This window comes from Ramlibacter lithotrophicus, from assembly GCF_012184415.1.
Taxonomy (GTDB): Bacteria; Pseudomonadota; Gammaproteobacteria; order Burkholderiales; family Burkholderiaceae_C; genus Ramlibacter; species Ramlibacter lithotrophicus.
The window spans coordinates 57,672-159,306 of sequence record NZ_VTOX01000012.1 but is presented as its reverse complement, the minus strand read 5'-3'; the positions used below and the strand labels follow the sequence as shown (position 1 = coordinate 159,306).

Here is a 101,635-nt window from a genome sequence, read left to right as displayed (position 1 = left end):
AACATGCTCACGTTGATCACTCCTGCTTCCCCTGCTCATTTCCTGAGCAGGCCAGTGTCTACACGTGGGTCAGTTTTGGCCGATCGCGCCCCTCAAAGGTGGGTCAGTTTTCAGTGATCATCAACAGGCGAACACGCTTAACTCGCCGTACTGCTCGCGAGACGCCGTTGCAAGGCACTTGGAAGAGATTAAGTCTCGGCTACCGGATGAGCTTTCAACGATCAATTTCTTTGTCGTGGAGCCAGCAAAGGTTCGCTACTTAGACGGCTCCCAGCCGCTGTTTGGTCAGCAGTTTCAGTCCAAGTTTCCCTCCGTGGATTACGAGCTTTCTGAGGCGGGTAGTTGTCTCGCGCTAGGTCGTGCAACAGCCTCAGTGTTCCATCTGATGCGAGTTATGGAGACTGGGTTGCGCGCAGCTAGTGCCTGCCTTGGGCACTCGGTGTTGGCTTCGACCGATAGGAATTGGGGCGCCATCCTTAGGAACATGCGGGACGCGCGTCAGGCGAAAGGCGGAAAGTGGGCCGAGGCCGATTTGTTCTCAGAGATGTACGCGATGTTGGACGCTGTTAAGAATGCGTGGCGCAATCAAACGATGCACATTGATCAAAAGTACACCGAGGAAGAGGCGGAAATGATCTTCATTGCGGTAAAGCACTTTATGCAGAAGATCGCTTCCCGGATGGACGAGAACGGCCTTCCTCTGGCTTAGACGGCACGACCGCCTTCATCGCCTCTTCAAACCCCGCGCCAGTTTCGTCTGTCTCCAGCTCGCGCGCCGTTTCCTCGAAACGCTTGGATTGCTCCGGGTCGTCCGGTGGCGGTTTAGGTTTTCGGTTTTCTGCCACGTTTATTCCTCCATGGCTCTTCATCAATGAGTCGTTTGATAGGTGAGCCGCTTGCCCTTGACGCCTTGCAGGATCGCCTCGGCGCGATCCCAGTCGTTGAGGCCAAGCTTCATGCGGTGGTTGTACCTGAAATTGAACTCGGAGAGGTAGCGATTCAGGTGATGGTGTGAGCAGTGCTGGTACACGCCGACCATGCCGCGCTTGAAGGTCGAGAAGTAGCCTTCGATGGTGTTGGTGTGGACGGTGGGGTCTTCCTTGGACACGTATTCGCCTGCACCGTGGCGGGTGAAACCGTGACCGCCAGCGAAGTGCTGTGACACGCTCCTGTACTGGCCCGCTTCATCGGTGAGGACGCGGGCGTCGGGCGAAATGTTCGCCTTCAGCAGCGGCAGCAGAGTAGAAGCCTTCAGGTCGTCAATAACCATCGCGCGGGCTTGGCCGGTAGTGCGATCCACCAGCGCAAGCACTTTGTTCTTGTGCTCGTAGCCGCGCCCCTTCTCAGTCCTTTTCGAGGATCACCGCTTCGATCCCTAGCGCCAGCGCGGCGTTCGCGACGGCGAGCCTGCGGTCGTCGTCGGTCAATTGCGTAAAGGCCTGGTTCATTGCCGTGCCACTTCGCGCAGATGGGCGTGCATCCAGACCGGCGTGGCATGGATGTCCTTCAAGACCTCGGCGCGCTGCGCCGCGGGCAGGCGCTGGCGCAGTTGCGCGATGTGCCCGGCCGTGACGTTGCCGGCGCCCAGGCTGCGCAGCGCCTGGATCAACAGACCGCTCAGTCGGCCGGCCGCGGCCATGTTGCGCGGAGTGGTGCGCTTGAGCGTAATCTGGGTGCGGCCCGCCTGCACCGTGCGCGTAGCGCCGTCGGTGAGGATGACCACTTTTGCCGGCACCTGCTCCGACAGGCCCAGCAGGTTGGCCGCGTACACGCCAGTGGGTTGCAGGCGCAAGCCGTCCTTGCGAGCCAGGGCCTGTGAGATGGTTTCGATGTCGGGCCACAGCGTGCCAAGCACGCGGTGCACCCGCGGCACGTCGTAGAGGCCCCGGCCCAGTTGGCGGATGGTGCCTGCCGCCTTGTGGCGCTTGAGCGCCGTGGCCACGGCCGTGCGGCTGCCCAGATCGGTGAAGTCGTGCGGCGTGAACACCCAGCCCGGCCCCTGCGACTCGATGCGCCTGAGAACCTGGGTGTCGACGGATTCGCTATGCTTGCCCATTTATTTTTGCCACAAAAAATAGCATGTATTTGTGGCAAAAACAAGGGGCCGGTATGCGCGCCACCAGTGGCCCGGCGTCGGTCGCGTGAAGAATCAGTGGGTGAATTCTTAACGGACCGGCCTATCTGTCCGAAAAGGGCGCCGGATTTCGGACAGAGGGCGATTACAGCTCGCCGCGAGAAACGCGCTCCTGGAGGTGGGAAAGAGGAAGCACCGCGAGGCCCGCGTCGAATGGGGCGACACCCTCAACAGCCCGGCGCCGGTGGAAGCCGACCGCCTGGTGGGCTTCAACGTGCTCGTAGCCAACCCTCCCACCCTCCCTTCAGCCTCGACAAATGGGGCGGGAAGGAGGTCGAGGCCGACCGCTACAGCCGCTTCTGGCGCGGCATGCCGCCGAAGTCCAAGGGCGACTACGCCTTCATCACCCGACATGATCGAAACCGAGCGTGCGATCTGGTCGATCGGCATGCGGCCACCGCGTAATCAGACGTCCTCGTCGCTCGAGCTGCCGCTGGCGATGAAAGTGGCAAGTCGCGTGGACCATTCGAGGGCGCCTGGATCCACCGCTTCCAGTGCCTCGCACGCGACGCCGCTGGCACCGAACATCTTGACCGCGGCTGCATTGGCGCGCGCGTGATGCATCTTCTCGCGCAGATAGATCACCCTGCGGATCCCGGCCTGGATGATGGCCTGGGCGCAGCGGGGACAGGGAAACTGGGTCGTGTAGATGGTCGCGTCCGTCAAGGGCAGGACGACGCAGTTGAGGGTCGCGTTGATTTCCGCATGGACGACGTAGCTGTGCCGCGAATGGAACGGGTCGTCGTCGTCATCGGCCCAGTAGACCGGGTCCTGGTCGTCGCAACCCCGCGGAAGCCCGTTGTACCCCACGCCGATGATCCGGTTGTCCGGCGTGACGATGCAGGCGCCATTGCGCGTCCTGTGGTCCTTGGAGCGAGCGGACGCCAGCAGGGCAACGCCCATGAACATGGAATGCCAATCGATCAGCGCTACTGGCGGCGCAGCATTCGTGGGGCACATTCTTCTTGCGCAAGGCTCGGTCGTGGGGACGGGCAATCCTAGCACCAGCCCCACCGGCCGGCCGCCGGCATGCGCGCCGGTGCCGGCGGGGCCGGGCCTGGGGGAATTGACGCAAGTCAACCGAAACGGCGCAGGCGCTGACCAGAATGATCCGTACGTGCCGCTGCGGTGAGAGCGGCCAGGCCCTTCCGGTCGCTCCGCCGTGCCGCCAACCCAGACGCTCGCTTCCTCCGGCCTTCCGCCGTCCGACCAGGCCCACGGCCTGCGCGGCATCACGGCCGGCTTCGTGGCCGCCTTGCTGATACTCGCGGCGCTGGGCATCGACGTGCTGGCCAACTCGCTGGAAGTCCGTGCCCTTTCGGCGGAGCGCACCCAGACCCGCAAGCTGCTGGTCGAACTGAACGGGCTGTATTCGGAACTGCAGGAAGCCGAGATTGCGTTGCTGGCGTACCGGTCGACCGGAGACGGTGCGCACCTCGCGGGCGTCGCGGACGCTCGGCAGGTCGCGCACGCCCACCTCGCGGCGCTGCGGCGGCTCGGGCAGGGGCATGCCGCGGCGAATGCCGCGCAGGCCCGCATCGAGCAGCTCGCGCAGCAGCGGCTGGACCAGCTGGCCCGGGCTGCGGCGCCGCCAACGCGTGCCATGGAGGGGGCGCTGCGGGAGCCTCTTCCCGAGGCCGCGACGCTGGGGGCCTTGCGGGTGGCGGTGGGCCGGCACGAGGCGACACTGACCGGCCTGCTGGACGCGCGGACCGCAAATGCCGACGCCAGGCTCCAGCGGGGGCTCGTGATGCTTCCGGCCGCCGGCGCCCTCAGCGTGGGCTTGCTGGTGGCGGGGTTCGCCTGGCTGCGCCGCGAGATCACGCAGCGGCGCCAGGCGGCCGCTGCGCTGCGCGAAGCCAACGCGCAACTGGCCGACGACCTGGTCGAACGGCAGCGCAGCGCGCAGGAGCTGCGCCTCAAGAATGACGAACTGGAAGTGGCGACCGCGCGCGCCCAGGCCGCCGACCGGGTCAAGTCGGCCTTCCTCGCGACGATGTCGCACGAGTTGCGCACGCCGCTGAATTCGATCATCGGGTTCACCGCCATCCTGCTTCAGGACCTTGCCGGTCCGCTCAACGCCGAACAGCGCAAGCAGCTCGAAATGGTGCGCAACAGCTCCAGGCACCTGCTGGGCCTGATCAACGACGTGCTGGACATCTCCAGGATCGAGGCCGGCGAGCTCAAGGTCCAGCGCGAACCGGTGGACCTGAGCGAAGCCATCGACGCGGCGGTCGCCGTGGTGCGGCCGCTGGCCGAACGCAAGCAGCTGGGGCTGGTCGTCAGCGTGGCGCCGCAAGTGCACGCGGTGCTCGGCGACCGCCGGCGCGTCCAGCAGATCCTGCTGAACCTGCTTGGCAACGCGGTGAAGTTCACCGCCGCCGGCGAGATCCGCATCAGCGCGGACCTGCAGCACGGTCGCGCCTGCGTTCGCGTGGCCGACACCGGCGTCGGGATCGCCGCCGACGACCTGGCGCAACTGTTCACGCCGTTCCGGCAGGTGGACACCGGCCTGGCCCGCGAGCAGGAAGGCAGCGGCCTCGGGCTGGCGATCTGCCGCCGGCTGGCCGAGCTCATGGACGGCAGCATGGCCGCGAGCTCGGAGCCGGGCCGGGGCAGTGTCTTTACCCTCACCCTCCCTCTTGCCCCGGGAGCGTCGGCATGACGACCCGCGTGCTGCTGGTCGAGGACAACGAGCAGAATCGTTACCTCGTCACGTTCCTGATGGAGCGCAACGGGTGCCTGGTCACCCACGCCGCCGACGGACCGGCGGCCCTCGCACTCGCGCGCGAGCAGCGGTTCGACGTGATCCTGCTGGACATCCAGCTGCCCGGCATGGACGGCTATGCCGTCGCGCGCGCGCTGCGCGACACCGGTTGCCAGCCTGGCGTGCCGATCGTGGCCGTGACCTCCTACGCGATGAGCGGCGATCGCGAGAAGGCGCTGGCCGCCGGCTGCGACGGCTACATCGAGAAGCCGATCGACATCGACACGTTCATGTCGGAGGTGCGGCGCCACCTGGCTGGCCCGGCCGGGGGGGCGCCATGACGCGGGCGCTCGTCGTCGACGATCGCGCCGAGAACCGGTACCTGCTGCGCGCGGTCCTGCAGGCACGCGGCTGGGCGGTCGACGAGGCGGCCGACGGCGCGCAGGCCCTGGCGAGCGCCCGCGCGACGGTGCCGGACATCGTGGTCTCGGACCTGCTGATGCCGGTGATGGACGGCTACACGCTGCTGCGCCATTGGGAGGCCGACGAGCGGCTGCGCGGCGTGCCGTTCGTGGTGTACACCGCGACCTATACCGATCCCGACGACGAGCGGCTGGCGCGCGACCTCGGGGCCGCGGCGTTCGTCCTCAAGCCCCAGGAACCGCAAGACCTGCTCAGGCTGCTGGACACCGTCCTCGAGCGCCGCTGGCCGGCGCCGCCACTGGCCACCCCCGTGCCCGCCGGCGAGGACCACATGCGCCAGTACAGCGAAGTGCTGGTGCGCAAGCTGGAGGAGAAGACCGCGCAGCTGGAACGGGCCAACCGGCAGCTGGAGACCGACATGGCTGCGCGGCGGCAGGCCGAGGCGCTGGCGGAGTCGGCACGGGCGCAACTGAGCCAGGCCTTCGAGCGGGTGACCGATGCCTTCGTCGCGCTCGACCGCAACTGGTGCTACACGTACGTGAATGCCAAGGCCGGCGAACTGTTCGGGCGCGAGCCGGCGCAGTTGCTCGGCAAGCACATCTGGACCGAGTTCCCCGAAGGCGTAGGCCAGCCTTTCCACCTGGCCTACGAGCGGGCGATGGACGAGCAGAAGCCGCTGCACTTCGAGAGCTACTACGGCCCCTACGACCGCTGGTTCGAGAACGTCGTCTATCCGTCGCCCAACGGATTGTCGATCTACTTCCACGACATCACGGTGCGCAAGGAGGCGGAGGCGGCGCTGCGCGAGAGCGAGGAGCGCCTGCGGCTGGCGCTGGACGCCGCGCACATGGGCACCTACGACTGGGACATCCCGACCGGCCGCATCATCTGGTCGCGGCGGCACGAGGCCTTGTGGGGATATGCGGCGGGCGAGTTCGACGGCACCTACGCGTCCTTCGGCGCGCGGGTCCACCCGCAGGACCTGGCGGCAATGAACGCCGAGGTGAGCCGCTGCATGGTGGCGCGGGAACCTTTCACCCATGAGTTTCGCGTCGTCTGGCCCGACGGCAGCGTGCACTGGATCGAAGGTTGCGGCGAATTCGAGTTCGACGCGGCCGGCACGGCGGTGCGGATGCGCGGGGTGGCCACCGAGATCACGGCGCGCAAGCAGGCGCAGGAGCGCGACCGCCAACAGCTGGCGGAGCTGCGGCGTTGGCACGAGCTGACGGTGGGCCGGGAGGAGCGGGTGGCCGAGCTCAAGGCGACCGTCGACCGGCTGCTGGCGGCCCGCGGGCTGCCGCCGCGGTTCGGCGGCGCCGCGGCGGCCGCGGCCGACACGGACGGTGCCTGCGAACCGCCGGCCGCGGACAACGGGCGGTCACGCCTGGCCTTGCTGAACCTGCTGGACGACCAGCGGCGAGCCGTCGAAGCCCTGCGCAGGAGCGAGGCCGGGCTGCGGCTGGCGCAGGCGCGAGCCAGCATCGGCAGCTGGGAGTTGGATCTGGCGCATGCGAGCGTTGCCTGCTCCGACGAAATGCGCCGGTTGTTCCGCTGCGGCCCGCCCGCCGGACCGGTGCCGCTGGCGGAGCTGGCCCATGCCCTGCTCCCGGCCGACCGCTGCGCGCTGGCGCCCGGCGGCGTGTGGTCGCTGCAGGAGCCGCGCGCGGCGCGCCAGCAGCTGCGCGTGCGCGACCCCGACGGCACGATCACCTGGATCGAGTGCAAGGGCGAAACCGAGCTTGGCCAGGACGGACGCCCGGTGCGTGTCAGCGGCACGGCGCAGGACGTCACGGAGCGCCAGCACCTGCTGGAGCGGCTGGCCGAGTCGAACGAGCAGCTGCGGGCGCTCGCCGCCCGCATGGACCGACTGCGGGAGGAAGAGTCCAGCCGGCTCTCGCGCGAGTTGCACGACGAGCTCGGCCAGGCCCTGGCCGGCCTGAAGCTGGACCTGGCCACGCTGCACGCGCGGCTGGCGGCCGACGAACCCGCGGCCGCCGAGCGCATCCGCGGCATGCAGGCCCAGATCGATGGCCTGGTCCGTACCACGCGCGACATCGCGCGCCGGCTGCGTCCGCGGGTGCTGGACGACCTGGGCCTGCTGCCGGCGCTCGAGGCGCAGGCCGGCGAGATCTGCCGGCGCATGGGCGCACGCTACGAGCTCGTGAGCGACGTGCCCAACGAAGCCCTGGCCGACCCGGCGCTGGCGACGGCCGTCTACCGCGTGGTGCAGGAGGCGCTGACCAACATCGCGCGCCATGCCGCCGCCACCCGGGTCGACATCGCCGTCCTGGGCCAGCCGGGCTGGCTCACGGTCGAGGTCAGGGACAATGGCAAGGGGCTGGCGCAGCCAACCCATCCCGGCCGCGCCACCCTCGGCCTGCTGGGCATGCAGGAGCGCGCGGCGGCGGTCGGAGGGCAGGTGACGGTCGAGGGCTTTCCCGGCCAGGGCACGGTCGTCACGCTGCGGGTGCCGCTGGGAACACGAACGGAGGCCGCGTGATCCGCATCATCATCTGTGACGACCACGCCATCGTGCGGCGAGGATTGCGGGAACTGTTCGAGGCCGAACCCGACATGCAGGTGGTCGCCGAGGCCGGCGACACCCGCGAGTTGCTGGATGGACTGGCGCGCCAGCCGTGCGACGTGCTGGTGCTGGACATCACCATGCCGGGCCGGGCGGGACTGGACGTCCTGCCGCAGCTGCGTGCGCGCCACGAGGGCCTGCGGGTCCTGATGGTGACCATGCATCCGGAAGACCAGTTCGCCCTGCGGGCGCTGCGGTCGGGCGCGTCCGGCTATCTCACCAAGGACAGCGCGCCCGAGGACCTGGTGCGGGCCGTGCGCCGCATCGCCCAGGGGGGCCGCTACATCAGCGAAACGCTGGCCGACCGGCTGGCCGAGGAGGTGCAGGGCGGCGGCGCCGTGCGGCCGGCGCACGAACGCCTGTCGGAGCGCGAATTCGAGGTGTTGCGCGGTATCGCCTCGGGGCGCACCGTCGGCGAGATCGCGACCACCCTGTTCCTGAGTTCCAACACCGTCAGCTCGTACCGGGCGCGGCTGCTGCAGAAGCTCGGGCTGCACAGCAACGCGGAACTGATGCACTACGCCATCACCAACCGGCTGGTGGACTGAAGGCGCCGCCCGCCGCGCCGCCGCGCCGCCGCGCCGTTCCCGGCAGCCCGTGTAGGGCAAACAGCGGCAAGGCGAACACGGCCGCCACTACACCACAAACACCGCCCGCGCGGCATCCCCGGCGCCCCGCCTGCCGCACGATCACGCCATCCGATCGCGATCCGTGCGCGATCGACTGGAGGGGTGATGAAGGCGTTGTTGGTCGCCGCCGATGCGGCACTGCGAAAGAACCTGCCGCTCGTGATGGCCGGGGCGGCGGTGGACCTGGTGCTTGCGCGCGACGCCGACGAGGCGCGGCAGCTGGCCGGCGAGCAGCGGTTCGACGCAGCCATCGTCGACCTCGGCGCACCGGGGCACGCGGGACTGAGCCTGCTGCGGCAGGCGCGCGCGGCGCTGCCGGGCGTTCCGCTCGCCGCCATCGCCATGCGCATCTACGCCGAGTACCGCGCGGCCTGCCTGGCCGCCGGCGCGGACGTCTTCATGGACAAGTCCGGCGACCTCCAGGACCTGGGGCGGATCGTGCGTTTGATGGCGCTGCAGTGCGTCGGAAAGAAGCAGGGATGAGATGGAGCGGATCGTGGATCATGTGAGCAGCCAGCGCCAGCGCCCGCGCCCGCGGCCGGTGGTGCTGGTGGTGGCACGCTCGCCGCAGGCCGTGGACGCCGCGCGCGAGGCACTGGGAGCGCAGCACATCGTGCTGGGGGCGCGATCGGGCGGGCGGGCCATCGCCCTGGCCGCGCAGGAGCCGCGCCCGCACCTGGTGGTGCTGGACGAGGACCTGCCGGACATGGCGGCGCTGGCGGTGCTCGAAGCGCTGCACGGCGACTCCCGGACGCGGGACGTCCCCGTCGTCTTCACCGGAACGCAGGCGACGTTCGACCGGCTGTGCCGGTTCGTGGGCTGCCTGGCGGACTTCATTGTCCAGCCGGTGGGCGCCGAGGTGCTGAAAGCGCGCGTCCGGCTGCACCTGGACCTGCAGCGGCTGCGCGAGGACCTGCGCGAGCGGGAATGCGCCCTGCAGCGGGAGGCCGCGCGCGGGGCCGGGCTGGAAGCGTCGCTGGACGCGGCCAACAGCGACCTCGCCGCGATCGGCTACAGCGTCTCGCACGACCTGCGCGCGCCGCTCGCGACGCTTTCGGCGTTCGCTTCGTCGCTGCTGCCGGAGCAGGCGAGCCTGTCGGAAAAGGGCCGCGACCGGCTGGACCGCATCGTCACGGCCTCCCGGCGCCTGCGCGACACCGTCGACGACGTCCTGCGGTATTGCGGTGCGGCCCATGCGCCGATGTGCATCCAGCCGGTGGACCTCGCGGACATCGCCGATGACGTCATCGCCGAACTCGGCGCCGGCACGGACACCCGGTTCAGCGTGGAGCCGCTGCCGCGGGTTCGTGCAGACCGGACCATGATGCGCGAGATCATGGAGAACCTGGTCGGCAACGCCATCAAGTTCTCGGCTTGCCGCGCCGACGCGCGCGTGGAGATCCAGGCGCACACCGCCGGCGAGCTGGCGCAGATCGTGGTGCGTGACAACGGGATCGGGTTCGACATGGGCTATCGCGACAAGCTGTTCCGGCTGTTCCAGCGGCTGCATCCCCAGGCCGAATTCCCCGGCTCCGGTGTCGGGCTGGCGGTCGTCCAGCGCCTGGTCACCCGGCAGGGCGGGGACGTGGCGGCGGACTCGGTGGCGGGCGGCTGGACCAGCTTCAGCTTCAGCGTGCCGCTCTGCCAGCCGGCGTGGAGCACGGCCTGCGCCGCCGACCGGGCCGCCGGGGGGACGCTACGATGAAGCGCGATCTTTCCACCCCGCTGGTGCGGCTCGTGCTGGCCGACGACCACCACCTCGTGCGCCGGGGCTTGAACGCGCTGCTGTCGTCGATCGCGGGTGTCGAGGTGATCGCGGAAGCGGGCGAGGGCGCTGAACTGGTGAGCCTGGTCGACAGCCTCCGTCCCGACCTGGTGATCACCGACCTGTCGATGCCCGGCATGGACGGCATGGCGGCCCTGGGCGAGATCCACCGCCGCCATCCCGCGATCCCGGTGCTGGTGCTCTCGATGACCGACGCCTGCGAAACCATCCGGCGCGCCATCGAGGGTGGCGCGTGCGGCTATCTCCTGAAGGGCGGGCCGCAATTCGAACTGGAACAGGCGATCCGCAGCGTGATGACCAGGGGCAGCTACTTCAGTCCCGGGATCGCGCAGCGGCTGCTGCAGCCGTCGGACCCGACGCCCGCCGACGAATTGACCGAGCGCCAGCTCGAGGTGCTGAAGCTGCTTGCCAGTGGCCGGGCCGCCAAGGAAATCGCCTTCGAGCTCGGCTTGAGCGTCAAGACCGTGGACGTCCACCGGGCGAGGATCATGGAGCGCCTGAACATCAAGGGCGTCGCCGGTCTGACCCTCTACGCGGTGCGCAAGGGCCTCATCGTGCCCTGAGGCGGACCGGCGTCAGCGCCGCACCGCCGTCCGCGCCGCCGCCAGGTCCCAGCCGGCCCAGCCGCAGCTCTTGAACAGCACGGGCCCCCCGCGCGCTGCCTGCTCGCCCAGCACGATCTGCCGCAGCGTCGGAAAGCCGGCCGGCTCCAGGCCGGCCTGCAGCAGGTCGCCGGCCTCGTGCTGCGCTTCGGGCGTGTCGACGACGACCTGGCCGTGCGCCGCGCAATGCCGGCACAGGTCGGGGCCGAGCTCGATCATCCGCGGCGTGAAGGAGCCGACGGCGGCGATGAAGACGTCGTCGCGCGGCCGTGACTTGAGCACCACGCCGTCGGCCGGCGTGCAGGTCACCACCAGCGGACATTCGGGCAGCACCGCGTTGGGGTCGTGGACCACGGTGGCGTCGAGCCCGAGATCCTTGGCGTGCGCGACCAGCGACAGCGCGCTGCCCACCCGCCGCGACGCGACGAACACCCGCTGCAGGGGCAGGCCCTCGGCAAACGCCTCCAGGTGCGCGCGTCCCTGGGCGCCGGCCCCGACGATCAGCAGCGGCCCTTGCGGCACCGCCGCAAGCTGCTGCGCGGCCAGCAGCGAGACGGCGGCCGTGCGCCGCGCCGTCACCGTCGGGCCGTCCAGCACCAGCAGGCGTTCGCCGGTGGCGACGTCGAAGACGACCACGTCGCCCTGGATCGCCGGCCGCGCCGTGCCGGCGTTGGCCGGCGTGAACGTGATCAGCTTGGTGATGGCGATGCGCGCGTCGAACGCCGGCATCACGAAGAGGCTGCCGCCGCCGGGCAGGGGCTGCACCAGCCGCTCGGGCACCTGCACCGCCTCATCCGCGAACAGGGCGCGCACCTGCCGCGCGAGCTCTCCGTACGGAAGGCGCGCCGCGGTCTGGCTGGCGTCGAGCAGGTTGTTCATGTGGCGCGCTCCTTTGGTTCGTGCTGGGATTTTGTCCTACAGCAGCTCAGGCCAAAGACGGTAACGCCACCGTGGCGCCGATTTCTAGGATCGCTGCAACCTCCAAGGAGCTTCGATGCCGTCCCGTCCGACCCCCCAACCCGCCGTCCTGCCCCGCGACCAGGCATTCTGGCTCGGTGCCACCGTGCTGGTGCTGGGTCAGCTCGTGGCGTTCTGGATGCTGTGCAGCCAGCAGGTGCGCAAGGCCGAGGTCCGCAACGCGGCGATGCAGGTCGAGCGCCTCGCACTGGCCGATTGCCTGCGCTACGTGCCGCATGCCACCCTGACCAGCTGCGCGCAGCGCGTCGCGCCGCTCGACGGGCGGGCGCTGGCCGGCGCACGGGCGAACGCGGCGCCGGGCGTCGTTCCGGTCAATTACGTGTACCAGTAAGGACACCGGACGTCCCGTGTGCGCGTCCTTTGCGTGTTCCGCGCGGAGGTCCGGATTTCGACCCTCGCCACGCGGCGCCCGCCGATGGCTCAGCGGGACGGCGTCCGACAGCAGGCGGGCATGCGGGCCGACTGCCGGGGCGCGAGCCGCTGCCTAGCATGAATGCACGTCCGATGAAAAGGGGAGCGCCATGCATCACATCGTCGACACCCGCCTGCCGCGTGAAGCCAGCCAGCCGTCGCTGGATGCGTCGGACGACTTCGACGTGTACGGCGGCACGCGCTACTGCCCGACGGAACTGCTGGCCGCGTTCGCGCTGCTGATGGCCGGGCACGGGCGCTGCATCAACACCTCCATGATGCTGGGCGACCGCGAATACGCGATGTGGCAACTGGCCCGCGCGCACACGCTGGGCGACCGCGAACTGCGCGCGGCCGCCGCCCGCCTCTTTGCCTATTTCGACGACGAGCGGGCCCCCGTCCCGGCCGGCCTGCGCGCCTGATCAGAACTCCGCGCCTTCCACCAGGAAGCGCACCCGGCGCACGCCCTGCCATTCGTCGGCGTCGAGCCGGAAGGCGAGCCTGACCCGCGCCGGCAGCGGCTCGGTGCGGCCGAACCAGATGCCGTCCACGGGCTGGCCCTGGTGCTTGAGCTTGAGCTGCAGGTGCTTGTCGGCGACCAGCCGCTGCGAAACGATCTCCACCACCTCACTGAACACCGGCGGCGCGAAGCCCTGGCCCCAGACCGCGTGGTGCAGCGTGTCCACCAGGTCGGGCCGGCGGTACTCGGGCGCCAGCGGGCCGTCGGTGTCGAGGCGGCGCGACAGCGTGGCTGCGTCCAGCCACTCCTGCGCGACGCGGGCCAGCGCTTCCTCGAAGACGTCCAGGTGTTCCTCGGCAATGGTGCAGCCGGCCGCCATCGCGTGGCCGCCAAAGCGCACCAGCACGCCCGGATGGCGCTTGGCCACCAGGTCCAGCGCGTCGCGCAGGTGAAAGCCGGGGATCGAACGGCCTGAGCCTTTCAGCTCGTGCTCGCGCCCCGGCGCCTGGCTGGCCGCGAACACGAACACCGGCCGGTGCAGCCGCTCCCTGACGCGCGAGGCGACGATGCCCACCACGCCTTCGTGGAAGTCGGGATCGAACACGCACACCGCCGGCGGCGGCTCCTCCCCCGGTTCGAACAGGCCGTCGACGATCTCCATCGCCTGCTCGCGCATGCCGCTTTCGATGTCGCGCCGCTCGCGGTTGATCGCGTCCAGCGCCCGCGCGAGTTCGTCGGCCCGCGTCGCGTCGTCGGTCAGCAGGCATTCGATGCCCAGCGTCATGTCCGACAACCGTCCCGCCGCGTTGATGCGCGGCCCCAGGGCGAAGCCGAAATCGAAGGTCGTGGCCGCGCGCGGCTCGCGCCCGGCGACGGCGAAGAGACTGGACAGGCCGCAGGGCAGCGCGCCGGCCCGGATGCGCCTGAGCCCCTGCGCGACCAGGCGCCGGTTGTTGGGACAGAGCCGCACCACGTCGGCCACGGTGCCGAGCGCCACCAGCGGCAGCAGCGCGTCCAGCTTCGGCTGGTCCTGCGGCGTGAAGACGCCGCGCCGGCGCAGCTCCGAACGCAGGGCGAGCAGGACGTAGAACATCACGCCGACGCCGGCGATCGACTTGCTGTCGAAGGTGCAGCCCGGCTGGTTGGGATTGACGATCACGGCGGCGTCGGGCAACTGCGGACCGGGCAGGTGATGGTCGGTCACCAGCACCTTCAGGCCCAGGGCGTTGGCGGCCGCCACCCCTTCGACGCTCGCGATGCCGTTGTCTACGGTGACCAGGACGTCAGCGCCGCGCTCCTTCACCCGCTGGGCGATCGCCGGCGTCAGGCCGTAGCCGTCGGCGACACGGTCCGGCACCAGGTAGTCGACGTGCGCTGCGCCGAGCAGGCGCAGGCCGCGCACGCCCACCGCGCAGGCCGTGGCGCCGTCGCAGTCGTAGTCGGCGACGATGCACAGCCGCTGCCCGGCGGCGATGCAGTCCGCCAGCAGCACGGCGGCTTGGCCCAGGCCTTTCATGCCGTCCGGCGGCAACAGGCGCGCCAGGCCGTCGTCGAGTTCGTCCATCCCCACCACGCCGCGCGCGGCGAACAGGCGCGCCAGCAACGGATGCACGCCGCCTTGCTCCAGGGCCCAGGCCGCCCGCGGCGGGATGTCGCGCACGACGATCTTCACAGGGCCTCCAGTTCGACGGCGGCGCGCGCGCCGCCGAACATTCCGCCGAGGCGGCGCAGCCAGCCGCCGCCGGCACTGGTCCACGACCGCGCGCTGCGTTCGCCGGCCAGCGTGAGCGTCACGGGTCGGCCGGAGGAGAGCGACTGCAGCAGGGCCGCGCCCTCGCGCGCGTCGATCTCGCGCCACGCCGCCGCCCACGCGGCCCAGTCGCCCGCCAGTGCCGGGCCGCGCAATGCGTCGGCCACCGTCAGTGACTGCGGAAGCGCGGTCGCGCCCGCAGGCAAGGCGCCGGTGCCGCTCACCCAGAAGGAGTTGACCGGTGGCAGCCCGCGCTGCTGGCGCTGGTCGTTGGCTTCGCTGGTATAGAGCAGCATCTGCACTTCCTGCTGCAGCCGCCGCACCGGACCGGCCCCGGCCACGCGCGGCAGCCAGTCGTCCACCTTGCGGCCGATCACGCGATCCAGGGAGGCCGCCGGGAAGTCGCGGAAGATCTCGCCGCGCGCGAGCCACAGGGTCGGCGCGGAGTAGTCCAGCGCGATGCCGTCCTCCTCGAAGAACGGCCGCACGGCCGCCAGCAGCGCGCGGGACTCTGGTTCGTCCAGCGCCAGTCCCGCCGGATCGTCCATGGCGACATGGTCGCTGCCGACGCGCCAGTGGCAAGGCGTGATCCGTGCCCAGGCCGCGCCGCCCGGATCGCCGCCCCCCTGCTTCACTTGCCACGCGGCCCACGCAATGCGGCCGTCGGCCGGCGCGAGCCCGCAGGCGCGCGCCAGCACGCGCTCGTGCGGCAGCGAGAGGGAGGTTTCGGTCTCGGAGTCGGATTCGCCGGGGACAAGCCGCGCGAGCAGTTGTTCGAGGCGGGGCAGGGACAAACCGCTTAGCGCCTCACGGCATCCGGGTTCCCGCGATGAGGCGAAAGGTATCAACAAGTGGGCGCTGTCCGACATTGCCCGTATTGTCGGGGATGCCACAATCGCGGCCACCGAATATGCAGATCCCTTACGAGCTCGTTCTGGGCTGGCGCTACACGCGCGCCGGCCGCGCCACCCGGCGCAACGGCTTCATCTCCTTCATTTCCGGGGTGTCCATGCTGGGGATCGCCCTGGGCGTGGCCGCCCTGATCATCGTGCTGTCGGTGATGAACGGCTTCCAGAAAGAGGTGCGCGACCGCATGCTGGGCGTGGTGTCGCACATCGAGATCTTCGGCCCGGGCGGCGGGGTGCTGGAGGACCTGCAGCGGACGATGACCGAAGCGCGGCGCCACCCGCAGGTGGTCGGCGCGGCGCCGTTCGTTTCGGCGCAGGCGCTGGTGGCGCGCGGCGAGGACATGCGCGGCGCGATCGTGCGCGGCATCGATCCGGCGCACGAGCACGAGGTGACCGACCTGGCGGCCGGCATGCGGCCGGTGCTCGAGCGGCTGGTCCCGGGTGAGTTCGGCGTGGTGCTGGGTGCCGAACTGGCGCGGCAACTGGGCGTGCGCGAGGGCGACCCGCTGACGCTGATCGCACCGAGCGGGCAGGTGACGCCGGCCGGCGTGGTGCCGCGCCTGAAGCAGATGAAGGTCGTGGGCACGTTCGACTCGGGCCATTTCGAATACGACAGCGGGCTGGTGCTGCTGCACCAGGAGGACGCGCAGCGCATCTTCCGGCTGGAAGGGCCGACCGGCATCCGGCTGAAGCTCAGGGACCTGAACCAGGCGCGCGAGGTGGCGGCGGAACTGGGACGCACGCTGACCGGCGAATTCCTGATCCGCGACTGGACGCGCCAGAACCGCACCTGGTTCGCCGCGGTGCAGGTGGAGAAGCGCATGATGTTCATCATCCTGACGCTGATCGTGGCCGTCGCCGCCTTCAACCTGGTGAGCACGCTGGTGATGACCGTCACCGACAAGCGGGCCGACATCGCGATCCTGCGCACGCTGGGCGCGAGCCCGTCTAGCATCATGGGCATCTTCGTCGTGCAGGGCGCCACCGTGGGCGTGATCGGCACGCTGGGCGGGCTGCTGCTCGGCCTGGGGATCGCCATGAACATCGACGTGATCGTCCCGGCGCTGGAGCAGGCGCTCAATGCCAGCTTCCTGCCCAAGGACATCTACCTGATCAGCAAGATGCCGTCCGACCCGCGCAGCGACGACATCGTGCCGATCGCGCTGATCTCGCTGGGCCTGGCCTTCGTCGCGACGATCTACCCGAGCTGGCGCGCGAGCCGCGTCAATCCGGCGGAGGCGCTGCGCTATGAGTGACGTGGTCCTCGCCGCCCGCGGCATCACCAAGCGCTTTGCCGAGGGCGGACTCGACGTCGAGGTGCTCAAGGGCGTCGACCTGCAGGTGCATGCCGGCGAGACGGTCGCCATCGTGGGTGCTTCGGGCTCCGGCAAGAGTACGCTGCTGCATCTGCTGGGCGGGCTGGACTCGCCCAGCGGCGGCACCGTGGAGTTGATGGGGCAGGAGTTCACGCAGCTCGATGCGGCCGCGCAAGGCCGCGTGCGCAACCGGCACCTCGGCTTCGTCTACCAGTTCCACCACCTGCTGCCGGAGTTCAGCGCCCTGGACAACGTGGGCATGCCGCTGCGCATCCGGCGCGAGACGCCGGAGCAGTGCGCGAGCCAGGCACGCGAAGCGCTGGCGGCGGTGGGACTGACGGAGCGCGTGCGGCACCGGCCGGCGCAGCTGTCCGGCGGCGAGCGCCAGCGCGTCGCCATCGCCCGTGCGCTGGTCACGCGCCCGGCCTGCGTGATGGCCGACGAGCCCACCGGCAACCTCGATCGCAGCACGGCCGACGTGGTGTTCGACCTGATGCTGCAGCTCGCGCGCGACCGAGGCACCGCCTTCATCCTGGTCACGCACGACGAGACGCTGGCCGCGCGCTGCGGCCGCGTGCTGCGCCTGAGCGGCGGCCTGCTGGGCTGAGTGTCGCCGACCCGATAGCGGGCGCGGCGCCTGCCGCCCGCTCATTGCACAATCGGCTGCGCATCCGTTGTCCGACCAGCCCATGTCCGATTCGCACCTGCCGTTCTGGCCCTCGTACGCCCCCAGGCACCTGTGGGTGCCGCAGACTTCCCTGTACTACAACCTCGAGGTTTCGGCGGCGCGCTTTCCGGACAAGCCGTTCATCGTCTTCTACGACACACAGGTGAGCTACCGGCGGTTCAAGGAGGAGACCGAGAAGGTCGCCGGCTGGCTGCAGCAGGCCTGCGGCGTTGGCAAGGGCGACCGCGTGCTGGTCTACATGCAGAACAGCCCGCAGTTCATGATCGCCTTCTACGGCATCCTGCGCGCCGGTGCCGTGGTGGTTCCCGTCAATCCGATGAACCTCACCGGCGAGTTGCGGCATTACGTGCACGACAGCGGCGCCAAGGTCGCCTTCGCGGCGCAGGAACTCTATCCGCGCATGCAGCCGCTGCTGGCCGAGGGGCTGGAGCGGATCGTGGTGGCCAGCTACAGCGACTACCTGGAAGCGCCGACCGACCTGAACGTGCCCGACTTCGTGGCGGCCCCGCGCCAGCCGCCGGCGGATGCCGGCGCCGTGGCCTGGGCCGACGTGATGGCGTCCGGATGCTCGCCGGGGCCCATGGAAGCGGGGCCCGATGACCTCGCCGTCATGCCGTACACCTCCGGCACCACCGGCCAGCCCAAGGGCTGCATGCACACGCATCGCACCGTGATGTACAACGCCGTCGCGGGCGGCATCTGGGTGCAGGGCAGCGGCCAGCCCGGCCACGTGTCGCTGGCCGTGCTGCCGATGTTCCACGTCACCGGCATGCAGTACAACCTGAACGGCGCGATCCACAGCGGCGCGACGGTCGTGCTGCTGCCGCGCTGGGACCGCGACGCGGCGGCCTTGCTGGTGCAGCGGCATGGCGTCACCGGCATGGCGCTGATCACCGCGATGGTGATCGACTTCATGGGCAATCCTCGCCTCGACGAGTACGACCTCTCGAGCCTGCGCTCGGTGGGCGGCGGTGGCGCCGCCATGCCCAAGGCCGTGGCGCTGGCGCTGGAGCGCAAGCTCGGCATCAGGTACCGCGAAGGCTACGGCATGTCGGAGACGATGGCGGCGACGCATTCGAATCCGCCCGACCGTCCCAAGGAGCAGTGCCTGGGCGTGCCGCTGTTCGACGTGGACGCGCGGGTCGTGGAGCCGGGTGGCACGAAGGAACTGGCGCCGGGCGAAACCGGCGAGATCGTCGTGAACGGGCCGCAGGTGATGCTGGGCTACTGGAACCAGCCCGAGGCCAGTGGCGAGGTGTTCGTCGAGATCGACGGCAAGCGCTTCCTGCGCACCGGCGACCTGGCGTACGTCGACGAGGAGGGCTACTTCTTCTTCGTCGATCGCCTCAAGCGGATGATCAATGCGGCGGGCTTCAAGGTGTGGCCGGCCGAGGTGGAGGCCATGCTGTACCACCACCCGGCGGTCCAGGAGGCCTGCATCATCGCCGCGCAGGACCCGCGGCGCGGCGAAACGGTCAAGGCGGTGATCGTCCTCAAGCCGGGCTGGGCCGGCAAGGTCACGGCCCAGGAGATCACCGACTGGTCGCACGCGAACATGGCGGCCTACAAGGTGCCGCGCATCGTCGAGTTCGTCGCCGCGCTGCCCAAGTCGGGCGCCGGCAAGGTGATGTGGCGCACGCTGCAGGACGCGCAGAAGGCGGCCACGCCAAGGCCCTGAGGGGCCCTCCGTCCGCGCTGCAGTTTCGGAGCGCATGCTCACTTCCTCGTTGCGCCATAGCAGACGCCGGACCGGTGGCGCACGCTCTGCAATGTGAAATAAATCACGGATTTTCGTAAAGACGTGTAAGCTCCGCATCTTCCAAAAACAAGAACGGCGACCGGCAGGCTTCGACACCGCCGGCGCCAAGGGAGACCGGGACATGAGACACGAGCAGCGGGTCCACCTGCTGTGCGCCACATGCATGCGCCGCGGCGGCCGCCGCCATCGTCAAGGTGCGCACGCTCCGCTCGCTGTCCTTCCCTTCTCGCTGGCATCCCTTCCGCCTTCCTCAACCCGTCCTGAATCCAACAGGGGAGCTACGCCATGGCCAACAACAACGCAACCACCACGCGCCCGGTCAAGGGAGGCAACGACGACGACGTGCTGGCTGGTGACAACGCCGCCAACGTCATCTCCGGGGGCTCGGGCGACGACACGCTCACGGGTGCAGGCGGCGACGACGTCCTGAGGGGCGATGCCGGGAGCGACCTGCTCGATGGCGGCGCCGGCAGCGACCGCGTCGACGGCCACAGCGAGGACGACGTCCTGGTGTACGTGGCCGCGGAGAACACCGGGGCACACGACGAGTACGACGGGGGTGCGGGGGTGGACACCCTTCGCCTGGTGCTGACGCGCGAGGAGTGGATGCGGCCGGCAGTGCAGGACGACATCGCGGCCTTCCTGGCGTACATCGCCGGGCAGGCCAACCCGAGCGGGCAGGCGACGGCCGGCAGCTTCGCGTTCACCGCGTTCGACCTGCGAGCCGGCAAGTTCGAGCGGCTCGAAGTGACCGTGGACGGGGTGGCGCTCGACCCGCGCGACGAGGCCGTGACGCTCGCGGGTGATGCCAGCCAGACCGACGAGGACGGCACGGCCGCCGGGGCCGTGCTGGCGAACGACGACGTGCCCGACCTGGTGCGCAGCGTCGAGATCGTGGTGGCGCCGGCGCACGGCACGCTCGTCTTCAACCCCGACGGCACATACGTCTACACGCCCGGCGACCACTTCAACTCCATGGCGGCGGGCGAGACGGCGACCGAGACCTTCCAGTACCGGGTGACCGATGCCGATTTCGACAGCGCCGTCGCCATGGTGACGGTCACGATCACCGGCACCAACGACGGACCGGTCGTGACCAACACCGCGCAGGAGCTGGTCGGGGCGGTGCAGGAAGACGGACCGCTGACGGCGACGGGCCAACTGGGCGCCACCGACGTCGACCACAACGCCACGCAGACCTGGACGGTCGAAGGTGCGGCGGCCGGCACCTACGGCAGCATCAACGTCGACGCCGCCGGCCGGTGGGTCTACACGCTGGACAACGCCGCGCACCAGGACCTGGCGCAAGGTGAATCGCACGACGAGGCCTTCACCATCCGGGTCACCGACGACCAGGGCGCTTTCGTCGACCAGGTCGTGACCGTCAGCGTCGCGGGCACGAACGACGGGCCGGTCATCACCGGTGGCGCCACGAGCGGATCGGTCACCGAAGATGCCGCGGCCACGCAGGCCACCGGCCAGCTCGTCGCGGACGATCCTGACCACGGCGCCCAGCAGATCTGGACCGTCGTCGGCAGCGCGGACGGCGCCTACGGCAGCTTGACGGTGGCGCAGGACGGCGCCTGGGCGTACGACATCGACAACGGCCGGGCCGCCACGCAGGCGCTCGCCCAGGGCCAGTTCGCCACCGACAGCTTCACGGTGCAGGTCGCCGACGAATTCGGCGCGTTCGACACGCGCACCATCGCCATCCAGGTGGCCGGCACCAACGACGGTCCCGTCGTCCAGACGGCCGACGCGGCGAGCGCGCTGGGCGAGGACGCGAACGTGGTGGCGGGCCAGCTCACCGCGACCGGCCAGGGCCAGTTCTCGGATGTCGACCTCACCGACACCCACTCCATGAGCGCCGTGCTCGCCGCGGCGCAGCTCTCCAATGGCGCCCCGCTGCCAGCCGGGCTGGCGGCCGCGCTCGGCAGCGCCGTGACCACGACGCTGCTGGACGCGGCCACCGGCGACGGCCACGCGCAGTACCGTTGGGACTTCGCCGTCGCCAACGCCGCCACTCAGTTCCTCGCGGCCGGGCAGACGCTGCAGGCGACCTATGACGTCGTGGCGACCGATTCGCACGGCGCCTCGGCCGCCCAGCAGGTGACGATCACTATCGTGGGCACCAACGACGTGCCGGTCGTGGCGGCGGCCGACGTCACGGCGGCGGTGGTCGAAGCGATCGTGCCCGCCGGCGTCCTGGGCGACAGCGGCACCCTGGCGTTCTCCGACGTCGACCTCGCCGACGTGCACGCCACCGGCACCGTGATGCCGTCCGCGGGTGCGCTCGGAACGTTGACCGCGGGCGTCGCGGCCGACACCACCGGCAGCGGCACGGGCGGCAGCATCGCCTGGCAGTACGCCGTCGATGCCGCCGCCGTCGACTACCTCGCGGCGGGGCAGACGCGGCAGGAAAGCTTCACGTTCGCGCTGGCCGACGGCCAGGGCGGCAGCGTGGCACGCACGGTCACCGCGACGATCACGGGAACGAACGATGCGCCGGTCATCGCCGCAGCCGACACCGAGGGGTCGGTGACGGCACTGCCCGATGCCCCCGACGCGCCGCCGCCGCCGCTGGTGTTTACCGTGCAGCAGTTCCTGAACTACCAGAGCAACAGCCTCGCGAACCTGCGCAACTACGTCGCCACCCATGCGGCCGACTACACCGTGCAGACCAGCGTCATCGACTACACCGACGATCCGGGCGGGTTTGCCGGGGAACTGCCGGGCAGCAGCCCGTGGCCGGCCGCGCAGGCGCAGAACGTGTCCGGTACCGGCGGCATCAACAACGTGTTCTTCGCGCGCATCACGGCCGACTTTTCGGTGGCGACGGCGGACACCTACACCTTCCGCACGTACAACGACGACGGCGTGTTCCTGCTGATCGACAACCAGCTGATCATTCAGGACACCGGCTACCACCCGGAGGCACCGTTCACGGGCAGCATCGCGCTGCAGCCCGGCAACCACACCATCGAGCTGTTCTTCTACGAGAACGGCGGCGAGGCCTCGCTCGAGTTTTCGGCCAGGGGCTCCACGGGCCAGTTCGGGTTGGTCGGCGCGAGCGGCGGCGGGTTCGGCGGCGCCAACATGCAGCTGCAGGACAGCGGCACGCTCGCCTTCACCGACGTCGACCTCACGGACGCGCACGCAGTGTCGGCGGCGCCGGTCGGCGCCACCCTGGGAACGTTCGCCGTCGCGAAGGACAGCGACACGACCGGTACCGGCACGGGCGGCCAGGTCACCTGGACCTACAGCGTGGGGAACGCAGCGCTCGGCTTCCTGGCCGCCGGCGAAACCAGGACCGAAAGCTTCCTGGTCACGCTGGACGACCAGCACGGCGGGGTGGTCACCCGGCAGGTCGACGTCACTGTCACCGGCAGCAACGACGACCCGGTGGTCGCCGCGGCCGACGTCACCGGCGCGGTCACCGAAATGATCGCGGCGGCCGGCAACCTGACCGACAGCGGAACGATCGCCTTCGAGGACATGGATCTCACCGACGTCCACAGCGTCGGGCCGGTCACTGCCTCGCCCGCCGCGCTCGGCGCGCTCACGGCGACCGTGAGCGCCGATACGACGGGCACCGGCACGGGCGGCGTGATCACCTGGAATTACACGGTCCCGGCGTCGGCGCTGGAATACCTCGGCGCCGGCCAGACCCGGGTCGAGACGTTCACGTTCGACGTGCTGGACGGCAACGGCGGCAGCGTCGCCCGCACGGTCAGCGTGACGTTGACGGGGACCAACGACGTCCCGGTGGTCGCCACGGCGGACGTCACCGGCGCAGTCACCGAGATGATCGCGCCGGCCGGCCTCCTTACGAACAGCGGCACGATCGCGTTCAGCGATGCGGACCTCGCCGACGTGCACAGCGTCGGCGCCGTCACGACCTCGGCACCCACGCTCGGGACGCTGACGGCGAGCGTCACCGCGGACACGACCGGCACTGGCTCCGGCGGCGTGGTGACCTGGAACTACAGCGTCCCGGCCTCGGCCGTGGAGTACCTCGGGGCCAACCAGACCCGCGTGGAAAGCTTCACCTTCGACGTGCTGGACGGCCAGGGTGGCAGCGTGCCACGCACGGTCGCCGTCACGATCACCGGTACCAACGACAAGCCCGTGGCTGTCGGCGACGTGCTGTCGGCCACGGAGGACGCGCCCGTCACGTTCACCGCGGCGCAGCTCCTGGGCAACGACTCGGACGCCGACGCGAACGCGCAGCTGTCGATCGCTTCGGTGACGAGCGGCGCGGGCGGGACAGCCGTGCGCAACCCCGACGGTTCCGTCACGTTCAAGCCGATCGCCAATTTCACCGGCGTGGCGAGCTTTTCCTACGTCGCTTCCGACGGCTCGGCGCTGAGCAACGCGGCCAGCGTGACGGTGAACGTGGCCCCCGTGAACGACGCGCCGGCGCTCACGGTGCCCCTGAGCGGCGCGACCAGCATGTGGAACGGCGAGGGCAATGCGGTCGACCTGATCGGCGGCAACAACGGGACCTTGTTCAACGGCAGCTCCTTCGGCGCCGGCCACATCGGACAGGCCTTCAGCTTCGACGGCGTGAACGATTTCGCACGGGTCCTCAACCAGATCCCGAACGACTTCACCATCAGCGCCTGGATCAACACCAGCAACACCTCGCGCACCGGCACGCAGTTCCATCACGGCGACGGGCTGATCTATGCCGACGTGGGCGGCGTCACGACCGACTTCGGCATCTCCATCCTCAACAACCGGATCGCTTTCGGCACGGGCGGCTTCCAGGACATCACGATCCAGTCGCAATCCACCGTGACGACCGGCGACTGGGTGCAGTTCTCCGCCGTGCGCAGCGGCTCGGTCATCAGCCTGTACGTGAACGGCGTGCTGGAGGCGTCGGCCAACACCGGGTACGCGGGCCCGCTCGGCGCGCCCACTCACATCAACTTCGGCGGCAACACCATCGACAGCCGGTACTACCGCGGACTGCTCGACGACGTCACGATCTACGACCGCGCGTTGTCGCTCGCGGAGATCCAGTCGCTGGTCGCCGGCCAGCCCGCCATCACGACGGCCGAGGACACGGCGCGCACCATGACCACGATCCGGGTGTCGGACGTGGACGCCGGCGCGGATGCCGTGCTGGTTTCCATGGCGGCCGGCCACGGAGCGCTCGCGCTGGGCAGCACCGCCGGCCTGGCCATGGTCGATGGCGACGGCAGCGACGGCTCGCTCTCCTTCACCGGCTCGCTGGCCGCCGTCAACGCAGCCCTGGCGAGCGGCCTCACCTATGCGCCGGACGCGAACTTCAACGGGGCCGACCAGCTCGCCCTGTCCGTGAACGACCAGGGCCACAACGGCGCGGGCGGTCCGCTGGCGTCGACGCAGAACCTCGCGATCACGGTCACGCCGGTGAACGACGCGCCGGTGGCGGTCGACGACGCCAACGCGCTCACCGTCAAGGTGCTGCCGAGCGGGGCGCAGTCGAACTTCGTCAACTGGGTGAACTGGACCAGCGCGAGTCCCGGCAGCGTCGTCGGCACGATCGATCTCGGTGGCGGCCAGACGATCGACGTGACGTATTCGGGCGAGTTCACCTTCGCCCAGACCAGCAGCGGCACGAATTTCTACACGGATTACGACAACAACGGATCGCCGACCACCACCACCTACACGAGCCCCGCGGTCCAGAACGGTCCCACCGGCTGGGACATCATCGCCCTCAGCCAAGCCACGCAGAAGACGCTGACGTTCTCGCAGCCGGTCAACGACCTGTTCTTCGCGATCGTCAGCCTCAACGGCAACGGGTACCTGTTCGACCAGGACTTCGACATCATGAGTTACGGCCAGGGCTACTTCGGCAACGGGTCGGCCACGCGCGTCGCCCTGCCGGACGGCCGCTTCTCGGTGGTCGGCAGCGGCGAGCTGCACGGCGTGCTGCGCATCGACGGCGCGGTGCAGTCGCTGACCTGGACCAGCCAGACGCCGGAGTACTGGAACGGGTTCACCGTCGGCACCTACGGCAAGGCGCAGACCGCGACCGCCGCCGGCAACCTGCTGTCCAACGACAGCGATGTCGACGGCAATGCGCTCGCCGTGAGCGCCGTCAACGGCCAGGCGATCGTCGGCAACTCGGTCACGCTGGACCTCGCGTCGGGAGCGCGGGTGCAGGTCAACAAGGACGGCACCTACCTGTACGACGAGGACGGCGCCTTCGGCTCGCTCGTCGCCGGGCAGACCACCTTCGACAGCTTCCAGTACACCGTGTCCGATGGGGTCGGCGGTACGGCGACGGCGACGGCGCGCATCGCCGTGACCGGCGTGAACGATGCGGCCACGATCGGCGATCCGACAGCGGCGGCGGTGACCGAGGATGTGGGCGTGAACGGCGCCGGCAACCTTGTGGCCAGCGGCACGATCCCGATCGCGGACCCGGATGCCGGACAGGCGGCGTTCCAGGCCGGCGTGCTCACGGGCCCCGGCAACCTGGGCTCGCTGACGCTGGCTTCCAACGGGTCGTATACCTACACCGTCGCCAACGCGCTGGTCCAGTCGCTGGCAGCCGGCCAGACCCGCATCGACAGCTTCACGGTGCAGGCGGCCGAAGGCACGGCGAAGACGGTGAGCTTCACGATCAACGGCGCCAACGATGCACCGAAGATCGTGGCGCCGCAGATGAACGTCGCTTCGACCAACTTCGACGAGGTGGCATCCGGCGAACCCGCGGCCGTGAGCCTGAACGGCGGCGTGTGGCGCACGAACGACGCGGCCGGCGTGGTGGAAGTCAACCCGGGTGGCGTCTACGGCCTGGGCAACAACTCGAACGTCATCGAGCTGGAACGCACGACGTTCAGTGCTTCGGATATCTATACCGACGTCGCGGCGGCCGCCGGCCAGTTCTTCAGGCTCGACTTCGATTACGCGGCGCGCGCTGGCCACGACGGCGCGAGCTCCGCGTTCGCCGTGTACTGGAACAACGCGGTCGTCGCGCAGTTCAGCCCCAGCGGGCAGGCGATGCAGCACTACGCGACCGCGGTCTCCGCGCCCGCGGCAGGTACCTACCGCCTCGAGTTCCAGGGCAATACCAGCGACGGGGATGGCGGAGGCGCGCTCCTGGACAACATCGGCCTCGCGAAGATCAATGCCGTGGTGGAAATGGGTACGCCCGTCGGGAACCTCGGCGTCAACGGCACGCTGGCGATCAGCGACGTCGACCTCCTGAACACGCACAGCGTCAGCGCCACCCCGCTGGCGCCGGCCCTGGGCACGCTCACACCGGTGCTGATGCCCGATACGACCGGCTCGGGCGCCGGCACGATCCAGTGGAGCTACTCCGTTGCCGCGTCGGCCGTGGAATATCTCGCGGCCGGGCAGCTGCGCGTGGAGGCGTTCAGCATCGCGCTCGCCGACGGCCACGGCGGCCTGGCGACGCAACAGCTGGAGATCACCATCGTCGGCACTGCGGGCTAACGCGACAGGCCCGTGGAAAATTCCGCAGGCCACGTCTGGCGGCGCGCGGTCTTGTTGCTTTCGTTGCCTCCGCTTGCAGAAACAGATGGTGTTGTAGGGGGCCGCCTACGCCGGGCATCTGGCGTCGCTCACAGACGCCGCCCAGCCCAGCCGTGAGACTCTGGCTCAGCTTCGAACACCGGGGCAGGGGCACCACGACATGAGCAGTACGGCGGGACAGGCGGGGACGGTCAACACCACGGTCGGTGGCGACCAGACGGCGCGAGCGGTTGGCGCATTGGCGGATGGCGGCTATGCGGTCGCCTGGGCCGGCGCCGGCGACGGCAGCCAGCTGGCGCTGCAGCGCTTCGACGCCGCCGGGGCGAAGGCTGGCGCGGAAACGGCGATCGCCCTGGACCTGCGCGAGCACCCCGACGCGGCGCTGGCGGTGCTGGGCGATGGCAGCGTGGTCGCTGCGTACACGGTTACCCGCAGCGTCCCCCGCGACGGCTTTTCGATGGAGGTGTCCAGCGTTTTCGTCCAGCGTTTCGACGCGAGCGGCGTGCCGCTCGGCGGCGCCTACGAAGCGGGATCGCTCACGCATTCGTCGCTGGCCCAGGACTACCGGATCGCCCGGGAGCCGGGTTTGCTCACCTGGCCCGACGGCTCGTGGGCCGTCACCTGGGACGTGGTCCAGGTGCAAGGCGGCCAGGAAACCAGTGTCACCGGCGCGCTGGCGAGCTTCGACAGTCGCGGCGAGCCGGTGGGCCGCGGCGCGCGCCTGTTCGGCGCCGGCGAGCCGGGCGCGCAGGCCTCGTTCGCGACCCTGCCCGACGGCGGGCTGCTGTTCGTCGAGCAGTACGTCGCCGGCGGCCAGTCGCTCGTTCGCTTCACGCCCTCGGACAGCCTGGAGCGCACGCACACCATTGCGACCGCGGCCGATGGCAGCCCGCTGGCCGGCGATTCGATCCTGCTGGCCCTGAAGGAAGGCTACGTGCTGTGGTCGACCGACGAGGCGCAGCCGTATCTGCAGCTGCTGGACGGCACCGGCGCGCCCGTGGCGGCGCGCACGTTGGCGGCCCATGTGCCTCATGAAGCGCAGGCGCTCGCCGACGGCGGCTTCGTGCTCTTCTGGCCGACCCCAGGCCAGGATGCGAGCGGCGCCGACCTGGTGGCGCAGCGTTTCGACGCCGCGGGCGCGGCGGTGGGTGGCGAACAGCGCGTGGAGACCAACGGGGGCGAGGCGCTGGTCACGGCATTGCCCGGCGGCGGCTGGGCGCTGGCCTGGACCGCGGCCGGCGCGGACGGCAGCCTGGACGTGTTCACGCAGCGTTTCGCGGACACGGAGATCGCATCGGACCCTCCGGCCCCGGACAGCGACGCGGCGGGCAATACCGCCGCTCCTGCGCGCGGCGAAGCGATCCTGGGCCTCGCCGGTGACGACCTGCTGCATGGCACCGCCGGCAACGACAGCGTGGACGGCGGCGCCGGCACCGACACCTTCATGACCGATGCGTCGCTGGCAGCGGTGCAGGGGTACGCGGTCGCCGGTGGCGTGCTGACGGTCACGACGGCCTCGGACACCGACACGCTCGCGAACGTGGAGCGCGTGCGGCTTTCGGATGCGCTCTTCGCCTTCGACACGCAGGCGCCCGCGGGCGATGCGGACGGCGGCCATGCTTGGCAGGCGGCAGCCCTGTACCGGGCGGCGTTCGGAACGCTGCCGGGGCAGGGTGAGCTGAGCCGATGGACCGCGCAGGCGGACGAAGCCGCCGACATGGGGGTGCTCGCGCAGCGGATGGTGGACGCGTACGCGCCCGGCGCGTCGTCCGCGGACCTGGTGCTGCACCTGTACCGGACGCTGGTCGGCACGTCGCCCGACGATGCCGCGGTGCAGGCGCTGGCGGGCCAGTTCGCCAGCGGCGGCGACGCGCTCGCCTACGCCGCCACGCTGTCGCTCAACACCGACCAGATGGCCGGTTTCACCGGCAGCGTGCAGCAGCTGGACCCGGCGTGGTTCTGAATCGCTGTTGAAAGGCTTCCGCGGCCTCTGCGTCCGGCTGTCGAATCAATACCCCGACAAAACGGCGACGCGGTCCATCTGCACCGCCGCATCGCCGAACAGTTCCTGCAGGACGCGGGCGCGCTTCATGAACAGGCCCATGTCCAGTTCGTCGGTCATGCCGATGCCGCCGTGCATCTGCACGCCTTCCTGCACCGCGCGATTGGCGGTGAGGCACGCGCGGGCCTTCGCCTGCGCCACCAGCAGCGGCGCGTTCTTGGCCCGTTCGTCGATGGCGGCCAGCGCCTGCCGCACGATGGCGCGGGTCAGCTCGAGGTCGCAGAACAGTTCCGCCGCGCGGTGCTGGAGCGCCTGGAACTCGCCGATCGCGCGGTCGAACTGCTTGCGCTCCTTCAGGTATTGCACCGTCCGGTCGAACACTTCGTCGGCCAGTCCGAGCAGTTCCGCCGCCGCAACGGCGCGGCCCACGTCCAGCACCTGTTCCAGCAGCGCCGCGCCGGTGTCCGGCGAGCCGATCACCGCGTCGGCCCGCACCCGCGCGCCGTCGAGCGTCACGCGTGCGGCGTTGTGCGCATCGACCATCACCGTGCGTTCCACCTGCAGGCCCGGCGTTCCTGACGGCACCAGCAGCAGGGCCACGGCGCCCGACTCGGTGCGGGCCGAGACGATGAAGGCCTGCGCCACGTGGCCGTCGACGACCAGCAGCTTGCGGCCGTCGACCACCCACTCGTCGCCGTCGCGCCGGGCGGTGGTCGCGATGGCCGAGGCGCGGTGCCGCGGCCGCTCGTCCGCCGCCAGCGCCAGGATGGCGTCCGCCTCCGCGATGCGCGCCAGCCAGGCCGCCTGCTGCGCCGGCGTGCCAGCCGTCCTGAGCAGCCAGGCGGCGAGCACCGCCGTGGAAAGGAAAGGCGTCGGCGCCAGCGTGTGCCCGATCTGCTCGGCGATCAGGCCGGCTTCGACCACGCCCAGTCCCAGGCCGCCATGGTCTTCGGGCACCAGCGTGGCGCTGTAGCCCTGCCCGGCAAAGTCCGACCACAGCTGCGGCGAATACCCCTTGGGATCGGCCGCGTCGCGCAGCTGGCGCAGGTGGGCGACCGGCGCGCGGTCGGCCAGGAACGCCTGCGCGCTGTCGCGCAGCAGCCGGCGTTCTTCGTTCGGAATCCAGGTCATGTCGCTCTCCTCACGCGCCCGGCAGGCCCAGCACGCGCTTGGCCACCACGTTCAACTGCACCTCGCTGGTGCCGCCCTCGATCGAATTGCCCTTGGTGCGCAGCCAGGTACGGGCGGCCGTGCCTTCCTGCGAGCGGGCGCCTTCCCACTCCAGCGCGTCCGCGCCGCCGGCCGCGATCATCAGTTCCCAGCGCCGCTTGTTCAGCTCCGCGCCGTAGTACTTCAACGCCGAAGAGACGGCGGGATGGGCCTCGCCGGCGCGGGCCTGCTCGCCCGCCAGCTTGAGCCAGGCGCGGAACGCCGCCTCGTCGACCTCGAAGCGCGCGATCCCGGCGCGCAGCACCGGATCGTCCAGGCGCCCCTGTTCGTCGCGGCCGATCCTTTCGAGGGCGTAGCGGCCCACCGGCGGCGGCAGCGCGCGCTCGCCGATCGCGCCGATCATTTCGCGCTCGTGCGTCAGCAGGTACTTGGCGATGGTCCAGCCGGCATTGAGCTCGCCGACCAGGTTGGCGAGCGGCACCTTCACGTTGTCGAAGAAGGTCTCGCAGAACGGTGACTTGCCCGAGATCAGCCGGATCGGCCGCGTGCTCACGCCGGGCGTCGTCATGTCGATGAGGATGAAGCTGATGCCGGTGTGCTTCCTGCTGGTGTCGGTTCGCACCAGGCAGAACATCCAGTCGCTCTCGTCGGCATACGAGGTCCAGATCTTCTGGCCGTCGACCAGGAAGTGATCGTCCTTGACCTGTGCCTTGGTCGCGAGCGACGCCAGGTCGGAGCCGGCGTTGGGCTCCGAGTAGCCCTGGCACCAGCGGATCTCGCCGCGCGCGATCTGCCGCAGGTAGTGGCGTTTCTGTTCCTCGGACCCGTACTTCAGGAGCGCCGGGCCCAGCATCCAGATGCCGAAACTTTGCAACGGCGGCCGGCAGCGCAGCCGCGCCATCTCCTCGCGCAGGACCGCGGCCTCGGCATGCGAGAGCCCGCCGCCGCCGTATTCGCGCGGCCACGCCGGCACCGTCCAGCCACGCTCGCCCATGCGCTGCAGCCACAGCCGCTGCGCCTCGCTCTGGAACGTGAAGCGCTTGCCGCCCCAGCAGACGTCGGCCTCGGTCTTCGGCGGCTGGCGCATCTCCGGCGGGCAGTTCGCTTCCAGCCAGGCACGGGTCTCGAGCCGGAAGGCATCGAGGTCGGTGGTGGTCTCGCTCATGGCTTGTCCTTTCTCATACCAGCACGCCGCCGTCGCAGATGATGGTGTGGCCGGTGGTGAAGCTCGAGGCCTTCGACGCGAGGAAGACGGCCGCGCCGGCGATCTCGTCCGGCTCGCCGATGCGGCGCAGCGGCGAGGTGCGGGTGGCCCGCTCCAGCGTTTCCGGGTTCTGCCACAACGCCCGTGCGAAGTCGGTGCGCACCAGGCCCGGCGCGATGCAGTTCACGCGCACGTTGTGCGGTCCCAGTTCGACCGCGTAATTGCGCGCCAGCTGGAAGTCCGCCGCCTTCGACACGTTGTACGCGCCGATGATCGGGCTGCCGCGCAGGCCCCCGATCGACGAGACGATGATGACGGAGCCCTCGCGCCGCTCGATCATCTGCGGCACGCACATGTTGATCAGCCAGTGGTTGCTGATGATGTTGTTGTCCAGGATCTTGCGGAACTCGTCGTCGCTGATGCCGCCGAGCGGTCCGTAATAGGGATTGCTCGCGGCGTTGCAGACCAGCACGTCGATGCGTCCGAACGCCTGGTTCGCGTGGTCCGCCAGCGCCTGCAGCGCTTCCCTGGAGGAGATGTTCGCCGAGCACGCGCTGGCCCGGCCAGCGCCGTGGCGCGCGTTGATTGCGGCCGCCACTTCCTGGCACGGCTCAAGCTTGCGCGAGGAGATGACGACGCGCGCGCCGTGTTCGGCGAGCCGCTCCGCGATGGCGCGGCCGATGCCGCGCGAGGATCCGGTGACGATGGCGGCCTTGCCGGTCAGGTCGAACAGTGAGGGCATGAAGCTTTCGGGCAAAGGGTTGGGGTGATCCGTCCGGCCCGGCGCCGGCCATGCGGCTGCACTGCAGAACAAGGGCCACGCCGGGGGAGCGGCCGATTGTTCCGTCCGGCCCGCGGCCCTGTCAACGCGGCACTGGCGCGGTGGCGACTCGGCGCCAGCGCTCGTGATTTACACCGCCGGCACCGGGTGCTAGCATCGCCCCGGATGTAGCTTCAAGCAGTTCTGCTTTGCAGAACATCAATGCCGAGGCCCGGCCGCGGCGCTTCACCCACACCCCTGCAGAGGCCCCCAGCGGGCCGTTCGTCACAAGGAGACGCCTGCCATGAGCAGCACCCGTTACGACGTGCGTGGTCGCACCGCCGTCATCACCCTCGACTCACCGCCGGTCAACGGCCTCGGCGCCGCGCTGCGCACCGGCATCGTGGCGGCACTCGATCGCGCGCTGGCCGACGCCGACGCGAAGGCGATCGTCATCACGGGCGACGACAAGGCGTTCTCCGGCGGCGCCGACGTGAAGGAGTTCGGCACGCCCAACGCGGCGCGCGAGCCGCGCCTGCCGGTCGTGATCGCGGCCATCGAGAGTTCGCCCAAGCCCGTGGTGGCGGCGATCTCCGGCGTCTGCATGGGCGGCGGACTGGAACTGGCGATGGGCGCGCATTACCGCGTCGCCCGCGCCGACGCCCAGATCGCGCTGCCCGAAGTGAAGCTGGGCCTCCTGCCGGGCGCGGGCGGCACGCAGCGGCTGCCGCGCGCGCTGGGCGTCGAGACGGCGCTGAACATGATCACGTCGGGCGCCACCGTGCCGGCGGGCAAGCTCAAGGGCACGGCGCTGCTCGACGAGGTGGTCGATGGCGATCCGGTGCCGGCCGCGATCGCGCTCGCCGAGCGGATCGTCGCGGACCAGCTGCCGCTCAAGCGGCTGCGCGACATCAAGCTGAAGGATCCGCAGGGCGAGCCCCTGCTCCAGTTCGCGCGCAACACCGTGGGCGCCGTCGCCGGCCCGTACCCCGCGCCGCTCAAGTGCGTGGAAGCGGTCGGCTGGTCGCTGACGAAGCCCTTCGACGAGGGCATCAAGCTGGAGCGCGAAGCGTTCGTTTCGCTGATGGCCACGCCCGAGGCGCGCGCGCTGCGACATGTGTTCACCGCCGAGCGCGCCGCGCGCAAGATCCCCGGGCTGCCGGAGGACACGCCGCTGCGTGCCATCCGCAAGGTGGGCGTCATCGGCGCCGGCACGATGGGCGGCGGCATCACGATGAACTTCCTGAATGCCGGCATTCCCGTCGTGCTGCTGGAGATGAAGCAGGAGGCGCTGGACAAGGGCCTGGCCACCATCCGCAAGAACTACGAGAACTCGGCGAAGAAGGGCAAGCTGACGCAGGAGCAGGTGGAGCAGCGCATGGCGTTGATCACGCCCAGCCTCGATTACGCGCCGTTCGCCGAGGTCGACCTCGTCATCGAAGCCGTGTTCGAGAACATGGACGTCAAGGAGCAGGTGTTCCGCCACCTCGACGAGGTGTGCAAGGCCGGGGCTATTCTGGCGTCCAACACCTCCTACCTGGACATCGACCGGATCGCGACGTTCACGAAGCGGCCCGACGACGTGCTGGGCCTGCACTTCTTCAGCCCGGCCAACGTCATGCGGCTGCTGGAGATCGTGCGCGGCGCCAGGACCGCGCCCGACGTGCTGGCCACCTGCGTCGACCTGGCCAGGAAGATCAGGAAGGTGGCCGTGGTGGCCGGCGTGTGCGACGGCTTCATCGGCAATCGCATGATCGCGCGCTACGGCGCCGCGGCCCAGGGGCTGATCCACGCCGGCGCGCTGCCGCAACAGATCGACGGCGCCTTGCAGAAGTTCGGCCTGGCGATGGGTCCGTTCCGCATGGGCGACCTGGCGGGCCTGGACATCGGCTGGGCGACGCGCAAGCGCAAGGCCGCCGAAGCGGGCGTGGCCATGAAGCCGATCGTCGCCGACAAGTTGTGCGAAGCCGGCCGTTTCGGCCAGAAGACCGGTGCCGGCTGGTACCGCTACGAGGCCGGCAAGCGCGACCCGATCCCCGATGCGGCCACCGAGCAGATGATCGCCGACTACCGCGCCGCAAACGGCATCACGCCGCGCAAGATCAGCGACGAGGAGATCGTCGAGCGCTGCATCTACGCGCTGGTGAACGAGGGCGCGCGCATCCTGGAAGACGGGATCGCCGTCCGCGCGAGCGACATCGACCTGGTCTATCTCAACGGCTACGGCTTCCCGGCCCACCGCGGCGGCCCGATGCTGCATGCCGACATCGTCGGCCTGCCGAACGTGGTGCGGTCGCTGCAGCGCTTCGCCGCGGAGCCCGGTGCCGATCCGTCGTGGCAGCCGGCCCCGCTGCTGCTCAAGCTCGCCGAAGAAGGCAAGACGTTCAACTGACTCCGGGAACCATTCGATCATGACCGACGTCGCCATCGTCTCCACCGCGCGCACCGGCCTGGCCAAGAGCTGGAAGGGCGCTTTCAACATGACCTACGGCGCGACCCTGGCCGCGCACTCCATCGAGCACGCCGTCAGGCGCGCCGGCATCGCCCCCGACGAGGTCGAGGACGTGATCCTCGGCGCCGCGGCGCTCGAAGGCACCACCGGCGGCAACGTCGCGCGCGTCGCGGCGCTGCGCGCGGGCCTGCCCGTGACGACCACGGGCGTGTCCATCAACCGCTTCTGCTCGTCGGGCCTGCAGGCGATCGCGATGGCGGCGCAGCGCATCATCGTCGACCAGGTGCCGGTGATGGTCGCCGGCGGCGTCGAGAGCATCTCCTGCGTGCAGAACGAGGCCAACCGCCACATGCGCGCGGACCCGGCGATGCTGGAGCGCAAGCCCGAGATCTACTGGACGATGTTGCAGACGGCGGAGACCGTCGCCAAGCGCTACAACATCTCCAAGCAGGCGCAGGACGAATATGGCGTGCGCAGCCAGCAGCGCGCCGCGGCCGCGCAGGCGGCGGGCAAGTTCAACGACGAGATCGCGCCGATGACGACGGTGATGGCCGTGGCCGACAAGGCCACGGGGCGCATCAGCCGCAAGGAAGTGACCATCGCCGCCGACGAAGGCATCCGCGCCGACACCACGCTGGAAGGCGTCAGCAAGATCCGCTCCGCGCTCCCGGGTGGCGTGATCACCGCCGGCAATGCCAGCCAGTTCAGCGACGGCTCGTCGGCCTGCGTGCTGATGAACGCGAAGCTCGCCGAGCAGCGCGGCATCCAGCCGCTGGGCCTCTTCCGCGGCTTCGCCGTCGCCGGGTGCGAGCCGGACGAGATGGGGATCGGGCCGGTCTTCGCGATCCCTCGACTGCTGCAGCGCACCGGCCTGAAGATGAAGGACATCGGGCTGTGGGAGCTCAACGAAGCGTTCGCGGTGCAGGTGCTGTACTGCCGCGACAAGCTGGGCATCCCCGACGAACTGCTCAACGTCAACGGCGGCGCCATCGCGGTGGGGCACCCGTACGGCGTCACCGGGTCGCGCCTCACCGGCCATGCGCTCATCGAAGGCAAGCGCCGCGGCGCGAAGTACGTCGTCGTGACGATGTGCATAGGCGGCGGCCAGGGCGCGGCCGGCCTGTTCGAAGTGGTCTGAGCGAAGTCCTCCGATGGCGTTCGAGCAGTTCATGGGCACGCGGCCGGTGGCGCCGCAACACGCCTTCGACGAGTCGGCGCTCGCGCGCTGGATGGCGCAGCATGTCGACGGGTTCTCCGGCGAGCTGAAGGTCGAGCAGTTCAAGGGCGGGCAGTCGAATCCGACGTTCCTGGTGGAAGCCGGCGGGCAGCGCTACGTGCTGCGGCGCAAGCCGCCGGGCGAGCTGCTGCCTTCGGCCCACGCCGTCGACCGCGAGTTCCGCGTGATCAGCGCCCTGGCCAAGACGGACGTTCCGGTCGCCAGGGCCCATGCGCTGTGCGAGGACACCGGCGTGGTCGGCGCGATGTTCTACATCATGGACTACGTCGACGGGCGGGTGCTGTGGGACCCGGCCCTGCCCGGCATCGAGATGTCGCAGCGGCGCGCCTGTTTCGACGAGCTGAATCGCGTGATCGCGGCGATGCACCGCGTCGATCCGGCCGCCGTCGGCCTGGGCGACTACGGCAAGCCCGGCGGCTACATCGAACGGCAGGTCGGCCGCTGGACCAGGCAGTACCGCGCGGCCGAGACCGAGCCGGTCGAAGCCGTGGAGCGCCTGATCGAATGGCTGCCGGCGCGCATCCCGCCCGGCGACGAGGCGCGCATCGTGCACGGCGACTACCGTTTCGACAACGTGATCTTCCATCCCACCGAGCCGCGCATCGTGGCGGTGCTGGACTGGGAACTGTCGACGCTGGGCCATCCGATGGTCGACTTCGCCTACCACTGCATGGCCTGGCACATGCAGGCCGGGGAGGGCTCGCGCGGGCTGGCCGGCCTGGACCTGCATGCGCTGGGCATTCCGTCCGAGTCCGAGTACCTGCAGTGGTACCTGCGTCGTACCGGGCGTGCCCAGCCGAGTCGAGAGGACTGGGTCTACTTCCTGGTGTTCGGCATGTTCCGGCTGGTCGGCATCGTGCAAGGCATCAAGAAGCGGGCCCTGCAAGGCAACGCCGCGAGCGCACAGGCCGCGCAGGCCGGCAACCGCGTCAGGCCGCTCGCCGAGCAGGCGTGGAGGCTGGCGCAAACCATCGCCTGAAGGGGACATCATGGAGATCAAGGGCAAGGTCGTCGTCGTGACCGGCGGCGCATCGGGCATCGGCGCCGCGCTGGCACGCCGCTTCGCGCAGGAGGGTGCCGCCGGGGTCGTCGTCGCGGACCTCGACGAAGCACAGGCCCGGGCCGTCGCGGCCCAGGCAGGCGGCCTGGCCGTGCGCACCGACGTCTCGATCGAATCGGAGGTACAGGCGCTGATCGCGCGGGCCACGGACCACTTCGGCCGGGTCGACGTGCTGTGCTCCAACGCGGGCGTGGCGACCGGCGGCGGCCTCCAGGCGAGCAACGGCGACTGGCAGCGGCTGTGGGATGTCAACCTGATGGCACACGTGTACGGCGCGCGGGCCGTGGTGCCGCAGATGCTGGAACGCGGGGAGGGCTACCTGTTGCAGACCGCCTCGGCGGCCGGGCTGCTCTCGCACCCGGAGTCGGCGGTCTACGCGGTCACCAAGCACGCCGCGGTCGCGCTGGCCGAATGGCTGTCCATCCAGTACGGCGACAAGGGCATCCGGGTGAGCTGCCTCTGCCCGCAAGGCGTGCGCACGCCGATGCTCATGGGCAAGGAGGGCGACCGCAAGAGCTTCCTGCAGGAGAACATGGTCACGCCCGAGCAGGTCGCCGACGACGTCATCGAGGCGATGCGCGACGAGCGTTTCCTCGTGCTGCCGCATCCCGAAGTGCTGGACTATCTGCGAGGGAAGACAGCCGACGTGGGGCGGTGGCTGGGTGGGATGCGCAAGCTGCGGGCCAGGTCCGAGCGAGTGCGGCAGGGCAGCTGACGTCTGGTCAGGAGCGCTGCGTCAGGAGCGCCGGCCAGAGCGCCAGACCGGCGGCGCGTCGGTCTCCCAGGATTCGAGGGCGGCCATCTTCGAGTCGCGGTACGAGCATTTCAACTGCACGGCGTCGGCCAGCATGAGGTCGGCCCGGGTTCGCAGGGCGCGCACCTGCCCCAGCAGCGCCGCCAGTTCGTCGGGCGAGGCAGTAGGCAGTGCCGCCTCCAGGGCCCGCTCCGCCATGCGCTGGGCCAGCAGGGCCTCGTCCCATTCGGCAAACTCGTCCTCGGCAAACTCGCTGGGTGTCATGTAAGTTAATGTAACCCGAGCGGGCGATGGCGCTCAACACGGGTTTTCATCAGATCGAAGGACTGCGACGTCACGAAGCAACAGCGGTGCTTCTTATGCACGCCGCAGGTGCGTCAGAGGATCCGGTTGAACCACAACAACGATAACCCGGCCGAAAGGAGGGCCAATACCGCCGCCGCCATGGCGAACAGGGCGGACACCTCGGTTTCGCGCTTTTCCACGGTCAGCCGGGAACTCAGCGTTTCGTACACCTTCTTCAGGTCGTTCGCGGTGCCGGCATAGAAGTAATCGGCGCTGGTCTTGGTCGCGATCGCCTTGAGCGTTTCCTCGTCCAGCCGGACCCGCATGGACCAGCCTTCGAAGCCGATCGTCTCGCCGTCGACGGTGCCGATGCCGACGGTGTACACCCGGATGCCGCGCTCGGCGGCCATCTTGGCGGCCTCCAGCGGGTCGACGCCGGTCGTGCGCTGGCCGTCGGTCAGCATGATGATCGCCGCCGAGCTGTACGAGCCGGGCGGAACCGGAGTGAACTCCTTCTTCTCCTTGCGCTCGCCGTCGATCGCGAAGCCGCGCTGGCGCTCCCGTCCGCCCTGAAGCGACTGCAGGTCGATCCCGGCGTCGGGGAACAGGGTCGCCAGCGAGATCACGATCGCGTTGCCGGTGGCCGTGGCGCGCTGCAGCTGGAAGCGGTCGATGGCCGTGACCAGGTCCTCGCGGTTCGTGGTGGGCAGCTGGGCCACTTGCGCCGAACCGGCGAAGGCGACGATGCCCACCTTGACGTGCCTGGGCAGCTCGGCCAGGAAGGCCTTGGCGGCGTTCTGCGCCGCCACCAGGCGGCTCGGCTGCACGTCGGTGGCCCGCATGCTGCCCGAAACGTCCATCGCCAGGATGATCGTCTGCTGGTTCGACGGCAGCGTGACCACCGCCTGCGGCCGCGCCGCCGCGACCAGCATCGCCACCAGCGCCAGCAGGAAGAGGGCCGGCGGGACGTGGCGCCGGATCGTCTGCCCCGGGCCCAGCGCCTCCTTGACGATGGACAGCGAGGCGTAGCGCAGCGCGGTCTTCTTCTTGCGCCGCAACAGCCAGACATAGAGCGCCACCAGCAGCGGCACCGCCAGCAGCAGCCAGAGGAATTCGGGCCAGAGGAAATTCATGGGTGGTCCTCCGCGAAGTCAGGCCGCCCGCAGGTGCGCCGGGAGGCCGCCGCCCGCCGCGAGCCGCGCGCGGCGTTTGCGCATGTCGGTGAAGCGGACGACGGCCTGCACCAGATCGTCGTCGGTGGAGAGTTCGAGCACGTCGACGCCGGCGCGCACGAAGCCTTCGCGCAGTTCGGCCTCGCGCTGAGCCGCGATCCGCGCGAAGCGCTTGCGAAAGCCGGCGTCGTGGGTGTCCACCAGCACCTGCTCGCCGGTCTCGGCGTCGCGCATGGTGAGCAGCCCGAGGTCGGGCAGGTCCAGCTCGAGCGGATCGACCACCCGCACCGCGACGACCTCGTGCCGCCGCGCCAGCAGGGCCAGCGGGCGCTCCCAGCCGGGCTCGCTGATGAAGTCGGAGACCACGAACACCGTGGAGCGCCGCTTGACCAGGTTCGAGCCCGATTCCAGCAGGTCGCGCAGCCGGGTGACCCGGCCTTCGGGCGTCACCGGGCGGTGCTGCATGCTGTGCAACAGGTGCAGGACGTGGCGCCTGCCGCCGCGCGCGGGGATCACGGTGTCGACGCCGCTGCCGTACAGCATGGCGCCGACGCGGTTGCCGTGCCGCGTCAACATCCTGGCCAGCACCGTCACGAATTCGGCCGACACGTTGCGCTTGCGCTGCTCCCCCGAGCCGAAGTCGACCGAGGGGCTCAGGTCCAGCAGGAACCAGGCGGCCATCTCCCGGTCCTCGGTGAACACGCGGACGTGGGGAACCTGCAGGCGCGCCGTCACGTTCCAGTCGATGTGGCGCACGTCGTCGTGGTGCTGGTACTCCCGCAGGTCGGCCAGGTCCAGGCCCGAGCCGCGCAGCAGCGTGCGGTAGTCGCCTTGCAGCAGGCCGTCCAGGCGCCGGATGGCGGTCCACTCGAGGCGCCGCAGGACGTGCTCGGCCTCCCCAGGCGGCGTCGCGGCGCCTGTCGCCGCGCCCAAGTTCGCGGCGCCCCGCGCCGCGTTTCGTGTCGGCGAAGCGTTATGCAGCCAGCTTTTCATGTTCCAGCGGCTTCGGTGGGGCGGGAATCCTGGCCATGATCCGCGCCACCAGCGCGTCGGCGGACAGGCCCTCGGACAGCGCCTCGTACGACAGCACCAGCCGGTGCCGCAGCACGTCCGGCACGAGGTCGGCCATGTCCTCCGGCAGCGCGTAGGTGCGGCCGCGCAGCATGGCCAGCGCCCGCGCGCCTTCGGTCAGGTTGATCGTGGCCCGGGGGCTGGCGCCGAACGTGAGATAGCGGCCGAGGTCCTTGAGCCCGTGCTTGTCCGGCGTGCGCGTGGCCGACACCAGGCGCACGGCGTACTGCACCAGCGCCGGGTCCACGTAGACGCGGCGGCATTCGCGCTGCAGGGCCGCCAGCTGCTCGGTCGTGGCGACTGGGGAGACGTCGACCCTGGGGCCGGTCACCCGCTCCACGATCACGAACTCTTCCTCGTCGGTCGGATAGTCGACCAGCACCTTCATCATGAACCGGTCGACCTGCGCCTCGGGCAGCGGGTAGGTGCCCTCGGTTTCGATCGGGTTCTGGGTCGCCATCACGAGGAAGGGCTCGGGCACCTTGTGCGTCTCGCCGGCGATCGTCACCTGGCGCTCCTGCATCACCTCGAGCAGGGCGCTCTGCACCTTGGCCGGCGCGCGGTTGATCTCGTCGGCCAGCAGCAGGTTGGTGAACACCGGACCCAGCGCGGTGCTGAAGTCGCCGGTCTTCTGGTTGTAGATGCGGGTGCCGACCAGGTCGGAAGGCACCAGGTCGGGCGTGAACTGGATCCGCTTGAAACTGCCGCGCACGGTGTTGGCCAGCGTCTTGACGGTGAGCGTCTTGGCGAGTCCGGGCACGCCTTCGACCAGGAGGTGGCCCTGGGCCAGGATGGCCACCATGACGCGCTCCAGGAAGCGGTCCTGGCCGACGACGACCCGCTTGACCTCGTAGAGGATCTGCTCCATCAACTGGGCGGTGTCGGTGTCCTGGCGGGTGTTGGCTTCCATGGGTCTCCTTCCCTGGGGGCTGGGGCTGTGTCGGATTCGGGGCCGGCGGCCGCGCTCAGAACGGCGGCAGGCCGGCGGCCGCCGCGGCGTTCTCGATCGGCACGGCGAAGCCGATGCCGAGGAACGTGCGCGCGGGGGTCGGGTTGAGGATGGCGGTGACGATGCCCACCACCTCGCCGTCCATCGTCACGAGCGGCCCCCCGGAATTGCCCGGGTTGGCAGCCGCGTCGAACTGGATCAGGTTGGTCATCTCGTGCTTGCCCTCGGGCGAGCGGAAGGCCCGCTTCAGGCCGGACACGATCCCCGCGGACGCCGACGGGCCGATGCCGAACGGAAAGCCCACGGCCAGCACCCGGTCGCCGGGCCCGAGGTCGGCGGTGGAGCGCATCGTGGCCGCGATCATGTCGTCGGGGATCTTGCTGGCCTGCAGCACCGCGAGGTCGTTCTCCGGCTGCACGCCGCTGATCGACGCGTCGGCCTGCAGTCCGTCCGAGAACGTCACCGAGATCCGGTCGGCGCCCGAGACCACGTGCAGGTTGGTGAGGATCACGCCCTTGTCGATGATCACGACGCCGGTCCCCACACCGTGCTCGACCTCGTCCTCGCTCTTGGCGGGCGGCTCGACGGTGGCGGAGCCGAGCGGCTTGGGCTTGGCGGCGCCCGCGCCGCTTGCGCCGCCTTCCTTGTGGTCCTTCAGCCGGCTCTTGTTCACGTAACTCACCACGCGCACCACCGACGGGCGGATGTTGTCGTACGCACGCGCGTATTCGGACGGCATCACCTGCGTCTCGAGCGTCTTCATCACGGCCGCGTTGATGTCGTCCTGCGTCAGCTTGCGCTGGCCCGTGTGCAGCCCGAGCGTGAGGACGAATGCGAGGGCGCCCGCCAGCAGCAGGATCGCGGCCCACATCAGGGCCGGGCTGGTCACGGAGAAGTGCCGGCGGCGGACTGCCGCAGCCGGCGGCGCGGCGGCCGCCGCGGTGTCTTCAGGCGCGTGCCCGGCTGCTGCCGTGCCGGCGCTTGAACCGTCCTGCCCGGACCGTCCCGAGCGGCTTGAGCTGTAGAGGGAGGGCCTGCGCATCGTTCACCTGCCTGATTCACACTGTCGATCAACGGTATCACGCTTTGCGCGGCCCTGCACGGCTTGCGGCATCATGGTGCGATGACGGCGTGGATTGATACACATTGCCACCTGGACGCGCCCGAATTCGCGCCCGACCGTGACGCGGTGCGCGCGAGAGCGCGCGCTGCCGGCGTGGCGCACTGCGTGCTGCCGGCGGTGGACGTGGCGACGTTCGGTGCCGTGCGCGACCTTGCCGCCCGCCACGACGACAGTTATGCGCTGGGCATCCATCCGCTCCATGTCGACCGCGCCGATCCCGGGGACCTGGAGCGGCTCGACGAAGCCTTGCGGCAGTCCCGCGGCGATCCGCGCCTGGTCGCCGTCGGCGAGATCGGCCTCGACTTCTTCGGCGATGCACCGCAGCGCGAGCGCCAGGAGCAGTTCCTCGCACAACAGCTGCGGCTGGCCGCGCGCCATGGCCTGCCGGTGATCCTGCATGTGCGGCGCTCGGCCGACGCGCTGCTCAAGCACCTGCGCGTGGCCGGCGTCGGCGGCATCGCGCACGCGTTCAACGGCAGCCGCCAGCAGGCCGACGAATTCGTCAAGCTCGGTTTCCGCCTCGGCTTCGGCGGCACGATCAGCTACGAGCGGGCGCTGCAGGTCCGCCGGCTCGCCGCCGAACTGCCGCTGTCGGCCCTGGTGGTCGAAACCGATGCGCCGGACATCCCGCCGCAGTGGATCTATCGCACGGCCGCGCAGCGAGCCGCCGGCGCTGGCCAGGGCCGCAACGAGCCCGGCGAGCTGCCGCGCATCGGCGCGGTGCTCGCCGCGCTGCGCGGCATGCCCGAGCAGGACCTCGCGCAGGCGGCCCGTGCCAACGCAGCGGCAGCGTTGCCGAAGCTGGCGCCGCTGCTGGCGGAACGCGCCGGCGCGGGCTCCTCATCCGCCGGTGGCGATAATCACGGGCAGTGAACGCCCGACCCACCCCCGCCGGCCTGCCCGAAGTCAACTTCTCCGACCAGGGCGACGTGCGCTACCTGCACCTGGGAACCGAATGGGTGCAGGGTTCCATGCTGCTGGACCGGCCGTTCGACATCGAGCTCGAATACGTGCAGCGGATGATGGCCTGGCTGCTGTTCGTGGAGCCGGACTCCGTGGCGCGGCGGCATGCCATGCAGCTCGGGTTGGGCGCGGCCGCGCTCACCAAGTTCAGCTACAGGAAACTGAAGATGCGGACCACGGCGGTCGAGCTGAACCCGCAGGTCGTCGCGGCCTGCCGGCTCTGGTTCAAGTTGCCGGGGGATGACGCCCGCTTGACGGTCATCCTCGGCGACGCCGCCCAGGTGGTGGCCGACGAGGCGCGCCACGGCACCGTCGACGCGCTGCAGGTGGACCTCTACGACGAGGAGGCGGCGGCGCCCGTGCTCGACAGCGCCGACTTCTATGCCGATTGCCGGCGGCTGCTGACCGACGACGGCTGCATGACCGTGAACCTGTTCGGCCGCTCGTCGAGCTTCGAGCGAAGCCTCGAGACGATCGCGTCGGTGTTCGGGCGCGAGGCGACCTGGGCTTTTCGGCCCACGCGCGAGGGCAACACCATCGTGCTGGCGCTGCGCACCCCGGCGCGGCCCGAACGCGGCCTGCTGCCACAGCGCGCCGAAGCGATCCACTCGCGCTGGGGCCTGCCCGCGCGCAAGTGGCTGAAGGTCTTCAAGCCGGTGGATCCAGCATGAGTCCAGCCCCCAAGCCCCGCGCCGCCGAGCGCGGCGTTCCGCGCGAGGGACCGATCGACTGGCGCACGCTGGTCGAATGGCTCAGCCAGGACGGCGTCATCTCGCCCGACGAGGCGCGCCGCACGATCGCGCGCTGCTCCCAGGCGGAGAGCGTGCAGCACCCGCTGGTGCGGCTGGCGGCGGTGGCGATGGCGCGCGCGGTCGACGGCAAGCCGCTGGACATCGAGTCGCTGACCGAGTGGCTGGCGCGGCGCAGCGGCCTGGAATACCTGCGCATCGACCCGCTCAAGGTGGACGTGGCGAAAGTCGCGGACACCATGAGCGCCGCGTACGCCGAGCGCCATCGCGTGCTGCCGGTGCAGGTGACGGCCGGCGAGGTGGTGGTGGCGACCGCCGAGCCGTTTCTCACCGACTGGGTGGACGAGGTCGAGCGCCAGTCGCGGCGCAAGGTGCGCAGGGTGCTCGCCAGTCCGCAGGAGCTGCATCGCTTCACCGCCGAGTTCTTCGCGCTGGCGAAGTCGGTGCGGGCCGCGCAGCGCTCCGGCGGCAGCAGCGGCGCGGCGAGCTTCGAGCAACTGGTGGAGCTCGGGCGCAGCAACAAGCAGCTGGACGCCAACGACCAGGGCGTGGTGCAGGTGGTCGACTGGCTGTGGACCTATGCCTTCGACCAGCGCGCCAGCGACATCCACCTGGAGCCGCGCCGCGAGCAGGGCGTGATCCGGTTCCGCATCGACGGCGTGCTGCACCCGGTCTACCAGATGCCGATGGGCGTGTTGAACGCCATGATCGCCCGCATCAAGCTGCTGGGCCGCATGGACGTCGTCGAGAAGCGCCGGCCGCAGGACGGCCGCATCAAGACCCGAAGAGCCAGGGCCCCCACGCTGGCGGCCGAGGCCGCTGCGCTGCCCCCCGGGGGGGCTCAGCCGCCTTGGGGCGGCCCGGCGGCGGCTGCCGCGGGCGACGAAATCGAGATGCGGCTGTCGACGCTGCCGACGGCCTTCGGCGAGAAGATGGTGATGCGGATCTTCGACCCGGACACGGCCGTGAAGGACCTGGACGCGCTGGGCTTCTCGCAACACGACGCGCAGCGCTGGGAGTCGCTGGTCAAGCGCCCGTCGGGCATCGTGCTGGTCACGGGCCCGACCGGCTCCGGCAAGACGACCACCCTCTATTCCACGCTCAAGCGCCTGGCGACCGAGGAGGTGAACGTGAGCACCGTGGAGGACCCGATCGAGATGATCGAGCCGGCCTTCAACCAGACGCAGGTGCAGCCGCAGCTCGACTTCGGCTTCGCCGAGGGCCTGCGTTCGCTGATGCGGCAGGACCCGGACATCATCATGGTGGGCGAGATCCGCGACCTCGCGACCGCCGAAATGGCGATCCAGGCGGCCCTGACCGGCCACCTGGTGTTCACGACGCTGCACACCAACGACGCCCCGTCGGCCGTCACTCGCCTGCTGGAGCTGGGCGTGGCACCGTACCTGGTCAACGCCACCTTGCTCGGGGTGCTGGCGCAGCGCCTGGTGCGGACCTTGTGCCGCCAGTGCCGCAAGCCCGACGACGGCGCCTCCCGGGAGGCGCTCGATGCGATCGTCAAGCCCTGGAAGATCTCCGGCGGGTACCAGCCGTACCGCGCCGTCGGCTGCGTCGACTGCCGCATGACCGGCTTCCTCGGCCGCATGGGGCTGTACGAACTCCTCGCCGTCACGCAGGAGTTCAAGGAAAAAGTGAACCAGTCGCCGGACATCGACAGCCTGCGCCGCCAGGCGGTGGCCGACGGGATGCGGCCGCTGCGGCTCGCCGGTGCCCTGCGCGTCGCCGAAGGCCTCACCACCCTCGAGGAAGTGCTCACCGCGACGCCGCCGCTCGAGTGAGGCGGCCGTCCAGTCCCAGGGTAAACCCTTGGATGGCAAGCTCATCCGGATAGGTGGAATCCACATCCGGAGGCCCCTGGCCGAGCCAGACAATTCCTTCTTTCATTCTTGTCTCGAGGACTTCATGAGAATCAAGAGCCAGAAGGACTTCTGGTCCGGCCTCATGTTCATGGCGGTCGGAATCGCCTTCGCATGGGGAGCGACGAACTACACCATCGGCGAAGGCGCGCGCATGGGTCCCGGCTACTTCCCGCTGTTGCTCGGCATCCTGCTCACCGCGCTCGGCGGCTTCATCGTGTTCGAGGCCATGGTGGTCGAGACCGAGGACGGCGAGCCGATCGGCAAGTGGGCGTGGAAGCCGCTGGGCTTCATCATCGGCTCCAACATCCTGTTCGGGCTCCTGCTCGGCGGGCTGCCCCGGTTCGGCATTCCGGCGATGGGCCTCATCGTCGCGATCTACGGGCTCACGTTCATCGCCGCGATGGCGGGCGACGAATTCAAGTGGAAGGAAGTGATCATCCTGGCCACGGTGCTGGCGATCGGAAGCTACCTCGCGTTCATCGTGCTGCTGAACCTGCAGTTCCAGGTGTGGCCCACCTTCATCACCGGCTGAAGGAAAGAAGAAGATGGAACTGTTTTCCAACCTCGCGATCGGCTTCGGCACGGCCGTTTCGGCGATCAACCTGCTGTACTGCTTCATCGGGGTCGTGCTCGGCACGCTGATCGGCGTGCTGCCCGGCATCGGCCCCGTGGCCACCATCGCCATGCTGCTGCCGGCGACGTACGCGCTGCCCCCGGTCTCGGCGCTGATCATGCTGGCCGGCATTTACTACGGCTCGCAGTACGGCGGCTCGACCACCGCCATCCTGGTGAACCTGCCCGGCGAATCGGCGTCGGTCGTGACGGTGATCGACGGCTACCAGATGGCCAGGCAGGGGCGGGCCGGTCCCGCGCTGGCCGCGGCCGGCATCGGTTCGTTCTTCGCGGGCTGCGTCGGCACGCTGATCCTGGCGTCCTTCGCCGTGCCGCTGACCGAAGTCGCCTTCAAGTTCGGTCCGGCCGAATACTTCTCGCTGATGATCCTGGGCCTGATCGGCGCCGTGGTGCTGGCTTCCGGCTCGCTGATCAAGGCCGTGGCCATGATCGTGCTGGGCCTGCTGATGGGCCTGATCGGCACCGACGTGAACTCCGGTGTCGCGCGCTACTCGTTCGACATCCCGGAACTCACCGACGGCATCGGCTTCATCGTGATCGCCATGGGCGTGTTCGGCTACGGCGAAATCATCAGCAACCTGTCCAAGCCCGCGGAGCACCGCGAGGTGTTCACCGGCAAGGTGAAGGGCCTGTTTCCCACGAGGGACGACTTCAAGCGCATGGCGCCCGCGATCCTGCGCGGCACGGCGCTCGGTTCCATGCTGGGCATCCTGCCGGGCGGAGGCGCGCTGCTGTCGGCGTTCGCGGCCTACACGATCGAAAAGAAGACCAAGCTGCACCCGGGCGAGGTCCCGTTCGGCAAGGGCAACATCCGCGGCGTCGCGGCGCCGGAGTCGGCCAACAACGCCGGCTCGCAGACCTCGTTCATCCCGCTGCTGACGCTGGGCATTCCGCCCAACGCCGTGATGGCGCTGATGGTCGGCGCCATGACCATCCACAACATCCAGCCGGGCCCGCAGGTGATGACCAGCAACCCGCAGCTGTTCTGGGGCCTGGTCGTGTCGATGTGGATCGGCAACGCCATGCTGGTGATCCTGAACCTGCCCCTCATCGGCATCTGGATCAAGCTGCTGACGGTGCCGTACCGCTGGCTGTTCCCGGCCATCGTGCTGTTCTGCGCCATCGGCGTGTACTCCACGAACAACAACACCTGGGACATCTGGATGGTCGCCATCTTCGGCGTCGTCGGCTACCTGTTCATCAAGCTGGGGGCCGAACCGGCGCCGCTGCTCCTGGGCTTCATCCTGGGACCGATGATGGAAGAGAACCTGCGCCGTGCGCTGCTGCTCTCGCGCGGCGACTGGAGCGTGTTCGTCACGCGCCCGCTGTCTGCCAGCCTGCTGGCCGCGGCCTTGCTGCTGGTGGTGGTGGTCGCCTTGCCGTCGATCCGCTCCAAGCGCGCGGAAGCCTTCGTCGAGGACTGACCTCGCCGTCCGGCCAGCGAAAGACGGCGCCCTTGCGGGCGCCGTTTTCGCTGGTGCGGACGCCGGCGTGCGGCGAGCGACAATAAAGGCAGGGGGAGCATCGTGACGAGGACGCATCCGCAGCGCGTGGCGCTGCACAACGAGATCCATGCCCGGCCGCCCGAAGCGATGGGCGCGCCGCTGGCCATCTCGCACATGGTCATGTTGACCACCGCCGCCGAGCGCGACGCAAGCCGTGGCCACCTGGCCGCGTTGCTGCGCGAGCACCACCTGCCGCTGCCTGGCGGCGACGCCAACCACCTGCGCATGGACTTCGGGGCGTTCCGCCTGCGCTGGGAACTGCACACCGAGTTCGTGACCTGGACCTTCTCGCGGCCGGTCGACGTTGCGGCACTGCGCGGCAACGAGCCGCCCGTCGGTCGCGACGCGGTCCCTCGCCAGTGGCTGGACAGCCTGCCGGGCGAGTGCCTGGCCGCCATGCACCTGTGGGTGCTGGCGGGCGACGGGGCGCCGGCGGCCGTGGCGCCGCTGCTGCGCGAGGACACCCTGGTCGGCTCGCGCGTGGCGGACGGCCAGGCGCGGGTGTACACAGACTTCGCGCTGCACGCCGACGGCTTCTCCCGCACGGTGCTGCTGGCCGGCGGCGACCCGGCGGACGCCGAAGCGGGGATGTCGCCGCGCCGGCTCGGCCGGCTGGTGCAGCGCCTGCTGGAAATCGACACCTACCGCATGGCCGCGATGCTCGGCCTGCCGGCGGCGCGCGAGACCGGGGCGACGCTCGCGGCGGCGGAGCAGGAACTCGCGGCGCTGGCCAGCGCGATTCGCGGCGCCGGGCGGGAGGACGAGCCGCAGCTGCTGGACCGGCTGACCAAGCTGGCGGGGGAGATCGAGAGCCAGTACGCCGGCTCGCACGCGCGCTTCTCGGCGAGCACCGCCTACTTCGAGCTGGTGGACCGGCGGCTCGCCGACATCCGCGAGGCGCGCCTGCCGGGCCTGCAGACCATCGGCGAGTTCATCGACCGGCGCCTGTCGCCGGCGCGCGCCACCTGCGAGTGGACCACGCGGCGCCAGGATGCGCTGTCGCAGCGCGTCTCGCGCATCAGCAGCCTGCTGCGCACCCGGGTGGAAATCGAGCAGCAGCAAAGCACGCAGGACCTGCTGGGCGCGATGAACCGGCGCCAGCAGCTGCAGTTGCGGCTGCAGGCCACCGTGGAAGGGCTCTCGGTCGCCGCCATCACCTATTACATCGTCGGGCTGGTGAGCTACCTGGCCAAGGGCGCCCAGGCAGTGGGTTGGCCGTTCGCCGCCGAGAGCACGGCGGCAGCGGCGATCCCGGTGGTGGCATTGGCCGTCTGGTGGTCGCTGCGGCGCCTGCATTCCAAGGTGTTCGCGGCTTGAAGCATCGTGACCAGGGGCTGGCGGCCGGCCTCGCCCTGGCCTTCTTCGGCGCCATCGCCTTCAGCGGCAAGGCCATCATCGTCAAGCTGGCGTACCGCCATGGGGTCGACGCCGTGACGCTGCTGATGCTGCGCATGCTGTTCGCGCTGCCGCTGTTCGTCCTGATGGCGTGGTGGGCGAGCCGCGGCCAGGCGCCGCTCACGCGCCGCGACTGGCTGGGCGTTGCCGGGCTGGGCTTCAGCGGCTATTACCTCTCGAGCTTCCTCGACTTCGCCGGCCTGCAGTACGTGACCGCGTCGCTCGAGCGGCTGATCCTGTACCTGAACCCGACGATGGTGATGCTGCTCGGCTGGCTCCTGTATCGCCGGAAGATCCGGGCCATGCACGCCGTGGGCATGGCCGTGAGCTACTGCGGCGTGCTCCTGGTGCTGGGGCGCGAACTGAGCTTCGAGGGCCGCCAGGTCGCGTGGGGCGCCTTCCTGGTCTTTGCGAGCACGATCACGTATGCCCTCTATCTGGTCTACAGCGGCCAGCTGGTGCAGCGGCTCGGGTCGCTGCGGCTGGTGGGACTGGCGACGACCGTAGCCTGCGTGTGCTGCGTCGTCCAGTTCCTCGTGCTGCGCCCGATCGACACCGCCTTGACGGTGGCGCCGGCGGTGGTCTGGCTGTCGGTGCTCAATGCGGTGCTCTGCACGGCGCTGCCGGTGCTGATGGTGATGATGGCGATCGAGCGCATCGGTCCGGCCCTGGCGGCGCAGACAGGCATGGTCGGCCCGGTATCCACCATCATCATGGGCGCGCTGATCCTCGACGAGCCGTTCACCGGCTGGATCGCCGCCGGCACGGCGCTGGTGATCGCCGGCATCTACGTCTTCAGCCGCGCCGGCCGGGCGTGAGGGGCTGGGAGCCTGGGCTCCTGGGGGCACAATGCGGCCACGAACAACCACAGCGAAGGAAGACATCACATGGATTTCGGAATTGCCGGCAAGTGGGCCCTCGTGTGCGGGGCCAGCAAGGGCCTGGGCTTCGGCTGCGCGCAGGCGCTGGTGCGCGAAGGCGTGAACGTGGTGCTGGTGGCGCGCGGGGCCGAGGCACTGCAGGCGGCCGTGGCGCGCCTCCAGGCCGATCCCGCTCGCCCCGCCAGTGCGGCGGTGCAGTCGGTGGCCGCCGACATCACGACCGCCGAGGGCCGGGCGCAGGTGTTCGCGCTGCGCAAGGACTGGGACATCGTCGTCACCAATGCCGGCGGTCCCCCGCCCGGCGACTTCCGCAGCTGGGACCGCGAGGCCTGGATCAAGGCCGTCGACGCCAACATGCTGACGCCAATCGAACTGATCAAGGCGACCGTGGACGGCATGGCCGCCCGCGGCTTCGGCCGGATCGTGAACATCACGTCCAGCGCGGTGAAGGCGCCGATCGACATCCTGGGGCTGTCGAACGGCGCGCGCAGCGGCCTGACCGGCTTCGTGGCCGGCGTCGCGCGCACCAGCAAGCTGGCAGGCGCCAACGTCACGATCAACAACCTGCTGCCCGGCGCGTTCGACACGGACCGCCTGAACGCCACGATGAAGGGCGCCGCGGAGAAGGCCGGCAAGTCGATCGACGAGATCAAGGACGCGCGCAAGAAGACCATCCCGTCGCAGCGGTTCGGCAACCCGGACGAGTTCGGGGCGACCTGCGCGTTCCTGTGCAGCCAGCACGCGAGCTACATCACGGGCCAGAACGTGCTGATCGACGGCGGGTCGTATCCGGGGACGTACTGAGAACGCGGCGGCGGGAGCGGGAGCGGACAGCCGTTCGCTGTTCAGCGGCGTGAAGAAGCCACGATCCCGCCCACGATCAGCACGAAGCCGATCGCGTGGTACGGGTGCGGCCACTCGCCCAGGAAGGCCGCCGACATCAGCGCGGCGAACAGCGGCGTGAGGTTGGCGAAGAATCCCGCCAGATTCGGCCCCACCCGCTGCACGCCCAGCCCCCAGCAGCGATAGGCGAGGATCGCCGGGCCCACGGCGACGAAGGCGAGGGCGGCGACCAGGGGCCAGCCCCACTGGATCGGCGCCGCGCCGACCGCCCACTCGCCGGCCGCGAACAGCCCTGACCAGCCCAGCCCGAACACCATCTGCGCCAGCAGGAACGCCGCCCAGTTCGCGCGGATCTCGGGCGGATCGCCGGGGCGCGTCAGGAGCCAGCTGTAACAGGCCCAGGCCGCCGTGGCCAGCAACATGTAGACGTCGCCGGGCACCAGCCGCACCTGCAGCAGCACGTCCCAGTCGCCGCGGGAGAGCACGACCAGGACGCCGGCGATCGACAGCACGGCGCCCAGGTACTGGCGCGGCACCGGCTTGTGGCCGAAGAAGAGGGCGCCGATCGCGAGCATGAACACCGGCGAGCTGGCCGCCACCAGCGTGACGTTCAGCGGCGTCGAGGTCTTGAGCGCGAGGTACTGCAGGGCGTTGTAGCAGCCCACTCCCAGCAGCCCCAGCATCGCGAACCGGCGCGCATGCGGCCACAGGGGGCTGTCCGGGCGCAGCACCCAGGCCGCCAGCGGCAGCAGCAGCGCGGCCGCGAGCACCCAGCGCAGGAAGTTGAGCGTCACCGGCGGCACCAGCCCCTGCAGCAGGCGCCCGACGACGGCGTTGCCGGCCCACAGCAGGGGCGGGATCGTGAGGAGGAAGGCGGTGGCGGGTGTGAGGCGCTGGTTCATGGCGAACCCGGGACTGTATCGCGCCCCGTGCCGGCGCCCGCGGCGGCCGGCGGAATTTCGTGGCAGGATGCGGCACGCATCCACAGCAGCAACGAGGAGATCGCAATGAGCAGAGCCATCCAGATCGCGAAGAACGGCGGGCCCGAAGAACTGCAGCTGGTCGACGTCAGCGTCGGCGAGCCCGGTCCGGGCGAGATCCGCATCCGCCACAAGGCCGTCGGCCTGAACTTCATCGACGTCTACCACCGCACCGGCCTCTACCCGTTGCCGATGCCGGCGCGCATCGGCATGGAAGCGTCGGGCGTGGTCGAAGCCGTGGGACCGGGGGTCACGCACCTGAAGGCGGGCGACCGCGCCGCTTATGCCAGCCAGCCCCCGGGCAGTTATTGCGACCTGCGGGTCATGCCGGCCAAGACCGTGTGCAAGTTGCCCGACGCGATCGACTTCGAGACCGGCGCGGCCATGATGCTCAAGGGGCTCACGGCGCAATACCTGCTGAAGAAGACCCAGCCCCAGGGCGGACTCAAGGAAGGCGACTTCGTGCTGTTCCACGCCGCCGCCGGCGGCGTCGGCCTGATCGCCTGCCAGTGGGCCAAGGCGATGGGACTGCAGCTGATCGGCACCGCCGGCTCCGACGCGAAGTGCGCCCTGGCGAAAGACAACGGCGCCGCGCACGTCGTCAACTACGCGAAGGAAGACTTCCTCGCGCGGGTCAAGGAGATCACCGGCGGCAAGGGCGTGAAGGTGGTCTACGACTCGGTCGGCAAGGACACCTGGGACAAGTCGCTCGACTGCCTGCAGCCGTTCGGCCTGATGGCGACGTTCGGCAACTCCTCGGGGCCGGTGCCGCCGTTCGCCCCCGGCATCCTCGGCGTGAAGGGCTCGCTGTACGTGACCCGTGCCACCTTGTTCAGCCACATCGCCACGCGCGAGAGCACGCAGGCGATGGCCGACGACCTCTTCGAGGCCGTGACGAGCGGGAAGGTGAAGATCCACATCGAGCAGCGCTACCCCCTGGAGCAGGTGCAGCAGGCGCACCGCGACCTGGAGGCTCGCAAGACCACTGGCTCGACGGTGCTGACACTGTAAGACCGCCCGGCGGGGCGCACGGCCAACGATCAGCCGGTGCGCGCCGACACGGCGCTTCACGCGGGGTCCCCAACGATGAGCGGGGGCTCCTACACGACCATGGCCTTGCTGCTTGCAGCCTGCACAAGCACGGTTCTTTACAGTGGCTTCACAGAAGGGGACCTTCGCGCCGCAGCGCGGAGCGGGTCTTCGCCGTGGAGAAATACTATGAAGTTCCGTGCCTACATCGTCGAGGACAGTCCGACGATCCGGGAAAACCTCATCGAAACGCTGCAGGAACTGGCCCTGGTGGACGCCGTCGGCGTGGCCGAGACCGAATACGAGGGCAAGCGCTGGCTGGCCCACAACGACGACTACTGGGACCTGGCCATCGTCGACCTGTTCCTCAAGGAAGGTAGCGGGCTCAACATCCTGGAGTCGTGCCGCCGTCGCCGGCCCGACCAGAAGATGATCGTGCTCAGCAACCACGCGACGGACGACGTGCGGTGGCGCTGCGCCCAGCTCGGCGCCGACGCGGTGTTCGACAAGTCCACCGAAATCGAAGCCCTGGTGGACTACTGCCTCAAGGCTCGCGAGGAGGTCAGTCATTGACCTGCCGGCGCGGCGCGTGTCGGTTCAGGGGCTGTCGGCGAGCTGGGCCTGGCGCAGCCGGTTCGGCGCGAGCGCGCCGGCCGAGTCCAGGATCGGGTAGGCGATCGAGCAGATGTGCGAGTTGATCCGCTTCAGGTCGCTGATCAGGTCCAGGTGCAGCGAGCTGGTCTCGATGCTCTGCATCGTGTTGCCGGTGAGCCGGTTCAGGTGGGTCGAGGCGTAGGCCCGCTCGAGGTCGCGAAAGCGGGCCTTCTCCTCCAGCAGTTTCTGCGCATCGCGCACCGTGCCGTTCAGGAACACGCTCATGCCCAGCCGCAGGTTGTCGATCAGCCGCGCGTGCAGCTCGCAGATCTCCGCCATGCCGGCGTCGGAGAAGCTGCGGCCCTTGCGGATCTTCTTGTCCTCGATGTCGATCAGGATGCGCTCGATGATGTCGCCGATCTGCTCCATGTTGATCGTGAAGCTGATGATGTCGGTCCAGCGCCGGCTTTCCTCCTCGCCCAGCGCCTCGCGCGAGATCTTGGTCAGGTAGTACTTGATCGCCGAATACAGCTCGTCGACGTGGTCGTCGAGCTTGCGCAGCTCCTCGGCCAGCCGCAGGTCGTTGTTGCGGATCACCGGGAGCATGCCGCGCAACATGGTCTCCACCACGTCGGCCTGGTGCAGTGCCTCGCGCGCCGCGCAGGAGATGGCCAGCGAGGGGGTGTCCAGCGCGGAAGGATCGAGGTGGTGCGGCCGGCCGGCCACCATCGTCTTGTCCGGCTTGGGCAGCCACAGGGTCACCCACCGGGCCACCACCTGCGTGAAGCCGATGAACAGGATCGCCACCAGCACGTTGAAGCTCAGGTGGAACAGCACCACCACCGTGCTCGCCTCGTGCACGTAGGGCCGCACCTCGCGCAGCCAGAGGCCGACGAAGGGCGCCGCGACCAGCACGCCGATGGCCTTGAACACGAAGTTGCCGAGCGGCACCTGCCGTACCTCGATGGCCGACTTCGCGGTGGTCAGCACCGCCAGCAGGCCGCTGCCGAGGTTGGCGCCCAGCACCAGTCCCAGCGCCGGCTCCAGCGGCACCAGTCCCGACGCCGCCATGGTGGCCACCAGCAGCACGATGGCCAGGCTGGAATAGGCCAGCAGCGAGATGAAGGCGCCGACCGTGATCTCCAGCAACAGGTCGCTGGTGACCGACCCGAGCAGCGCCTTCACGGCCGGCGATTTCGTCATGATCGCCGTCGAATCGCCGACCAGCCGCAGCGCCAGCAGCATCAGGCCGATGCCGATCAGGATGCGGCCGAAGCGGCCGACGGCGTCGGCCTGGCGCGAGAGGTACAGCACCACGCCGACGAAGATGAACAGCGGCGACAGCCAGGACAGGTCGAAGGAGAAGACGACCGCCATCAGGCTGGTGCCCACGTCGGCGCCGAGCATCACCGCCAGCGCGAGGGGCAGCGTGATCAGGCCCTGGCCGACGAACGCGGACACGATGAGGGCGGTGGCGGTGCTGGACTGGACGAGTGCCGTGACGCCGAGCCCCGCCACCGTGGCGGTCCAGCGGTTGCCCACGCTCTGGGCGATGACGGATCGCAGGTTGGCGCCGAACACCCGCAGGATGCCGGTTCGAACGAGATGCGTCCCCCACACCAGCAGCGCGATCGCCGCCAGCAGATTCAACAGATGCTTCATGCTTCAGGTTTCACTATACGCTTTGGTGCGGCGCAACATGCGTGCGGGCACCAGGCGGACAGCCAGACCGGTTGCCGAATTCGGGTTCAGCGCGCCCGTCGCACCCGCAGCAGTTCGTCCAGGATCAGGCAGGCCGCGCCGATCGTGATGCCGCTGTCGGCGACGTTGAAGGCCGGGAAGTACCAGCCGCGCCAGTGCACCTGGATGAAGTCGACGACGTAGCCATGCAGCAGGCGGTCGACCACGTTGCCCACGGCGCCGCCGAGGATGCAGGCGAGCGCGAACGAAAACAGCTTCTGCCCGGCATGGCGGCGCAGCAGCCACACGATGAAGACCGCGGCGACCACGCCGATCGCGGTGAAGAACCAGCGCTGCCAGCCCGACGCCTGCGCCAGGAACGAGAACGCCGCGCCCGTGTTGTGGGCGCGAACGATGTTGAAGAAACCGGTGATGTAAGTCGAATCCCCGAGCTGGTAGGCGCCCAGGATCAGGAACTTGGTGACCTGGTCGGCGACGAAGATCGCCAGCGCCAGCCCCAGCCAGGGCAGCCAGGACGCGCCGCGGGCCGCGCGCGCCATCAGGCGAACTTCCGGTCTTCGCCGGCGCCGAACAGGTTGCTGGTGCAGCGCCCGCAGATGGTGGGATGCGCGCCGTCGTGTCCGACGTCGTCGCGCCAGTGCCAGCAGCGTTCGCACTTGGCCGCCTGCGACGGCGTGACCCTGACGGCCAGTCCGTCGCCCGGCACCAGCTTCAGCGCCGAAGTGATGAACACGAACTTGAGGTCGTCCTGCAGGCTCGCGAGCGCCGTCCACAGCGCGCCCTCCGTGTCCTGCGGCACCGCCAGTTCCACGTTGGCCTGCAGCGACGAGCCGACCTGGCCGGCCTCGCGCAGCGCCTCGATCTCCTTGTTCACCAGTTCGCGGATCGCCCGGATGCGGTTCCACTTCTCGACCAGCGCCGTGTCCGGGCCGCCGATCTCCGCATAGGTCTCGAAGAAGATCGATTCCGAGGTCCCGAACAGCTTCCAGGCTTCTTCCGCCGTGAAGCTGAGGAACGGCGCCATCCAGCGCAGCATGGCGTGGGTGATGTTCCACAGCGCCGTCTGCGCGCTGCGCCGCGCCAGCGACTTCGGCGCCGTGGTGTAGAGGCGATCCTTCAGCACGTCGAGGTAGAACGCGCCGAGATCCTCGGAGCAGTACACCTGCAGCTTGGCCACCACCGGATGGAACTCGTAGACCTCGTAGTGCGCCAGCACTTCCTGCTGGAACTGAGCCGCCCGCGACATCGCATAGCGATCGATCTCGAGCATCTCGGCCAGCGGCACGGCGTCCCTGGCCGGATCGAAGTCGCTGGTGTTGGCCAGCAGGAAGCGCAGCGTGTTGCGGATGCGGCGGTACGCGTCCACCACCCGCGCCAGGATCTTGTCGTCGCCCGCGATGTCGCCGGAGTAGTCGGACGCCGCCACCCACAGCCGGATGATCTCGGCGCCCAGCTTCTTGCTCGTCTCCTGCGGATCGACGCCGTTGCCCAGGGACTTGCTCATCTTGCGGCCCTGGCTGTCCACGGTGAAGCCGTGCGTCAGCAGCCCGCGGTAGGGCGCGCGGCCGTACATGGCGCAGGCGGTGAGCAGCGACGAATGAAACCAGCCCCGGTGCTGGTCATGCCCTTCCAGGTACAGGTCGGCCTCGGGACCGTTCTCGTGGCCGGCGCCGGCGTGCGAGTGCTTCAGCACCGTCGTGTGCGTGGTGCCGGAGTCGAACCACACTTCCAGGATGTCGGTGCTCTTGGTGTAGTGCGGCGCGTCCTGCGCGCCCAGGATGTCTTGCGCCGTGGCCTTGCTCCAGGCCTCGATGCCGCCGCGCTCCACCATGTCGGCGGCGAGGTCCAGGATCTCCATCGTGCGCGGATGCAGCTCGCCCGTGTCCTTGTGCAGGAAGAAAGGCAGCGGCACGCCCCAGCTGCGCTGGCGCGAGATGCACCAGTCGGGCCGGCCGGCGATCATGTCGCGCAGCCGCGCCTTGCCGTTCTCGGGATAGAAGCTGGTGTCCTCGATGGCGTCCAGCGCCATCTGGCGCAGGGTCCTGGGCGCCTTGTCCTTCGTGAAGACGCCTTCACCCTCGTCCATGCGGATGAACCACTGCGCCGCGGCGCGGTAGATGACCGGCGTCTTGTGGCGCCAGCAATGCGGGTAGCTGTGCGTGATCGTGTCGGTCGCGAACAGCCGGCCGGCCTGGCGCAGCGCCTCGATGATCTGCGGTCCGGCCTTCCAGATGTTCTGGCCGCCGAACAGCGGGAAGTCCGGCGCGTACGACCCATGGCCTTGCACCGGGTTCAGGATGTCGTCGTACTTCATCCCGTGCGCGACGCAGGAGTTGAAGTCGTCCAGGCCGTATGCCGGCGACGAGTGGACGATGCCGGTGCCGTCCTCCGCCGTCGCGTACTCGGCCAGGTAGACCGGCGACAGGCGCCGGTAGCCGGGGTCGGCATCGTGCAGCGGATGCTGGAAGGCGAGGCCGCCCAGCTTCTCGCCGGCGACGGTGGCCAGCACGGTGCCGGCCAGGCCGTAGCGTTCCAGGCAGCGCTCGACCAGCACCGACGCCAGAACCAGCAGGCCGCGTTCGGTCTCCACCAGCGAGTACTCCAGCTGCGGGTTCAGGTTCAGCGCCTGGTTGGCCGGGATGGTCCAGGGCGTGGTGGTCCAGATCACGGCGAACAGCGGCTTTTCCAGGCGCGTCGGGGGCAGCCCGAAGGCCAGCAGCACCTGCTCCGGCTGGTCGGCCCTGAACGCGACGTCGATCGTGTGCGACTTCTTGTCGGCGTACTCGATCTCGAACTCCGCCAGCGACGAGCCGCAGTCGAAGCACCAGTACACGGGCTTCAGGCCCCGGTAGACGAAGCCGCGCTCGATGACCCGCTTGAACGCGCGGATCTCCTGCGCCTCGTTGACGAAGTCCATCGTGCGGTACGGATGCTCCCAGTCGCCCAGCACGCCCAGGCGCTTGAAGTCGGCCATCTGGATGGCGACCTGCTCGGTGGCGAAGGCGCGGCTTTTCGCCTGCATGTCGTCGCGCGGCAGGTTGCGGCCGTGCTTCTTCTCGATCGCGTTCTCGATCGGCAGGCCGTGGCAGTCCCAGCCCGGGATGTAGGCGGCGTCCAGGCCCTTGAGCTGGCGTGCCTTGACGATCATGTCCTTCAGGATCTTGTTGACCGCGTGGCCCATGTGGATCTGGCCGTTGGCGTACGGCGGGCCGTCGTGCAGCACGAATTTCTCGTGCTCGCAGCGGGCGGCGCGCAGCTTCTTGTACAGCCCCTTGTCCTCCCACTCCTTCACCCAGCCCGGCTCGCGCTTCGGCAGGTCGCCGCGCATCGGGAACGGCGTGTCGGGCAGGTTGAGCGTGGCGCGGTAATCGGTCTTGTCGGTCATGGAGTGCTCTTTCGCAGCGGGTGCATCGGGGTCATGCCGGGCTCGGCCGCGGCATCCACGCAAGTCGTGGCAAGCGGTCGCGGCGCGAGGCCGCAATGTCGCACCGCGCTAAATTCGGTCGCGCGTGGTCTGCCGGCGGGTCGACGCGAAGTACGCCCGCGCGTCGGCGATGTCGCGTGCGATGCCGGCCTGGAGGGCGTCCAGGCCGTCGTACTTGAGCTCGTCGTGCAGCTTGTGCAGCAGTTCCACCCGGATGATTTTACCGTAGCCCCCTTCGGGTCCGAGGCCAGCCGGCCACTCGAGGCAATAGGTCTCCAGCAGCACGCGCCCGCCATTGACGTCGGCCGGGTCGATCGATGGGCGGATGCCGAGGTTGGCAACCCCTGGCAGCGGCGCCTCCGCGAGGCCGTGGACCTCCACGGCGAAGATGCCGCTGGCGGCGGGCTTCCAGTGCGCAAAGCGCAGGTTGAGCGTCTTGAAGCCCAGCTCGCGGCCGAGCTTGCGGCCGTGGACCACGTGGCCGCTGATGCTGTAGGGCCGCCCCAGCAGCGCCGCCACGCCGTCCATGTCGGCGCGGGCCAGCGCGGCGCGCACTTCCGAGCTCGATACGCGCACGCCGTGGACCTCGTAACTGTTCATGCGGGCCACGTCGAAGCCCCTGGCGGCGCCGGCGGCGTCCAGCATCGCGTAGTCGCCGGCGCGCTTCGCGCCGAAGCGGAAGTCGTCGCCCACCAGCACGTACTTCGCGCCGAGTCCGCGCACCAGCACGTTGTCGACGAAGGCCTCGGGGGTCTGCGAGGACAGGCGGGCGTCGAACGGCAGCACCACGCACTGGTCGGCGCCGCAGCGGGCCAGCTCGGTCAGCTTGTCGCGCAAGGTGGCGATGCGTGCCGGCGCCAGCTCCGGCTTGCGCGCGAGGGCGGCGAAGTAGTCGCGCGGATGCGGCTCGAAGGTCAGCACGCAACTGGGCACGCCGCGGTGCCGTGCCTCGCTGTTCAGCAGCGCGAGCATTGCCTGGTGGCCGCGGTGCACGCCGTCGAAGTTGCCGATCGTGAGCGCGCAGGCCGGCGCGATGCCCGGATGGTGGAAGCCTCGGAAGATCTGCATCGCGCTCGCGTCGGTATCGTTTTGATAGCAGCTCGTGCCCATCGCGCCAAGCGGCACGGCGCCTGCACGGCGGCGGCGGGCCACGAAAGAGGGTATATTGTGCTGTACAGCGCCGCCTGGCGCTGCGCCGGACCTGTCATGTGGTTTCCTCTCCCGGAAAGGAGTGGCGTCTTGAAGGTTTTGAAGCTGTCGGCCCAGGGCCTGCCCCAGTCGTGGATCACGCTGGAACAGGCCGTGATCCACTACGCGGCCGAGGAGGTGCGCTGGGAAGTCGGCGCGCGCATCGCGCTGTTCCGCGGCGGCCACAACGCGGTGACCGGCGAGCAGTCGCTGATCGCCGTCAGCAGCATCATCGGCACCAAGGGCGTGCCGAACATCAATCCCTTCGAGCTCAGGCCCGGCCTCACCAACAGCAAGCTCTTTGCCCGCGACCGCAACGTCTGCGCCTACTGCGGCGGCACGTTCCACGAGGAGCTGCTCACGCGCGAGCACATCATCCCCTTTGCCCAGAACGGCCGCGACCACTGGATGAACGTCGTGACGGCCTGCCGCACCTGCAACCACCGCAAGAGCAACCGCACGCCCGAGCAGGCGCGCATGCCGCTGCTGTACACGCCGTACGTGCCCAGCCTCTGGGAGGACTTCATCCTGCGCAACCGCCGCATCCTGGCGGACCAGATGGAGTTCCTGATGGCGCACCTGCCCAAGAACTCGCGGCTGCACGCCTGAGGGGCCGGGCCCCTCGGGGTTCAGGCGAAGACGCCGGCCGTCTCCTGCATCCGCGCGGACACCTCGCCCAGGTGGTGCAGCGTGTCGCCGAAGCTCAGTTCCAGCTGCGTCAGCTTCTTGAAGTAGTGGCTGCCGATGTATTCGTCCGTGACGCCGATGCCGCCGTGCAGCTGCACCGAGTTCTGGCCGACGAAGCGCATGGACACCCCGAGCTGGTACTTGGCGCGGGCCATCGCCCGGCGGCGCTCCTCCGGCGGGGCATTGAGCTTGAGCGACGCGTAATAGCTCATCGAGCGCGCGAGCTCCTGCTGCATCTTCATGTCGGCCATCCGATGGCGCAGGGCCTGGAAGGTGGCGAGGGGCACGCCGAACTGCTTGCGCGTGTTGAGGTATTCCGCCGTCACGTCCATGGTCTTGTCGAGGACGCCCACCGCTTCGGCGCAGCTCGCCGCGATGCCGATGTCGACGGCGTGCTCCAGGGCGGCGAGGCCGTCCTGCGAGACCAGGGTGGCGGGGGACGAGGCGAACGTCACTTCGGCGGCGCGACCACCTTCCATCGTGCCGTAGCCGCGCGCCTGCACGCCGGCGGCACTGCGCTCCACCAGGAACAGCGCCATCTTGCCGTCGGCCAGCGCCGGAACCAGGAAAGCCTCGGCCTGGTCGCCGGCCGGCACGGTGCTCTTGGCGCCGGTGATGCTCCAGGCCTCGCCGCTGCGGCCGGCGCGGGTCTCGCAGACGTCGAGCTTGTAGCGCGCCGCCCGCTCGGTGTGGGCCAGCACCACCAGGGCCTCGCCGCTCGCGATCTTCGGCAGCCACGCCGACTTGACCGCGTCGGGGGCGTAACCGCCGATGATGCCGCTGGCGATCAGCGTCTGGCCGAGCGGCTCGAGCACGATGCCGCGGCCGAGTTCCTCCATCACCACCATGCCCTCGACCGGGCCCATGCCCATGCCGCCGTGGTCCTCGGAGATGTACAGGCCCGCCAGGCCCAGTTCGGCCAGTTCGCCGTAGACGCCGCGGTCGAAGCCGCCGGCCTTCACGATCGCGCGGCGGCGCTCGAAGTCGTAGCCCTTGTCGACCCACTTGCGGACGGCGTCTCGCAGCTGGTCCTGGTCGTCGGTGAAGTTGAAATCCATGTTGCTGCCTCTGTGGTGAGGAAAGATCAATGCGGCTTGCGCGTACGGATGTTGGGTTGATCAGCCGAGAACGGTCTGCGACACGATCGTCCGCTGCACCTCGTTGCTGCCGCCGTAGATCGTCGTCTTGCGCATGTTGAAGTAGGTCGCCGCCAGCGGCGCGATGTACGGCGCGCCGACGAACTCGCCTTGCCAGCCGGCATCCATTGCCTCACGGATCCACGGCAGCGAGTACGGGCCCGCGGCCAGCATCATCAGCTCGGAGTAGCGCTGCTGGATCTCGCTGCCGCGGATCTTCAGCAGGCCGGCGATGTCCAGCGAGTTCTTGCCCGACTGCTGCGCCGACAGCACGCGCAGCACCAGCATTTCCAGCGCCACCACTTCCACTTCGAGCTTGGCGACCTCGTCGCGGAAGCGCTGGTCGTCCCACACTTTCTCCGACTTCGCGATGCGCTTGAGGCGCTCGAGCTCGCGCTTGGCGCGGTTCACGTCGGCGATGTTGGTGCGTTCGTGCGACAGCAGGTGCTTGGCGTAGGTCCAGCCCTTGTTCTCCTCGCCGATCAGGTTCTCGGCGGGCACCTCGACGTTGTCGAAGAACACCTCGTTGACCTCGGGCTCGCCGTCGAGCATGTAGATCGGCCGCACGCTGACGCCCGGCGACTTCATGTCGATCAGCAGGAACGAGATGCCGGTCTGCGGCTTGCCTTCGGTGCTGGTGCGCACCAGGCAGAAGATCCATTCCCCGTGCTGCGCCAGCGTGGTCCAGGTCTTCTGGCCGTTGACGATGTACTTGTCGCCCTGGCGCTCCGCCCGGCACTTCAGCGACGCCAGGTCGGAGCCGGCGCCCGGCTCGCTGTAGCCCTGGCTCCACCACACTTCACCGCTGGCGATGCCGGGCAGGAAGCGCTTCTGCTGTTCCGCGTTGCCGAAGGTCATGATGACGGGCGCCACCATCACCGGGCCGAACGGGACGATGCGCGGCGCGCCGGCCAGCGCGCACTCCTCCTCGAACAGGTGCCGCTGCACGGCATTCCAGCCCGGGCCGCCGAACTCCTTGGGCCAGCCGTAGCCGAGCCAGCCTTTCTTGCCGAGGATCTTCGCCCAGCGCTGCATGTCCTCACGCGTGAGGCGCAGCGCGTTGTGCACCTTGTGCGAGATCTCGGGGGGCAGGTTCTCGCGCACCCAGGCGCGGATGTCCTGGCGAAACTGCTGCTCTTCGGGGGTAAACGCAAGATCCATGGAACTCTCCGAAACGTTGCCGCGATTATGTCTGTCGAGGGACTAGGCAGCTTGTCCGGGTTGCGACAAACCGAGTTGTTCGCGCACGTCTTGCAGTGCAGAACGCAGGGCGGCCACTTCATTTTCGAGCGCGGCGACGCGGCTCTCCAGTGCATCGCGTGGCATGTCGTGCGCCGCGGCGGCTGAAGCCTGCTCCACCGCGACCGGCCCGCACAGCAGGTGGGCCCAGCGCTGCTCGCGCATGCCGGGCGCGCGCGGCAGCAGCACGACCAGCGGGCCGCCTTTCTCCTCCGGGCGATCGCGCAGCTCTTCCAGGAACGCCTCCACCGACGAGATGTCGGCGAAGCGGTACCAGCGCTCGCTGTTGATGCGCAGCTCGCCCGCCGTCTGCGGCCCGCGCAGCATCAGCAGCCCGAGCAGCACGGCCGACTGCTCCGGCACGCCGACCGCGCGCTGGAAGTTGTGTTCCCAGCGCGCGACGCGGCCGCCGCTGGATTCGAACACCAGCGTCAGCGCCTTGAGCGAGTCCAGCGCCTCCTGCGCCTGCGCGTCGCCGACGTTCATCAGCGGATCGCGGCTGGTCTTCTGGTTGCAGCCGGCGACGACGGCGTTCAGCGTCAGCGGATAGCTGTCGGGGACGGTGCGGGCTTTTTCCATCAGCGTGCCGAGCACGCGGGCTTCGATGGGGGCGAGGGAAGGCAGGCGCATGGCTGGGATAATCCGGCGGACATGAAGAAGATCGTCATTCTGATCTCCGGCGGGGGCTCCAACATGGCCGCCATCGTGCGGGCGGCCCAGCGCGAGGGCTGGCGGGAGCGCCACGGGGCCGCGGTGGCCGCGGTGATCAGCAATCGCGCGGATGCCGGCGGCCTCGCCTTCGCGCGCGAGCACCGGATCGCCACCGAGGTGCTCGATCACAAGCAGTTCGCCAGCCGGGAAGCCTTCGACGCTGAACTGGCCAGCGTCGTCGACCGGCACCAGCCGGCGCTGGTGGTGCTGGCCGGCTTCATGCGCATCCTCACGGCCGGCTTCGTGCAGCGCTACGAAGGCCGGCTGCTCAACATCCATCCCTCGCTGCTGCCGGCCTTTCCCGGGCTGCACACGCACCGGCGCGCGATCGAGATGGGCTGCCGTTTCTCGGGAGCGACGGTGCACCAGGTGACGGCGGAGCTCGACTTCGGGCCGATCCTGGAACAGGCCGTGGTGCCGGTGCTGCCGGACGACACGCCCGAGTCGCTCGCCGCACGGGTGCTGACGCAGGAACACCTGATCTACCCGCGCGCGATCGCGCGCCTGCTGGCCACGGCCTGAAGCCCGCCCGGCATCGGGCCGCAATGGGACAATCGCGCCCATGCATCCCAAAGCCCTGCTCGACGCCTGTGCCGAGCTCGTCAAGCTCACCCTGAAGTTCGACCACCCCGCCGACGCGGTGGTGTCCCGCTACTTTCGCGACAACCGTTCGCTCGGCCCGCGCGAGCGGGCGACCCTCGCCGAAACCGTCTACACGGTGCTGCGCCGCAAGCTCCTGTTCGACCACCTCGCGCCATCGGGCAGCGGGCCGAAGGAGCGGCGCCTGGCCATCCTCGGGTTCAACGGGCCACGCGATTTCCTCAAGAGCGCGCTGACCGAGCAGGAGAAGAACTGGCTCGACCAGTGCGACAAGATCGATCCCGACGATCTCCTCGAGCGCCATCGCCACAACCTGCCGGACTGGCTCGCCCAGCCGCTCAAGGAGCAACTGGGCGGCGAGTTCTGGGCCCTGGCGGAAAGCCTCAACCAGCCGGCGCCACTCGATCTGCGCGTGAACACGCTGACCGACAAGCGCGACGACGTGCGGCAGGAACTGAAGCTCGCCGGCCTGGCCGCGCGGCCGACGCCGTATTCGCCGTGGGGGTTGCGGGTGGACGGCAAGCCGGCCGTCAACAAGCTCGACGCCTTCGCGCGCGGGGCCATCGAGGTCCAGGACGAGGGGTCGCAACTGCTGGCGCTGCTGCTGGACGCCAGGCGTGGCGAGATGGTGGTCGACTTCTGCGCGGGCGCCGGCGGCAAGACGCTGGCGATCGGCGCCGGCATGCGCAACACCGGCCGCCTCTACGCGTTCGACACGTCGGCCCACCGGCTGGACGCGCTCAAGCCGCGGTTGGCCCGCAGCAAGCTGTCGAACGTCCATCCGGCGGCCATCGCGCACGAGCGCGACGAGCGCATCAAGCGTCTGGCCGGCAAGATCGACCGGGTGATCGTCGACGCGCCGTGCTCGGGCCTGGGCACCTTGCGCCGCAATCCGGACCTCAAGTGGCGGCAGTCCATGCAGTCGGTGCAGGAGATGGCCGTCAAGCAGGCCGCGATCCTGGCCAGCGCCGCTCGGCTGCTCAAGCCGGGCGGTCGCCTGGTCTATGCCACTTGCAGCGTCCTGCCGCAGGAGAACGAGGAGATCGCCGCCGCGTTCGGGGCGGCGCAGCCGCAGTTCCAGCCGGTGGCCGTCGGCGAGTTGCTGGCGCAGTTGAAGGTGGAGCAAGCCGCCACCCTGTGCAGCGGGGGCGAGGGCGGGCAGCAGTACCTTCGGCTGTGGCCGCACCGGCATGCCACCGACGGCTTCTTCGCGGCCGCGTGGACCCGCGCGTAAACCCTTCCCGAGCGAGTGTCCCGGCGCGAGCAGGATTGAACCTTCCTGCCTAGAATCCCTCCTAGCTTGCTGGGCCTTTCGGCCCGCATCTTCAGGAAGGAAATCCCCCGACAATGTTGCTCCCCGATTGGGCCGTGCTGAACGCGGCAGTTGACTGGCTCGCCAACGGCCTGTGGAACCTGTCCTGGTGGCAGATCGTCGTCTACACGCTGGTGACGACGCACATCACGATCGCCAGCGTCACGATCTTCCTGCACCGCAGCCAGGCGCACCGCGCGCTGGACCTGCACCGCGTTCCCGCGCATTTCTTCCGCTTCTGGCTGTGGCTCAGCACCGGCATGGTGACCAGGGAATGGGTCGCCATCCACCGCAAGCACCACGCCCGGTGCGAGACGCCGGACGATCCGCACAGCCCGCAGACGCGCGGCATCGACACCGTCTTCTGGAAGGGTTCGGAGCTGTACCGCGCCGAGGCGAAGAACCTGGAGACCCTGGCCAAGTTCGGCCATGGCACGCCCAACGACTGGATCGAGCGCAACCTGTACTCACGGTTCAGCTGGCAGGGCGTGGGCCTGATGCTGATCCTGAACGTGGCGCTGTTCGGCGCCGCGGGGCTGGCCGTGTGGGCCGTGCAGATGGCCTGGATCCCGGTGACGGCGGCCGGCATCATCAACGGCATCGCGCATTACTGGGGCTACCGCAACTTCGAGGCGCCCGACGCCAGCACCAACATCTCGCCCTGGGGCCTGATCATCGGCGGCGAGGAACTGCACAACAACCACCACACGTACCCGACGTCCGCCAAGTTCGCCGTCAAGAAGTACGAGTTCGACCTCGGCTGGGTCTACATCTCGCTGATGAGCCGCATCGGCTGGGCGACGGTCAAGAAGGTGCCGCCCAAGCTGCGCCTGGGCGAGATCCGGCCGGTCGCCGACGAGAAGACGCTGGAGGCGCTGATCGCCAACCGCTACGAGGTGATGGCGCGCTACGGCCGCGAGATGCGGCGTGTGTGCAAGGCAGAAATCGCCGTGCTCAAGGGAAAGGGCGCCGACCTCTCGCCGTTGGAGGCCGCCAAGCGCTGGTTGCACCGGGACGAGGAGCGCGTGCCGGCGTCGGCGAAGCCCCAGCTGGCACAGGCGCGCGCCGCCCATCCGGTCCTGGACCAGATGGTCACCATGCGCGAGGAACTGCGGCAGATGTGGCTCAACACGAACCACTCGCGCGAGCAGCTCACGGCCGAGTTGCAGGCCTGGTGCCGCCGCGCCGAGGAAAGCGGAATCGTGGCGCTGCAGCAATTCGCCCTGAAGCTGCGCGCGGCGCACGCCTGAGCGGCAATCGCGCGGCGCTGCGCCGCGCGAGCGTCGTTTACTCGGCCTTGATCCTGGCCCGTTCGACGACCTGCTTCCAGCGCTTCTGTTCCTGGCCGATGAACTGGACGAACTGTGCCGGGCTGCCGCCAACCGACTGCGCGGCATCCAGGTTCAGGCGTTCCAGCGCGGCATGCGACTTCATGGCGGTCTGCGCGTCGCCCGCGAGGCGGTCGATGCTGGCCTGAGCCATCGACGCCGGCGCCAGGATCCCGTACCACTGCGTCATCTCGAAGCCCGGGAAACCTTGCTCGGCGACGGTCGGCACGTCCGGAAGCTGCGGCAGGCGCTGCGCCGAGCCGGTTGCAATGCAACGCAGCTTGCCGGCCTTGATGTGCTGCAGGATGGCCGACGCCCCCACCGAAGCCGCTTCGAGCCGTCCGGCGAGCAGGTCGGTCAGTTGCGGGCCGGTGCCCTTGTAGGGAATGTGCGTGATGAAGATGTTCGCCGTCATCTTCAGGTATTCCATGGCCAGGTGGCCGGCGCTGCCGTTGCCGGCCGATCCGTAGTTCATCATGCCGGGCCTGGCCTTTGCCATGGCGATGAACTCGGCCAGGTTCTTCGCCGGCACGCCCGGGTTCACCACGTACAGGCTCGGCACCTTCGCCAGGAGGCTCACCGGCCGGAAGTCCCGGTTCACGTCGTACGGCAGCCTGTCGAACATGTAGGGGTTCACGGCCAGGGTGCCGATGTGCCCCAGGATGATCGTGTGCTGGTCGGTTGCGCGCGCCACTTCGGCCATGGCGATGTTCCCGGAGGCGCCCGGCTTGTTGTCCACGAAGACGTTCTGCCCGAGCGTCTTGGCCATCTCCACCGCCGCCGAGCGCGCAATGATCTCCGAGCTGCCGCCTGGCGCGAACGGCACGACGAAGCGGATCGGCTTGGTGGGCCACGCCTGCGCGAACGCGCGCGCCGGCAACAGGCCGCCCATGGCGCAGGCGCCTGCGGCGCCCAGGAAGGTTCTTCTCGTGTGGGGCATGGGGAGTCCTCGCAGCCGGAGCCCGGCAGTGGCAGCAGGATATTCCCCGCGCCTGTCAGTCAGCTTTCAGGGCGGCCGCGGCGCCATGGCACATGGCCGGGCTGATCGGCCTGACGCTACCTGCTGTAACCGTCCGACATGGATTCGGTACCGCCTCGACATGACCCGGACACCGCGCCGCTGTTCAATGGCTTCATGGGGACGTGCCACGTCCCGCCAAAGGAGAATCCATGAACAAGCTCTTCGTCTCCGTGCTCGCCACCGCGGCCCTGGCTGCCGGCGGAGCGGCGTTCGCGCAGTCCGGTGGAGACGCCGAGGCCCAGGCGGGTTCGGCGTGGCGCAACCATCCCATGCAGCCGCAGACGCCGCCGAATCCCTACGCCGCGCAGGACGCGGCGCGCGGGTACGGTCCCGCGCGCGGCACGCCCGAGTACTACGGCAACAGCGGCTGGACCCCGCCGTCCGGCTACGTGTACCAGGGCACCGACCGCTGGGGCCGACCGCTGTACAGCCAGGCCATCCCGGCCTCGCCCTACATCCTGCATGACCGCGCCAGCCGCAACGATCGCGACGGCGACGGCGTGCGCAACCGCCGCGACCGGTATCCGGACGACTACCGGCGCTGGTGAGCGGCGTCCCGCTGCGCTGAGGCGACCGCAGGCTCGCCACGAGAGCCCCGAAAGGGGCTTTTCAATGGCTCGGTCACCTGGGGCGTTGTGATGCGGGTTCAAAACTCCGCGAACAGCTCGCGCTTGCGTTGCGCGTACCAGCGCAGCAGGCAGGGCTTGTCGCGGCATTGCGCATCGCGCTGCGCGCGGGCGAGCTCCGAACGTTGCCGCAGCCCGGCCGGGTCGCGCGCCACGTTCGCCGCCTGCGCCTGCAGGCGTGCCAGGTTGGCTTCGAGCTCGGTCAACTCCGGATCGGACCGGATGAGCTCGGCCGGCTGGCGCGCGCTCCTGGACTCGGTGGCGCCCGGCGCCCAGGGCCCGCCCCACGGCGGCTGCGCTCCGGCACCCAGGGTGGCCAGCGCCGGCGCTCCGGGCGCGTTCCAGGCGCCGTCCGCGTCCGCCGGGGCAAGGCGATCCGGGCCCTCGCGCAGCTTGCCGAGGGCCGCCACCCGCCGGGCGGCCATGCGGCTCTTGGAGGCGTCGCTGCCCAGCACCACCGTGTACGCGAGCAGGCTCTGCTCGAGCAGCCCTTCAGCCCGTTCCAGCAGCAGCGCGCGCGCCGTTTCGTCGCGCTGGACCTCCGCCGCTTCCAGGTACCGCTGTCCCAGCAACGATTGCACGTCCGCGACCGGCACCGAGACCCGCGGCGATCTGCCGGCCGCCAGCCCGCAGGCGACGAGCAGGGCCACTTCGCTGTCGCGCCAACGGCCCTGCCGAGCCGCGTCCCGCGCGGCGGCCAGGTAGCCGCGCACGCTCGGCGGTTCGGCTCCGGCGGCCGCCTGCAGGGTGAATCGTCCGTCACGGGCGCTGGCGGGCGCGAGCAGCGGCTCCACGCCACAGGCCGCCGCCACGGCGGGCGCCGCACCGGCTGCGGGCCGACTGGCCGGTGCCGCATTCGACGGGACGAGCTGGCTGGTGGCGTTCGCCGTCGCGCCGGATGAGGCCATGCCGGGCTCGAGGGCCGGCGCCATGGCCGGCAGCAACCAGGCGAACGACGCCCAGAGTGCCACCGCGCCGCCCACCATCACACCGGCGGCGAACGACCAGCCGCTGCGCTTCGAATCGGCCATGGCCCAGCATACGCCGCGCCCTGGCGGCGGGGGCTCCCGCATGACAGCATGGTGCGCCAGTCACACGCCGTCACGGCAGCTCGGCTGCGCCAAACAAAAAGCCCCGCGTCGCGGGGCTTCGTGAGCCGGCCTGCGCCGGCAGCGAAACGAGTGCCGGCCGCGAGGCCGGTTGCTCACTTCAGCTTGGTTTCCTTGTACTCGACGTGCTTGCGAGCCTTCGGGTCGAACTTCATGATCGACATCTTCTCGGGCGTCGTCTTCTTGTTCTTGCTGGTGGTGTAGAAGTGGCCGGTGCCCGCGGTGGACTCCAGCTTGATCTTTTCCCGGCCGCCTTTGCTGCTTGCCATGATGCTTTCCTTTCAGTGCGGGATCAGGCCTGGCCGCGGGCGCGCAGGTCCGCGAGCACGGCGTCGATGCCATTCTTGTCGATCAGGCGCAGTGCCGCGCTCGAGACGCGCAGGCGCACCCAGCGGTTCTCGCTCTCGACCCAGAAACGGCGGTATTGCAGGTTCGGCAGGAACCGGCGCTTGGTCTTGTTGTTGGCGTGGGAAACGTTGTTCCCGGTCACCGGGCCCTTGCCCGTCACGTCGCATACGCGTGCCATGAAGCACTCCGATATCGTCAAAACGGCAGTCACTGGCGGATGGCACGTCGGTGCCGGTCCTCGCTTCTGCCTCACCTCGCCAGAAGGGTGGCGGTAACCCGGGCCCTCGCGGGCCGGCTGCGTCGCCTCTCGGCTTCCCTCGCGGTTTCGCAGCAAAGCCCGCAATTATAGCCGCAAGCGCGATCCCGCCGCCGCGCGCGGCCGGCGCGGCCCGGATCAGACCGTCAGCTCGCCTGCTCCAGGAAGCGCTGGGCGTCCAGGGCCGCCATGCAGCCGGTGCCGGCGCTCGTGATCGCCTGGCGATAGACATGGTCCTGGACGTCGCCGGCCGCGAACACGCCCGGCACGCTGGTCATGGTCGCGAAGCCTTCCAGCCCCGTCTTCGTGATGATGTAGCCGTCCTTCATCTCCACCTGGCCCTTGAAGATGTCGGTGTTGGGATGGTGGCCGATGGCGATGAAGCAGCCTTGCAGCGCCAGGTCCTCGGTCGCGCCCGAGCGCACGTCCTTGATGCGCACGCCGGTCACGCCGCTGGCGTCGCCCAGCACCTCGTCGAGCGTGTGGAACAGCTTCAGCTCGATCTTGCCGGCCTGCACCTTCTCCATCAGCTTGTCGACCATGATCGGCTCGGCGCGGAACTTGTCGCGGCGGTGGATCAGGTACACCTTCTTCGCGATGTTGGACAGGTAGAGGGCCTCCTCCACGGCGGTGTTGCCGCCGCCGACGACGCTGGTCACCTGGTCCCGGTAGAAGAAGCCGTCGCAGGTGGCGCAGCCCGACACGCCCTTGCCCATGAACGCTTCCTCCGACGGCAGCCCCAGGTACTTCGCCGACGCGCCGGTGGCGATGATCAGGCTGTCGCAGGTGTACTCGCCGCTGTCGCCGCGCAGCCTGAACGGGCGCTGCGCCAGGTCGACCTGGTTGATGTGGTCGAAAACGATCTGGGTCTTGAAGCGCTCCGCGTGCTCCAGGAAGCGCTGCATCAGGTCGGGCCCCTGCACGCCGTGCACGTCCGCCGGCCAGTTGTCGACCTCGGTGGTGGTCATGAGCTGGCCGCCCTGCGCCATGCCGGTGATCAGCATCGGGGAGAGGTTGGCTCGTGCGGCGTAGACGGCCGCCGTGTAGCCGGCGGGGCCGGAACCGAGGATCAGGACTTTGGCGTGTTGGGTCGTTGGCATGATGGAAAAACCTGTATGGAAAACACCACAGCTCGGTGTACATTTTGCGGCCGAGCGGCAACTATGGCGCCGACGCGCAACGAAGTCCGCGCGGTCTGTCGGTCGATTGTAGGAAGCAGGTTCGCACGCGAGAGCGGAAGGAAGCAAAAAAGATGTCGATGCTGTCCAATCTGGAGCTGATTCGCCGGGTGCCCCTGTTCGCCCTGCTGACGGCCAACCAGGCGGAGTCGGTGGCGGAATCGGTGACCAAGCGGCGCTTCAAGCGCGGCGAGGTCATCGTGGAGCAGGGCGAGAAGTCCAACACCTTGTTCATCATCCTCACGGGCCGCGTGCGCGTGGTCACCTCCGACAAGCGCGGCCGCGAGGTCATCCTGGCCACGCTGCAGCCCGGCGACTACATCGGCGAGATGAGCCTGATCGACAACCAGGAGCACTCGGCCACCTGCCGCGCCGAAGTGCAGACCGACGTGCTGGTGCTGGGCCGCGCCGAGTTCGCCCGCTGCCTGCCGGAGAACAGTTCGATGGCCTACGCCATCATGAAGGGCCTGGTGCAGCGCCTGCGCCAGGCGGACCGCAAGATCGAGTCGCTGGCGCTGATGGACGTCTACGGGCGCGTGGCCCGCGCGTTGCTCGAATTCGCGCTGCCGGACCGCGAAGGCCAGATGACCATCAAGGACCGGATCTCGCGCCAGGACATCGCCAAGATGGTCGGCGCGTCCCGCGAAATGGTCAGCCGCGTCATGAAGGACCTGGAGGACCGCGGTTTCATCGAGACCCGCGAGGACGGCTCGATGCTGATCAAGGACCGGCTCAGCACCCTGGGGTAGCGCCGGTCATTGCGGCCTTCACAGGACTGGCGTCGCACGTTGTACCCGCGCCGCAGGCGCTCGCCTCGGCGCATGCCGTGCGGTAAGCTCGTGCGCACTTCATGACGTACTCCCTGGACACCTTGAACAACACCGGCGCCCGCGGGGCGCCGGCCCGCGGCGGCGTCAGCCGCTTCGCCCACGAAATCGCCCTGGTCCTCGGCGCCGCCGCCCTCCTGTTCTGGCTGCTGGCGCTCGTCACCTATTCGCAGCAGGACCCGGCCTTCTCCACTTCCGGCGCCGGCACCGGCGTGCGCAACCTGGGAGGGCACCTCGGCGCGTGGGTGGCCGACGCCAGTTACTTCCTGCTCGGCTTTTCGGCCTGGTGGTGCCTGGCCGCCGGCGTGCGTTCCTGGCTCGCCAGCCTGGCGCGCTGGATGCGGGGCGAGGACGCCGCCGAGCGCGCCACCGTTCGCGGCAAGGCCGCTTTCTGGGGCGGGCTCGCCTTGCTGCTGGCCGCCAGCACGGCGCTGGAATGGTCGCGCCTCTATCGCCTGGAACCGCATCTCCCCGACCACGCCGGCGGCGCGCTGGGCGCCACCGTCGGCCGCTGGGGGGTGCAGTGGCTCGGTTTCACCGGCTCCGGACTGGTCTTCGTGGCCCTGGTGGTGGTCGGCGCCGCGCTGGTGTTCCGTTTCTCCTGGGGCCAGGTCGCCGAGCGGCTGGGCGCCGGCATCGACGCGTGGTTCGAGGCGCGGCGCGAGCGGCGCGAGCAGGCCGAGGACGTCGCCCTGGGCCAGCAGGCGGCCCGCCAGCGCGAGGAGATCGTGCTGGAGGAGCGCATCGAGATCGAGGAGCACCACCCGGCACCAGTCCTGATCGAGCCGGCCAGGGTCGAGGCGCCCAAGAGCGAACGGGTGGCCAAGGAGCGGCAGAAGCCGCTGTTCACCGAACTGCCCGATTCGAAGCTGCCGCAGGTGGACCTGCTGGACACGCCGCCCGCGCGCCAGGAGACGGTGACCGCCGAGACGCTGGAGATGACCAGCCGCCTGATCGAGAAGAAGCTCAAGGACTTCGGCGTCGAGGTGCGCGTGGTACTGGCGCAGCCCGGTCCGGTGATCACCCGCTACGAGATCGAGCCGGCCACCGGCGTGAAGGGCTCGCAGGTGGTGAACCTCGCCAAGGACCTGGCGCGGTCGCTCAGCCTGGTGTCGATCCGCGTGGTCGAGACCATCCCGGGCAAGGCGCACATGGCGCTGGAACTGCCCAATGCCAAGCGGCAGTCGATCAAGCTGTCGGAAATCCTCGGCTCGCAGGTCTACAACGATGCGAAGGCCATGCTGACGATGGGCCTGGGCAAGGACATCGTCGGCAACCCCGTCGTGGCCGACCTCGCGAAGATGCCGCACGTGCTGGTGGCCGGCACCACCGGCTCGGGCAAGTCGGTGGGCCTGAACGCGATGATCCTGTCGCTGCTGTACAAGGCCGAGGCACGCGACGTGCGGCTGCTGATGATCGACCCCAAGATGCTGGAGATGTCAGTCTACGAAGGCATCCCGCACCTGCTGTGCCCGGTCGTCACCGACATGCGCCAGGCGGCCAACGGCCTGAACTGGTGCGTCGGCGAAATGGAGCGCCGCTACAAGCTCATGAGCAGGATGGGCGTGCGCAACCTGGGCGGCTACAACCACAAGCTGGACGAGGCCAAGGCGCGCGGGGAACTCATTCCCAACCCGTTCAGCCTGACGCCGGACGCACCCGAGCCGCTCGACCGGCTGCCTCACATCGTGGTGGTGATCGACGAACTGGCCGACCTGATGATGGTGGTCGGCAAGAAGATCGAGGAGCTGATCGCCCGCCTGGCGCAGAAGGCGCGTGCCGCCGGCATCCACCTGATCCTGGCCACGCAGCGGCCCAGCGTCGACGTGATCACCGGCCTGATCAAGGCCAACATCCCGACCCGGATCGCCTTCCAGGTCTCCAGCAAGATCGACAGCCGCACCATCCTCGACCAGATGGGGGCCGAGGCCCTGCTCGGCATGGGCGACATGTTGTACATGCAAAGCGGCACCGGGCTGCCGACCCGCGTGCACGGCGCCTTCGTCAGCGACGAGGAGGTGCACCGGGTCGTGTCGTTCCTCAAGCAGCAGGGCGGCGAGCCGAACTACATCGAGGGCATCCTCGAAGGCGGCACGGTGGACGACGACGGCGACCTGCTGGGCGGCGAGGGCGGCTCCGGCGAGAAGGACCCGATGTACGACCAGGCCGTGGAAGTGGTGCTCAAGAACCGCAAGGCCAGCATCTCGCTGGTGCAGCGCCACCTGAAGATCGGCTACAACCGCGCCGCCCGCCTGGTCGAGGACATGGAGAACGCCGGGCTGGTGAGCGCGATGAGCGGCAGCGGCCAGCGCGAGATCCTGGTGCCGACCCGCACCGAATAGCGCGCCGCCACGCGGGACGTTGTCCGACCCGGCTGGTGGACGCCCGCCGATGGGCCCGGACGGCGCGGATGGGCGACACTCCTTGAAACAGGTGCGATGCCGGGCTTCACCCGGCGTCCATGTCGGCCGGCCATGCTGCGGCCAACCACCCGAGTCACGGAGTCCCATGAAAAAGCTGATCGCATTCACCTTCCTCGCCGGCAGCCTGCTGGCCGCGCAGGCGTCCGGGCTGGACAGCCTGGAGAAGTTCGTCCAGACCGCCAAGACCGGCCGCGCCGAGTTCACGCAGGTCGTCACCTCGCCGGCGCGCGAAGGCCAGTCCGCCAAGACCAAGAAGTCGTCGGGCACCTTCGAGTTCGCCCGTCCCGACCGCTTCCGCTTCAACTACAGGAAGCCCTTCGAGCAGACCATCGTCGCCGACGGCCAGACGCTGTGGCTGTACGACGCCGACCTGCGGCAGGTCACCCAGCGCAAGCAGGCGCAGGTGCTGGGCTCCACGCCGGCCGCGCTGATCGCGTCCGCGCCCGACCTGGCGACGCTGCGCCGCGACTTCGAGCTGCAGGCGGCCGGCGAGAAGGACGGCGTGCAGTGGGTGCAGGCCACGCCGAGGAACAAGGAAGGCCAGTTGCACGGCATGCGCGTGGGTTTCCGCGGCGACCAGCTGGCCGCGCTGGAGATCCTCGACAGTTTCGGGCAGCGCTCCATGCTGACGTTCAGCAAGATGGAGGTCAACGCGCCCGTCGGCCCGGAAGTGTTCAACTTCAAGCCGCCGCAGAACGCGGATGTCGTGAAGCAATAAGGGTCGACCATTCCGGTAACCAGACGTTTCCTGTATAACGCGATGCTTCGCGTGTTACGGGAGCGGCCATGGAGATTCACGGCACGAACGGCGATGACCTGCTCATCGGTACTTCCGGCGACGACATTCTGCTCGGGCTCGACGGCGACGACGTCCTGCGCGGTGGCGCCGGGGGCGACGTGCTCGACGGTGGCGCCGGGCTGAACGATACGGCCGATTATTCGGACGCCTCCTCGGGCGTGGAGGTCAATCTCTGGATGAACCTCCACGCGGGCGCGGCGGCGGGTGACAGCCTCTTCGATATCGAAAACATCCTCGGCTCACCGTTTGCCGACACCATTGTCGGCAACGAATTCGCGAACCTGCTCGACGGGGCGGCCGGCGACGACACGTTGTACGGCCTGGCCGGGGACGATGTCCTGCGCGGTGGCCCCGGGGCCGATTGGCTCGATGGCGGCAGCGGCGCCGGCGACAGCGCCAGTTATGCCGGCGCCCCCGGTCCCGTGCTGGCGAGCCTCGCGACCGGCACCGCGACGGGCGGCGACGGCAGCGACACGCTCGCGAACATCGAGCGGCTGATCGGCTCCGGCTTCGACGACACGCTCTCCGGCGACGACTGGGACAACATGTTGCTGGGCGGGGCGGGCGACGACGCCTTGTCCGGCGCCGCGGGCTCGGACGTCATCGTGGGCGGCCTGGGCAACGACACCATCCACGGCGGCATCGGCGTCGACACGGTGGACTACCTGGGCGGCGGGACCGTGGCCGGCGTGGTCGTCGACCTGGGAGCCGGGACGGCTTCCGGCGGGGCCGGCAACGACCTTCTGTCGGGGATGGAGAACATCAGCGGTTCCGCTTTCGACGACATCCTGACCGGCGACGCTGGCGCCAACTTCATCGACGGCCATGCCGGCGACGACGTCCTGTCCGGCGGTGGCGGTCGCGACAGCTTCGTCGGAGGCGCCGGCAACGACACCATCGACGGCGGCGCGATCCTGGATCGCACGACCTACAAGGATCTCAACAGCGTCGGCTACGCCTCGTCCACATCGGCGGTGAACGTCGATCTCGCTTCGGGCATCGCGCAGGACGGGCTGGGCGGCACCGACACGCTGGCGAACGTCAATGCGGTCACGGGATCGGCGTTCGGGGACACGATCTCGGGCAGCAGCGATCCGACGCTGTACGAGCAGTTCGAAGGCGGCCTGGGCGCCGACTTCATCGACGGCGGCCAGCTCGACACGGTGCTGCAGCGCAATTCCAACCAGGCGAGCTACGCCGGCGCGCTCGGGCCGGTGAGCGTCGACCTGGCGGCCGGCGCCGCAAGCGGCGCGGCGGGCGCCGACACGCTGGCGAACATCAACCGGGTGGTCGGCAGCGGCTACGACGACACGCTGCTCGGCTCAGCGAGCGCGATGCCCGAACTGTTCGAAGGCGGCGCCGGCAACGACGTGATCGACGGCCGGGGTGGACTGGACATCGCGCGCTACGAGTCGGCGATCGCAGGCGTCACCGTCGACCTCGCCGCAGGGGTCGCCAGCGGCGGTCTTTCGGGCACGGACTCGCTGCACAACATCGAAGGGATCCAGGGATCGCGCTACAACGACGTGCTCGTGGGCGGCGCCCCGGCCAACGGCGCCGGAGCGCTCGACGGCCTGGAACTGTTCACCGGCAACGCGGGCAACGACACCATCGACGGCGGCGCCGGCTACGACGTCGCCGACTACAGCACCTCCACGTTCGGCGTCACGGTCACTCTCGGCGGCTCCAGCCAGGGCAGCGCTTCCGACGGCTGGGGCGGCGTCGACATCCTGGTCAGCATCGAGGGCGTCCGCGGCTCGGCCCAAGACGACTGGCTGACCGGCAGCGACAGCGGCGCGGTGGAAACCTTCGAGGGCGGGGCTGGCAACGACGTCATCGACGGCCGCGGCGGGCTGGACATCGTGGATTACCGGTTCGCACCCGCCAGCGTCACCATCGACGTGGGTGCGGGAACGGCCCTCGATGGGTACGGGACCAGCGACACGTTGAGCGGGATCGAGGACGTGCGAGGGTCCACCTTCGGCGACGTCATCACGGGCGACCGCGGCGCCAACCGGATCGAGGGAGGCGCCGGCAACGACACGATCAACGGCGGCGCCGGTTTCGACATCGCCGTCTTCAGCGGCGCGCAATCCGGGTACACGATCGTGCGGCGCGGCATTTCGGTCACCGTGACCGGCCCGGACGGCACCGACTCGCTGAGCGGCGTGGAGACGCTCAGCTTCAGCGACGGCGACCTGGTGCTCTGGGGCCCGGGCCTGCACGGCAAGGGCGGCGCCGCGATCGTCGGATCGTGGCCGGACCTGCTGGGGTAGCACGCGGCGGGCGAGGCACGAGTCAGCGGGGTCGGATCACGATTCAGGACGATGGTCTGGCCGGAGCGTGAGGTCGCCTACGAAATCGTGCTCTGACCCCGATGACGGCGCGGCCGGAGCGTCAGCGCTTCTTCCGCCGGCCAAACCGCAATCGGGGCCCCCCGATTGCTCCGTTGTTGCCCGGCCGAGGCTGAACGCGCGCCCGCTCTAAACTCCACGGGTGACGAAGAAGGTCCCCGCCGCCCACCAGCCGCTGGCCGAGCGCCTGCGCCCGCGCACGCTCGGGGAGGTGATCGGCCAGCAGCACCTGCTGGGCGCCGGCATGCCGCTGCGCATCGCCTTCGAATCCGGGCAGCCGCACAGCTGCATCCTGTGGGGGCCGCCGGGCACCGGCAAGACCACCATCGCGCGGCTGATGGCCGATGCCTTCGACGCGCAGTTCATCCAGATCAGCGCCGTGCTCGGCGGCGTGAAGGACATCCGCGACGCCGTCGAACAGGCGCAGCTCGCGCAGGGCACGGCGCTGGAGAACGCCGCCGGCGGCGGCGGCCGGCGCACCATCGTGTTCGTCGACGAAGTGCACCGATTCAACAAGAGCCAGCAGGACGCGTTCCTGCCGCACGTCGAATCGGGCCTGTTCACGTTCATCGGCGCCACCACGGAAAACCCGTCCTTCGAGGTCAATTCCGCGCTGCTGTCGCGGGCAGCGGTCTACGTGCTGCAGCCGCTGTCGGAGGCCGACCTGGCGCAGATCCTGGGCAAGGCGCAGGCGCTGGGCGCCGTGCCGGCGATCGACGAAGCGGCGCGCGACCGCCTGGTCGCCTACGCCGACGGCGACGCCCGGCGCCTCCTCAATACGCTGGAGACGCTCTCGGTCGCGGCCGCCAACGAACGGCGCGAGCAGATCACCGACGAATGGCTGCTCAAGGTGCTCGGCGAGCGCCTGCGCCGCTACGACAAGGGCGGCGAGCAGTTCTACGACACCATCAGCGCGCTGCACAAGTCGGTGCGCGGCTCCGACCCCGACGCCGCGCTGTACTGGCTGGTGCGCATGCTCGACGGCGGCGCCGATCCGCGCTACATGGCGCGCCGCATGATCCGCATGGCGGCCGAGGACATCGGCCTCGCGGACCCGCGGGCGCTGCGGCTGGCGCTGGACGCCGCCGAGGTCTACGAGCGGCTGGGCACGCCGGAGGGCGAACTGGCGCTGGCCGAATGCATCGTCTATCTCGCCATGGCGCCCAAGTCCAATGCCGTCTACGTGGCGTACAACGAGGCACGGGCGCTGGTGAAGAAGGATGGCACCAGGCCGGTGCCCCTGCACCTGCGCAATGCGCCGACGAAGCTGATGAAGGATCTCGACTACGGCCGCGACTACCGCTACGCGCACGACGAGGAAGGCGGGTTTGTCGCCGGGGAGAACTACTTCCCGGAAGGCATGAAGCCGCCGCAGTTCTACCGGCCGGTGGAGCGCGGGCTGGAGATCAGGATCGCCGCCCGGTTGGCGGAATTGCGCGAACTCAACAAAGCCCGACGCGGCTGACCTGCGTCAACTCCGCGGCCGCAGTCCCTAGGGAGAACCCGGGGGAAACGGAGACTTTCTGCCTCAACCGCTCGCTACAATCCAACCCGCAGAACCCGCCTGAGGACTCGTGGCGGGTTTTTTGCTGATGGGCCGCGGCGTCCACAAGACGCGGCGGCCGCGAGGCGGCGCATTTCGCCCGGGCGAGGCGCCGGTGGGGACGCCGGTACAACACGGAGAAGTTCTATGGAAATCCTGCTGCAGCAGATCATCAACGGTCTGGTCCTGGGCAGCATGTACGCGCTGGTGGCGCTCGGCTACACCATGGTGTACGGCATCATCAGCCTGATCAACTTCGCCCACGGCGAAGTCCTGATGATCGGCGCGCTCACCAGCTGGGCGATCATCATGGGCATGCAGGAGGCCATGCCGGGCATGCCGGGCTGGCTGATGTTGCTGGTCTCGACGCTGATCGCCTGCGTGGTCGCCTCGGCCCTCAACTACACCATCGAGAAAGTGGCCTACCGGCCGCTGCGCGACAGCCCGCGGCTGGCGCCGCTGATCACCGCCATCGGCATGTCGATCCTGCTGCAGACGCTGGCGATGATCATCTTCAAGCCCAATTACAAGCCCTATCCGACCTTGCTGCCGCCGACGCCGTTCCAGGTGGGCGGGGCCGTGATCACGTCCACCCAGATCATGATCCTGGGGCTGACGGCGATCTGCCTGGCAGTGCTGATGTACCTGGTGAACTACACCAAGCTCGGACGCGCGATGCGCGCCACTTCCGAGAATCCCCGGGTGGCGGCGCTGATGGGCGTGCGGCCCGACACGGTGATCTCCGCCACCTTCGTGATCGGCGCCGTGCTGGCGACGATTGCCGGCGTCATGTACGCGTCCAATTACGGCACGGTGCAGCACACCATGGGCTTCCTGCCGGGGCTGAAGGCGTTCACGGCGGCGGTGTTCGGCGGCATCGGCAACCTCGCCGGGGCCGTGGTCGGCGGCATCCTGCTGGGCCTGATCGAGGCGATCGGCTCCGGCTACATCGGCGTGCTCACCGGCGGCGTGCTGGGCAGCCACTACTCCGACATCTTCGCGTTCATCGTGCTGATCGGGATGCTCACGCTGCGGCCGTCCGGGCTGCTCGGCGAACGCGTGGCCGACCGGGCCTGAGGAGAAGACGCATGCTGCACTTCATCAACAAGGGCAATCGCACGCTGGTGGTCGGCCTCTCGGCCATCGCGCTCCTGGTCCTGCCGCTGCTGCTGCAGTCGCAGGGCAACGCCTGGGTCCGCATCGCCGACACGGCGCTGCTCTACGTGCTGCTGGCGCTGGGCCTGAACATCGTGGTCGGCTACGCCGGCCTGCTGGACCTGGGCTTCGTCGCGTTCTACGCGATCGGCGCGTACATGTTCGGCCTGCTCGCCTCGCCGCACCTCACCGACAGCTTCGAGTGGATCGGCGCGATGTTCCCCGAGGGCCTGCACATGCCGCTGTGGATCGTGATTCCGGCGGGCGCGTTCCTGGCCGGCATCTTCGGCATCCTGCTGGGGGCGCCGACGCTCAAGCTGCGCGGCGACTACCTGGCCATCGTGACCCTGGGCTTCGGCGAGATCATCCGCGTGTTCCTCAACAACCTGGACCACCCGGTCAACATCACCAACGGTCCGAAGGGCCTGAACCAGATCGACCCGCTGCACTTCTGGGGGCTGAACCTCGGGCGGCCGCTGCAGATCGGCGACTACGAGCTGGCCTCGGTCACGCTCTACTACTACCTGTTCCTGGGACTGGTGCTGGTGAGCATCGTGATCTGCCACCGGCTCGAGCTCTCGCGCATCGGGCGCGCCTGGATGGCGATCCGCGAGGACGAGATCGCCGCCAAGGCGATGGGCATCAACACCCGCAACATGAAGCTGCTGGCGTTCGGCATGGGCGCCACGTTCGGCGGCGTTTCCGGTGCCATGTTCGCCGCCTTCCAGCAATTCGTTTCGCCCGAGTCGTTCAGCCTGATGGAGTCGGTGATGATCGTCGCCATGGTGGTGCTGGGGGGCATCGGCCACCTGCCGGGCGTGATCCTGGGCGCCGTGCTGCTGTCGGCGCTGCCCGAAGTGCTGCGCTACGTGGCGAGCCCCTTGCAGGCGATGACCGACGGCCGGCTCGACTCCGCCATCCTGCGCCAGCTGCTGATCGCGCTGGCGATGATCATCGTGATGCTGATGCGCCCGCGCGGCCTGTGGCCGGCGCCGGAGCACGGCCGGTCGCTGACCCGGCGCGCCGCCGCCGCGACCCCGCCGGCCGCCACCGCCGTCGTGAAGTGAGGGCGGCCATGGCAGAAATCATCCTTCGCGTCGTCGACATCTCCAAGCGCTTCGGGGGCCTGCAGGCCTTGAGCGGCGTCGGCATCACCATCGAACGCGGCCAGGTCTACGGCCTGATCGGGCCCAACGGCGCCGGCAAGACCACGTTCTTCAACGTCATCACCGGCCTGTACACGCCCGACAGCGGCACCTTCGAGTTGGCCGGCAAGCCGTACCGGCCCTCGGCCGTGCACGAGGTCGCCAAGGCCGGCATCGCCCGCACGTTCCAGAACATCCGGCTCTTCGCGGAGATGACCGCGCTCGAGAACGTGATGGTCGGACGGCACGTGCGGACCCACTCGGGACTGGTCGGCGCGATCCTGCGCACGCCCGGCTTCAAGCGCGAGGAACACGAGATCGAGGAGCGCGCCCACGAACTGCTGGAATACGTCGGCATCGGCAAGTACGCCGACTTCAAGGCGCGCACGCTGTCGTATGGCGACCAGCGGCGGCTGGAGATCGCCCGCGCGCTGGCGACCGATCCGCAGCTGATCGCGCTGGACGAACCGGCGGCCGGCATGAACGCCACCGAGAAGGCGCTGCTGCGCGAACTGATCGACCGCATCCGCAACGACAACCGCACCATCCTGCTGATCGAGCACGACGTGAAGCTGGTGATGGGCCTGTGCGACCGCGTCACCGTCCTCGACTACGGCAAGCAGATCTCCGAAGGCACGCCGGGCGAGGTGCAGCGCGACGAGCGGGTGATCGAGGCGTATCTGGGCAAGGGCAACGCCGCGCACGCGCTGCCGACGGGGGAAGCGGCATGAACACTCCGCTGCTGAAAGTCAGGGGCCTGAAGGTGGCCTATGGCGGCATCGAGGCCGTCAAGGGCATCGACTTCGAGGTGAACGAGGGCGAACTGGTCACGCTGATCGGCTCCAACGGCGCCGGCAAGACGACCACGATGAAGGCGATCACCGGCACGCTGCCGATGAACGACGGCGACATCGAGTACCTGGGCCAGAGCATCCGCGGCCGCGGCGCGTGGGACCTGGTCAAGGACGGCCTCGCGATGGTGCCGGAAGGGCGCGGCGTGTTCACCCGCATGACCATCGCCGAGAACCTGCAGATGGGCGCGCACATCCGCAACGACCACGCGGAAGTGGCCGCCGACCTCGAGAAGATGTTCGCGCTGTTCCCGCGCCTGAAGGAGCGCCGCGACCAGCTGGCCGGCACGCTGTCGGGCGGCGAGCAGCAGATGCTGGCGATGGCGCGCGGCCTCATGAGCCGGCCCAAGGTGCTGCTGATGGACGAGCCCTCGATGGGCCTGTCGCCGATCCTGGTCGACCGGATCTTCGAAATCGTGCGCGACGTCTCGGCGCAAGGCGTCACCATCCTGCTGGTGGAGCAGAACGCCAGCCGCGCGCTGCAGATCGCCGACCGCGGCTACGTGATGGATTCCGGGCTGATCACGATGCAGGGCGAAGCGAAGAAGATGCTCGACGACCCGAAGGTGCGGGCCGCGTACCTGGGCGAATGAAACCCGGCCAAAAGGTACGCCCGCGGACCTTGCGATCCGCGGGCGTCCCGCCTTCCGGCGTCCCTGAGCTTTTTTCGATTCTTCCCTGAGCTGTTCTTCTAGTACCGGTACTGCAATCCCAGGCTGGTGGACCGCACCGGGTCGCGGCCGCCGCTGGCGAACCGGAAATCGTTGCTGTCCCACTCCAGCGTCGCCGACAGCCGCGGCGTGAAGTCGTAGCTGACGCCCGCGCCGTACGACAGGCCCATGCCGCGTTCGGTGCCGCCGGCGATGCCGCTGCCCGCCAGCGTGGAGGTCTCGGTGCGCCCGTAGGTCGCGCCCACCTTGCCGAATACGCTGAACTGCCATCCCACCGGTGCCTTGCCCACCAGGCTGAGGTTCAGGCCCTGCGCCTTCGTGGTTCCGCCAGCACGGTCGATTCTGCCGAGATCGAGATAACCGAGCTCGACCCCCCAAAAATTCCCGGACATCGCGCCGGCGGTCACCTTGACGGACTGGTCGGACTTGTCGCAGACGAAGGCGACGCCGCCGCAGTCGAGGCTGTAGCGCGAGCGGCCCAGGCTCAGGCCCAGGTAGCCGCGGGGCTTGCCGAACCAGTCGCCGCCGGTGGCGGAAGGGCCGGAGCCAGGGGCGGTCTGCGCCGACGCGGCACCCCAGAACGCTGGCGCGGCGGCGAGAACCACACACACGACGCTTCGCAGGGCTGCCATGACGGCTCCTTTTTCGTGACTGGCAGAGTCACTGTAGCCAGCGGTAACGGATGGGCGTGTAAGACAAACCGCACAAGGGCCGTAGGACTCAACAGCCGTTGGCCGGAAGCGACAGAAGGCCCCCCGTCAATCCACTTTCGCTCCGGAGATCTTCACGATCTTCTGGTACTTGGCAAGCTCGGCCTGCATGAAGCGGCCGAATTCCTCGGGGGTGTTCGTCACCGGCTCGGCCATCAGCGTGGCGAAGCGCGTCTTCGCCTCCGGCGTCTGCAGCGCCGCCACGAAGGCCTGGTTCAGGCGGGCGACCACGTCCTTCGGGGTGCCGGCGGGCGCGACCAGGCCCCACCAGGTATCCACGGCGAAGCCGGGGATCGTGGCGGCCACCGGCGGCACGCCCGGGAGCGCGGCGGACGGCTGGAGCGTGGTCACGGCCAGCGCCTTGAGCTTGCCGGCGCGGATGTTGGGGGCCGCCGTCGCCAGGTTGTCGAAGTTGAAGTCGACCTGGCCCGACAGCAGCGCCAGTTGCGCCGGGTTCCCGCCGTTGTACGGGATGTGCACGGCGAAGATGCCGGCGCCTTGCTTGAACAGCTCGCCCGCCAGGTGGCCGGCACTGCCGTTGCCGCCGCTGCCGTAATTGAGCTTGGCGGGGTTGGCCTTGGCGTACGCGATCAGGTCGCGCAGCGTGTTGATCTTCAGGCGGGCGGCGGTCTCGGCGTTCATCACCAGCACGTTGGGCACCCGCACCATCTGCGTGATCGGCGCGAAGTCCCTGGCCGCGTCGTACGGCATCTTCGAGAACAGCCACGGGTTGATGGCGTGGGTCGCCACGGCGGAGATGCCGATGGTGTGGCCGTCCGGGGCCGCCTTGGCCACGGCGACGGCGCCGATGTTGCCGCCGCCGCCCGGCTTGTTCTCGATGATCACGGTGCCCAGGCTGTCCTTCACGCGCTCGGCCAGGACGCGGGCCGTGACGTCGATCGGGCCGCCCGGCGCGTACGGCACGATCAGGCGGATGGGGCGGTTCTGCGCCTGGGCCCAGCCGGCGGGAAGGGAGAAGGCCGCGGCGGCGGCGAGCGAGGCAAGGATGAGGTTTCGGCGAGTCATGGCGGTATTGTGCAGAAATGCCGGAAGAGGCAACGCGCCTCCCTGGAATGGTCGAGCTGAACATCCGACGGAGAAGTGCCGATATCCATCCGCCTGCTGCTCGCCGCGACGCTGTAATGCCGCCGGCGGCGAGGCAAAGTGGGTCCCCCGGGAAGGCGGCGGCGAGTATCACGCTAGCGAATGGATGCCATCACTATTAAAAAGTGGCGGAATATCGGTACAAACCCTAATATTCGGGCATCCGCTCAGCGCTGTTGCCGGGCGCTACGAAAGGGAAACCCGAAATGTCCGCCAGCGTCACCCACGTCAATCATCAGGGCGACCACTACCACCAGGTGCGCGCCGAGTTGGCCCAGCAAAGCTATGAGCACACCGTGTTCACGCTGCGGCTGGTCGGCCGGTTCGCCAGGCGCGCGGCAACGGCCGTCGGCCAGGCGCTCATGCGCTGGGCCGTCGCGTACGAGAAGACCGCCCAGCAGCGCATCATGCGCGAGCTGGCGCTGAGCCACCCGAGCCTGGTCGCGGAGATCCGCGCCGCGCGCTCCACCGCCGCCGCGGAAGCGGCCCGCCGCTCCCCCGTGATCGGCATGTGGGAGTGAAACTCGCCGGGCGGCGGCCTTCGCGGCCACCGCCCGACTGACGGCCGCGGCCAGGGGCAGGCTGCTGCCGTCGCGCTGCCAGGCAGCGCCGCTTGCGTTCACGGTTCGTTCAGCGTGCCGCCCGCACACTCCTTCCATCCAAGAAGGAGTCCCCGATGAACCGCTCGATCCTTTCCCGAATCCTGGTGCCGGCCGTCGCCGCAGCCACCCTCGGCGCCGCGGCCGTCGCCAATGCCGCTCCCGACGTGTACCTGTCCGTGCAGCTGCCGGTTCGCGCTGCAGCGCCTGCCTACGTGTACGACGCCGCGCCCGGCTACGGCGGCGAGTGGCGCCATGACGATGACCGATACGACGACCGGCGCCGCGACCGCCGTGCCGAGCGGCGCGCGTGCCGCGCCGCCGCCTGGGACCCCGGCGCCCGCTACTGGCCGGGCCAGCGGGTCTGGCGCAACGGCGACGTGTACGTGGCGACCCGCCTGTCGGCTTCCGTCTGGAACGTGAACAGCCCGCCCGAGTGGACGCCCAACTACTGGGCACCGGTCAACTGCTCGCCGCGCGACGACCGGCACGCGTGGCAGGGCCGCCGCGGCGACTGGCGCTGATCGGGGGCGATGGCGCTGCTCAGGGACGCGGCAGCGCCACGTCGACGCGGGCGCCGCCGAGCGCCCCGCGCGACAGCTTCAACTCGCCGCCGTGGCTCGCGACCAGTTCGTTCACCACCGCCAGGCCGACGCCATGCCCCGGCACGCGTTCGTCCATGCGCACGTGCAGCCGCAGGATCGCCTCGGTGTCGGTGAAGCCCGGCCCGTCGTCCTCCACCGCCAGCCGCAACCGGTCCGCCTCGAGCCAGGCGCGCGCCTGCACCCGCTGCCGAGCCCACTTGGCGGCGTTGTCCAGCAGGTTGCCGGCGATCTCGAACAGGTCGCCTTCGTCGATGCGCCAGGCCAGGTCGGCCGGGCATTCGACCTCGAACGTCAACTGCTTCTCCGCATGGACCTTCACCAGGGCATCGCGGATGCGCTGCAGGACCGGCGCGACCGGCAGCGGCGCCGCGAAGCGTGACGTGCCTTGCGCGGCCGCGCGCCCGAGCTGGTGCCGCACGATGTCGTCCATGCGGTCCACCTGTTCGCGCACCGTGCCGGGCAGCCGCTGCGGCTCGTCGAGCGCGCTGCGCAGCACCGCCAGCGGTGTCTTGAGGCTGTGCGCCAGGAAGCTCAGCGCTTCCTGGTAGCGCGTTTGCCGCACCCGCTCGTGCCGGATCAGGGCGTTGAGGTTGTCGGTGAGGGCGGCGATCTCCCTCGGATAGCTGCCTTCGATGCGACCCTGCGCGCCGCTCTCGACGCCGTGGATCTCGGCGGCCACACGGCGCAGCGGCGCCAGCCCCCAGCGCAGCAGCAGGCCCTGGGCCAGGAGCAGCAGCACGCCGGCGCCGCCCAGCCACGTCCACAAGGTGCGCGCGAACACCGCCAGCTCGCGCTCGAAGGCGGCGCTGTCTTCCAGCACGGTGAGCACCAGCGGCGCCTGGTGCCGGCCGGCGGCCCAGTTCACGCCGTAGCTGGTCGCCAGGAAGCTGCGGCCGGCGCCCTGGACGACGTCGTGCCGCCACTGGCCGGCCGCCACCTGCACCGCCGGAAACGGCGGATCGGCGCCGAGCGTGGACGGCGAGTGCCAGCGTTCGTCGCGCTTGACGTTGCGGATGCTCGCGTACAGGCCCGACTGCGGCAGCGTGAGCCGCGGCTCGGCGAACCCGGGCGGCATCACGAGCGCGCCCGCCTCGTCGAGCTCGGCGCGGGCCAGCAGCAGGTAGATCGTCGTCTGCAGCCGGCCGAAGTGGACCGCCCGCACGCTGTCGGCATGGGCGCGCTGCACCGCCAGCCCGGCCCCGGCGATGAAGGCCAGCAGCACCAGCGCCGCCCCCACCAGGAGCCGGGTGCGGATCGAGCGGGCGGGCCTCATGCCAGCGCGAAGCGGTAGCCCCGGCCGCGCACCGTCTCGATCGGCGCGAGGCTGCCGCCCGCATCGAGCTTGCGCCGCAGCCGGCCGATCAGCACTTCCAGCACGTTGCTGTCGCGGTCCTCGCCATGCGGATAGAGATAGTCGGCCAGTTCCTGCTTGGTCACCACCCGGGCCCGCTCGCGGACCAGGTACTCCAGCAGGCGGTACTCGAAGGCCGTGAGTTCCACCGGCTCGCCGTGCAGGCGGACCGATTGCGAGGAGAAGTCGATGGCCAGGGGCCCGAGCGTGAGCACCTCGCTGGCCGCCTTGATGGCGCGCCGCAGCAGGGCCTTCACGCGGGCCGCGAGTTCCGGATACTCGAACGGCTTGACCACGTAGTCGTCGGCGCCGGCCTCCAGCCCCGCGACCTTGTCCTGCCAGCTGCCGCGCGCCGTGAGGATCAGCAGCGGGATGGCCCGGCCCGCGGCGCGCAGGCGCTGCACGATGGTCAGCCCGTTGACCTTGGGCAGGCCCAGGTCGACGATCGCCAGGTCGAACGGATATTCCTGCGCGAGGAAGAGCCCTTCGGCGCCGTCCGCCGCCTGGTCGACCCGGTAGCCCTCGGCTTCCAGCTGCCGGGCCAGCCCCTGCCGCAGCGCGTCGTCGTCCTCGATCAGCAGCAGGCGCACGGCCGGTCCGTCGCTATTGCGCCTGCCCGCTGGCCACGTCGACCAGGATCACCCGCACTTCGCCGCTGGGTGTCAGTACCTTGACCCGCCACACCGGCCGGCCACCCGACTCGGCCTGTTCCACGGCCAGCACCCGGCCGCCGGTGGCGCGCTGCGCGATGGCGGCGGCCGCGTCACGGCTGACGGCGGCCCAGGCCGGGGCCACGTTGGCCGCGAGCAGGGCGGCGCAAAGAAGGGTGCGAAGGAGGTTCACGGCGCGTGCGCGATCAATAAGGGCGATGGTACGCCCGCGGTTCCACCGGCGTCACCGACACGCGCACCGGGACGGTCTGCCCCGGCTGCTCGCTGGTCACGATGGTCGAGAGGTGGCCGCGGTAATCGTAAGTGACGCGGTAGCCGGTAAGGCGCTGCTGCGTGTCGTACACGGTGCGGCAGGAACGTACTTCGCGCTGCGCCGGCGCACCGGCCTGCGCCCAGCCGCCCGCGAGGCGGTCGCCGGCAATCGCGCCGATCACCGCACCCGCCGCCGTGGCGGCCTCGCGGCCGTGGCCCTTGCCCACCTGGTTGCCCAGGAGGCCGCCGGCCAGCCCGCCGATGATCACGCCGCCGTAGCCGCCGGCCGCCGGCTGCGCTTCGGTGACCCATTGGCTGGTGCATTCCTCGCGCGGCAGCTGCACCGTCTCGTACTGCGGTTCGACGCTTTGCACCCTGGCGTTGTCGACGAACGATTGGGCCTGGGCGGCCGCGGCGGTCAAGGCCAGCAGGGGAAGAAGCGAAAGGCGTTTCATGGGACTGTCCCTCGTGTTGTGGTGCGCGCAGCGTAAGCCGCGGCGCGTGAACGGAACCTGAACGAAGGCCGAAACGCTGATTTACACCGCGTTGACGCGGTACCGGCGAAGGCGCCGGATCCGTTCAGAATCCGTTCACGCAGCGGGGAGCACCATGCGACGCATCACAACCCAGGAGATCGTCATGAAAGCACTCCCCACCAAATCGCTGGCAGCCGCCGGCCTGGCGCTGGGCCTGTTTGGCGCTGCCTCTGCCGCGCATGCGGGCCGCGGCGAAGTGCACCTTTCCGTCGGCGTCCAGCCGGCATCGAGCTATTACGTCCAGCCGGCGCCGGTCTATGTGCAGCCGGCGCCGGTGTACGTCCAGCCGCGGCCGGTCTACGTGCAGCCGCGCCCGGTCTACGTCCAGCCGGCCCCGTACGGCTACACGCGGCATGACGGGTGGGACGACCGGCGGTGGCAGCGGCGCGGTCCGTACGGCGACCGCGACGGCGACGGCATTGCCAACGTGTATGACCCGGACAGCCCGCGCAACCGGCGCCATGGGCGCATGTACGGTCCGTGGGGCGACCTGGACCGCGACGGCATCCGCAACATCGACGATCGCGACCGCGACGGCGACGGCGTTCGCAACCGCCGCGACCGCGCGCCGGAGAATCCGTACCGGTATTGAGGCATGAGCGGCGGCAAGTCACTGCCGCCATGCTGCTGCAACGCTGCGCGACATGAGCACGGGCCGGCCGTGAGCGGGCGGCGCGGCCGCCCGCAGGTACACTTCAGCCGCCGCGAAGGATCACGCGCGTGGTCCGCGCCGGGAACTCGATACACCTTTCGGGTTTGCTCCGCGCGCCAGGCAGCCTACGCTGATACAGGAAGGTTGTGTGAACAGGCGCCGGTAGCGCCTGCCCGAGCGCGGCGGCTGCCAGCCACGCGTCGCGGCAAGGCGCACACCGCCACATCCGACCACCATGGGTTCGTTCCGTCAGCTGCTGCTCGTTGCCTTCATGCTCATCGCCGCCTTGCTCGGTGCGACGGCCCTGCGCGCCGTGGTCACCCTGGACCGGCTGATGGCGCAAAGCAGCGAGGAATCGGTGCGCGCGCTCGAACTCAGCGGTGCCTCCCACGCCCTGGCGGCCCGCACTGCCGCGATGGAACGGGCGGCGCGCCAGTCACTCGTGCTCAACGACTCGCTGCTGCGCCGCCGCTTTGAAGAAGAGATGCAGGCGGCGCGCAGCACGCTGCAGCAGCTCGCCGAGGACGGTGTGGCGCAGCAGGACGCGGTCGAGTGGCGGGAACGGCTGGACGCCATCGTCGGGTTGCTGGACGGCCCGCCGGCGACGGCACTGGACCGGGAGCGCGATGTCGCGGCCGCCTTCCGGGAGCTGGACGAGATCACCAGCCGGCTCGCCGGCAGCGTGCAGGCGGCCATCCAGCAGCGCAACGGCGCGTTGCAGGCGCGCCTGGAGGCGAGCCGTGCCCGGCTGATGCAGCAGGTGCTGGCCGCGATCGTGCTGGCGATCGTCCTGGCCGTCGCCATGGGGCTTTGGCTCGCGCGTCCTTTCAGGCGGCTCCAGCGGGCGATTCTCGCCCTGGGCGAGAACCGCCTCGACCAGCCGATCCACATCCGGGGGCCCTCCGACGTCCGCCGGGTGGGCCAGCAGCTCGACTGGCTGCGCCTGCGCCTGATGGAACTCGACGCCGACAAGGCCCGTTTCCTGCGCCACGTGTCGCACGAACTGAAGACGCCGCTGGCCGCCTTGCGCGAAGGCATCGCCCTGTTGCGCGACGGCGTGGCCGGCAAGCTCGGCAGCGACCAGCAGGAGGTCGTCGGGATCCTGCATCAGAATGCGTTCGCGCTCCAGGGCCAGATCGAGGCGCTGCTGCGGTTCAATGCCGCCGCCTTCGAGGCACGGCAGCTCCGGCGGCGCCCCGTCGACCTGCTCGAGCTGGTGCGCGAGCAGGTGCAGGCGCAGCGTCTGCAGTGGCAGGCGCGGCGCCTGTCGGTGCAGGTCGAAGGCACGCCCGCCACGCTGTCGGTGGACCCGGACAAGCTGGGGGCAGCCGTCGCGAACCTGCTGTCGAACGCGATTCGTTACTCTCCCGAAGGAGCCAAGATCATTCTCAATGTCTCCACCGGCGCCGAAGGCGTCCGGATCGACGTGCGCGACGAAGGCCCGGGGGTCGCGGACCAGGACCGCGAGCGCGTGTTCGAGCCCTTCTATCGGGGCGAGCGCCAGCCGCGCGACGCGGTGCGCGGCAGCGGCATCGGCCTGTCGATCGTCAACGAGTACGTGGCCGCCCACGGCGGCCGTGTCCGGCTCCTGCCGGCCGGCCGCGGCGGGCATTTCCGCATCGAGCTTCCGCATGCAGCCTGATCGCCTCTGCCCCTCGTGGCGCGCTGCGTTCTCCATCATGGCCGCGTCGATGGCGATCGGCGGCTGCGCGCTGTTGCCCCCGCCGTCGCCGTCGCCGGTCCCGGCGGTCGTCGCCGCGCCGCCGCCGCCCGCGCCTGCCGTGCAGCCGCCACCATCACCGGCACCGGCACCGGCAGCCCCCGTGCAGTTGCCCCCCGCGCCTGTCCACCCGCTCGAGCAGGCGCTGGCGCATGCCGACCGCGCGCGCACCATGTCTGCGGCCGAACTGGCCCAGGAGATCGCCCGCGTCGGCGACGGCGGCGACACGGGAATGGGCATCATGCAGGCCAGCCTGCTGCTCGCGCAGGCGCGCGGCCCGGCGAACACCGCCCGAGCCCAGATGCTCCTGCAGCGCCTGCTGGCTCGCGGCGACGCGCAGTCCCGCGCGCTGCATCCGCTGGCGCGCCTGCTCGCGGCGCACTTGTCCGAGTCCAGGCGCGCCGATGAACACAACGAGCGCCAGGCACAGCTGTTGCGGGACACGCAGCGCCGCGCCGAGCAGCTCAGCGAGCGGCTGGAAGCCGTGCGCGCGATCGAGCGCAGCCTGCCGTCCCGGCCGGGTGCCGGCGCGTCGGCGCCCACGCGCCCGTGAGAATGCCCATGTCAGCCGAAGCCCCCACCCAGCCACCATCCGCGCCGCATCTCCTCGTGGTCGACGACGATCCCGACATGCTGCGGCTGCTGTCGATGCGGCTCGCCGCGGCGGGCTACCGCGTCACGACCGCGCCTTCGGCGGAAGCTGCGCTGGTCCAGATGGAGGCGCAGCGGCCGCAGCTGGTGCTGAGTGACGTGCGCCTTCCGGGCCGCGACGGACTGGCACTGTTCGGCGAGATCCGCCGGCGCCACCCCTCGCTTCCGGTGATCCTGCTGACCGCGCACGGAACGATTCCCGATGCCGTCGAGGCCACCGCCCGCGGTGTCTTTAGCTACCTGACCAAACCGTACGAGAGCAAGGAGCTGCTGCACAAAATCGCCGAAGCGCTGGCGGTCGCGGCCCCGGCGAGCGCGGCGCCGCACGCGCAGGAGGCGTGGCGGGAAGAGATCATCAGCCGCTCCAGCCGCATGGCCGAGGTGCTGGCCGAGGCGTGGATGGTGGCTCAGTCCGATGCCAGCGTGCTGCTGCGCGGCGACAGCGGCACCGGCAAGGAGATGCTGGCGCGTGCCATCCACCGCGCCAGCCCGCGAGCGCAGCGCCCCTTCATCGCCGTGAACTGCGGGGCGATTCCGGAGGCCCTGCTCGAGTCGGAACTGTTCGGCCACGTCAAGGGCGCGTTTACCGATGCGGTGGCGAACCACAAGGGCCTGTTCCAGGCGGCCGATGGCGGGACGCTGCTGCTCGACGAGATCGGCGACATGCCGCCGGCGCTGCAGGTGAAGCTGCTGCGGGTGCTGCAGGAGCGCGCGGTGCGGCCGGTGGGTTCCAGCCAGTCGCACGCGGTGGACGTGCGGATCATCTCGGCGACCCATCGGGACCTCGAGGCCGCCATGGCCGCCGGCCAGTTCCGGGAGGACCTGTACTACCGGCTGAACGTCGTGACGCTCACGCTGCCCACGCTGGCCGAACGGCGGGAGGACATCCCGCTGCTGGCCAACCACTTCCTCGGCAAGCTCGCCGCCAAGTACGGCAAGCGTCTCTCGGGATTCGCGCCGGAGGCGACCAAGGCATTGATCACCGCCGCCTGGCCCGGCAACATCCGCCAGCTGTACAACGTGGCGGAGCAGGTCTGCGCGCTGGCGACCACGCCGCTGATCCCGCTGGCGCTGGTGCAGCGTGCGCTGCGGGTCCCGTCGGTGCAGGTGCTCACCTATGCGCAGGCCAAGCAGCAGTTCGAACGCGAGTACCTGGTCGGGCTGCTCAAGCTGACGGACGGCAACGTCGCGGACGCGGCACGCCTGGCCGATCGCAACCGCACCGAGTTCTACCGGCTCCTGCAAAAGCACGAACTCACCCCTGCCCACTTCCAGTCCTGAGGGGCGGGCAAGCGCCGGCACGGCAGGGCTGTCGCCATCCGGCGACAGCGGCAAGTGCTTGCCCCACGCAGCGTTCTTCCCCGACGGCGAGCGGAGTTGTCGCCGGCTGGCGACAAAACCGCCCCCGGCCGCCTCCCCGCAGCGGTACCGTAGTCGCCGCGAGCGCCGGGGTGACGCGCAAGTGACTGATTCTGCTGGCTTTTCTCGGACTGGCACGAAGGGTGCGTTCGACGCCGCCGATGCACTCCTGGCGTTCTGTGTCGAGGCGGCTTGCCGCCCCTCTTTTCCTGCTCCATCTCGCACTGCCCGCGGCCGTCCAGGCGCAGGCAGCCCAACCCGGTAGCACCTTCGGCTTCGAGACGGTCGCCGCGATCGCGCGCGATCGCGCCGTGGCCGCCTGGCGGGCGGCACCGGACGCGCTGCCGGCGGAGTTGCAGGCGCTCGACTACGACCGTTACCGCGACATCCGTTTCCAGCCGGCCCGGGCCCTGTGGCGCGACGCGGCTCTGCCGTTCGAGGTGATGTTCTTCCACCTCGGGCTCTACCAGCGGGAGCCTGTGCGCGTGAACGAGATCATTCCCGGCGGCGCACTCGTCGTGCCGTACCGGCGCGGTGACTTCGACTTCGGGCGCAACCAGTTGCGGCCGGAGACCTGGGGCGACCTGGGCTTTGCCGGGCTGCGCATCCACTATCCATTGAACACGGCGCCGTACAAGGACGAGCTGGTCACCTTCCTCGGCGCCAGCTACTTCCGGGCCCTGGGCGCCGGCCAGCACTACGGCCTGTCGGCACGCGGTCTCGCGATCGACACCGTCGGCGGCGACCGGGAGGAGTTCCCGCGCTTCACCGAGTTCTGGCTTCAGCGGCCCGCCCCTGGCGCCCGCGAGGTCACGGTGTACGCGCTGCTGGAGTCGCCACGCGCGACGGGCGCCTACCGGTTCGAAGTGGTGCCCGGCTCGACCACGACCATGCGGGTGCAGGCGCGCATTTACCTGCGCGGGGGCGCCGCCAGGCCGGTCGCGACCCTGGGGCTCGCGCCGTTGACCAGCATGTTCTTCTTCGGCGAGAACCAGCCGCGCGGCGGCGACTTCCGCCCCGAGGTCCACGACTCCGACGGCCTGCTGGTGGCCGGCGACGCAGGCGAGTGGATCTGGCGTCCGCTGCAGAACCCGGCGCGGCCCAGCACCACCTCCTATTCCGTGCAGCGCCTGCGCGGCTTCGGCCTGATGCAGCGCGACCGCGCCTTCGCCAGCTACGAGGACGTCGAGGCGCGTTACGAGCGCCGGCCCAGCGCGTGGGTGCGGCCGCTCGGCGACTGGGGGCCGGGGCGGGTCGAACTGCTGCAACTGCCCACGCCCGACGAAACCCACGACAACGTGGTCGCGTACTGGGTGCCGGCTTCGCTGCCGGCCCCTGGGCAGCCCCTGGACTTCGCCTACGAGATCGCCTGGCAGGGTGACGAGCAGGAGCGGCCACCGGGGAGCTGGGTCGTCCAGTCCCGCCAGGGCAGCGGTTATCGCCGTGCGGAGCAGCCTCCCGCGCCCGGCGAGGTGCAGTACGTCGTGGATTTCGCCGGACCCGCGCTGCGCGCGCTGCCGGCCGACGCGAAGCTGCGCGCCGTCGTGACCGCCGACGGCAATGGGCGCGTGCTCGAACAGATCGTCTATCCCAATCCCGCCAACGGCACTTGGCGCATGACCTTGCGCGTGCAGCAGCTCGACCCCGCAAAGCCGGTGGAACTGCGCGCCTTCCTGCAACAAACCAACCAGGTTCTCAGCGAAACATGGAGCAACATCATTCTTCCCCGGTAGCCGTGGCAAGCGGCGCCCGGGCAGCCCGGCGCGACATGTTGCGCGAGGAGCGCCATCCCAACTCGCTGACGGCGCCGCCGGTCAACCGCGGCTCCATGGCGCCGCAGCCCTGGCGCGGTTTCTGGCGAAGCAGCGGGGCGGCATTGCTTTCCTGGCTGCGCCCGGGCTCGAGCCGGGATCGCATCGGCGGTATCGAAGAGCCGTGGCAACGCGCGGCCCGCCGCCGGCGGCTTGCCTTCGCCAGCCTGACCTTGGTCACCACCGTGCTGGCGAGCCTGCTCTTCGCCTCGGCGCAGCCGGACTACGGAAACGCCTGGCTCGAATACGGCCAGCTCGCGCTGTTCTCCGTGCTCTCGGCCTGGGTGCTCAGCGGCTTCGTCACCGCGCTCATGGGCTTCTACGTGGTCTTGCGCGGCGACGAGCACGCGCTCTCGGCGGCGCAGGTGCACGCCGACGTCCTGGCGCCCGACGTCCGCACTGCGCTCGTCATGCCGATCTGCAACGAGGACGTGGCCACGGTGTTCGCGGGGCTGCGGGCGACCTGCGAGTCGGTGGCGGCGACCGGCCACGCGGCATCCTTCGACGTGTTCATCCTGTCCGACAGCTCGGACGCCGCGATCGTGGGCAACGAGCGCGCCGCCTGGGCGCAGCTGCGCGAAGCGCTTGCCGCCGACCCGCGTCAGCCGCAGATCGAGATCTACTACCGGCTGCGCTCGCGCCGCACGCACCGCAAGGCCGGCAACGTGGCGGACTTCTGCCGCCGCTGGGGTCGCGACTACCGCTACATGGTGGTGCTCGATGCCGACAGCGTGATGAGCGGCGACTGCCTGGTCGCCATGGTCAAGCTGATGGAAGCACACCCCAGCGCCGGCATCATCCAGACCGCGACCCAGGCGATCGGCCATGCGACGCTGCACGCGCGGGCGCAGCAGTTCGCGTCGCGCGTGACCGGCCGGCTGTTCACGCTGGGCATGCAGTACTGGCAGCTCGGCGAATCGCACTACTGGGGCCACAACGCCATCATCCGCATCGAACCGTTCATGCGCCACTGCGCGCTGGCGCCGATCCCCGGCCGCGGCGGGCTGGCCGGGCCGATCATGTCGCATGACTTCGTCGAGGCGGCGCTGATGCGTCGCGCGGGCTACCACGTCTGGCTGGTCTCGGACCTGACCGGCAGCTACGAGCAGCAGCCGCCGGACCTGCTGTCGGAGCTGCAGCGCGACCGGCGCTGGTGCCAGGGCAACCTGCAGAACGCCAGGCTGATCGCCGAACCCGGCCTGCACCCCGTGCATCGGGCGATGCTCGCCGTCGGCGCGATGTCCTACCTGTCGGCGCCGCTGTGGCTGGCGTTCCTGTCCCTGGGCACTGCCTTCTGGCTCTCGGGCCTGGCGGACGCTCCCGGCTGGCAGCCGCTGCCGACCGAACTGCGGGCGCTGTGGGCGTGGACGCTGTCGCTGCTGTTCATGCCGCGGCTGCTGGCGCTCGCGGCCGTCTTCATGCGGCGGTCGCAGGGCGGCTACGGCGGCGCGAGCGCGCTGCTGCACAGCGCCGCCACCGAGACGGCGCTGTCGCTGCTGCAGGCGCCGGTGCGGATGCTGGCGCATTCGCTGTTCGTCGTCGTGGCGCTGACCGGCATCGAACTCCACTGGCAATCGCCGCCCCGCAGCGCCAACGGCATACGGTGGCGGGAAGCGGCGCAACGGCTCGTGCCGATGACGCTGGTGATCGGCGTGCTCGCGGCCGCCACCATGGCCGTGGACGCGCAGGCCGCCCTCTGGCTGGCACCTGTGGCCGTGCCCCTGCTGCTCGCGCTTCCACTCGCGGTGCTCACCAGCAACCCCCGGCTCGGCGCCCGCCTGCGGGACCAGGCGCTGCTGCTGATCCCGGAGGAGTCGCGCTCACCTGTCGTGCTGCGGCGCGCCTGGCACCACGCCGTGGCGGCCCGCAACGCATGGGTGCGCACCTAGGGAAGCTATGAACAAATTCCGCCGCGCACGACGCGATTTATTCAGAGCTTCCCCAGCCTGCTCCCCGGCGATCGGCTGGGGACGCGGACGCCTTGGTGGTGGTCGAGCGAGGCGCGCCAGTGTCCGTGGCGTGACGGATTTGCGCTTTTGCCGAGTACCGGACAGCGCCGCAACGAAAGACCGGCAGCGCCTTCGAGCGCCGCTAAGCTGCGCCGATGCCCGAAGACCAGGAAGTTTGCGGTCGAGCTGAAGAACTCGCGTTGTCCCTGCGCGCCGCCGCTGCACCAGGCGGCGACGCGCAGCAGGTAATCCCTGGCGCCGCGCGCGGGTCTGCCGTCGCCGGGGCGTTGGCGCAGCTGGCCCGCGAGCTGGGCCTGGGCGCCTGCATCGACAGTCCCGAAACGCTGAAAGCCGAGTTGCAGAAGATCGTCCTGGCGCTGCATCCGGACAAGAGCGGCGGCGAGTTCAGGTCCGATGGCGACAAGGCCAGGTTCATGAAGGCGCGCCGGGCCATCGAGCTCCTGAACGGCGACGGCGGGGCAGGTGCGTCCGACGCGGCGCCGCTCGCCGGTGCCCCGCGCGCAATCGCCGACACCGCGGCGCCGCCGGCATCGCTCGAGAACGAACACCGGCTGCAGGTGTTGCTGCTCGCCGATGCCCGCGCCCGCATCGCGAGGTACTTTGCCGCGCCGAAGATCGCGTCGTCGGTGCTTGCGACCACATCGCTGGTGCTGGTGCTGGCCGCCGACCTGTTCCAGGGCCACGCGCTGCTCGGCCCGCTGCTGAAGGAAGCCGCGGCGCTGATCTTCCTGTCGGTGCTGGGTCTCATGGCCGCGATGGCTGCCGCCGCGCTGTGGTTCTGCGAGCGTGCGGCCGTCGCCCACGCCGGGCACCTGCTGTCCGAGTCGGCGCTGGGCGAGCTGTTCGAGCTGGCTCGCCGCTGTGCGCGCCGGCAAGGGCGCATCGGCCAATTGAGCGGATTCGACATCCGGCGCGGAACCGACGTGCTGGCCGATGGCGGCGGCACCGCTCGCGCTCCCGGCGGGCGCCGCCTGCTGCGCCGCAGCCTCGATGCCACCACGCGCGAGAGCATCACCCTGATCCAGACGCAGCGGCTGCTGGCACGACGGGTGATCCGCGCCGTCGATCGACCGGCGCTCGAAGTCCTGTATGAGGTGTCGCCGGGCGCAATGGGCGAAACGTTCCGCTGATCATGCTCCCAGCGGCACGTCCGGCGCCGCCGCCGAACCGGCGGTGCGTGCGCCGGAGAGTTGCTGCAGTTCGCGCAATTGTTTATCAGCCTCGTCCTGCAGGTAGTGGACTTCTTCGTTCATTGCATGCCAGGCCGCGCTTTCAGGTGGGGCGGCTTTCATGCGTGCGCGCGCATCCTGCAGTCGAAGGTAGGCACGGTGCCAGGCGGCAAGCCTTGCGGTCACAGATTCCACATGCGCCTCCTCGAATGAACGAAGCGATTGCGCGGTCTGGGAACGCAGGTGTACAAGGTGGCGCCGGTGCCGCCAGCTGGGGTTTTCCCGCTGCCTGATCAATATCTTCGCAGCATGCAACAAACCGCATGAGAGGGACTTGCTGCAAGCGACTCAATGCACCGAGATCGTGCACGCTGCGCCTTCAATACTCTTTCGGGTTATGCACGCGGGACAAACCTCCCATACGTCCCATGGAGGCGAGGTGTAGAAACACCACTCGGCACCCGCACGTGCAGTCGCATTTGCAAGGAAGGGAGAGCACCATGTCGCTCCGTCTCAGCAGCAATGGCAGGCACACCCGAGAGCGGCGAGCGTCCGCGCCCCCCCCTTCCATTCCCCGGATGGGACAACGCGGCGGCTGGCAGCGTGCGGCCCGGAGACACACGCCGTTGCACCCCTGACAGCGCCGGCGACGGTGCGCCGCAGCAGCCACCCACGGCGGCAGAGGCAGGGGCGTTGTTGGTCGTGTTGCTGTCCTCAGGAGGGTTCATTGTCACGAACGATCCTGTCCTGGGCTTTGTCTCGGCTGCGTTGTCGTGGGTGCTTTTCGCGCTGTGTTGTTTCCAGGGCTTCCGGCGCAAGGGGGGTCGCCAGAGCCGCGTCGGATCGAAAACGCACCCGGCAGCCACCGCTGAGCGGCCCGCTTCGTGGTGTTGGATCCGCGGGAACGTGCGACGCGGATTTCGTCGCACGATCACCGGCGCGTTCCGCTGAATCACGCCGCGGCCGGCATCCCCGGCGCCGCCGGCGCCGCCGGCGCGACCGGTGCCACCGGCCGTGGCGCGAGGCGCGCGAAGAGCACCGGCACCGGCCGGCCGGGCGGAACGGCGGCTGCCAGTGCGCGAATGCTGTCGACGCCGTGCAGGAGGAGCGGAACGGGTTCGCGCGGCGACGGCTCCATGAGGATGGCGATTTCCACGCGCGCGCCGCCGGCGAATTCTTCCCAGTCCGCCTGCTGCCGTTCCGTCGCGCCGAAGCGGGCTGTCCATGTCGCCATGGCGCGGTGCAACTGCGCGATGTCCATCATGCCCACCCGAAGTTCGACGCCCAGTTGACGCTTGACGCCTTCGAGTTGCCGCGCCGGCGCCCACACGTACAACGTCAGCGGGCCCTGCGCCCGCTCGCGACTCCCGACGACCCAGGAGGGACCGTCGTTGCTTTGATCGGCCGTTCCGGCTGCCATGATCCGAGTGGACGACAGGGTGAGGATGGCCGTTCATCCTATCCGCTGCGGCGGCGAGCATGGCGTGTGACCGATTGGTCGCGGCGGTAAATGTCTGTCGGAAGTGCTGCAGCGCTGATGCAAATGCTTGCCGCGGCCCGGCGCGCCTCTTATGGTCGAGCTTCAGAGGAGCTTGCCATGTACAGGATCGAACGCGCAGTGAGCGACTGGCGACGTGTCTACATGAGGTTGTGTGCCGCCCAGGACTGGCTCCGGCATGGAACGGGCGCGCCGCCAGCCGACCTGGGGCCCGCCGGTGGTGATCTCGTCGAGCAGGTGAGCCGGCTGCAGGACGAGGAGGAGCAGGCGCTGCGCGCGATCGATGCCGCGCTGCTGGCGGCGAAGACCCGCGCCGCGGACGGCGGCGAGCGGCGCTCCGCCAACTGAAGATGCAATGACCGCTTGCCGCGCGCCGTCCCGGGCGTGACCGGCTGCGGGAACGGGCCGCCGAAACACGCGCGGCCGGATCGGCATGTGCCGTGCGCGGGCAGGGGAACTGCCGCACACGCGGCGGCACGCGCGAAGACCGCCCGCCGTCTGTGACGCGCGGACACAACCCCACCGAGCTTGCGAGACGACTATTCACCGTCGACTCATTCCGCAAGTGCGCTCGTGGAGCGCCTGCCTTCGCCCAGGAGTACCCATGAAGACAAGGACCTTGCCGGCACGACTGACCCTCTCGATGCTCTCGGCCGCGGTGGCCTTGACGCTCGGCGTCACCTGGCCTGATGACACCTGGGCCAAAGGTGGCGGCGGTGGTGGCGGCGGCGGCGGCGGCGGCGGTGCCGGAGGAGGCGGCGGAGGAAGCGGTGGTGGAGGCGGCGGCGGAGGAAGCGGTGGTGGAGGCGGCAGTGGAGGCGGCGGCGGTGGCGGTGGCGGTGGAGGAGGCAGCGGCGGCGGCGGTGGCGGCGGCGCGGGCGGCGGCGGCGGTGCCGGAGCGGGCGGCGGAGGAGGCGGTGGCGCAGGAGGCGGGGGCTCAGGCGCAGGCGGTGCAGGTGCAGGCGGTGCAGGTGCAGGCGGTGCAGGTGCAGGCGCAGGCGCAGGCGGCGCGGGCGCGGGCGCGGGTGGCGCGGGTGCAGGTGGTGCAGGTGGTGCAGGTGCAGGTGCAGGTGGTGCGGGTGCAGGTGGAGCAGGCGCAGGCGCAGGCGGCGCGGGCGCAGGCGGTGCAGGTGCAGGTGCAGGTGCGGGTGCAGGTGGAGCAGGAGCAGGAGCCGGTGCGGGCGCCGCCGGCGCGACTGGCGGTGGTGCTGCCGCTGGCGGGACCGGCGCGTCAGGTGCCGCCGTTGGCGACGGTGCGGCGAGCGTTGGCAGCGCCACCAGCGGCGCGAGCAGTGTGGGCAGCGCCGGCGTGCCGGCGGGGGCGGGAGCGGCTGGCGGTGAAGCGCCGGGGGCGGTTGGCCCTTCTGGCCCCGCCGGCATGGCCTCGGCCGGATTCCGCATCCTGCGCGACTGGAGCGGGCGGGCTACGGCCAGCTTGGCTCCGCCCGGCCTGACCGGCGCGCGACCGGCGCTGACCGAAGCGCCACGGGCGCGCAGCGCGGAGGTCACGGTTCCTTCGCCGGCGGCAGCCGCCACGGCGCAGGCACGCCCCGTGCTGCCCATGGTGCAGGCGTCGCGCGGAGTCCCGTACGATGCGCGAGCCGTTCTGGGCGCGGGTGCGTCGCCCCCGGCTCTTGCCAGCGCCGGCGCCGCTACGCTGGACTACGCCACCTTCCCGGTGCCGTCGCGCTTCGATGCCGTGGTGGGCGTGCCGCTGGAGCCCTATCCGCCGCTGCCGGTGCCGCGACTGCACCGCGGCGAGCCCTGATCCGGTCGTGGCGGGAGGCGGTCCCGATTCGTGCTGCGACGCGCCGGCCCGGTCCAGCCGGTCAGGAACCGGTTTCCCGCGAGCCGCCCGTGAACCTGATGCGGAACCTGGTCTGCGGAAAGAAGGGGAGGAGCTGGCCTCCCTCCTCGATCTGCGCTTCGGTCACCTTCAGCATGCCTTCACCGCAGATGATCACCGGCTTGCCGTCCACCACGAACAATGCCTTGCCGCAGTCGCGGTTCTCCACGACGACGTCCGGC

90 protein-coding genes and 1 pseudogene (1 of these 91 running past the window's edge) are annotated in these 101,635 nt (G+C 69.8%); 55 read left to right on the top strand and 36 right to left on the bottom strand.

Features of this window, described 5'->3' with window-relative positions; translation table 11 throughout:
• The first annotated feature begins 178 nt into the window (after positions 1 to 178).
• Entirely contained in the window at positions 179 to 709 is a 531-nt protein-coding gene (locus RAMLITH_RS23860; RefSeq protein WP_168109968.1) for a hypothetical protein, read from the top strand.
• Between the two features lie 159 nt (positions 710 to 868).
• Here RAMLITH_RS23860 and RAMLITH_RS23855 read toward each other — a convergent pair.
• From RAMLITH_RS23855 to RAMLITH_RS23840, 3 genes and pseudogenes are all read right to left on the bottom strand, one after another.
• Positions 869 to 1,342, bottom strand: a pseudogene (locus tag RAMLITH_RS23855) (IS1595 family transposase); the annotation flags it as partial.
• 102 nt (positions 1,343 to 1,444) lie between these two features.
• Positions 1,445 to 2,056, bottom strand: coding sequence for a DUF6088 family protein (locus tag RAMLITH_RS23850; protein WP_168109967.1), 612 nt, complete (start codon positions 2,054 to 2,056; stop codon positions 1,445 to 1,447).
• Positions 2,057 to 2,539: 483 nt separating this feature from the next.
• Positions 2,540 to 3,037 (bottom strand): deoxycytidylate deaminase, encoded by a 498-nt coding sequence (locus RAMLITH_RS23840; protein WP_238344360.1) that lies wholly within the window; start codon positions 3,035 to 3,037, stop codon positions 2,540 to 2,542.
• Between the two features lie 259 nt (positions 3,038 to 3,296).
• On the opposite strand from RAMLITH_RS23840, the gene RAMLITH_RS26240 reads away from it, so the two are divergent.
• The 7 genes from RAMLITH_RS26240 (at position 3,297) to RAMLITH_RS23805 (ending at position 10,826) form a co-directional block, all read left to right on the top strand.
• On the top strand, positions 3,297 to 4,799 hold the full coding sequence (locus RAMLITH_RS26240; RefSeq protein WP_202883325.1) for an ATP-binding protein: 1,503 nt from the start codon (positions 3,297 to 3,299) through the stop codon (positions 4,797 to 4,799).
• Positions 4,796 to 5,182 (top strand): response regulator, encoded by a 387-nt coding sequence (locus RAMLITH_RS23830; protein WP_168109965.1) that lies wholly within the window; start codon positions 4,796 to 4,798, stop codon positions 5,180 to 5,182. Before RAMLITH_RS26240 ends, RAMLITH_RS23830 begins: the two co-directional genes overlap by 4 nt.
• Complete coding sequence (locus RAMLITH_RS23825; protein ID WP_168109964.1) at positions 5,179 to 7,764, top strand: PAS domain-containing protein; 2,586 nt, start codon at positions 5,179 to 5,181, stop codon at positions 7,762 to 7,764. The genes RAMLITH_RS23830 and RAMLITH_RS23825 overlap by 4 nt, the downstream gene beginning before the upstream one ends.
• Entirely contained in the window at positions 7,761 to 8,396 is a 636-nt protein-coding gene (locus tag RAMLITH_RS23820) for a response regulator (protein WP_168109963.1), read from the top strand. Before RAMLITH_RS23825 ends, RAMLITH_RS23820 begins: the two co-directional genes overlap by 4 nt.
• Before the next feature lie 186 nt (positions 8,397 to 8,582).
• The gene (locus RAMLITH_RS23815; RefSeq protein ID WP_168109962.1) at positions 8,583 to 8,960 is read left to right on the top strand and encodes a response regulator; all 378 of its coding nucleotides are present in this window, start codon (positions 8,583 to 8,585) and stop codon (positions 8,958 to 8,960) included.
• A 13-nt stretch (positions 8,961 to 8,973) separates the two neighbouring features.
• Positions 8,974 to 10,182 (top strand): ATP-binding protein, encoded by a 1,209-nt coding sequence (locus RAMLITH_RS23810; RefSeq protein ID WP_168109961.1) that lies wholly within the window; start codon positions 8,974 to 8,976, stop codon positions 10,180 to 10,182.
• Entirely contained in the window at positions 10,179 to 10,826 is a 648-nt protein-coding gene (locus RAMLITH_RS23805; protein WP_168109960.1) for a response regulator transcription factor, read from the top strand. The genes RAMLITH_RS23810 and RAMLITH_RS23805 overlap by 4 nt, the downstream gene beginning before the upstream one ends.
• Before the next feature lie 12 nt (positions 10,827 to 10,838).
• Here the strand turns inward: RAMLITH_RS23805 and RAMLITH_RS23800 are convergent, their stop codons facing one another.
• Positions 10,839 to 11,744, bottom strand: coding sequence for a delta(1)-pyrroline-2-carboxylate reductase family protein (locus tag RAMLITH_RS23800; RefSeq protein ID WP_168109959.1), 906 nt, complete (start codon positions 11,742 to 11,744; stop codon positions 10,839 to 10,841).
• Positions 11,745 to 11,859: 115 nt separating this feature from the next.
• On the opposite strand from RAMLITH_RS23800, the gene RAMLITH_RS23795 reads away from it, so the two are divergent.
• Positions 11,860 to 12,174 carry a hypothetical protein gene (locus RAMLITH_RS23795; RefSeq protein ID WP_168109958.1) on the top strand — a complete coding sequence of 105 codons (315 nt, stop codon included), beginning with the start codon at positions 11,860 to 11,862 and terminating at the stop codon, positions 12,172 to 12,174.
• 190 nt (positions 12,175 to 12,364) lie between these two features.
• Positions 12,365 to 12,676 carry a hypothetical protein gene (locus RAMLITH_RS23790; protein WP_168109957.1) on the top strand — a complete coding sequence of 104 codons (312 nt, stop codon included), beginning with the start codon at positions 12,365 to 12,367 and terminating at the stop codon, positions 12,674 to 12,676.
• Here RAMLITH_RS23790 and recJ read toward each other — a convergent pair whose 3' ends face one another.
• Positions 12,677 to 14,386: a single-stranded-DNA-specific exonuclease RecJ gene (gene recJ, locus RAMLITH_RS23785; protein ID WP_168109956.1), complete on the bottom strand. Its 1,710-nt coding sequence runs from the start codon at positions 14,384 to 14,386 to the stop codon at positions 12,677 to 12,679. It lies immediately after the preceding gene.
• Positions 14,383 to 15,258 carry a phosphoglycerate mutase gene (locus tag RAMLITH_RS23780; protein ID WP_337786202.1) on the bottom strand — a complete coding sequence of 292 codons (876 nt, stop codon included), beginning with the start codon at positions 15,256 to 15,258 and terminating at the stop codon, positions 14,383 to 14,385. Before RAMLITH_RS23780 ends, recJ begins: the two co-directional genes overlap by 4 nt.
• Positions 15,259 to 15,374: 116 nt before the next feature.
• Here RAMLITH_RS23780 and RAMLITH_RS23775 point away from each other — a divergent pair, with 116 nt between their 5' ends.
• The 5 genes from RAMLITH_RS23775 to RAMLITH_RS23755 all read left to right on the top strand — a co-directional run bounded on the left by RAMLITH_RS23775 (position 15,375) and on the right by RAMLITH_RS23755 (position 28,592).
• Positions 15,375 to 16,628 carry a lipoprotein-releasing ABC transporter permease subunit gene (locus tag RAMLITH_RS23775; RefSeq protein ID WP_168109954.1) on the top strand — a complete coding sequence of 418 codons (1,254 nt, stop codon included), beginning with the start codon at positions 15,375 to 15,377 and terminating at the stop codon, positions 16,626 to 16,628.
• The gene (locus tag RAMLITH_RS23770; RefSeq protein ID WP_168109953.1) at positions 16,621 to 17,295 is read left to right on the top strand and encodes an ABC transporter ATP-binding protein; all 675 of its coding nucleotides are present in this window, start codon (positions 16,621 to 16,623) and stop codon (positions 17,293 to 17,295) included. The genes RAMLITH_RS23775 and RAMLITH_RS23770 overlap by 8 nt, the downstream gene beginning before the upstream one ends.
• Positions 17,296 to 17,377: 82 nt before the next feature.
• Positions 17,378 to 19,054, top strand: coding sequence for a long-chain fatty acid--CoA ligase (locus RAMLITH_RS23765; RefSeq protein ID WP_168109952.1), 1,677 nt, complete (start codon positions 17,378 to 17,380; stop codon positions 19,052 to 19,054).
• Positions 19,055 to 19,420: 366 nt separating this feature from the next.
• Positions 19,421 to 26,590, top strand: a complete 7,170-nt coding sequence (locus RAMLITH_RS23760) for a VCBS domain-containing protein (protein WP_168109951.1) — start codon at positions 19,421 to 19,423, stop codon at positions 26,588 to 26,590.
• A 199-nt stretch (positions 26,591 to 26,789) separates the two neighbouring features.
• A complete protein-coding gene (locus RAMLITH_RS23755; protein ID WP_168109950.1) occupies positions 26,790 to 28,592 on the top strand; it encodes a hypothetical protein in 1,803 nt (600 codons plus the stop codon).
• Between the two features lie 45 nt (positions 28,593 to 28,637).
• On the opposite strand, the gene RAMLITH_RS23750 is transcribed toward RAMLITH_RS23755, so the two are convergent.
• From RAMLITH_RS23750 to RAMLITH_RS23740, 3 genes are read right to left on the bottom strand one after another with little or no spacing between them, the layout of a single operon-like run.
• Complete coding sequence (locus RAMLITH_RS23750) at positions 28,638 to 29,762, bottom strand: acyl-CoA dehydrogenase family protein (protein WP_168109949.1); 1,125 nt, start codon at positions 29,760 to 29,762, stop codon at positions 28,638 to 28,640.
• Between the two features lie 10 nt (positions 29,763 to 29,772).
• Complete coding sequence (locus tag RAMLITH_RS23745) at positions 29,773 to 30,966, bottom strand: acyl-CoA dehydrogenase family protein (protein WP_168109948.1); 1,194 nt, start codon at positions 30,964 to 30,966, stop codon at positions 29,773 to 29,775.
• Between the two features lie 13 nt (positions 30,967 to 30,979).
• Positions 30,980 to 31,747 carry an SDR family NAD(P)-dependent oxidoreductase gene (locus RAMLITH_RS23740; protein ID WP_168109947.1) on the bottom strand — a complete coding sequence of 256 codons (768 nt, stop codon included), beginning with the start codon at positions 31,745 to 31,747 and terminating at the stop codon, positions 30,980 to 30,982.
• 322 nt (positions 31,748 to 32,069) lie between these two features.
• Here RAMLITH_RS23740 and RAMLITH_RS23735 point away from each other — a divergent pair, with 322 nt between their 5' ends.
• From RAMLITH_RS23735 to RAMLITH_RS23720, 4 genes are read left to right on the top strand one after another with little or no spacing between them, the layout of a single operon-like run.
• Positions 32,070 to 34,157 (top strand): 3-hydroxyacyl-CoA dehydrogenase NAD-binding domain-containing protein, encoded by a 2,088-nt coding sequence (locus RAMLITH_RS23735; RefSeq protein WP_168109946.1) that lies wholly within the window; start codon positions 32,070 to 32,072, stop codon positions 34,155 to 34,157.
• Positions 34,158 to 34,176: 19 nt separating this feature from the next.
• Positions 34,177 to 35,355 (top strand): acetyl-CoA C-acyltransferase, encoded by a 1,179-nt coding sequence (locus tag RAMLITH_RS23730; RefSeq protein ID WP_168109945.1) that lies wholly within the window; start codon positions 34,177 to 34,179, stop codon positions 35,353 to 35,355.
• Between the two features lie 13 nt (positions 35,356 to 35,368).
• A complete protein-coding gene (locus RAMLITH_RS23725; protein WP_168109944.1) occupies positions 35,369 to 36,433 on the top strand; it encodes a phosphotransferase in 1,065 nt (354 codons plus the stop codon).
• Positions 36,434 to 36,443: 10 nt separating this feature from the next.
• Positions 36,444 to 37,229, top strand: a complete 786-nt coding sequence (locus tag RAMLITH_RS23720) for an SDR family oxidoreductase (protein WP_168109943.1) — start codon at positions 36,444 to 36,446, stop codon at positions 37,227 to 37,229.
• A 21-nt stretch (positions 37,230 to 37,250) separates the two neighbouring features.
• Here RAMLITH_RS23720 and RAMLITH_RS23715 read toward each other — a convergent pair whose 3' ends face one another.
• From RAMLITH_RS23715 to RAMLITH_RS23695, 5 genes are all read right to left on the bottom strand, one after another.
• A complete protein-coding gene (locus tag RAMLITH_RS23715) occupies positions 37,251 to 37,532 on the bottom strand; it encodes a hypothetical protein (protein ID WP_168109942.1) in 282 nt (93 codons plus the stop codon).
• 113 nt (positions 37,533 to 37,645) lie between these two features.
• Entirely contained in the window at positions 37,646 to 38,686 is a 1,041-nt protein-coding gene (locus RAMLITH_RS23710) for a VWA domain-containing protein (protein ID WP_168109941.1), read from the bottom strand.
• A gap of 18 nt (positions 38,687 to 38,704) precedes the next feature.
• Entirely contained in the window at positions 38,705 to 39,718 is a 1,014-nt protein-coding gene (locus RAMLITH_RS23705; protein WP_168109940.1) for a DUF58 domain-containing protein, read from the bottom strand.
• On the bottom strand, positions 39,699 to 40,706 hold the full coding sequence (locus tag RAMLITH_RS23700) for an AAA family ATPase (protein ID WP_168109939.1): 1,008 nt from the start codon (positions 40,704 to 40,706) through the stop codon (positions 39,699 to 39,701). The genes RAMLITH_RS23705 and RAMLITH_RS23700 overlap by 20 nt, the downstream gene beginning before the upstream one ends.
• 55 nt (positions 40,707 to 40,761) lie before the next feature.
• On the bottom strand, positions 40,762 to 41,787 hold the full coding sequence (locus tag RAMLITH_RS23695; RefSeq protein ID WP_168109938.1) for a S1C family serine protease: 1,026 nt from the start codon (positions 41,785 to 41,787) through the stop codon (positions 40,762 to 40,764).
• A gap of 81 nt (positions 41,788 to 41,868) precedes the next feature.
• On the opposite strand from RAMLITH_RS23695, the gene RAMLITH_RS23690 reads away from it, so the two are divergent.
• The 8 genes from RAMLITH_RS23690 to RAMLITH_RS23655 all read left to right on the top strand — a co-directional run bounded on the left by RAMLITH_RS23690 (position 41,869) and on the right by RAMLITH_RS23655 (position 50,675).
• Positions 41,869 to 42,741 carry a TatD family hydrolase gene (locus RAMLITH_RS23690; RefSeq protein WP_168109937.1) on the top strand — a complete coding sequence of 291 codons (873 nt, stop codon included), beginning with the start codon at positions 41,869 to 41,871 and terminating at the stop codon, positions 42,739 to 42,741.
• Positions 42,738 to 43,502, top strand: coding sequence for a spermine/spermidine synthase domain-containing protein (locus tag RAMLITH_RS23685; protein ID WP_337786201.1), 765 nt, complete (start codon positions 42,738 to 42,740; stop codon positions 43,500 to 43,502). The genes RAMLITH_RS23690 and RAMLITH_RS23685 overlap by 4 nt, the downstream gene beginning before the upstream one ends.
• A complete protein-coding gene (locus RAMLITH_RS23680) occupies positions 43,499 to 45,376 on the top strand; it encodes a GspE/PulE family protein (RefSeq protein ID WP_168109936.1) in 1,878 nt (625 codons plus the stop codon). Before RAMLITH_RS23685 ends, RAMLITH_RS23680 begins: the two co-directional genes overlap by 4 nt.
• A 124-nt stretch (positions 45,377 to 45,500) precedes the next feature.
• Complete coding sequence (locus tag RAMLITH_RS23675; RefSeq protein WP_168109935.1) at positions 45,501 to 45,989, top strand: tripartite tricarboxylate transporter TctB family protein; 489 nt, start codon at positions 45,501 to 45,503, stop codon at positions 45,987 to 45,989.
• Positions 45,990 to 46,002: 13 nt separating this feature from the next.
• Positions 46,003 to 47,514 (top strand): tripartite tricarboxylate transporter permease, encoded by a 1,512-nt coding sequence (locus RAMLITH_RS23670; protein ID WP_168109934.1) that lies wholly within the window; start codon positions 46,003 to 46,005, stop codon positions 47,512 to 47,514.
• A gap of 168 nt (positions 47,515 to 47,682) precedes the next feature.
• Positions 47,683 to 48,912 carry a DUF3422 family protein gene (locus tag RAMLITH_RS23665; protein ID WP_238344368.1) on the top strand — a complete coding sequence of 410 codons (1,230 nt, stop codon included), beginning with the start codon at positions 47,683 to 47,685 and terminating at the stop codon, positions 48,910 to 48,912.
• Entirely contained in the window at positions 48,909 to 49,808 is a 900-nt protein-coding gene (locus RAMLITH_RS23660) for a DMT family transporter (protein ID WP_238344358.1), read from the top strand. Before RAMLITH_RS23665 ends, RAMLITH_RS23660 begins: the two co-directional genes overlap by 4 nt.
• Before the next feature lie 69 nt (positions 49,809 to 49,877).
• Positions 49,878 to 50,675, top strand: a complete 798-nt coding sequence (locus RAMLITH_RS23655) for an SDR family oxidoreductase (RefSeq protein WP_168109932.1) — start codon at positions 49,878 to 49,880, stop codon at positions 50,673 to 50,675.
• 41 nt (positions 50,676 to 50,716) lie between these two features.
• Here the strand turns inward: RAMLITH_RS23655 and RAMLITH_RS23650 are convergent, their stop codons facing one another.
• On the bottom strand, positions 50,717 to 51,616 hold the full coding sequence (locus RAMLITH_RS23650) for a DMT family transporter (RefSeq protein ID WP_168109931.1): 900 nt from the start codon (positions 51,614 to 51,616) through the stop codon (positions 50,717 to 50,719).
• Between the two features lie 105 nt (positions 51,617 to 51,721).
• Here RAMLITH_RS23650 and RAMLITH_RS23645 point away from each other — a divergent pair, with 105 nt between their 5' ends.
• Positions 51,722 to 52,705, top strand: coding sequence for a quinone oxidoreductase family protein (locus RAMLITH_RS23645; protein ID WP_168109930.1), 984 nt, complete (start codon positions 51,722 to 51,724; stop codon positions 52,703 to 52,705).
• A 207-nt stretch (positions 52,706 to 52,912) separates the two neighbouring features.
• Entirely contained in the window at positions 52,913 to 53,296 is a 384-nt protein-coding gene (locus tag RAMLITH_RS23640) for a response regulator (protein ID WP_168109929.1), read from the top strand.
• 24 nt (positions 53,297 to 53,320) lie between these two features.
• On the opposite strand, the gene RAMLITH_RS23635 is transcribed toward RAMLITH_RS23640, so the two are convergent.
• From RAMLITH_RS23635 to RAMLITH_RS23620, 4 genes are all read right to left on the bottom strand, one after another.
• A complete protein-coding gene (locus RAMLITH_RS23635; protein WP_168109928.1) occupies positions 53,321 to 54,979 on the bottom strand; it encodes a Na/Pi cotransporter family protein in 1,659 nt (552 codons plus the stop codon).
• Between the two features lie 86 nt (positions 54,980 to 55,065).
• A complete protein-coding gene (gene lspA / locus RAMLITH_RS23630) occupies positions 55,066 to 55,557 on the bottom strand; it encodes a signal peptidase II (RefSeq protein ID WP_168109927.1) in 492 nt (163 codons plus the stop codon).
• Positions 55,557 to 58,403: an isoleucine--tRNA ligase gene (gene ileS, locus RAMLITH_RS23625; protein ID WP_168109926.1), complete on the bottom strand. Its 2,847-nt coding sequence runs from the start codon at positions 58,401 to 58,403 to the stop codon at positions 55,557 to 55,559. Before ileS ends, lspA begins: the two co-directional genes overlap by 1 nt.
• Before the next feature lie 108 nt (positions 58,404 to 58,511).
• Positions 58,512 to 59,510: a bifunctional riboflavin kinase/FAD synthetase gene (locus RAMLITH_RS23620; protein ID WP_168109925.1), complete on the bottom strand. Its 999-nt coding sequence runs from the start codon at positions 59,508 to 59,510 to the stop codon at positions 58,512 to 58,514.
• 171 nt (positions 59,511 to 59,681) lie between these two features.
• On the opposite strand from RAMLITH_RS23620, the gene RAMLITH_RS23615 reads away from it, so the two are divergent.
• Positions 59,682 to 60,239 (top strand): HNH endonuclease, encoded by a 558-nt coding sequence (locus tag RAMLITH_RS23615; RefSeq protein WP_168109924.1) that lies wholly within the window; start codon positions 59,682 to 59,684, stop codon positions 60,237 to 60,239.
• Between the two features lie 20 nt (positions 60,240 to 60,259).
• Here the strand turns inward: RAMLITH_RS23615 and RAMLITH_RS23610 are convergent, their stop codons facing one another.
• The 3 genes from RAMLITH_RS23610 to RAMLITH_RS23600 are packed head-to-tail and all read right to left on the bottom strand — an operon-like array spanning position 60,260 to position 63,322.
• Complete coding sequence (locus tag RAMLITH_RS23610; RefSeq protein WP_168109923.1) at positions 60,260 to 61,375, bottom strand: acyl-CoA dehydrogenase family protein; 1,116 nt, start codon at positions 61,373 to 61,375, stop codon at positions 60,260 to 60,262.
• 60 nt (positions 61,376 to 61,435) lie between these two features.
• A complete protein-coding gene (locus tag RAMLITH_RS23605; RefSeq protein WP_168109922.1) occupies positions 61,436 to 62,614 on the bottom strand; it encodes an acyl-CoA dehydrogenase family protein in 1,179 nt (392 codons plus the stop codon).
• Between the two features lie 42 nt (positions 62,615 to 62,656).
• On the bottom strand, positions 62,657 to 63,322 hold the full coding sequence (locus RAMLITH_RS23600; RefSeq protein ID WP_168109921.1) for a YceH family protein: 666 nt from the start codon (positions 63,320 to 63,322) through the stop codon (positions 62,657 to 62,659).
• 21 nt (positions 63,323 to 63,343) lie between these two features.
• Between RAMLITH_RS23600 and purN the strand changes: the two genes are divergently transcribed.
• The 3 genes from purN to RAMLITH_RS23585 all read left to right on the top strand — a co-directional run bounded on the left by purN (position 63,344) and on the right by RAMLITH_RS23585 (position 66,565).
• Positions 63,344 to 63,925 (top strand): phosphoribosylglycinamide formyltransferase, encoded by a 582-nt coding sequence (gene purN, locus RAMLITH_RS23595; protein ID WP_168109920.1) that lies wholly within the window; start codon positions 63,344 to 63,346, stop codon positions 63,923 to 63,925.
• 40 nt (positions 63,926 to 63,965) lie between these two features.
• Positions 63,966 to 65,237 carry an RsmB/NOP family class I SAM-dependent RNA methyltransferase gene (locus RAMLITH_RS23590; RefSeq protein WP_168109919.1) on the top strand — a complete coding sequence of 424 codons (1,272 nt, stop codon included), beginning with the start codon at positions 63,966 to 63,968 and terminating at the stop codon, positions 65,235 to 65,237.
• 113 nt (positions 65,238 to 65,350) lie between these two features.
• On the top strand, positions 65,351 to 66,565 hold the full coding sequence (locus RAMLITH_RS23585) for a DesA family fatty acid desaturase (protein ID WP_168109918.1): 1,215 nt from the start codon (positions 65,351 to 65,353) through the stop codon (positions 66,563 to 66,565).
• Between the two features lie 37 nt (positions 66,566 to 66,602).
• Here RAMLITH_RS23585 and RAMLITH_RS23580 read toward each other — a convergent pair whose 3' ends face one another.
• Complete coding sequence (locus RAMLITH_RS23580; protein WP_168109916.1) at positions 66,603 to 67,583, bottom strand: Bug family tripartite tricarboxylate transporter substrate binding protein; 981 nt, start codon at positions 67,581 to 67,583, stop codon at positions 66,603 to 66,605.
• A 230-nt stretch (positions 67,584 to 67,813) separates the two neighbouring features.
• Here RAMLITH_RS23580 and RAMLITH_RS23575 point away from each other — a divergent pair, with 230 nt between their 5' ends.
• Positions 67,814 to 68,212: a hypothetical protein gene (locus tag RAMLITH_RS23575; RefSeq protein ID WP_168109915.1), complete on the top strand. Its 399-nt coding sequence runs from the start codon at positions 67,814 to 67,816 to the stop codon at positions 68,210 to 68,212.
• Between the two features lie 98 nt (positions 68,213 to 68,310).
• Here RAMLITH_RS23575 and RAMLITH_RS23570 read toward each other — a convergent pair whose 3' ends face one another.
• From RAMLITH_RS23570 to trxB, 4 genes are all read right to left on the bottom strand, one after another.
• The gene (locus RAMLITH_RS23570; protein ID WP_168109913.1) at positions 68,311 to 69,321 is read right to left on the bottom strand and encodes a lysozyme inhibitor LprI family protein; all 1,011 of its coding nucleotides are present in this window, start codon (positions 69,319 to 69,321) and stop codon (positions 68,311 to 68,313) included.
• Positions 69,322 to 69,494: 173 nt separating this feature from the next.
• Positions 69,495 to 69,668, bottom strand: a complete 174-nt coding sequence (gene rpmG, locus RAMLITH_RS23565) for a 50S ribosomal protein L33 (RefSeq protein ID WP_168109912.1) — start codon at positions 69,666 to 69,668, stop codon at positions 69,495 to 69,497.
• Between the two features lie 23 nt (positions 69,669 to 69,691).
• The gene (rpmB, locus tag RAMLITH_RS23560; protein WP_168109910.1) at positions 69,692 to 69,925 is read right to left on the bottom strand and encodes a 50S ribosomal protein L28; all 234 of its coding nucleotides are present in this window, start codon (positions 69,923 to 69,925) and stop codon (positions 69,692 to 69,694) included.
• A gap of 224 nt (positions 69,926 to 70,149) precedes the next feature.
• The gene (trxB, locus tag RAMLITH_RS23555) at positions 70,150 to 71,103 is read right to left on the bottom strand and encodes a thioredoxin-disulfide reductase (protein ID WP_168109909.1); all 954 of its coding nucleotides are present in this window, start codon (positions 71,101 to 71,103) and stop codon (positions 70,150 to 70,152) included.
• Positions 71,104 to 71,255: 152 nt separating this feature from the next.
• On the opposite strand from trxB, the gene RAMLITH_RS23550 reads away from it, so the two are divergent.
• The 9 genes from RAMLITH_RS23550 to RAMLITH_RS23510 all read left to right on the top strand — a co-directional run bounded on the left by RAMLITH_RS23550 (position 71,256) and on the right by RAMLITH_RS23510 (position 82,871).
• Positions 71,256 to 71,930: a Crp/Fnr family transcriptional regulator gene (locus RAMLITH_RS23550; protein ID WP_168109907.1), complete on the top strand. Its 675-nt coding sequence runs from the start codon at positions 71,256 to 71,258 to the stop codon at positions 71,928 to 71,930.
• Positions 71,931 to 72,031: 101 nt separating this feature from the next.
• The gene (locus tag RAMLITH_RS23545) at positions 72,032 to 74,350 is read left to right on the top strand and encodes a DNA translocase FtsK (protein WP_168109905.1); all 2,319 of its coding nucleotides are present in this window, start codon (positions 72,032 to 72,034) and stop codon (positions 74,348 to 74,350) included.
• A 166-nt stretch (positions 74,351 to 74,516) separates the two neighbouring features.
• Positions 74,517 to 75,149 carry an outer membrane lipoprotein periplasmic chaperone LolA gene (gene lolA / locus RAMLITH_RS23540; RefSeq protein WP_168109903.1) on the top strand — a complete coding sequence of 211 codons (633 nt, stop codon included), beginning with the start codon at positions 74,517 to 74,519 and terminating at the stop codon, positions 75,147 to 75,149.
• 68 nt (positions 75,150 to 75,217) lie between these two features.
• Positions 75,218 to 77,506, top strand: a complete 2,289-nt coding sequence (locus tag RAMLITH_RS23535; protein ID WP_168109902.1) for a beta strand repeat-containing protein — start codon at positions 75,218 to 75,220, stop codon at positions 77,504 to 77,506.
• Positions 77,507 to 77,726: 220 nt separating this feature from the next.
• On the top strand, positions 77,727 to 79,049 hold the full coding sequence (locus RAMLITH_RS23530; RefSeq protein WP_168109901.1) for an AAA family ATPase: 1,323 nt from the start codon (positions 77,727 to 77,729) through the stop codon (positions 79,047 to 79,049).
• A gap of 225 nt (positions 79,050 to 79,274) precedes the next feature.
• Positions 79,275 to 80,204 (top strand): branched-chain amino acid ABC transporter permease, encoded by a 930-nt coding sequence (locus tag RAMLITH_RS23525; protein ID WP_168109900.1) that lies wholly within the window; start codon positions 79,275 to 79,277, stop codon positions 80,202 to 80,204.
• A gap of 11 nt (positions 80,205 to 80,215) precedes the next feature.
• Complete coding sequence (locus RAMLITH_RS23520; RefSeq protein ID WP_168109899.1) at positions 80,216 to 81,349, top strand: branched-chain amino acid ABC transporter permease; 1,134 nt, start codon at positions 80,216 to 80,218, stop codon at positions 81,347 to 81,349.
• A gap of 8 nt (positions 81,350 to 81,357) precedes the next feature.
• Positions 81,358 to 82,158, top strand: coding sequence for an ABC transporter ATP-binding protein (locus RAMLITH_RS23515; protein ID WP_168109896.1), 801 nt, complete (start codon positions 81,358 to 81,360; stop codon positions 82,156 to 82,158).
• On the top strand, positions 82,155 to 82,871 hold the full coding sequence (locus RAMLITH_RS23510; protein WP_168109894.1) for an ABC transporter ATP-binding protein: 717 nt from the start codon (positions 82,155 to 82,157) through the stop codon (positions 82,869 to 82,871). Before RAMLITH_RS23515 ends, RAMLITH_RS23510 begins: the two co-directional genes overlap by 4 nt.
• Before the next feature lie 98 nt (positions 82,872 to 82,969).
• Here the strand turns inward: RAMLITH_RS23510 and RAMLITH_RS23505 are convergent, their stop codons facing one another.
• Complete coding sequence (locus tag RAMLITH_RS23505) at positions 82,970 to 83,581, bottom strand: outer membrane beta-barrel protein (protein ID WP_168109893.1); 612 nt, start codon at positions 83,579 to 83,581, stop codon at positions 82,970 to 82,972.
• A gap of 126 nt (positions 83,582 to 83,707) precedes the next feature.
• Entirely contained in the window at positions 83,708 to 84,685 is a 978-nt protein-coding gene (locus RAMLITH_RS23500; RefSeq protein WP_168109892.1) for a Bug family tripartite tricarboxylate transporter substrate binding protein, read from the bottom strand.
• Positions 84,686 to 84,969: 284 nt separating this feature from the next.
• Between RAMLITH_RS23500 and RAMLITH_RS23495 the strand changes: the two genes are divergently transcribed.
• Positions 84,970 to 85,284, top strand: coding sequence for a hypothetical protein (locus tag RAMLITH_RS23495; RefSeq protein ID WP_168109891.1), 315 nt, complete (start codon positions 84,970 to 84,972; stop codon positions 85,282 to 85,284).
• Between the two features lie 155 nt (positions 85,285 to 85,439).
• Complete coding sequence (locus RAMLITH_RS23490) at positions 85,440 to 85,886, top strand: hypothetical protein (protein ID WP_168109890.1); 447 nt, start codon at positions 85,440 to 85,442, stop codon at positions 85,884 to 85,886.
• Between the two features lie 19 nt (positions 85,887 to 85,905).
• Here RAMLITH_RS23490 and RAMLITH_RS23485 read toward each other — a convergent pair whose 3' ends face one another.
• From RAMLITH_RS23485 to RAMLITH_RS23470, 4 genes are read right to left on the bottom strand one after another with little or no spacing between them, the layout of a single operon-like run.
• Positions 85,906 to 87,240 (bottom strand): ATP-binding protein, encoded by a 1,335-nt coding sequence (locus tag RAMLITH_RS23485; RefSeq protein WP_168109889.1) that lies wholly within the window; start codon positions 87,238 to 87,240, stop codon positions 85,906 to 85,908.
• Entirely contained in the window at positions 87,237 to 87,908 is a 672-nt protein-coding gene (locus tag RAMLITH_RS23480) for a response regulator (protein ID WP_168109888.1), read from the bottom strand. The genes RAMLITH_RS23485 and RAMLITH_RS23480 overlap by 4 nt, the downstream gene beginning before the upstream one ends.
• Before the next feature lie 13 nt (positions 87,909 to 87,921).
• Positions 87,922 to 88,161: a PepSY domain-containing protein gene (locus RAMLITH_RS23475; RefSeq protein ID WP_168109887.1), complete on the bottom strand. Its 240-nt coding sequence runs from the start codon at positions 88,159 to 88,161 to the stop codon at positions 87,922 to 87,924.
• Between the two features lie 13 nt (positions 88,162 to 88,174).
• Positions 88,175 to 88,696, bottom strand: coding sequence for a glycine zipper 2TM domain-containing protein (locus tag RAMLITH_RS23470; protein WP_168109886.1), 522 nt, complete (start codon positions 88,694 to 88,696; stop codon positions 88,175 to 88,177).
• Between the two features lie 184 nt (positions 88,697 to 88,880).
• Here RAMLITH_RS23470 and RAMLITH_RS23465 point away from each other — a divergent pair, with 184 nt between their 5' ends.
• The 7 genes from RAMLITH_RS23465 to RAMLITH_RS23435 all read left to right on the top strand — a co-directional run bounded on the left by RAMLITH_RS23465 (position 88,881) and on the right by RAMLITH_RS23435 (position 98,070).
• Complete coding sequence (locus tag RAMLITH_RS23465; protein WP_168109885.1) at positions 88,881 to 89,369, top strand: PXPV repeat protein; 489 nt, start codon at positions 88,881 to 88,883, stop codon at positions 89,367 to 89,369.
• A 295-nt stretch (positions 89,370 to 89,664) separates the two neighbouring features.
• Positions 89,665 to 91,071, top strand: coding sequence for an ATP-binding protein (locus tag RAMLITH_RS23460; protein WP_168109884.1), 1,407 nt, complete (start codon positions 89,665 to 89,667; stop codon positions 91,069 to 91,071).
• Positions 91,061 to 91,702 (top strand): hypothetical protein, encoded by a 642-nt coding sequence (locus RAMLITH_RS23455; RefSeq protein ID WP_168109883.1) that lies wholly within the window; start codon positions 91,061 to 91,063, stop codon positions 91,700 to 91,702. The genes RAMLITH_RS23460 and RAMLITH_RS23455 overlap by 11 nt, the downstream gene beginning before the upstream one ends.
• A gap of 8 nt (positions 91,703 to 91,710) precedes the next feature.
• Complete coding sequence (locus RAMLITH_RS23450) at positions 91,711 to 93,081, top strand: sigma 54-interacting transcriptional regulator (protein ID WP_168109882.1); 1,371 nt, start codon at positions 91,711 to 91,713, stop codon at positions 93,079 to 93,081.
• Positions 93,082 to 93,320: 239 nt separating this feature from the next.
• A complete protein-coding gene (locus tag RAMLITH_RS23445) occupies positions 93,321 to 94,892 on the top strand; it encodes a glucan biosynthesis protein G (protein WP_168109881.1) in 1,572 nt (523 codons plus the stop codon).
• Positions 94,865 to 96,859, top strand: a complete 1,995-nt coding sequence (gene mdoH, locus RAMLITH_RS23440) for a glucans biosynthesis glucosyltransferase MdoH (RefSeq protein WP_168109880.1) — start codon at positions 94,865 to 94,867, stop codon at positions 96,857 to 96,859. The genes RAMLITH_RS23445 and mdoH overlap by 28 nt, the downstream gene beginning before the upstream one ends.
• A 347-nt stretch (positions 96,860 to 97,206) precedes the next feature.
• A complete protein-coding gene (locus RAMLITH_RS23435) occupies positions 97,207 to 98,070 on the top strand; it encodes a hypothetical protein (protein WP_168109879.1) in 864 nt (287 codons plus the stop codon).
• Here the strand turns inward: RAMLITH_RS23435 and RAMLITH_RS23430 are convergent, their stop codons facing one another.
• Together RAMLITH_RS23430 and RAMLITH_RS23425 are read right to left on the bottom strand one after the other, a co-directional pair.
• Positions 98,071 to 98,304, bottom strand: a complete 234-nt coding sequence (locus RAMLITH_RS23430; RefSeq protein WP_168109878.1) for a hypothetical protein — start codon at positions 98,302 to 98,304, stop codon at positions 98,071 to 98,073.
• A gap of 757 nt (positions 98,305 to 99,061) precedes the next feature.
• Entirely contained in the window at positions 99,062 to 99,529 is a 468-nt protein-coding gene (locus RAMLITH_RS23425) for a hypothetical protein (protein ID WP_168109877.1), read from the bottom strand.
• 177 nt (positions 99,530 to 99,706) lie between these two features.
• On the opposite strand from RAMLITH_RS23425, the gene RAMLITH_RS23420 reads away from it, so the two are divergent.
• From RAMLITH_RS23420 to RAMLITH_RS23410, 3 genes are all read left to right on the top strand, one after another.
• The gene (locus RAMLITH_RS23420; protein ID WP_168109876.1) at positions 99,707 to 99,955 is read left to right on the top strand and encodes a type 2 periplasmic-binding domain-containing protein; all 249 of its coding nucleotides are present in this window, start codon (positions 99,707 to 99,709) and stop codon (positions 99,953 to 99,955) included.
• Between the two features lie 341 nt (positions 99,956 to 100,296).
• Positions 100,297 to 101,061 (top strand): hypothetical protein, encoded by a 765-nt coding sequence (locus RAMLITH_RS26155; RefSeq protein WP_168109875.1) that lies wholly within the window; start codon positions 100,297 to 100,299, stop codon positions 101,059 to 101,061.
• Complete coding sequence (locus tag RAMLITH_RS23410; protein WP_168109874.1) at positions 101,043 to 101,375, top strand: hypothetical protein; 333 nt, start codon at positions 101,043 to 101,045, stop codon at positions 101,373 to 101,375. Before RAMLITH_RS26155 ends, RAMLITH_RS23410 begins: the two co-directional genes overlap by 19 nt.
• Positions 101,376 to 101,436: 61 nt before the next feature.
• Here the strand turns inward: RAMLITH_RS23410 and RAMLITH_RS23405 are convergent, their stop codons facing one another.
• Positions 101,437 to 101,635: the 3' portion of a methionyl-tRNA formyltransferase gene (locus tag RAMLITH_RS23405; protein ID WP_168109873.1), read on the bottom strand. Its footprint extends 704 nt past the window's final position; only the last 199 of its 903 coding nucleotides appear in the window; its start codon lies beyond the right edge, outside the window; the stop codon is at positions 101,437 to 101,439.

What these genes read in the sequence shown, in the direction of transcription:
- RAMLITH_RS23850 (WP_168109967.1), bottom strand. Translation starts at nt 2,056, where the DNA reads ATGGGCAAGCATAGCGAATCCGTCGACACCCAGGTTCTCAGGCGCATC.
- RAMLITH_RS23840 (WP_238344360.1), bottom strand. Translation starts at nt 3,037, where the DNA reads ATGGGCGTTGCCCTGCTGGCGTCCGCTCGCTCCAAGGACCACAGGACG.
- RAMLITH_RS23830 (WP_168109965.1), top strand. Translation starts at nt 4,796, where the DNA reads ATGACGACCCGCGTGCTGCTGGTCGAGGACAACGAGCAGAATCGTTAC.
- RAMLITH_RS23825 (WP_168109964.1), top strand. Translation starts at nt 5,179, where the DNA reads ATGACGCGGGCGCTCGTCGTCGACGATCGCGCCGAGAACCGGTACCTG.
- RAMLITH_RS23815 (WP_168109962.1), top strand. Translation starts at nt 8,583, where the DNA reads ATGAAGGCGTTGTTGGTCGCCGCCGATGCGGCACTGCGAAAGAACCTG.
- RAMLITH_RS23805 (WP_168109960.1), top strand. Translation starts at nt 10,179, where the DNA reads ATGAAGCGCGATCTTTCCACCCCGCTGGTGCGGCTCGTGCTGGCCGAC.
- RAMLITH_RS23800 (WP_168109959.1), bottom strand. Translation starts at nt 11,744, where the DNA reads ATGAACAACCTGCTCGACGCCAGCCAGACCGCGGCGCGCCTTCCGTAC.
- RAMLITH_RS23795 (WP_168109958.1), top strand. Translation starts at nt 11,860, where the DNA reads ATGCCGTCCCGTCCGACCCCCCAACCCGCCGTCCTGCCCCGCGACCAG.
- RAMLITH_RS23790 (WP_168109957.1), top strand. Translation starts at nt 12,365, where the DNA reads ATGCATCACATCGTCGACACCCGCCTGCCGCGTGAAGCCAGCCAGCCG.
- RAMLITH_RS23775 (WP_168109954.1), top strand. Translation starts at nt 15,375, where the DNA reads ATGCAGATCCCTTACGAGCTCGTTCTGGGCTGGCGCTACACGCGCGCC.
- RAMLITH_RS23770 (WP_168109953.1), top strand. Translation starts at nt 16,621, where the DNA reads ATGAGTGACGTGGTCCTCGCCGCCCGCGGCATCACCAAGCGCTTTGCC.
- RAMLITH_RS23765 (WP_168109952.1), top strand. Translation starts at nt 17,378, where the DNA reads ATGTCCGATTCGCACCTGCCGTTCTGGCCCTCGTACGCCCCCAGGCAC.
- RAMLITH_RS23760 (WP_168109951.1), top strand. Translation starts at nt 19,421, where the DNA reads ATGGCCAACAACAACGCAACCACCACGCGCCCGGTCAAGGGAGGCAAC.
- RAMLITH_RS23755 (WP_168109950.1), top strand. Translation starts at nt 26,790, where the DNA reads ATGAGCAGTACGGCGGGACAGGCGGGGACGGTCAACACCACGGTCGGT.
- RAMLITH_RS23750 (WP_168109949.1), bottom strand. Translation starts at nt 29,762, where the DNA reads ATGACCTGGATTCCGAACGAAGAACGCCGGCTGCTGCGCGACAGCGCG.
- RAMLITH_RS23745 (WP_168109948.1), bottom strand. Translation starts at nt 30,966, where the DNA reads ATGAGCGAGACCACCACCGACCTCGATGCCTTCCGGCTCGAGACCCGT.
- RAMLITH_RS23740 (WP_168109947.1), bottom strand. Translation starts at nt 31,747, where the DNA reads ATGCCCTCACTGTTCGACCTGACCGGCAAGGCCGCCATCGTCACCGGA.
- RAMLITH_RS23735 (WP_168109946.1), top strand. Translation starts at nt 32,070, where the DNA reads ATGAGCAGCACCCGTTACGACGTGCGTGGTCGCACCGCCGTCATCACC.
- RAMLITH_RS23730 (WP_168109945.1), top strand. Translation starts at nt 34,177, where the DNA reads ATGACCGACGTCGCCATCGTCTCCACCGCGCGCACCGGCCTGGCCAAG.
- RAMLITH_RS23725 (WP_168109944.1), top strand. Translation starts at nt 35,369, where the DNA reads ATGGCGTTCGAGCAGTTCATGGGCACGCGGCCGGTGGCGCCGCAACAC.
- RAMLITH_RS23720 (WP_168109943.1), top strand. Translation starts at nt 36,444, where the DNA reads ATGGAGATCAAGGGCAAGGTCGTCGTCGTGACCGGCGGCGCATCGGGC.
- RAMLITH_RS23715 (WP_168109942.1), bottom strand. Translation starts at nt 37,532, where the DNA reads ATGACACCCAGCGAGTTTGCCGAGGACGAGTTTGCCGAATGGGACGAG.
- RAMLITH_RS23710 (WP_168109941.1), bottom strand. Translation starts at nt 38,686, where the DNA reads ATGAATTTCCTCTGGCCCGAATTCCTCTGGCTGCTGCTGGCGGTGCCG.
- RAMLITH_RS23705 (WP_168109940.1), bottom strand. Translation starts at nt 39,718, where the DNA reads ATGAAAAGCTGGCTGCATAACGCTTCGCCGACACGAAACGCGGCGCGG.
- RAMLITH_RS23700 (WP_168109939.1), bottom strand. Translation starts at nt 40,706, where the DNA reads ATGGAAGCCAACACCCGCCAGGACACCGACACCGCCCAGTTGATGGAG.
- RAMLITH_RS23695 (WP_168109938.1), bottom strand. Translation starts at nt 41,787, where the DNA reads ATGCGCAGGCCCTCCCTCTACAGCTCAAGCCGCTCGGGACGGTCCGGG.
- RAMLITH_RS23690 (WP_168109937.1), top strand. Translation starts at nt 41,869, where the DNA reads ATGACGGCGTGGATTGATACACATTGCCACCTGGACGCGCCCGAATTC.
- RAMLITH_RS23680 (WP_168109936.1), top strand. Translation starts at nt 43,499, where the DNA reads ATGAGTCCAGCCCCCAAGCCCCGCGCCGCCGAGCGCGGCGTTCCGCGC.
- RAMLITH_RS23675 (WP_168109935.1), top strand. Translation starts at nt 45,501, where the DNA reads ATGAGAATCAAGAGCCAGAAGGACTTCTGGTCCGGCCTCATGTTCATG.
- RAMLITH_RS23670 (WP_168109934.1), top strand. Translation starts at nt 46,003, where the DNA reads ATGGAACTGTTTTCCAACCTCGCGATCGGCTTCGGCACGGCCGTTTCG.
- RAMLITH_RS23665 (WP_238344368.1), top strand. Translation starts at nt 47,683, where the DNA reads ATGGGCGCGCCGCTGGCCATCTCGCACATGGTCATGTTGACCACCGCC.
- RAMLITH_RS23655 (WP_168109932.1), top strand. Translation starts at nt 49,878, where the DNA reads ATGGATTTCGGAATTGCCGGCAAGTGGGCCCTCGTGTGCGGGGCCAGC.
- RAMLITH_RS23650 (WP_168109931.1), bottom strand. Translation starts at nt 51,616, where the DNA reads ATGAACCAGCGCCTCACACCCGCCACCGCCTTCCTCCTCACGATCCCG.
- RAMLITH_RS23645 (WP_168109930.1), top strand. Translation starts at nt 51,722, where the DNA reads ATGAGCAGAGCCATCCAGATCGCGAAGAACGGCGGGCCCGAAGAACTG.
- RAMLITH_RS23640 (WP_168109929.1), top strand. Translation starts at nt 52,913, where the DNA reads ATGAAGTTCCGTGCCTACATCGTCGAGGACAGTCCGACGATCCGGGAA.
- RAMLITH_RS23635 (WP_168109928.1), bottom strand. Translation starts at nt 54,979, where the DNA reads ATGAAGCATCTGTTGAATCTGCTGGCGGCGATCGCGCTGCTGGTGTGG.
- lspA (WP_168109927.1), bottom strand. Translation starts at nt 55,557, where the DNA reads ATGGCGCGCGCGGCCCGCGGCGCGTCCTGGCTGCCCTGGCTGGGGCTG.
- ileS (WP_168109926.1), bottom strand. Translation starts at nt 58,403, where the DNA reads ATGACCGACAAGACCGATTACCGCGCCACGCTCAACCTGCCCGACACG.
- RAMLITH_RS23620 (WP_168109925.1), bottom strand. Translation starts at nt 59,510, where the DNA reads ATGCAGATCTTCCGAGGCTTCCACCATCCGGGCATCGCGCCGGCCTGC.
- RAMLITH_RS23610 (WP_168109923.1), bottom strand. Translation starts at nt 61,375, where the DNA reads ATGGATTTCAACTTCACCGACGACCAGGACCAGCTGCGAGACGCCGTC.
- RAMLITH_RS23605 (WP_168109922.1), bottom strand. Translation starts at nt 62,614, where the DNA reads ATGGATCTTGCGTTTACCCCCGAAGAGCAGCAGTTTCGCCAGGACATC.
- RAMLITH_RS23600 (WP_168109921.1), bottom strand. Translation starts at nt 63,322, where the DNA reads ATGCGCCTGCCTTCCCTCGCCCCCATCGAAGCCCGCGTGCTCGGCACG.
- purN (WP_168109920.1), top strand. Translation starts at nt 63,344, where the DNA reads ATGAAGAAGATCGTCATTCTGATCTCCGGCGGGGGCTCCAACATGGCC.
- RAMLITH_RS23590 (WP_168109919.1), top strand. Translation starts at nt 63,966, where the DNA reads ATGCATCCCAAAGCCCTGCTCGACGCCTGTGCCGAGCTCGTCAAGCTC.
- RAMLITH_RS23585 (WP_168109918.1), top strand. Translation starts at nt 65,351, where the DNA reads ATGTTGCTCCCCGATTGGGCCGTGCTGAACGCGGCAGTTGACTGGCTC.
- RAMLITH_RS23580 (WP_168109916.1), bottom strand. Translation starts at nt 67,583, where the DNA reads ATGCCCCACACGAGAAGAACCTTCCTGGGCGCCGCAGGCGCCTGCGCC.
- RAMLITH_RS23575 (WP_168109915.1), top strand. Translation starts at nt 67,814, where the DNA reads ATGAACAAGCTCTTCGTCTCCGTGCTCGCCACCGCGGCCCTGGCTGCC.
- RAMLITH_RS23570 (WP_168109913.1), bottom strand. Translation starts at nt 69,321, where the DNA reads ATGGCCGATTCGAAGCGCAGCGGCTGGTCGTTCGCCGCCGGTGTGATG.
- rpmG (WP_168109912.1), bottom strand. Translation starts at nt 69,668, where the DNA reads ATGGCAAGCAGCAAAGGCGGCCGGGAAAAGATCAAGCTGGAGTCCACC.
- rpmB (WP_168109910.1), bottom strand. Translation starts at nt 69,925, where the DNA reads ATGGCACGCGTATGCGACGTGACGGGCAAGGGCCCGGTGACCGGGAAC.
- trxB (WP_168109909.1), bottom strand. Translation starts at nt 71,103, where the DNA reads ATGCCAACGACCCAACACGCCAAAGTCCTGATCCTCGGTTCCGGCCCC.
- RAMLITH_RS23550 (WP_168109907.1), top strand. Translation starts at nt 71,256, where the DNA reads ATGTCGATGCTGTCCAATCTGGAGCTGATTCGCCGGGTGCCCCTGTTC.
- RAMLITH_RS23545 (WP_168109905.1), top strand. Translation starts at nt 72,032, where the DNA reads ATGACGTACTCCCTGGACACCTTGAACAACACCGGCGCCCGCGGGGCG.
- lolA (WP_168109903.1), top strand. Translation starts at nt 74,517, where the DNA reads ATGAAAAAGCTGATCGCATTCACCTTCCTCGCCGGCAGCCTGCTGGCC.
- RAMLITH_RS23535 (WP_168109902.1), top strand. Translation starts at nt 75,218, where the DNA reads ATGGAGATTCACGGCACGAACGGCGATGACCTGCTCATCGGTACTTCC.
- RAMLITH_RS23525 (WP_168109900.1), top strand. Translation starts at nt 79,275, where the DNA reads ATGGAAATCCTGCTGCAGCAGATCATCAACGGTCTGGTCCTGGGCAGC.
- RAMLITH_RS23520 (WP_168109899.1), top strand. Translation starts at nt 80,216, where the DNA reads ATGCTGCACTTCATCAACAAGGGCAATCGCACGCTGGTGGTCGGCCTC.
- RAMLITH_RS23515 (WP_168109896.1), top strand. Translation starts at nt 81,358, where the DNA reads ATGGCAGAAATCATCCTTCGCGTCGTCGACATCTCCAAGCGCTTCGGG.
- RAMLITH_RS23510 (WP_168109894.1), top strand. Translation starts at nt 82,155, where the DNA reads ATGAACACTCCGCTGCTGAAAGTCAGGGGCCTGAAGGTGGCCTATGGC.
- RAMLITH_RS23505 (WP_168109893.1), bottom strand. Translation starts at nt 83,581, where the DNA reads ATGGCAGCCCTGCGAAGCGTCGTGTGTGTGGTTCTCGCCGCCGCGCCA.
- RAMLITH_RS23500 (WP_168109892.1), bottom strand. Translation starts at nt 84,685, where the DNA reads ATGACTCGCCGAAACCTCATCCTTGCCTCGCTCGCCGCCGCCGCGGCC.
- RAMLITH_RS23495 (WP_168109891.1), top strand. Translation starts at nt 84,970, where the DNA reads ATGTCCGCCAGCGTCACCCACGTCAATCATCAGGGCGACCACTACCAC.
- RAMLITH_RS23490 (WP_168109890.1), top strand. Translation starts at nt 85,440, where the DNA reads ATGAACCGCTCGATCCTTTCCCGAATCCTGGTGCCGGCCGTCGCCGCA.
- RAMLITH_RS23485 (WP_168109889.1), bottom strand. Translation starts at nt 87,240, where the DNA reads ATGAGGCCCGCCCGCTCGATCCGCACCCGGCTCCTGGTGGGGGCGGCG.
- RAMLITH_RS23470 (WP_168109886.1), bottom strand. Translation starts at nt 88,696, where the DNA reads ATGAAACGCCTTTCGCTTCTTCCCCTGCTGGCCTTGACCGCCGCGGCC.
- RAMLITH_RS23465 (WP_168109885.1), top strand. Translation starts at nt 88,881, where the DNA reads ATGAAAGCACTCCCCACCAAATCGCTGGCAGCCGCCGGCCTGGCGCTG.
- RAMLITH_RS23460 (WP_168109884.1), top strand. Translation starts at nt 89,665, where the DNA reads ATGGGTTCGTTCCGTCAGCTGCTGCTCGTTGCCTTCATGCTCATCGCC.
- RAMLITH_RS23455 (WP_168109883.1), top strand. Translation starts at nt 91,061, where the DNA reads ATGCAGCCTGATCGCCTCTGCCCCTCGTGGCGCGCTGCGTTCTCCATC.
- RAMLITH_RS23450 (WP_168109882.1), top strand. Translation starts at nt 91,711, where the DNA reads ATGTCAGCCGAAGCCCCCACCCAGCCACCATCCGCGCCGCATCTCCTC.
- RAMLITH_RS23445 (WP_168109881.1), top strand. Translation starts at nt 93,321, where the DNA reads ATGCACTCCTGGCGTTCTGTGTCGAGGCGGCTTGCCGCCCCTCTTTTC.
- mdoH (WP_168109880.1), top strand. Translation starts at nt 94,865, where the DNA reads ATGGAGCAACATCATTCTTCCCCGGTAGCCGTGGCAAGCGGCGCCCGG.
- RAMLITH_RS23425 (WP_168109877.1), bottom strand. Translation starts at nt 99,529, where the DNA reads ATGGCAGCCGGAACGGCCGATCAAAGCAACGACGGTCCCTCCTGGGTC.
- RAMLITH_RS23420 (WP_168109876.1), top strand. Translation starts at nt 99,707, where the DNA reads ATGTACAGGATCGAACGCGCAGTGAGCGACTGGCGACGTGTCTACATG.
- RAMLITH_RS26155 (WP_168109875.1), top strand. Translation starts at nt 100,297, where the DNA reads ATGACACCTGGGCCAAAGGTGGCGGCGGTGGTGGCGGCGGCGGCGGCG.